The sequence below is a fragment of the Nocardia puris genome (assembly GCF_036051655.1).
Classification (GTDB): Bacteria; Actinomycetota; Actinomycetes; order Mycobacteriales; family Mycobacteriaceae; genus Nocardia; species Nocardia puris.
The window spans coordinates 746502-861844 of record NZ_CP107943.1 but is presented as its reverse complement, the minus strand read 5'-3'; the positions used below and the strand labels follow the sequence as shown (position 1 = coordinate 861844).

At 71.5% G+C, this 115343-nt stretch carries 64 protein-coding genes and 5 pseudogenes (2 of these 69 cut by a window edge); 53 read left to right on the top strand and 16 right to left on the bottom strand.

The features are described 5' to 3' along the window. Positions 1-9258, top strand: the 3' portion of a protein-coding gene (locus tag OHB21_RS03610; protein ID WP_195125361.1) for a non-ribosomal peptide synthetase. 7479 nt of this gene lie to the left of the window's left edge; 9258 of the gene's 16737 nt are visible here — the last part of the coding sequence; its start codon lies beyond the left edge, outside the window; its stop codon occupies positions 9256-9258. Positions 9259-9443: 185 nt separating this feature from the next. Next, complete coding sequence (locus OHB21_RS03605; RefSeq protein WP_067507659.1) at positions 9444-10469, top strand: alpha/beta hydrolase; 1026 nt, start codon at positions 9444-9446, stop codon at positions 10467-10469. Positions 10470-10718: 249 nt separating this feature from the next. Here the strand turns inward: OHB21_RS03605 and OHB21_RS03600 are convergent, their stop codons facing one another. Both OHB21_RS03600 and OHB21_RS03595 read right to left on the bottom strand, forming a co-directional pair. After that, a complete protein-coding gene (locus OHB21_RS03600) occupies positions 10719-11744 on the bottom strand; it encodes an SDR family oxidoreductase (protein ID WP_195125362.1) in 1026 nt (341 codons plus the stop codon). Between the two features lie 147 nt (positions 11745-11891). Then, the gene (locus tag OHB21_RS03595) at positions 11892-12704 is read right to left on the bottom strand and encodes an enoyl-CoA hydratase-related protein (RefSeq protein ID WP_113975224.1); all 813 of its coding nucleotides are present in this window, start codon (positions 12702-12704) and stop codon (positions 11892-11894) included. A 134-nt stretch (positions 12705-12838) separates the two neighbouring features. Between OHB21_RS03595 and OHB21_RS03590 the strand changes: the two genes are divergently transcribed. Further along, positions 12839-14047 (top strand): TetR/AcrR family transcriptional regulator, encoded by a 1209-nt coding sequence (locus OHB21_RS03590; RefSeq protein WP_067507645.1) that lies wholly within the window; start codon positions 12839-12841, stop codon positions 14045-14047. 19 nt (positions 14048-14066) lie between these two features. Here OHB21_RS03590 and OHB21_RS03585 read toward each other — a convergent pair whose 3' ends face one another. Continuing rightward, on the bottom strand, positions 14067-15593 hold the full coding sequence (locus OHB21_RS03585; protein WP_195125363.1) for an aldehyde dehydrogenase family protein: 1527 nt from the start codon (positions 15591-15593) through the stop codon (positions 14067-14069). Between the two features lie 398 nt (positions 15594-15991). Here OHB21_RS03585 and OHB21_RS03580 point away from each other — a divergent pair, with 398 nt between their 5' ends. From OHB21_RS03580 to OHB21_RS03570, 3 genes are read left to right on the top strand one after another with little or no spacing between them, the layout of a single operon-like run. Then, positions 15992-16975, top strand: coding sequence for a daunorubicin/doxorubicin resistance ABC transporter ATP-binding protein DrrA (locus OHB21_RS03580; RefSeq protein WP_067507642.1), 984 nt, complete (start codon positions 15992-15994; stop codon positions 16973-16975). After that, a complete protein-coding gene (locus tag OHB21_RS03575) occupies positions 16972-17787 on the top strand; it encodes an ABC transporter permease (protein WP_067507640.1) in 816 nt (271 codons plus the stop codon). Before OHB21_RS03580 ends, OHB21_RS03575 begins: the two co-directional genes overlap by 4 nt. Next, the gene (locus tag OHB21_RS03570; RefSeq protein WP_113975223.1) at positions 17784-18638 is read left to right on the top strand and encodes an ABC transporter permease; all 855 of its coding nucleotides are present in this window, start codon (positions 17784-17786) and stop codon (positions 18636-18638) included. Before OHB21_RS03575 ends, OHB21_RS03570 begins: the two co-directional genes overlap by 4 nt. Before the next feature lies 1 nt (position 18639). On the opposite strand, the gene OHB21_RS03565 is transcribed toward OHB21_RS03570, so the two are convergent. Together OHB21_RS03565 and OHB21_RS03560 are read right to left on the bottom strand one after the other, a co-directional pair. Then, a complete protein-coding gene (locus OHB21_RS03565; RefSeq protein WP_067507637.1) occupies positions 18640-19842 on the bottom strand; it encodes a lycopene cyclase family protein in 1203 nt (400 codons plus the stop codon). Between the two features lie 43 nt (positions 19843-19885). Further along, a complete protein-coding gene (locus tag OHB21_RS03560; protein ID WP_067507633.1) occupies positions 19886-20362 on the bottom strand; it encodes a hotdog fold domain-containing protein in 477 nt (158 codons plus the stop codon). A gap of 580 nt (positions 20363-20942) precedes the next feature. Here OHB21_RS03560 and rpsJ point away from each other — a divergent pair. From rpsJ to OHB21_RS03495, 13 genes are all read left to right on the top strand, one after another. After that, the gene (gene rpsJ / locus OHB21_RS03555) at positions 20943-21248 is read left to right on the top strand and encodes a 30S ribosomal protein S10 (RefSeq protein WP_003938093.1); all 306 of its coding nucleotides are present in this window, start codon (positions 20943-20945) and stop codon (positions 21246-21248) included. A gap of 14 nt (positions 21249-21262) precedes the next feature. Next, the gene (gene rplC, locus OHB21_RS03550) at positions 21263-21928 is read left to right on the top strand and encodes a 50S ribosomal protein L3 (RefSeq protein WP_067507630.1); all 666 of its coding nucleotides are present in this window, start codon (positions 21263-21265) and stop codon (positions 21926-21928) included. Further along, positions 21925-22605 carry a 50S ribosomal protein L4 gene (gene rplD, locus OHB21_RS03545; RefSeq protein WP_067507627.1) on the top strand — a complete coding sequence of 227 codons (681 nt, stop codon included), beginning with the start codon at positions 21925-21927 and terminating at the stop codon, positions 22603-22605. Before rplC ends, rplD begins: the two co-directional genes overlap by 4 nt. Continuing rightward, a complete protein-coding gene (gene rplW / locus OHB21_RS03540) occupies positions 22602-22907 on the top strand; it encodes a 50S ribosomal protein L23 (RefSeq protein ID WP_029923608.1) in 306 nt (101 codons plus the stop codon). Before rplD ends, rplW begins: the two co-directional genes overlap by 4 nt. A 33-nt stretch (positions 22908-22940) precedes the next feature. Beyond that, on the top strand, positions 22941-23777 hold the full coding sequence (gene rplB / locus OHB21_RS03535; RefSeq protein ID WP_067507624.1) for a 50S ribosomal protein L2: 837 nt from the start codon (positions 22941-22943) through the stop codon (positions 23775-23777). A gap of 15 nt (positions 23778-23792) precedes the next feature. Continuing rightward, entirely contained in the window at positions 23793-24074 is a 282-nt protein-coding gene (gene rpsS / locus OHB21_RS03530) for a 30S ribosomal protein S19 (RefSeq protein ID WP_067507622.1), read from the top strand. After that, complete coding sequence (gene rplV / locus OHB21_RS03525; RefSeq protein WP_067507619.1) at positions 24071-24472, top strand: 50S ribosomal protein L22; 402 nt, start codon at positions 24071-24073, stop codon at positions 24470-24472. The genes rpsS and rplV overlap by 4 nt, the downstream gene beginning before the upstream one ends. Then, on the top strand, positions 24473-25258 hold the full coding sequence (gene rpsC, locus OHB21_RS03520) for a 30S ribosomal protein S3 (RefSeq protein WP_067507615.1): 786 nt from the start codon (positions 24473-24475) through the stop codon (positions 25256-25258). It abuts the gene before it with no gap. A 3-nt stretch (positions 25259-25261) separates the two neighbouring features. Further along, the gene (gene rplP, locus OHB21_RS03515; RefSeq protein WP_067507612.1) at positions 25262-25678 is read left to right on the top strand and encodes a 50S ribosomal protein L16; all 417 of its coding nucleotides are present in this window, start codon (positions 25262-25264) and stop codon (positions 25676-25678) included. Then, complete coding sequence (gene rpmC, locus OHB21_RS03510) at positions 25678-25917, top strand: 50S ribosomal protein L29 (RefSeq protein WP_040794488.1); 240 nt, start codon at positions 25678-25680, stop codon at positions 25915-25917. Before rplP ends, rpmC begins: the two co-directional genes overlap by 1 nt. Next, positions 25914-26183 carry a 30S ribosomal protein S17 gene (gene rpsQ, locus OHB21_RS03505; protein ID WP_067507609.1) on the top strand — a complete coding sequence of 90 codons (270 nt, stop codon included), beginning with the start codon at positions 25914-25916 and terminating at the stop codon, positions 26181-26183. Before rpmC ends, rpsQ begins: the two co-directional genes overlap by 4 nt. A 1056-nt stretch (positions 26184-27239) precedes the next feature. After that, on the top strand, positions 27240-27464 hold the full coding sequence (locus OHB21_RS03500) for a hypothetical protein (protein WP_147265867.1): 225 nt from the start codon (positions 27240-27242) through the stop codon (positions 27462-27464). Next, positions 27461-27898, top strand: coding sequence for a PIN domain-containing protein (locus OHB21_RS03495; protein ID WP_067507603.1), 438 nt, complete (start codon positions 27461-27463; stop codon positions 27896-27898). Before OHB21_RS03500 ends, OHB21_RS03495 begins: the two co-directional genes overlap by 4 nt. A 63-nt stretch (positions 27899-27961) precedes the next feature. On the opposite strand, the gene OHB21_RS03490 is transcribed toward OHB21_RS03495, so the two are convergent. Continuing rightward, positions 27962-30400 (bottom strand): hypothetical protein, encoded by a 2439-nt coding sequence (locus OHB21_RS03490; RefSeq protein WP_195125364.1) that lies wholly within the window; start codon positions 30398-30400, stop codon positions 27962-27964. A 275-nt stretch (positions 30401-30675) separates the two neighbouring features. Here OHB21_RS03490 and OHB21_RS03485 point away from each other — a divergent pair. From OHB21_RS03485 to OHB21_RS03470, 4 pseudogenes are all read left to right on the top strand, one after another. Beyond that, positions 30676-31466: pseudogene (locus tag OHB21_RS03485) on the top strand (hypothetical protein). Further along, positions 31463-31570, top strand: a pseudogene (locus OHB21_RS03480) (ABC transporter ATP-binding protein); the annotation flags it as partial. The pseudogenes OHB21_RS03485 and OHB21_RS03480, both read left to right, overlap by 4 nt. A 23-nt stretch (positions 31571-31593) precedes the next feature. Continuing rightward, positions 31594-32505 (top strand): annotated as a pseudogene (locus tag OHB21_RS03475) (NtaA/DmoA family FMN-dependent monooxygenase); the annotation flags it as partial. Positions 32506-32781: 276 nt separating this feature from the next. Beyond that, a pseudogene (locus tag OHB21_RS03470) lies at positions 32782-33187 on the top strand (MFS transporter); the annotation flags it as partial. Between the two features lie 350 nt (positions 33188-33537). On the opposite strand, the gene OHB21_RS03465 reads toward OHB21_RS03470, so the two are convergent. Beyond that, on the bottom strand, positions 33538-34281 hold the full coding sequence (locus tag OHB21_RS03465; RefSeq protein WP_084537491.1) for a CPBP family intramembrane glutamic endopeptidase: 744 nt from the start codon (positions 34279-34281) through the stop codon (positions 33538-33540). Between the two features lie 194 nt (positions 34282-34475). On the opposite strand from OHB21_RS03465, the gene OHB21_RS03460 reads away from it, so the two are divergent. Further along, the gene (locus OHB21_RS03460) at positions 34476-34877 is read left to right on the top strand and encodes a hypothetical protein (protein WP_195125366.1); all 402 of its coding nucleotides are present in this window, start codon (positions 34476-34478) and stop codon (positions 34875-34877) included. Here OHB21_RS03460 and OHB21_RS03455 read toward each other — a convergent pair. Together OHB21_RS03455 and OHB21_RS03450 are read right to left on the bottom strand one after the other, a co-directional pair. Further along, entirely contained in the window at positions 34874-35806 is a 933-nt protein-coding gene (locus tag OHB21_RS03455) for an RluA family pseudouridine synthase (protein ID WP_067507579.1), read from the bottom strand. The genes OHB21_RS03460 and OHB21_RS03455 overlap by 4 nt on opposite strands. A 108-nt stretch (positions 35807-35914) precedes the next feature. Next, entirely contained in the window at positions 35915-37936 is a 2022-nt protein-coding gene (locus OHB21_RS03450; protein ID WP_228801570.1) for a TIGR03667 family PPOX class F420-dependent oxidoreductase, read from the bottom strand. A 503-nt stretch (positions 37937-38439) separates the two neighbouring features. Here OHB21_RS03450 and OHB21_RS03445 point away from each other — a divergent pair. The 4 genes and pseudogenes from OHB21_RS03445 (at position 38440) to OHB21_RS03430 (ending at position 42516) form a co-directional block, all read left to right on the top strand. After that, complete coding sequence (locus OHB21_RS03445) at positions 38440-39732, top strand: SidA/IucD/PvdA family monooxygenase (RefSeq protein WP_157115818.1); 1293 nt, start codon at positions 38440-38442, stop codon at positions 39730-39732. Positions 39733-39787: 55 nt separating this feature from the next. Further along, positions 39788-40732: a methionyl-tRNA formyltransferase gene (locus OHB21_RS03440; RefSeq protein ID WP_067507571.1), complete on the top strand. Its 945-nt coding sequence runs from the start codon at positions 39788-39790 to the stop codon at positions 40730-40732. Between the two features lie 77 nt (positions 40733-40809). Continuing rightward, positions 40810-41204: pseudogene (locus tag OHB21_RS03435) on the top strand (lysine 6-monooxygenase); the annotation flags it as partial. A gap of 220 nt (positions 41205-41424) precedes the next feature. Then, a complete protein-coding gene (locus OHB21_RS03430) occupies positions 41425-42516 on the top strand; it encodes a DUF6545 domain-containing protein (RefSeq protein WP_067507559.1) in 1092 nt (363 codons plus the stop codon). Here the strand turns inward: OHB21_RS03430 and OHB21_RS03425 are convergent. From OHB21_RS03425 to OHB21_RS03415, 3 genes are all read right to left on the bottom strand, one after another. Then, on the bottom strand, positions 42488-43753 hold the full coding sequence (locus OHB21_RS03425) for a nitroreductase family protein (protein WP_195125374.1): 1266 nt from the start codon (positions 43751-43753) through the stop codon (positions 42488-42490). The genes OHB21_RS03430 and OHB21_RS03425 overlap by 29 nt on opposite strands. A 25-nt stretch (positions 43754-43778) precedes the next feature. After that, positions 43779-44759: an ABC transporter substrate-binding protein gene (locus tag OHB21_RS03420; RefSeq protein WP_195125375.1), complete on the bottom strand. Its 981-nt coding sequence runs from the start codon at positions 44757-44759 to the stop codon at positions 43779-43781. A 166-nt stretch (positions 44760-44925) separates the two neighbouring features. Continuing rightward, complete coding sequence (locus OHB21_RS03415; RefSeq protein ID WP_228790265.1) at positions 44926-46974, bottom strand: M13 family metallopeptidase; 2049 nt, start codon at positions 46972-46974, stop codon at positions 44926-44928. Positions 46975-47334: 360 nt separating this feature from the next. On the opposite strand from OHB21_RS03415, the gene rplN reads away from it, so the two are divergent. The 5 genes from rplN (at position 47335) to OHB21_RS03390 (ending at position 50205) form a co-directional block, all read left to right on the top strand. Next, the gene (gene rplN / locus OHB21_RS03410) at positions 47335-47703 is read left to right on the top strand and encodes a 50S ribosomal protein L14 (protein ID WP_067507551.1); all 369 of its coding nucleotides are present in this window, start codon (positions 47335-47337) and stop codon (positions 47701-47703) included. A gap of 1 nt (position 47704) precedes the next feature. After that, complete coding sequence (rplX, locus tag OHB21_RS03405; RefSeq protein ID WP_067507548.1) at positions 47705-48019, top strand: 50S ribosomal protein L24; 315 nt, start codon at positions 47705-47707, stop codon at positions 48017-48019. A gap of 1 nt (position 48020) precedes the next feature. Continuing rightward, a complete protein-coding gene (gene rplE, locus OHB21_RS03400) occupies positions 48021-48584 on the top strand; it encodes a 50S ribosomal protein L5 (protein ID WP_067507545.1) in 564 nt (187 codons plus the stop codon). A gap of 3 nt (positions 48585-48587) precedes the next feature. Further along, entirely contained in the window at positions 48588-48773 is a 186-nt protein-coding gene (locus OHB21_RS03395) for a type Z 30S ribosomal protein S14 (protein ID WP_014349101.1), read from the top strand. Between the two features lie 157 nt (positions 48774-48930). Beyond that, positions 48931-50205: a Fic family protein gene (locus OHB21_RS03390; protein WP_195125376.1), complete on the top strand. Its 1275-nt coding sequence runs from the start codon at positions 48931-48933 to the stop codon at positions 50203-50205. A 22-nt stretch (positions 50206-50227) separates the two neighbouring features. Here the strand turns inward: OHB21_RS03390 and OHB21_RS03385 are convergent, their stop codons facing one another. The 3 genes from OHB21_RS03385 to OHB21_RS03375 form a co-directional block, all read right to left on the bottom strand. Further along, positions 50228-51007: a DUF6159 family protein gene (locus OHB21_RS03385; RefSeq protein WP_195125377.1), complete on the bottom strand. Its 780-nt coding sequence runs from the start codon at positions 51005-51007 to the stop codon at positions 50228-50230. A 164-nt stretch (positions 51008-51171) separates the two neighbouring features. Continuing rightward, positions 51172-51435: a hypothetical protein gene (locus OHB21_RS03380; RefSeq protein ID WP_067507537.1), complete on the bottom strand. Its 264-nt coding sequence runs from the start codon at positions 51433-51435 to the stop codon at positions 51172-51174. Positions 51436-51622: 187 nt separating this feature from the next. Next, positions 51623-52276 (bottom strand): Uma2 family endonuclease, encoded by a 654-nt coding sequence (locus tag OHB21_RS03375; RefSeq protein WP_067507534.1) that lies wholly within the window; start codon positions 52274-52276, stop codon positions 51623-51625. 277 nt (positions 52277-52553) lie between these two features. Here OHB21_RS03375 and rpsH point away from each other — a divergent pair, with 277 nt between their 5' ends. From rpsH to map, 9 genes are all read left to right on the top strand, one after another. After that, positions 52554-52952 carry a 30S ribosomal protein S8 gene (rpsH, locus tag OHB21_RS03370; RefSeq protein WP_067507531.1) on the top strand — a complete coding sequence of 133 codons (399 nt, stop codon included), beginning with the start codon at positions 52554-52556 and terminating at the stop codon, positions 52950-52952. A 16-nt stretch (positions 52953-52968) separates the two neighbouring features. Continuing rightward, the gene (rplF, locus tag OHB21_RS03365; protein WP_067507529.1) at positions 52969-53508 is read left to right on the top strand and encodes a 50S ribosomal protein L6; all 540 of its coding nucleotides are present in this window, start codon (positions 52969-52971) and stop codon (positions 53506-53508) included. Between the two features lie 2 nt (positions 53509-53510). Beyond that, complete coding sequence (gene rplR, locus OHB21_RS03360) at positions 53511-53918, top strand: 50S ribosomal protein L18 (RefSeq protein WP_067507562.1); 408 nt, start codon at positions 53511-53513, stop codon at positions 53916-53918. Positions 53919-53949: 31 nt separating this feature from the next. Continuing rightward, positions 53950-54594 (top strand): 30S ribosomal protein S5, encoded by a 645-nt coding sequence (gene rpsE / locus OHB21_RS03355; RefSeq protein WP_067507525.1) that lies wholly within the window; start codon positions 53950-53952, stop codon positions 54592-54594. Between the two features lie 2 nt (positions 54595-54596). Further along, positions 54597-54776 (top strand): 50S ribosomal protein L30, encoded by a 180-nt coding sequence (rpmD, locus tag OHB21_RS03350; protein WP_067507522.1) that lies wholly within the window; start codon positions 54597-54599, stop codon positions 54774-54776. A gap of 1 nt (position 54777) precedes the next feature. Beyond that, positions 54778-55221 (top strand): 50S ribosomal protein L15, encoded by a 444-nt coding sequence (rplO, locus tag OHB21_RS03345; protein WP_067507519.1) that lies wholly within the window; start codon positions 54778-54780, stop codon positions 55219-55221. Positions 55222-55399: 178 nt separating this feature from the next. Next, a complete protein-coding gene (gene secY / locus OHB21_RS03340; protein WP_067507517.1) occupies positions 55400-56722 on the top strand; it encodes a preprotein translocase subunit SecY in 1323 nt (440 codons plus the stop codon). Next, positions 56719-57264 (top strand): adenylate kinase, encoded by a 546-nt coding sequence (locus OHB21_RS03335; protein ID WP_067507514.1) that lies wholly within the window; start codon positions 56719-56721, stop codon positions 57262-57264. The genes secY and OHB21_RS03335 overlap by 4 nt, the downstream gene beginning before the upstream one ends. Positions 57265-57293: 29 nt before the next feature. After that, positions 57294-58094, top strand: coding sequence for a type I methionyl aminopeptidase (map, locus tag OHB21_RS03330; protein ID WP_067507511.1), 801 nt, complete (start codon positions 57294-57296; stop codon positions 58092-58094). 98 nt (positions 58095-58192) lie between these two features. On the opposite strand, the gene dtd is transcribed toward map, so the two are convergent. Next, a complete protein-coding gene (gene dtd / locus OHB21_RS03325) occupies positions 58193-58636 on the bottom strand; it encodes a D-aminoacyl-tRNA deacylase (RefSeq protein ID WP_195125378.1) in 444 nt (147 codons plus the stop codon). A gap of 196 nt (positions 58637-58832) precedes the next feature. Here dtd and OHB21_RS03320 point away from each other — a divergent pair, with 196 nt between their 5' ends. From OHB21_RS03320 to OHB21_RS03270, 11 genes are all read left to right on the top strand, one after another. After that, the gene (locus OHB21_RS03320; RefSeq protein ID WP_195125379.1) at positions 58833-59147 is read left to right on the top strand and encodes a hypothetical protein; all 315 of its coding nucleotides are present in this window, start codon (positions 58833-58835) and stop codon (positions 59145-59147) included. Then, positions 59144-59692 carry a YbaB/EbfC family nucleoid-associated protein gene (locus OHB21_RS03315; protein WP_228790268.1) on the top strand — a complete coding sequence of 183 codons (549 nt, stop codon included), beginning with the start codon at positions 59144-59146 and terminating at the stop codon, positions 59690-59692. The genes OHB21_RS03320 and OHB21_RS03315 overlap by 4 nt, the downstream gene beginning before the upstream one ends. 16 nt (positions 59693-59708) lie before the next feature. Next, entirely contained in the window at positions 59709-80762 is a 21054-nt protein-coding gene (locus OHB21_RS03310) for a WXG100-like domain-containing protein (RefSeq protein WP_195125380.1), read from the top strand. A 191-nt stretch (positions 80763-80953) separates the two neighbouring features. Next, positions 80954-81280: a WXG100 family type VII secretion target gene (locus OHB21_RS03305; RefSeq protein WP_195125381.1), complete on the top strand. Its 327-nt coding sequence runs from the start codon at positions 80954-80956 to the stop codon at positions 81278-81280. Positions 81281-81305: 25 nt separating this feature from the next. Next, positions 81306-81821, top strand: a complete 516-nt coding sequence (locus OHB21_RS03300) for a YbaB/EbfC family nucleoid-associated protein (RefSeq protein WP_195142124.1) — start codon at positions 81306-81308, stop codon at positions 81819-81821. Between the two features lie 39 nt (positions 81822-81860). Further along, positions 81861-93365: a sigma factor-like helix-turn-helix DNA-binding protein gene (locus OHB21_RS03295; protein ID WP_195126435.1), complete on the top strand. Its 11505-nt coding sequence runs from the start codon at positions 81861-81863 to the stop codon at positions 93363-93365. A 78-nt stretch (positions 93366-93443) separates the two neighbouring features. Beyond that, positions 93444-93728, top strand: a complete 285-nt coding sequence (locus OHB21_RS03290) for a hypothetical protein (protein WP_195125531.1) — start codon at positions 93444-93446, stop codon at positions 93726-93728. Positions 93729-93860: 132 nt separating this feature from the next. Next, complete coding sequence (locus OHB21_RS03285; RefSeq protein WP_324192016.1) at positions 93861-95444, top strand: hypothetical protein; 1584 nt, start codon at positions 93861-93863, stop codon at positions 95442-95444. Between the two features lie 113 nt (positions 95445-95557). Next, positions 95558-95875 (top strand): hypothetical protein, encoded by a 318-nt coding sequence (locus OHB21_RS03280; protein ID WP_195125530.1) that lies wholly within the window; start codon positions 95558-95560, stop codon positions 95873-95875. A gap of 96 nt (positions 95876-95971) precedes the next feature. Then, complete coding sequence (locus OHB21_RS03275; protein ID WP_195125529.1) at positions 95972-96460, top strand: YbaB/EbfC family nucleoid-associated protein; 489 nt, start codon at positions 95972-95974, stop codon at positions 96458-96460. A gap of 18 nt (positions 96461-96478) precedes the next feature. Continuing rightward, positions 96479-115343, top strand: partial view of an alpha/beta hydrolase gene (locus OHB21_RS03270; RefSeq protein ID WP_195125528.1) — the 5' portion only. It continues 2804 nt past the right edge of the window; 18865 of the gene's 21669 nt are visible here — the first part of the coding sequence; it begins with the start codon at positions 96479-96481; its stop codon lies off the right edge, out of view.

Here is a 115343-nt window from a genome sequence, read left to right as displayed (position 1 = left end):
CTGCGCCCGGTGCCGACCGGCGTGGTCGGCGAACTCTACATTTCCGGCGCGCAGCTGGCACGCGGCTACGGCGGGCGCTTCGGCCTGACCGCGAGCCGCTTCGTCGCCGACCCCATCGCCGGCGGGGGCGCGCGGATGTACCGCACCGGCGACCTGGTGCGCTGGACCCGCGACGGCGATCTGGAATACGTGGGCCGCAACGACTTCCAGGTGAAGGTGCGTGGCTTCCGCATCGAACTCGGCGAGATCGACGCCGTGCTCACCGATTTCGAGGGGCTGGACTTCGCCGCCACCGTTGGGCACGAACTCGATGGCGGCGCCACCATTCTGGCGTCCTACGTGCACGCCGCGCCCGGTGCGACCGTGGATGTGGCCGCGGTGCAGCGGTTCGCCGAGGAGCGGTTGCCGCGTCACATGGTGCCGACCTCGATCACCGTGCTGGACGAGATCCCGCTCACCCCGTCGGGCAAGCTCGACCGGCGCGCGCTGCCCGAACCGGCCTTGCAGGCCACCGAGTTCCGCGCGCCCAGCGGACCTGCGGAAGAACTCGTCGCGCGGTTGTTCGGCGAGGCGCTGGGCACCGAGGAGCCGGTCGGCGCCGACGACGACTTCTTCGCCCTCGGCGGCAACTCGCTGATCGCCACCCAGGTGATGGCCCGGTTGGGCGCCGAACTCGGCGGCCGGTTCGAGGTGCGCGAGCTGTTCAACGCGCCCACGGTGGCCGGGCTGGCCGAGCGCATTCAGGGCGCTGTCGCCGCCCCCGCGCGACCCGCGCTGGTGGCAGGCCCGCGCCCGGAACGGATTCCGCTCTCCCCGGCACAGCGGCGCTACTGGTTCCTCAACCAGTTCGACACCGCCGCCTCGGCCGTCGACAACATCCCGCTCGCCGTGCGGCTGTCGGGCGCGCTCGACGTGGACGCGCTCGGCCACGCCGTGGCCGACGTGGTGGCCCGGCACGAGGTGCTGCGCACCACCTACCCCGGCGGCGACGACGCGCCGTACCAGGTGATCCACCCCGTTCCCGCCGTGGCGCCGTCGCTGACGCCGGTGGACGTGACCGAGGACGAACTCGCCGGCGCGGTGGTCGAATTCGCGCTCACCACCTTCGACGTCACCACCGAGGTGCCGTTCGCGGTGCGACTGCTGCGCCTCACGCCCACCGAGCACGTGCTGGCGATGGTGGTGCACCACGTCGCGGCCGACGGTTCCTCGATGAACCCCCTCGCGCGCGACGTGATGGTGGCCTACGCCGCCCGGATGCGGGGCGCCGCACCGGAATTCACGCCGCTGCCGCTGCAGTACGCGGATTACGCGCTGTGGCACGACGCCGTGCTGGGCGCCGAGGACGATCCGGAATCCCTTGCCGCCCAGCAGATCGCGTACTGGCGCGAGACCCTGGCCGGTTTGCCCGACCAACTGGAACTCCCGGCCGACCGCCCGCGCCCGCCGGTGCAGTCCTTCCGCGGCGCCACCCTGCGCACGGTCGTGTCGCCGCGACAGCACGCCGCGCTGCACGAGCTGGCGCGGGCGCATCAGTCCTCGCTGTTCATGGTCGTGCACGCCGCGCTGGCGGTGTTGCTGGCGCGGTTGTCCGGCACCGACGACATCGCCGTCGGCACCCCGCTGGCCGGGCGCGGTGAGCGCGAACTCGACGACCTCGTGGGCATGTTCGTCAACACCGTGGTGTTCCGCACCCGGATCAGGCCGGGGGAGCGGTTCACCGAGCTGCTGGCCGATGTGCGCGAACGCGATCTGGAGGCGTTCGCCCACGCCGACGTGCCGTTCGAGCGACTGGTGGAGGTGCTCAATCCGCAGCGCTCCACGGCGCGCAATCCGCTGTTCCAGATCGGTCTTTCGTTCCAGAACCTGGGCGAGACGACTTTCGAACTGCCCGGGCTCACCGTCGGCGCGGTCGATTTCGACGCCAACCTGGCCAAGACCGACCTGCAACTCACCGTCACCGACCGCTACGCCGAGGACGGTACGCCCGCCGAGTTGGTGACCGAATTCGGTTATGCCACCGACCTGTTCGACGAATCCACGGTCCAGGGCTTCGCCGACCGGTTCGCCCGCGTGGTGGACGCGATCATCGCCGACGCCACGGCGCCCGTCGGCGCGATCGACCTGCTGTCGGACGAGGAGAGCGAACGCATCCTGCGGGCCTGGAACGACACGGCACACGCGGTGGACACCGAGGCCACGCTGGTCTCACTGCTGGACGCCTCGGCCGCCCGCACGCCGCAGGCGACGGCCCTGGTCGCCGACCGGCCGGACCGCCCGCCGCTCACGCTGACCTACGCGGAGCTGGACTTCCGCGTGAACAAGCTGGCGCGGTATCTGATCGGGCGTGGTGTGCGTCCGGAGGATCGGGTGGCGTTGGCGATTCGGCGTTCGGCGGATCTGGTGATCGCGATGTACGCGGTGGCGAAGTCCGGTGCGGCGTATGTGCCGATCGATCCGGATCAGCCCGCCGACCGTGTGGATTACATCCTCGGCACCGCGGCGCCGCGCTGCGTGCTGACCACCGTGGCGGACGCGTTCACCACCACCGTCGCGGAAACGCTGGCGGTGGACGCCCTCGACCTGAGCTCGCGGTCCGGTGCGCCGATCGCCCCCGAGGAGCGCAATGGTGTTCTGTCGGCGGGGAATACGGCGTATGTGATCTTTACGTCGGGTTCGACGGGTCAGCCCAAGGGTGTGGCGGTGTCGCACGGGGCGGTCGTGAATCAGTTGCTGTGGAAGAGTGCCGAGTTCGGTTTGGATGCCGAGAATGTGGTGCTGTTGAAGACGGCGGCGACGTTCGATTTGTCGGTGTGGGAGTTCTGGTCTGCTGCGGTGAGTGGTGGTCGTCTGGTGGTGGCTACCGCCGACGGGCATCGTGATCCGGCCTACCTGAACGCGTTGATGCGGTCGACGGGTGTGTCGACGTTGCATGTGGTGCCGTCGATGTTGGATGCGTTGCTGACCGAATCTGATGGGCGTCTGCCGGATTCGTTGCGGCGGGTGCTGGCGATCGGCGAAGCCCTCCCGGCCGCGCTGGCCCAGCGCGTGCGCGCGAGCGGCACCGCGCTGTTCAACCTGTACGGCCCGACCGAGGCGGCCGTCTCCATCACCAACCACGCCGTCACCGAGGCCGACAGCGGGTCGGTGTCGATCGGCAGGCCCGAGTGGAACAGCCGCGTCTACGTGCTCGACGCTGCGCTGCGCCCGGTGCCCGCCGGTGTGCCCGGTGAGTTGTACCTGGCCGGAAACCAGTTGGCGCGCGGCTATTTCGCGCGCCCCGCGCTCACCGCCGAGCGGTTCGTGGCCAACCCCTTCGAAGCGGATGGCGCGCGGATGTACCGCACCGGTGACCTGGTGGCGTGGAGTGCCGACGGCGAGTTGGAGTATCGGGGTCGTACCGACTTCCAGGTGAAGATCCGCGGTTTCCGCATCGAACTGGGCGAGATCGACGCCGCCCTCACCGACCAGCCTGGTGTGGACTTCGCGCTCACCGTCGGACGCGAGATCGGCGGGCGCGCCACCACTCTCGTCGGCTACGTGGTGCCCGCGCGCGGCGCGACGCTCGACACCGGTGCGCTGACCGCCGCCCTGCGCGCGCGGCTGCCCGAATACATGGTGCCCGGCGCGCTGGTCGTGCTCGATGAACTGCCGCTCACCTCGGTCGGCAAGGTCGACCGGTCGGCGCTGCCGGAACCCGAACTGCCCGAACGCGAATACCGCGCGCCCGCCACCCCGGAGGAACGCATCGTCGCCGAGGTCATCGGCGAGGTGCTGGGCCTGGAGCGGGTCGGCGTGGACGACGACTTCTTCGTGCTCGGCGGCGACAGCATCACCTCCATCCAGGTGGTGGCCAGGGCGCGGGCGCGCGGCGTGCGGTTCACCCCGCGCCACGTGTTCGAATCGCGCACCGTCGCCGCGCTCGCGGCCGTCGCCACCCCGCCGGAGGCCCCCGCCGCGCGCACCGGCGTGCTGCCGCTCACCCCCACCGGCGCGCGCGTGCTGGCGACCAGGCCGGACGGCATCGAGGTGCGCGCCATCGTGCTCGACCTGCCCGCCGACCGCGAACCCGCCGCCGTGCGGGCCGCGATCGACGCGGTGCTGGAACAGAATCCGATGCTGTGGGTGCGCCTGCGCCCCGCCGCGGCGGACGCGCCCGCCGCGTTCGACCTGCCCGCCGCGCCGACGCCGGACGACCAGCCCTACTACCAGCTCACCGACGAGGACGCGGGCGTCCCGCTGGACGACGTGGTGCTGGCGGCCGCCGACGCGCTGGACCCGGTGCAGGGCCGCAATATCCGGTTCGTGCGCCTGGGCCCCGACACCGCCGCCAAGCTGGTGGTGGTGGCCAACGGCCTGGTGCTGGACGACGCGTCCTGGCGCCTGGTGATCGACCAGCTGACCGCGGCCTGGTCGCGGCACCGCCACGCCGCGCCCGAGCACGCCGACGGCGGACCCGCGGTGCTGCTGCGCGCGCTCGCGGCCAAGGCATCGGATCCCGCCACCACCGCCGAACTGGTGTGGTGGCGCCACGCGCTGGAGGGCGCCGCGGCACCCGCGCCGCTGCCCGCCGGGGTGGATCTGGCCGTGCGGTCGCGGGTTTCGCTCACGCTGACCGCCGAAGGAGCGGCCGCCGTGAGCACCATGGCCCGCGCCTACCACGCGACCGTGGACGAGGTGCTGCTCACCGCGCTCGCGCTAGCCGTGCGCACCGCCGAACGCGAAACCGTCGCGCGCACCGTGGGTTCGGTGGTCAGCCTGCCCGCCGACGCGCGCGGGCAGGCGCATTCGGATCTGGTGGGCGGCTTCGTCACCGATTACCCGCTGCCGCTGCGCCTCTCGGGCGTCGACATCGCCGACGCGCTGGTCGGCGGACCGGCCGCGGGCATCGCGCTGCGCCAGGTCAAGGAGCTGCGCCGCTCGGTGCCGTCGGCCGGTGTGGGCTACGGCGTGCTGCGCTACCTCGCGGGCGCGACCGACCTGCCCGAACCGGGGCTGATCCGGTTGCGCTACCGCGACGTGCGCCCGGCGCGGGTGCACACCGACGCGACGGTGGACGACCTGCTGCTCGACATCGCCGTCGAATCCACCGGCGAGGGGCTGCGCACCCGCTTCGACTTCGCGGCGGGCGTCTTCACCGCCGACGACGTGAAAACCTTTGCCGAACACTGGGTCCGGGCGCTGGGCGGTCTCGCCGAACACGCGCTGCGCCCCGGCGCGGGCGGGCACACGCCGTCGGACTTCCCGCTGGTGCGGCTCACCCAGGGCGATCTGGACCGCTTCGTCGGCGAATACCCGTCTCTCGGCGACATCTGGCCGCTGACGCCCTTGCAGTCGGGCATGCTGTTCCACGCCCGCCTGGCCGACGCGTCCATCGACGCCTACATGATCCAGTTCGTGCTGGATCTCGACGGCGCGGTGAACCCCGCCCGCCTGCAAGGGGCCGCCCAAACGCTGCTGGACCGGCACGCGAATCTGCGCGTCGCCTTCGCCGACACCGCCGACGGCGGCGCCGTGCAGGTGGTGCCCGAGGCGGTCGAGGTGCCGTGGCGCCAGATCGCGCTGGACCACCTCGCGCCCGGCGCCATCGCCGCCGAGGCCGAGCGGATCAAGTCCGCGGACCTGGCGCAGCACTTCGACATGCGCACCCCGCCGCTGATCCGCTTCACCCTGCTGCGCACCGCCGCCGACCGCTTCCATCTGGTGGTGACCAGTCACCACATCCTGCTCGACGGCTGGTCGGTGCCGCTGCTGCTGCAAGAACTGCTCACCGTGTACGCGCTGGGCCGTCGCTCCCGGCACCTGCCGAAGGTGCACCCGTACCGCGACTACCTGGCGTGGCTGGCCGCGCAGGACCGCGCCGTCGCCGAGAAGGCCTGGCGCGACGCGCTCGCCGGCATCACCGAGCCCACCCCGCTGGCGGGCGAGGCGGGCCGGGAGATCGCCGAGGGCATCGGCGAGGTCGAATTCCTGCTCTCCCCGGAGCGCACGGCCGCGCTGACCCGCGCCGCCGCGAGCGCGGGCGTCACCGTCAACACGGTCGTGCAGGCGGCGTGGGGCCTGCTCATCGGGCGGCTCACCGACCGCGACGACGTGGTGTTCGGCGCCACCGTCTCCGGGCGGCCCGCCGAACTGCCCGGCGTGGAGACCATGGTCGGCCTGTTCCTCAACGCCGTGCCCGTGCGGGTCCGGCTGGACGCCGAGCAGACCCTCGCCGAACTGCTGCGCACCCTCCAGGACCGGCAGGCGGCGCTGCTGGACCACCACCACCTCGGCCTCAGCGACATCCAGGCCGCGGTGGGCGTGGACGGGCTGTTCGACTCGCTGGTGGTGTACGAGTCCTACCCGGTCGACCGCGACGGACTGCGGCGCGCCAGCGCGGTGGACGGGATGAGCGTCGGCGGCGTGCACGTCACCGACGGCACCCACTACCCGGTGACCGTGATCGTGGCGCTCGGCGAGCAGTTGCACGTCGAGATCAAGTACCTGCGTGACGTTTTCGGCGAGGCCCAGGCGCGCGCCTTCGCCGACCGGCTCGCCCTGCTGATCGGCACGTTCGTAGACGGGCCGGGCCGCCGGGTCGCCGAGGTGGACGCGGTGCTGGACGGCGAACGCCGCGCCCTGGCCGCGCACAACGCCACCGAAACGCCGGAGTTCCTGGACGATTCGACGCTGCTCTCGCTGTTCGACGCGCAGGTGGCCCGCACGCCCGACGCGCCCGCCGTGCGGTTCGGCCACGTGAGCGTCAGCTACGCCCAGCTCGACGCGCGGTCGCGGGACCTCGCGCGCGAACTCGTCGCGCGCGGGGTGGGCCCGGAAGCGCTTGTGGCCGTGGCCATGCGGCGGTCGGTGGAGCTGGTGGTCGCGATCTACGCGGTGCTGCGCGCCGGCGGCGGGTACGTGCCCGTGGACCCCGACCACCCGACCGAGCGCTGCGAGTCGGTACTCGCGGGCGCGCGCCCGGTGTGCGTACTGACCACGGCCCGCACGGGATTCGGCACCGCGACCGGTGTGCCCGTGGTGGCCGTGGATGCGCTGGAAGCCCTCGGCGCGGGCGTGGCCGTGGACCCCGTGGTGCGTTCGGAGAACGTGGCGTATGTGATCTATACATCGGGTTCGACGGGTCGTCCGAAGGGTGTGGCGATCACGCATCGGCAGATGGTGAATCAGTTCCGGTGGGCGCAGAGTGCGTATCCGCACGACGGTTCGGATGTGGTGTTGCACAAGACGCCGATCACGTTCGATATCTCGACGTGGGAGCTGTTCTGGCCCTTGCAAGTCGGCGCCACCGTGGTGATCGCCGAACCCGACGGTCACCGCGACCCGGTGTACCTGGCGAACACCATCGACGAATTCGGCGTCACGACGGTGCATTTCGTGCCGTCGATGCTGGACGCGTTCCTCGACGGCTCCGGTGCGGCGCAGCGGCACCCCTCGCTGCGCCGGGTGTTCGCGGCCGGTGAGGCGCTGTCCACCGAGACCGCCGAATCCTTCGCCGCCGCGCTGCCGAGCACCGAACTGGTGAACTGGTACGGCCCGGCCGAGGCGGCCGTGGTCACCGCGCATCCGGGTGTGGCGGGCGCGGGCGCGTCGGTGCCGATCGGCGTGCCGGTCGCGAATACCCGTGTGTACGTGCTGGATCGGCAGCTGCGCGAAGTGCCGCCCGGCGCCCCCGGCGAGTTGTACATCGCGGGCGCCCAGTTGGCGCGCGGCTACTACCGCGCGGCGGGGCTGACGGCCGAGCGGTTCGTCGCGCATCGCGACGGGCAGCGGCTGTACCGCACGGGCGATGTGGTGCGCTGGCGCACCGAGGGCGTGCCCACGCTGGAGTACTTGGGCCGCAGCGATTTCCAGGTGAAGCTGCGCGGCCAGCGCATCGAACTCGGCGAGATCGAAGCGGTGCTGGCCGACCACGAGAACGTGCGCCACGCCGTCGTGTCGCTGGTGCGCGCGGCGACCGGTGACCGGCTCGTCGGCTACGTGGTGCCCGTCGCGGGCACGTCCGTCGACACCGCCGACCTGCTGGCGCACGCGCGTAGTTCGCTGCCGCAGTACATGGTGCCCTCGGCGATCGTGGTGCTCGACCGGTTGCCGCTCAACGCCAGCGGCAAACTCGACCGCAACGCGCTGCCCGTCCCCGCTCTGGCCGCCCGTGCGTTCCGCGCGCCGGCCTCGCCCGTGGAACAGGCCGTCGCCGCCGCGTTCGGCGAAGTCCTCGGCCTGGCCTCGGTCGGCGCCGACGACGACTTCTTCGACCTCGGCGGCAACTCGCTGGTCGCGACCCGCGCCGCCACCCGGCTGCGCGAACGCACCGGGGCCGAGGTGCGCGTGCAGTGGTTCTTCACCGACCCCACGGTGAGCGCGCTGGCCGCCCGGATCAGCCGGGCCGCCGAACACGGCGTCGACTTCGAGGCCGACTCCGCCGCCGCGCTCGGCCCGCTGCTGCCCATCCGGGGCACCGGCACCGCCGAACCGCTGTTCTGCTTCTACCCGATGGCGGGCCTGTCCTGGAGCTACGCGGGCCTGGTGCCGCACGTGGACCGGTCGCGCCCCATCATCGGCCTGCAATCGCCCGCCCTCTCCGAGGACGACTACTTCCCCGAATCGCTCGACGCCATGGCGGCCCGCTGCCTGGCCGAGATCCGGTCGGTGCAGCCGCAGGGCCCGTACCACCTGCTCGGCTGGTCGCTCGGCGGCCTGCTCGCGCACGCGGTCGCGGTCCGGCTGCAAGCCGCAGGGGAGCGGGTCGCGCTGCTGGCCATGCTCGACAGCCACCACGACATCGCCGTCACCGACTTCCGCACCGCCCTGCGCGGCGCGCTGGCCGAGATCGGCATCGGCGAGGGCGGCCTGCTCGGCGATGGCGACCCGCACGACCTCAGCGACGAATCGCTGGCCGCGCTACACGCCACCATCCCCAGGGAACTCGCGGTGCTCACCCCGGACCGGCTGCGCAAGATCTACCGCAGCGCCGTGCGGTCGGCCGAACTCATCGCCGACCACCGGCCCGGCGTGTTCCGCGGCAGGCTGGAGTACTTCAGCGCCCGCGTCCTCGGCGAGAACATCGTGCGCGGCATCGAGCCCGAGCACTCGGCGGGCAAATGGGCGCCGTACGTGGACGGCACCGTCGCCGACCACCCCGTCGCGGTGTCGCACGACCAGATGACCTCCCCCGAAGCGCTGGCCGAGATCGGACCGCGACTGTCGGCGCTACTCGCCGGGGGCGCAACCGGCGACAGCGGAATCCATCGGGCATGATGGGACGGCGTTCAGGAAACAGTGCCCTCTTTTGTGACGACTAGATAGGCCGTATGGTCTGGCGTGGCGCCCATCGCGTGCACGTCCGGGCGGCCAGGGGAAGCCCATCCGTGATCCCGATACGAAGTGAAGGTGCGAAATTGATACGTCGACAGAACCGGCGGCGCGGCGCACGTGCCGCGGCGATGATCGCGACCGGGGCGTTGCTCGCGGGTCTCATCTCCGGGATCGGCGCATCTCCCGCGGCGGCCTCCGACCCGATCATCGAGGGCAAGGCTCTGCTGGCGAACCCCACCTCGCCCAACGGCTCCAAGATCGTCAAGGCCGAGATCAAGGACGCCCGCAATATCCGCCTGTACGTCCACTCGGCCGCCATGGACAAGAACGTCATCATCGACGTGCAGCGCCCGGCCGACGCGTCGGTGCCCCGGCCCACCCTCTACCTGCTCAACGGGGCGGGCGGCGGTGAGGACGACGCCTCCTGGGTGGCGCGCTCGGACGCGCTGAAGTTCCTGGAGGACAAGAACGTCAACGTCATCCAGCCGATCGGCGGCAAGTGGAGCTACTACACCGACTGGATCGAGGACGACCCGAACCTGGGCCGCAACAAGTGGACCACGTTCTTCACCGAGGAACTGCCCCCGCTGGTCGACGGCGCGCTGGGCACCAACGGCCGCAACGCCATCGCGGGCATCTCCACCTCCGCCACCACCGTCCTCGCGCTGCCCATCGCCAAGCAGGGCCTGTACCAGGCCGCGGCCGCCTACAGCGGCTGCGCCCAGACCAGTGACCCGGTCGGCTCGGAGTTCGTGCGCCTGACCGTCGAGACCTGGGGCGGCGGCGACACCGAGAACATGTGGGGCCCGCAGGGTTCGGAGGAATGGGTCAGGAACGACCCGTACGTCAACGCCGAAGGGCTGCGCGGCCTGGAGCTCTACATCTCCAGCGGTACCGGCCTGCCCGGCCAGTACGACACCCTGAACAACCCCTACGCCCTGCCCGGCGTCTACGGCCTGGCCAACCAGATCCTGGTCGGCGGCGTCATCGAAGCGGGCACCAACTACTGCACGCGCAACCTCGAACGCCGCCTCAACGAACTGGGCATCCCCGCGACCTTCAACTTCCGCCCCGACGGGTCGCACTCGTGGGGGTACTGGAACGACGAGTTCCCGCGGTCTTGGCCGGTGCTGGCCAAGGGGTTGGGGATCTAGGGTTCGAGCTAGGGATCGCCCCGGTTGCGTTGTGCGGCCGGGGCGGTTTGTGTTTGTGTGCCGTGGGGTGGTTGAGGTGAGGGTTGGGGCGAGCCCGGTTGGTGGCGTTGTTTGATGGGGGAGGCGAGGCCGGGGGCGGGTGTGCCCGGTGTTTTTGGCGCGCGAGACGGCCGCGAACGGTCGGTCGTCGGGCTCCCTCCCCGGGGTGGTTGGGAGGGTGCGGATGGGGCGTTTGGATGAGGGGTGGGGCTAGACCCAGTTCTCTATCCAGTACTTCCAGATCAAAGGGGCGTAGGCAGCTAATGGAGGCACCCGGATGTCGGTGTCGGCGAGGTCCTTCGTGGCCTCCGTGGCGTCGAACCAGCAGGTGAATTCGCTGTGTTCGAGGACGTCGAGGGGGACGCCGACGCGGGAGAGGGTCCAGTTGGCGCCGGGGACGCGCAGCATCATGGTCATGGTGCGTTTGGGCATGACCTCCACCAGGTGCGGGGCGCCCGCCTCGTCGGCGAACAGGTTGAGCGCGTCGACGGCGCTCATGCGGCGCGGGTCCACCAGGTGGTAGGTGCGCGACGCGCGGTCCGGCAGGTGCGCCAGGTGGTCCAGGGCGCGCACCACGAAATCGACCGGCACCATATTGGTCTCGCCGAGTGTGGGCACCAGCACCGGCAGCAGCCGAGGCAGCTGGGCCGCCATCCGCAACAGGCGGAAGAAGTAGTACGGACCGTCGACGCGGTCGATCTCGCCGGTGCGGGAGTGCCCGATCACGATCGAGGGCCGGTAGATCCGCCACGGCAGCGACGACGCGCGCACGATCCGTTCGGCTTCGAATCTGGCCTGCTGCAACGGGGTGGTCAGGGTCTGGCCCTGGTCGAACATCGACTCGGTGAAGTAGCCCTCGTGCGCGCCCGCCACCTCGACCGTCGAGACGTGGTGCAGCGCACCGGCGGCCAGATCCTCGGCCAGATCCACCACGTGCCGGGTGCCGCCGCCGCATTCGGTCAGGTCGTAGCTCGCGGCCAGGTGGAAGACGTGGTCGATGGTTCCGCGATGCCGCGCCACCCAGGACGGGTCGATCGCGAGGCCGGGCACGCCCAGGTCGCCGCGCACCGGGCGCACCCGGTCGCCGGCGTCCCACTCCCGCGCGCACCATGCGTACCGGTCGGCCGAGGCCTGCCCCGGCCGTACCAGCACGTGCACGTCCGCGTCGCGCCGCAGCAGTTGGGGGATCAGGAATCGACCGATGAACCCGGTCGCGCCGGTAACCAGGTATGCCATAGCCGATGAACATAGTCCTGCGCTCGGCGCGGGTTGTGCCCGGGATCACATTGGCGCGGCGGGGGTGTTCGCGAGCCGGGGAGCTACCCGGGGCCGGCCCGCGAATACCCGACTCCCCGCACGAAACGTGCCCGATGGCCGGGGGATTCAGTCGGCGAAGACCGGCTTGCGCTTGGTGAGCATCGCCGTCGCGCCCTCGACGAAATCGGGGGAGCCCAGCAGTTCGGACTGCCCGGTCTTCTCGGCGGCCAAGGTCGCGTCGAGCGCGCCGAGCGTGGCCTGGTTCAGCGCCCGCTTGGTGAGTTCCAGCGCGCGGCGCGGTCCGTGCGCGAGCTTGGTGACCGCGGCTTGCACCCGCGCGTCCAGCTCGTCGGCGGGCACGGCGGTGAGCAGGCCGGCGCGCGCGGCGGCCGGTGCGGGCAGCCGCTCGCCGAGCAGCGCCATCTCCGCCGCCAACGGACGTCCGGCCGCCGCGGCCACCAGCGCGGCCGCGCCGCCGTCGGGCATCAGGCCGATATTGATGAACGCCAGCAGCAGATAGGAATCCTCACTCGCATACACGAGATCGGCGGCCAGCGCGATCCCCACGCCGACCCCGGCCGTCGCGCCGCGCAGTCGCGCCACCACCGGGACGGGCGCGTCCACGATCGCCCGCACCAGCCGGTTGGCCGCGTCCATCACCATCTCGGAGGTGATCCCGCGCTGGGCCTCGCCCGCCGACGCCGAGAGATCCGCGCCGGTGCAGAAGTCGCCGCCCGCGCCCGTCAGCACGATGACCCGCACCGCGCTGTCGGTCGCCGCGGCCAGGATGGTGTCGCCGAGGGCGACCATGGTGTCGTAGTCGATCGCGTTCTTGCGGCCCGGGTTGTCGAGGGTCACGCGCAGGATGCGCCCGTCGCGTTCGGTGGTGAACCGGACCGTGGCGGAGCCGTTCGCCGAAGAGGAATCGTTATCTCTCATGTGTCGCTCCCGATCTGCGATTCACCGGCGCACGCGGCCGTGAATAGTGGTTAACTTCGCGAATTGTGGTTAACTTATGTGGACTTGTCCGGCGCTGTCAACACCGGGGCGCCGCCACCAGAACGGAGAGGTAGATGGTCGCCGAACACGGCGAAGTGGACCTCGCCCCCGCGCGGGCCGAGCCCGCCGTGCGCCGCCGCCCGAAGGACCGCAAGGCCCAGATCATCCGGGCGGCCGCGCGGGCGTTCAGCGAACGCGGGTACTACCCGGTGGGCGTCGACGAGATCGCCGCCGAGGTCGGCATCTCCGGGCCCGCGCTGTACCGGCACTTCGCCAACAAGTACGCGCTGCTGGTGGCCGCCGCCGAGGAGGGCACCCGCCAGCTGCTCGCCGTCGCGGTCGCCGCCGACGACCCGGAACGCGCGCCGCGCGAGCGGATGGACGCGCTGATCCGCGCGCTCAGCGAGCACACCGTCGACATCCGCCGCGAGGCCGGTCTCTACCGCTGGGAGCGGCGCTACCTCGAGCGCGCCGATCGCCTCCGCATCCGCGCGATCTACGACGACATCAACACCACCCTCGCCGCGCCCATCGCGCGCCTGCGCCCGGAGGCGAGCGCCGAGGACCTCGATCTGCTGGCCGTCTCGGTGCTCAGCGTGGTCGCCAGCATCTCCGCGCATCGCACCGCGCTGTCGGCCGCGCGGCTGCTGCCGCTGCTGCGCGAGATGTGCTGGGCGGTGCTGAACGCCGAGCTGCCGCCCGCCCCGCAGCAGCCCGACCCCGGGCCCGTGACGCGCGGCCTGCCCGTCACCTCCAAACGCGAACAGCTGCTCACCGAGGCCATCCGCATCTTCGGCCGCCAGGGGTATCACGAGGCCAGCATCGAGGAGATCGGCGCGGCCGTCGGCATCAACGCCTCCAGCGTGTACCGGTACTTCACCAGTAAGGCCGATCTGCTCGGCGCCGCGTTCCACCGCACCGGCGACCGGGTCTCGGTCGCCATCACCGAGGCGCTCGCCGAGGCCGACTCCCGGCCCGACGCCGCGCGCCGCATCGCCGAGCGCTACGCCAAACTCAGCTTCGCCACGCCGGAGATCATGCCGGTGTACTTCGCCGAGTTCAGCAACCTGCCGCCCGCCGAACAGCACCGCCTGCGCGCCATCCAGCGTCAGAACATCCTGGAGTGGGCGAACCTGCTCGACGGCGACCCGGTGGAGGCGCGGTTCCGCGTGCACGCCGCCCTCAACCAGGTCGTCGATGTCGGCCGCCTGCTGCGCTTCGACGCCCGACCCGCCCAGATCGCGCGGGTCACGGCGCTGATGAACGCGGTCCTACTCGGCTGACGGGTTGCTTGCTGCTCCCTCAGATCGCGCGGCCGTGCCGCAGCCGGAACATCGTCTTGGCCAGCCGCAATTGCCGGGGATGGCGTTCGAAGGTGGCCAGGTTCGTCGCCGCGCGATACCGCTTGCGCGCCACCGCCAGCGTCCGGCTGAACTCGCGCAGCCCCTGGTCGCCGTGGCTGTGCCCGTGCCCGTATTCGCCGACGCCGCCGATCGGCAGAGCCGGGATGGCCAGGTGCGCGGTGGAGGAGTTGATGGTCACCACGCCGACCCGCAGCTGCTCGGCGAACAGCTCGACACCGTGCACGTCGCGGGTGAACACCGACACCGCGACGCCGTTGCCCGCGGTGTTGATGCGCTTGGCGGCGTCGTCCATATCGGCCACCCGGTTCACCACCAGCACCGGGCCGAACGCCTCGCCGGTGACCGCGAGGCTCTCCTCCGGTACGTCGGCCAGTACGATCGGTTCGATGTAGGGGTCGCGGATCGACTCCAGCCCGCCCACCACGGCGCGCCCGCCGCGCCCGAGCGCGTCGCGCACCTGTTTGCGCACCACCTCGATCTGCGATTCCAGCACCATCGGCCCGTAGGAGGCGCGCTTGTCGGCGCCGGGGCGCAGCCGCCGCGCCTGATCGGCCACCAGGTCGAGGAACGCGTCGTACACCGAGTCCGCCACGTACGCGCGCTGCACGCCGTGCGCGTTCTGCCCCGCGTTGGCCATCGCGCCGAAGACGGCCGCCTCGGCGGCCTCGTCCAGCTTCGCGTCCACGTGCACCACCATGGCGCCCTTGCCGCCGCGTTCCACCACCACCGGGGTCATGGCCGGCGCGCACAGCGAGATCACCTCGCGCGCACCGGTTTCCGACCCGGCGTAGGCGATCTTGTCCAGCTTGGCCCGGCACAGCGCCGCGACGGTGCCGGAGTCGCCCGTCACCACCTGCAGCACGGGCTGGTTGGGGGCGAGCGCGCTCCAGGTCTCGGCCAGCCACACGCCGACGCCGGTGGTGAGCTCGTGCGGTTTGAACACCACGGCGTTGCCCGCCGCCATCGCGTAGGCGATCGAGGCCATCGGTGTGAAGACGGGGTTGTTCCACGGGCCGATCACGCCCACCGTGCCCAGCGGCAACTGGCCCACCGCCGCGTGCTGGTTGCGCGCCAGCCACGTCGAGCCCAGTTTGCGCCTGCGCAGCGCGCGTGCGGCGTTGCGCGCCGCCCAGTCCAGATTCTCCACCGCGAGGGCGACCTCGATCGCCGCGTCCGCCTCCGGTTTTCCGGTCTCGGCGCACAGCAGCTCGACCAATTCGTCGGCACGCCTTGCGATATCGCGCTTCCAGTCCAGCAGCCAGCGCTTACGCCCGCCGAATCCCAGTTCGGCCCACCATTTTTCGGCCGCGCGGGCGGCGCGCGCGGTGCGATGCAGTTCGCTCGCGCCCAGCACGGGGTACGTGCCGACGGCCTCCCCGGTGCGGGGATCGTAGGACGTCAGCACGGTCGATCGGCTCGATCCTCCCGGATGCGCCGCCAGTCGCGGCTGCGCGGATTCGGCCATGGTCACCTCTTCACGTCTCGACCCGCCAATGCCCCCACCCGAATCGAGCCGACCCCTGACGGACCGTCTCCCAGCGCGGTCCCGCCACAGACGAGTGAGTGCGTTCTCCAGCCCCCATCAAGCAGACTATGGTGACCACCCGATGCCGACAAGGTCGCCTCGGCGCGCCGTGTCGGCTCGCCGCCCGGCGGACCAGCGTTGATTGCGGACGGCTCTGGCCCGGCGGAACAAATGTGACCAATGGCACATTTGAACGCGCGGCGAGTGGGTACCGATCGGACGCCCGACCGAAATCCCGGCGACCGGTAACATCACGCCCGGCGGTGCGGATCACCACCCCGACGCACCCGCGCGTCCCGGCGACCCCGTCGCCGGCCCCGGCCGATAGTGGAGAGTTGATGCCGAGCGAGAACACAGCAGAGTCGCCGGAGCGCGAACCCGCGGTCCGCGTCGAGGACGTGCGCAAATCCTTCGGCGATGTGCACGCGCTGCAAGGCATCAGTTTCACCGCCGCCACGGCGAGCGTGCTCGGCATCCTCGGCCCCAACGGCGCGGGCAAGACCACCACCGTCAAGATCCTCTCCACGCTGCTGCGCCCCGACTCCGGCACCGCGGTCGTCGCGGGCCACGACGTGCGCGCCGACCCGGCGGGTGTGCGCCGGTCGATCATGATGACCGGCCAGTACGCCGCGCTCGACGAGAACCTCTCCGGCCGCGAGAACCTGGAGCTGTTCGGCCGCCTCATGGGCCTCAACCGCGCCACCGCCCGCCGGCGCGCCGACACCTTGCTCGAGGAATTCGACCTGGTGAGCGCGGGTAAGCGCGCGGTGCGCCACTACTCCGGCGGTATGCGCCGCCGCGTCGACATCGCCTGCGGCCTGGTGGTGCGCCCCGAGGTGGTCTTCCTCGACGAGCCCACCACCGGACTCGACCCGCGCAGCCGCCAGGGCGTGTGGGACCTGGTGAACATCCTCAAGGGCCAGGGCATCACGGTGCTGCTCACCACGCAGTACCTCGAAGAGGCCGACGTGCTCAGCGACAACATCATCGTCATCGACCGGGGCACCGTCATCGCCGAGGGCACCGCCGAGGAACTCAAGGAGAAGACCGGCGGCAGCTACTGCGAGGTGGTGCCGCTGGATCCGAAACAACTGCGGACCGCCGCCGACGCGCTCGGCGACCTGGTGCCCGCGGCCGTCGCCGCCGAACTCGACGGGCAGGACCGCCTGTCCATCCCGGCGCCCGACGGCGCCGCCACCCTCGCCGAGGCGCTGCGCAGGCTCGACAGCGCCGGCGTGGTGCTGGCCGACATCGCGTTGCGCAGGCCCTCGCTCGACGACGTATTCCTCTCGCTCACCGGTCATTCGGGCGGGCATTCGTGACCGTCACCGAACCCGCGCCCCCCGCGCCGGGGCTCTTCGCCGCGCTACCGGTGGCCGAACCGTCGTCCTTCGCGCAGTGGCGCGCCCTCACCGGCCGCGTGGTGCGGACCATGGCGACCAAGGGCGAACTGATCGTCGCCTTCGTGACGCCACTGGTGTTCACGCTCGGCTTCTACCTGCCGCTGCGGTTCGTGATGAACCTCCAGGGCATCGACTACGCGCAGTTCGTCATGCCGATCATCGTGTTGCAGACCATGGCCTTCACCATGCTCTCCAACTCCCAGCTCGCCGCCTTCGAGGCGCTGACGGGGTTGAGCAGCAGGTTGCAGACCATGCCGATCGGGATCCTGGTGCCGTTCACCTCGCGCATCTGCGCGGGCATGGTGCGCTCCTGCGTCTCGCTCACCGGCGCGGTGCTGTTCGGGCACATGATCGGCTTCCGGTTCGAGGCGGGCTGGGGCCAAGCCGTGCTGTTCTGCGCGTTCTCCCTGGCCGTCGGCACCGTGCTCGCGATCGGCGCCGACGGACTGGGCAGCCTGACCAAGAGCCCCGAACAGCTCAGCCAGGCGCTCACCCTGCCCACGCTGATCTTCGGCATGCTCTCCTGCGGCTTCGTGCCCGAGACCGCGTTCCCGGAGTGGATCCAGCCGTTCGTGCGCAACCAGCCCATCTCGCAGCTGTCCTTCGCGCTGCGCGATATGGCCGGTGACGGCGTGACGTGGGAGGTGTTCTGGGTGCCGCTGGTGTGGGTGGTCGGCGCGGCGGTGGTGTTCACCCCGTTCGCGATCTGGGCGAGTGTGAGGCGAGCATGACGGTGACGAACACGACCGAGCGAGCCGCCGACACGGTGGACTTCCAGCCGCTGCCCGAGGTCACCGCGAAGTCCGAATACGCCGTGAGCACCTGGGCGCGCCAGAGTGTCTTGCAGTGCAAGCGGCTGCTGATCGGCTGGGTGCGCGACCCCTCGACCACCATCCAGACGCTGATCTATCCGGCGCTGACCCTGCTGATGTTCGACATCGTGCTGGGCGGGACCATCACCAATAACACCGGCATCGAGGCGATCTACGGCCAGGTCTCGATGATCACCCTGATCGCGGCCATGGCCGGCGCCGTGGTGAGCGCGCTGGGCTTCAAGGTGGAGAAGGCCAGCGGACTGCTGAGCCGCTTCTACACCATGCCGGTCAACCGCGCGGCCGGGCTCACCGGCCGGTTGCTGGCCGAGGCGGTGCGCGTGCTGGTCACCACGCTGTTCGTGCTGGCCGTGGGCCTGGCGCTGGGCTTCCGGTTCACCCAGGGGCCGCTCGCGGCGCTGGCGCTGATCGGCATCCCGGTGCTGTTCGGCATCAGTTTCGCGGTGCTGGTGACGGCGCTGGCCACCTTCACCGAGGGCATCATGCTGGTGAGCGTCATCTCGATCTTCAACAGCCTGCTGATGTTCTTCAACACCGGCTTCGTGCCCGTCTTCGCCTATCCCACCTGGTTGCAGGATGTGGTCGGCAACCAGCCGATGAGCACCGCCATCGAAGCTATGCGCGGGCTCTCGGCGGGCGGGCCCGTGGCCGAGCCGATGCTCAAGACGCTGGCTTGGACCATCGGCATGATCGCCGTGTTCGCCTGGCCCGCCATTCGCGGCTACCGCCGCGCGGCCGAGACCGCCTAGTTCAGCCGGTCGCCTGGTCGACGTCCGACGGCGTGCGCGCCGGGGCGAACTCGTGGTCGAGCCAGCGGTCGCGGTTGGTCCAGCCCACCAGGTCGTAGCGCCAGCGGAACGGCCAGGTGTGGGCGACGGTGTTGAACAGCACCGCGCCCAGGGCGGCGTAGTCGTCGTGCCGGGAGAGCAGGGCCCGCTGTCCGCGCTCGGATTCGGTGAAGAACGCCTCGAACATGGCGATCGACTGGTCGGTGGTGAGCCGGCCGAGGCCGAACAGCCCGCGCATCCGCATCCAGTAGACCAACCGCGCCCGCCACGGCCACAGCGCCGCCACCGGGTCGCGGCCGGTGCGCAGCGCGTCCACGGCCGTGTCCACCAGCGCGAGCGAGTCGGCCACGCTGTAGCCGGTGCAGGGGTGCATCATGCCGCCGCGCGAACCGAACGGAATCGCCCGCGCCGTGCCCTTTTTCGGCGGCGGCTGGTCGAGCGGGTAGTGCGCGGCCTCGCTCGGTTCGTCGCCGGTGAGGCGGATGCCGTGCGCGGCGAGCCGGTTCAGCGTGCGCCTGCGCAGCTCGTGCTGCGGCATTCCGCCGCGCAGCCCGAGGCTGGTCTCTTCGAAGATCACCGTGCCGTCGCCGAGCGGCACGGCGTAGAGGAACGACGGCGGCTCGTCGGGGCCCGCGCCGTTCTCCGGACGCCAATCCAGCAGCAGCCCTTCGCCGTCGGCCACCATGGGCGCGGCCGTCTCGGCGTCGACGAAGATGCCGTGCGCGCTGGCCGCGCGCCGCTTGCCCAGCGTGGGCAGGCCGCGGGTGTCGAACACGGCGGCCGCCGTCAGCACCGTGCCGTCGGCGAGCTCGACCTCGTGCGCGTCCACCCGGGTGGCCCGGCCCGCGACCACCGTGGCGTCGTCGAGCGAGAGTGCTTCGTGCAGGCCGGCTTTCGACAGCACGCAGTACGGCCGTTCGATGCGGTGCTCGACCTTCGTCCACACCGTGGGGGCCTCGATGCGCTGGGCGATGGCGCTCGCGGGCAGCCAGTCCGGCAATTCGTCCACCCAGCAGGAGAACGTCGGCGGCCACAGCCGGTCGGGGCGGGGGTCGACTGCGGTGACCCGCAACCCGGCGCGCATCGCGCGATGCGCCAGCGCCCGTCCCGCGGGGCCGAGCCCCACCACGCAGAGATCGACTTCCCGGACCGCGCCGTCACCCATACCGGCATTCAATCCGCTCGCGTCGCCGCCGCGCAAGCACGCCCTACTTGGGGGTGACCCAGGTGGTGATGTCGGCGTGCACGACCTCGAGGCCGTCCTTGTCGTAGATGGAGACCGGGACCACCAGGTCCTGCCCCTCGGTGATCGCGTCGAAGTCGGGGATCTGCGGCAGCTTCGCCACCGCGCGCAGCCCCGACTCGGCCTTGGCCAGGTACTGCACGTTCATCGCCTTGGGGATCCACCGGTGCGTGGTGGGCACGGTGGCCTCGCTGAGCATGCCCATCGCCACCTCGGCCAGGTTGCACGCCGCGATCGCGTGGAAGGTGCCCAGGTGGTTGTGGATGCCGAACCACTTGGGCGAGGTCACCTCGCACAGTCCGGGCTCGAGCCGCACCACGTTCGGCAGCACCGTCCCGAAGTACGGCACCCGCGCCACCATCCCCAGCGAGAACAGCGTGTGCCCGAGCCGGTTGTCCGGCAGCTTCTTCCACCCGCGGTAAGTCGCGGTCTCTTTACCCATGGGCCCTATCTTACTCAACGGTAAGATAAAGGGAACCACTGTCCCATACGGGCCGTTCTCGCAGGTGGGGTAGGGTTTCCTTCGCTCGGGTGGTGCGTGTCCCACTCAACACCACCCCCGATTTGAAGTCGCTCCCCGGCGTCGGGCATACTGTTCGGGTTGCCTTGCACGGGGTCGTGCCCGTTTCCTGTGGGAGCGGTCGCGTTCGGCGAGGCGTGCAGTACCAAACTCGTGTACCTCGCCGGAGTATCGGTGTGGGTACGTCCGGGACATCGTTCCGCGGCCCGAGATGAAGTTGCGATCCGGGAACGCAGAATGAGCGAAAGGGCGACACGCCCGACCGCGTGGACCGGAGAACCATGACAGATGAACAGCGGCGAAGACTGGGCGCGTCCCGGTCGTGGTCTCCACTGTGTGGGATCGAGCTCGATCGGGGCCCTGCGTGGTTACGCGGGCTGCCTCCTCCGGGCCAGTCCTCTCGAGCTGAGACGTCTTCGTGTGTTCGGGCTGTGCAAATTGAGGGTGGTGCGGAAGCCAGCTTCTGCGACCACGAAGGAAAGCGGAGAAAAGGACACTTAGCGTGGCGGGACAAAAGATCCGCATCAGGCTCAAGGCCTATGACCACGAGGCGATCGACGCGTCTGCGCGCAAGATCGTGGAGACGGTGACCCGTACCGGGGCCCGCGTCGTCGGCCCGGTGCCGTTGCCGACCGAGAAGAACGTGTACTGCGTCATCCGTTCGCCGCACAAGTACAAGGACTCGCGCGAACACTTCGAGATGCGTACGCACAAGCGGCTGATCGACATCCTCGACCCGACGCCGAAGACGGTCGACGCGCTCATGCGCATCGACCTGCCGGCCAGCGTCGACGTCAACATTCAGTGACGGGGACTCGAGACATGACTGACAACAAGAACCGGCCTGCCGCCGGAATCCTGGGCACCAAGCTCGGCATGACCCAGGTGTTCGACGACAAGAACCGCGTGGTTCCGGTCACCGTCATCAAGGCGGGCCCGAACGTCGTCACCCTGATCCGCACCGAGGAGCGCGACGGCTACAGCGCCGTCCAGGTCGCCTTCGGCGCCATCGACCCGCGCAAGGTGAACAAGCCGGACGCCGGCCAGTTCGCCAAGGCCGGTGTCACCCCGCGTCGCCACGTCGCGGAGATCCGGGTCGCCGACACCTCCACCTTCGAGGTCGGCCAGGAGATCAACGCCGACGTGTTCGAAGAGGGCACGTTCGTCGACGTCACCGGCACCAGCAAGGGCAAGGGCTTCGCGGGCACCATGAAGCGCCACGGCTTCCGTGGCCAGGGTGCCTCGCACGGTGCGCAGGCCGTGCACCGCCGCCCCGGCTCCATCGGTGGTTGCGCCACCCCCGGCCGCGTGTTCAAGGGCATGCGCATGTCGGGCCGGATGGGCAACGACCGCGTCACCACCCAGAACCTGTCGGTTCACAAGGTGGACGCCGAGAACGGCCTGCTCCTGATCAAGGGTGCGATCCCGGGTCGCAAGGGCGGCGTCGTGATCGTCAAGAGCGCCGTGAAGGGTGGTGCGCACGCATGACCGTGAACACTGAGAAGAAGGCCGCGAACCTCACCGTCGCGGTGAAGGCTCCCGGCGGCAAGACCGAGGGCACCGTCGATCTCCCCGCCGAGATCTTCGACGTGACCGCGAACATCGCGCTGATGCACCAGGTCGTCGTGGCCCAGCAGGCCGCGGCCCGCCAGGGCACGCACGCCACCAAGACCCGCGGCGAGGTCCGCGGCGGTGGCAAGAAGCCGTACCGCCAGAAGGGCACCGGCCGCGCCCGCCAGGGCTCGACCCGCGCGCCGCAGTTCGCCGGCGGTGGCACCGTCCACGGCCCGCAGCCGCGCGACTACAGCCAGCGCACCCCGAAGAAGATGAAGGTCGCCGCCCTGCGTGGCGCCCTGTCCGACCGGGCTCGCAACGAGCGCATCCACGTGGTCACCGAGCTGGTGGCGGGTCAGACCCCGTCCACCAAGTCGGCCAAGAGCTTCCTGGCCGAGCTGACCGACCGCAAGAAGCTGCTCGTCGTGGTCGGCCGCGAGGACATCGCCGCGTGGAAGAGCGTGGCGAACCTGCAGAACGTGCAGCCGATCGCCCCGGATCAGCTCAACACCTACGACGTGCTCAACAGCGACGACGTGGTGTTCAGCGTCGAGGCCCTGAACGCGTTCGTTCACGGTCCGGCCGAGGCGGCACAGGAGGAGAGCAAGTGACCACCATCGCCGACCCCCGCGACATCCTGCTGGCGCCGGTCATCTCGGAGAAGTCCTACGGACTGATCGAGGAAGGCACCTACACCTTCCTGGTGCACCCGGACTCCAACAAGACGCAGATCAAGATCGCCGTCGAGAAGGTCTTCGGTGTGAAGGTCACCAGCGTCAACACCGCCAACCGTCAGGGCAAGCGCAAGCGGACCCGCTTCGGTTACGGCAAGCGCAAGAGCACCAAGCGCGCGCTCGTGACCATCTCGGCCGACAGCAAGCCCATCGAGATCTTCGGAGGCCCGGTCGCGTAAGCGGACGGGAATCCAGAAAGCAGAGAAGAACTCATGGCAATTCGCAAGTACAAGCCGACTACGCCGGGCCGTCGTGGCTCGAGCGTCTCGGACTTCGCCGAGATCACCCGGTCCACCCCGGAGAAGTCGCTGCTGCGCCCGCTGTCCAAGACCGGTGGCCGCAACGCGCACGGTCGCATCACCACGCGGCACCGCGGTGGCGGCCACAAGCGGGCCTACCGTCTGATCGACTTCCGTCGCCTGGACAAGGACGGCATCCCGGCCAAGGTCGCGCACATCGAGTACGACCCCAACCGGACCGCCAATATCGCGCTGCTGCACTTCGCCGACGGCGAGAAGCGCTACATCATCGCCCCCAAGGGCGTGGTGCAGGGCACCCGCATCGAGTCGGGTCCCGGCGCGGACATCAAGCCGGGCAACAACCTGCCGCTGCGCAGCATCCCGACCGGTACCACCATCCACGCCGTGGAGCTGCGTCCCGGCGGCGGCGCCAAGCTGGCGCGCGCCGCGGGCATGAGCATCCAGCTGCTCGGTAAGGAAGGCCAGTACGCGGTGCTGCGTATGCCTTCCGGCGAGATCCGCCGCGTCGACGTGCGCTGCCGCGCCACCGTCGGCGAGGTCGGCAACGCCGAGCAGTCGAACATCAACTGGGGCAAGGCCGGCCGTATGCGCTGGAAGGGCCGTCGTCCCACGGTGCGTGGTGTCGTCATGAACCCGGTCGACCACCCGCACGGTGGTGGTGAGGGCAAGACCTCCGGTGGCCGCCACCCGGTCTCGCCGTGGGGTAAGCCGGAAGGCCGCACCCGCAAGCCCAACCGTCCGAGCGACAAGCTCATCGTCCGCCGTCGCAAGACCGGCAAGAAGCGCTGAAGGAGGAGGTAAGAAATGCCACGCAGCCTCAAGAAGGGCCCGTTCGTCGACGATCACCTCCTCGCGAAGGTGGACGTCCAGAACGAGAAGGGCACCAAGCAGGTCATCAAGACCTGGTCGCGTCGTTCGACCATCATCCCCGATTTCATCGGCCACACGTTCGCGGTGCACGACGGCCGCAAGCACGTGCCGGTGTTCGTGTCGGAGAACATGGTCGGGCACAAGCTCGGTGAGTTCGCGCCGACCAGGACCTTCAAGAGCCACGTCAAGGAAGATCGGAAGAGCAAGCGGCGATGAGCACCGAAACTCAGAACCCGACCGCGCGCGCGACCGCGAAGTTCGTCCGCGTGACGCCCATGAAGGCGCGTCGCGTCGTGGACCTGGTCCGCGGTCAGCGGGTCGAGGACGCGCTGAACATCCTGAAGTTCGCGCCCCAGGCCGCGAGCGAGCCGGTCGCCAAGGTCGTTGCCTCGGCCGCGGCCAACGCCGAGAACAACCTCGGCCTGAACCCGGCCACCCTGGTCGTGTCGACCGCCTACGTCGACGAGGGTCCCACCCTGAAGCGTTTCCAGCCGCGTGCCCAGGGCCGCGCGTTCCGGATCCGCAAGCGCACCAGCCACATCACCATCGAGGTCGAGAGCGTGCCCACCGCCGGCGGCGCCACTCGCAACCGCCGGAAGGGAGGGGCTGAGTAAATGGGACAGAAGATCAATCCCCATGGCTTCCGCCTCGGTATCACCACCGACTGGAAGTCGCGTTGGTACGCGGACAAGCAGTACGCGGACTACGTGAAGGAAGACGTCGCGATCCGCAAGCTCCTCGCCACGGGCATGGAGCGGGCCGGCATCTCGAAGGTCGAGATCGAGCGCACCCGGGACCGCGTGCGGGTGGACATCCACACCGCGCGTCCGGGCATCGTGATCGGCCGTCGCGGCGCCGAGGCCGACCGCATCCGCGCCGAACTCGAGAAGCTCACCGGCAAGCAGGTGCAGCTGAACATCCTCGAGGTCAAGAACCCCGAGTCGGATGCGCAGCTGGTGGCCCAGGGCGTGGCCGAGCAGCTGTCCAACCGTGTGGCGTTCCGTCGCGCGATGCGCAAGGCCATCCAGTCGGCCATGCGTTCGCCGAACGTCAAGGGCATCCGCGTGCAGTGCTCGGGCCGTCTGGGCGGCGCCGAAATGTCGCGCTCGGAGTTCTACCGCGAGGGTCGGGTGCCGCTGCACACGCTGCGCGCCGACATCGACTACGGCCTCTACGAGGCCAAGACCACCTTCGGTCGCATCGGCGTGAAGGTCTGGATCTACAAGGGCGACATCGTCGGCGGCAAGCGTGAGCTGACCGCCGCGGCGGCCGCCCCCGAGCGTCCGCGCCGGGAGCGTCCGAGCCGTCCGCGTCGTTCCGGCTCCGCCGGCGCCGCCGCTGACGCCGGTCGCACGGCCACCGCGGTGGCCGAGGCGCCGGCAGAGAATCAGGAGGGCTGACGCATGCTGATGCCTCGTAAGGTCAAGCACCGCAAGCAGCATCACCCCGGCCGCTCGGGCATCGCCAAGGGCGGCACCTCGGTCGCGTTCGGTGAGTACGGCATCCAGGCTCTCGAGCCCGCCTACGTCACCAACCGGCAGATCGAGTCGGCGCGTATCGCGATGACTCGCCACATCCGCCGTGGTGGCAAGATCTGGATCAACATCTACCCGGATCGCCCGCTCACCAAGAAGCCCGCCGAGACCCGCATGGGTTCCGGTAAGGGTTCGCCGGAGTGGTGGGTCGCGAATGTCAAGCCCGGTCGCGTGATGTTCGAGATGAGCTATCCGAATGAGGAGACCGCTCGCGAGGCCCTGCGCCGCGCGATGCACAAGCTCCCGATGAAGTGCAGGATCGTGACCAGGGAGGAGCAGTTCTGATGGCTACCGGTACACCGGCCGCAGAGCTCCGCGAGCTCACCGAAGACGAACTCGTCTCCCGCCTGCGCGAGTCGAAGGAGGAGCTGTTCAACCTGCGCTTCCAGATGGCGACGGGTCAGCTGGACAATAACCGTCGCTTGCGCGTCGTCCGTCACGAGATCGCGCGCATCTACACGGTCATGCGTGAGCGCGAGCTCGGTCTGGCCACCGGACCCGCCGACAAGGGAGACGCCGCATGAGTGAACAGGCACAGGAGCGTGGCCGCCGCAAGGTGCGGGTCGGCTACGTCGTCTCGGACAAGATGAACAAGACGATCGTCGTCGAGCTGGAGGACCGTGCGCGGCACCCGCTCTACGGCAAGATCATCCGCACCACCTCCAAGGTGAAGGCGCACGACGAGAACGAGATCGCCGGCATCGGCGACCGCGTTCAGCTGATGGAGACCCGCCCGCTGTCGGCCACCAAGCGCTGGCGCCTGGTGGAGGTCCTGGAGAAGGCCAAGTAAGCCCTCTCCTCGGCTGACGTCGAAAACCCAAGGCCCGCTTCCCCGTTCGGGGAGGCGGGCCTTCGGCGTTCCGGAGTGTCTCCCTCCGGACCCACAGACGACGTGCACCCGACCGCGCGCGGGGAGTCGGTCCGTGCGAGGACGCTTCTGGGGAGGCGAGAACGTCGGATCGGTTGTTCGTAGTGGGCGGGACGCCGTACGTCACAGTGGCTGTGAGATTATCGCGGGTTCGGCCGAACGCACCCTTCAGCCAACCGAGGAGTCGTGGATGGCGCGTATGCACGTACGACCAGGCCCCGCCACGGTAGGAGTCGTCGAATGGAACGACGTTCCGATATCGACATCGAGTTACGCATGGATCTTACGAATGCCAGGCTACGGCGCACCTCTGTTGATCATCTATCACGTCGCCCGAGAATGCCGAACCCTGCACCGCGATCGTGCGATGGCCGAACAGTGCGGTGGGACCCGTGAGATAACTCGCCGCGGGAGGCGCGAGCTTGCGCATCTCCCCGCGTGCCCGCTGTGATTGCCGGGCATCACGCCTTTTTCCAATTGGAAACCCTGCACGGTCCTGGAGCAGGGCAAACGGCCTTATCCGGCAACACTTCTGCGATGGGGGCGCGCGCAGGACGGTACGTGGCTCGGACTTGTGACGCACCGACACTCCGACGAACGGCTCGTCGCCGACGTACGAAAGGAGCACGAGTTACAGCCGGACCATGACTGAGGCTGCCGGGGCGGATCACGGCGAACGAGCGAGGTCGACCGTAGAGCGTGACCGCAGGTTGGGTAATCGTCGTTGGGACGAGCCGCTGTCAGTGTCGCTCGACCGCGCTGCGGACGATCGATTGGACGATTCCGATGCTCGACCGGCGTGACGTTAGAGCGAGCCGCCCGTGCCGGTACACCACATTCAGGACCCTCTCGGACCATTCGCGCCGGTGACGAGAGGGAGCGACACGACGATGCTTCCGGGGAGGCGGCTTCGCGTTGCCGGGCTTCGACCCGATCGGCTTGTCGGCCGATTGGTATCAGCACTGATACCATGGGTCCATGGCATGGACAATGCGGCTGTCAGAGGCGGAAGAGGCGGCGCTCACCGCGCAAGCCGATTCCGAAGGGCGTTCGAAACAGGAGATCACCCGTGACGCCGTGCGTGACTACTTGATGCGGCATCGTCAGTGGGACTCGCCGCTGGTCGGTGATGAAGAGACGTTCGACCTCGGTGGCGCGATTGGTAAGGACGATATTCGCGACGCGATGAATCGATCCGCATGATCGTCATCGCGGACACCTCGGGAACACTCGCGCTCTTCAATCGCTCCGATCCCGAGCACTTCGCAGTGCGACGCGCCGCCGACCAAGCCGGTGCGTTGGTGATCAGTCCGCTCGCGCTGACCGAGATTCACCATGTGGCGAGCGTCCGCGCCGGTCGCGCGGCCGCCGACGCGATACTGGCTGTGCTGGCTGACCGGATCGCCTCGACTCGTATCGTCGTCGGGAACACGTCGGCGGCCCAGATTCGTACCGCGCTCGACGTGCGAGCGAAGTACGACGGGCTCAACTTGGATATCGTCGACGCCATCTGCGTCACGCTGGCAGACGAGTTCGACACCGATGCGATTCTGACGCTCGACCGGCGTGACTTCCGCGCGATCCGCCCGCTGAACCGGTACCCCGCCTTCCGGATTCTCCCGGACGATTCGCAGTGACAACGACCTCGGCGACGCGATGGTGCTGCCGACGAGGTGAGGAGGTCGGTGGCGGGGGATTGCTCAGGGGAGGTCGGCGTAGGGGCGGCCTATTTTGTGGGCGGCCTCGATGACGCGGGTGACGGCGGAGGTGGAGACGCCGACTTCCTTCGCGATGCCGGGGGTGGGCCAGGATTGGTCGGCGAGGGTGAGGATTTCGGCGATCTGGTCCAACGGGAGGGTGGAGCGGCGCTGGTCGGCGATGGCGCGGGCGACCAAGCGGACCTCGTCCTCGGCGGTGTCGGGTTCGAGGTCGGGGGCGTCGTTCTCGTCGGTGAGGGCGCGTTCGGTGGCGAGGATGATCTCGGTGCTGCGGGGGAGTTCGGGTTCCGGTTCGAGGGTGAGTTGTTCGGGTTGCGCCGGGCGGTCTGTGGTCGTCGGGTGACGCACGTTGTCGTCGGTGGGGGCGTGGTCCGGGGTGCGCGGGCGGGCGGCGGGCGTGTGCTCGGTGGGCTGCGCCGGGAGGTCGGAGAAAGTCGGTTGGCGTGTGGCGTCGGACTGGTCGTCGGTGGGCGCGTGGCCTGAGTTGCGCGGGCGTGTGGTGTCGGTGCGGTCGTCGGCGGGCGCGTGCTCGGACCCGCTGGGTGGGCGGGAGGCCGTATCGCGGGTGGGAGCGGTGGGCGCGTGTCCGGTCTCCGGCCGGAGGTTGCGGACTTCCGCCCAGGACGCGGTGGCGAGTTCGGAGTGCGGATTGTCTTCGGCGGGCGAATAGGCGTGGGCGACAGCGCCGTTCGGGGTGCGTGGTCCTCGGGCGCCGGGGCGGGGATTCGGGCGTCCTTCGGTGGTGGCCGCGGTCAGGCCGCCGGTGACGAGGGAGAGCGGAACGGCGTGCACGAGAGGGCGATTCGCGGTCTCGGCGTGGTCGCCGCCGGCGGTGTCGCGGGAGTTCATGCTCGGCAACGCGTGCCCGTTGCGCTTCGGCGGCTCACCGCCGTTGACATGACCGTTGTGCGGCCGCGCCGGTGTGCGCTCGATGCGGAACTCTCGGGTGGTGGGGGCGGGCACGAAATCCGTGACGCGGAAGGGGGAGTCGGGAGCGCCGCCACTCGGTGTGTCGGTCGCAAGCTCACCGCCGTCGCACGGAGGGATCTCGGCGTCGTCAGTCTCGGACGCGGCGGCCCGGGTGGGTGTCGCATCGGAAGCCGTTGAGGTCTCGGGTGATTCGGGTGCTGCTTCGGGCGTCGGCTCGGACGCGGCGGCCCGCTGATCGGCTCGTAGGACCTCGTCGCTGATGCGCCGGGCGTCGTCTTCGGCGAACACAGCTGCGCCGTTGTGCGGCAGCGCATTCCGGCGACCGGAATCTGACCCCTTCGCGCCGGACGCGTGCCCTCGCCGGACCTCCTCGGCATCGTGCCGCGAAACCGGGTCGGGCCCAGCGACGGTATCGGTCGTCGGGCGCGGGGGGACCGCCTGTGCAGAGACGGATTTCGGTGCGGCGGCGTCTGCGAACGCCGCGGGATGGAGCACGGCCGGTCCGACCGCATCGCGGGACAGCCCATCGGCATCGTGGCTCGGCGCGCCCTCGCGGGCATAGCTGTCGCTACGCGATTCGGACCGACCGGTCCCGCGGTGGACAGCGGCGCCCGGCTCCCCGGTCGGGCCGTACCCCAACGGCACCGCCCCCGTCTCCCCGCTCTGGTCGTACCCCAACGGCTCCGCCTCCCACTCCCGCACACTGCCCCGCAGGCGCGGCACGGCCGTGTCGTCGACGATGGGGATGCTGTCGATGAGGTGGGCGTAGCGGGCGGCGACCCAGGCGTGCAGCCAGATGACGACGCCGACCATGGCGGGGGCGATGGCGTATTCGGCGGCGCGGCCGAGGTTTCCGGCGGCCAGATGCGGGCCGCAGTTGAGGGCGATGGTGGTGCCGAGCAGGGCGACCTCGAAGAAGATCACCTTGCCGCGCGGCAATTCGCGACCCCAGCGGGCCGCGGTGGTGGCGGTGACCATGATGACGATGATCGGGATGGAGATCATCGCCTCGATGCCGTAACTGAGCCAGTACAGCGGATTGGTCATATCGCCGTCGGGCACCAAGTTGCGCTGCACGTTCACCCCGGCCCACACCATGCCGAGCACCACCACGCCGATCAGCGCGCGCGAGGACCATTCGGCGCGCCGGTACAGCTGGGCCAGGCGCGCGTCCTGATTCGCCACCCGCCGCCGCGCCGCCAGCGCCTTGCGATGCCAGCGCGCGTCGGCCGCCTCGGCGCGGCGCAGCCGGGCGGCGGCGCGCCGGTCGCGGCGCTCGGCGGACAGTTCGGCCCGCACAGCGCGCTTGCGCTGACCGCGCCGCTGCGCCCTGATCCATTCGGCGAGTTCGCGTTCCGCGGCGATCTCGCTGTCGGAGAGCACCTCCACCAGCGCCGTGTCGTGTTGCAGCGGCAGCTTCCCGCGGGCCGTCGCTACCCGCTGCGCCAATGCGGCGATCTCGGAATGGCCGGTCGACTGTTCGTCGGGCATCGCGAGCCTTCCCTGGAGCAGATATCGTGCCGATCAGTCGGTGGCGACACAGCATGCTCGAACATATGTGCGGACGCGATGAGAGTAATCCGGAGGCCCGCGCAGGTCAACGCGAACGCCGTCCCGAATCGCGAAAACGCACGTCGGAAAGGGTGTTCCGGCCGTGTCGCGCGCCCGTGCCCCGGGTTCGATTCTCGCGGATGCAAACGGTTCCCCGCGCTGTCGCGTGACGGCACCATGGTCGGACTTGTGTTGTTCCTACCAGGGGAATCTCGATGGCTTTCAAGAAGAAGACACTGGCCGTGGCGGCCATGGCATTGGCGTTGGCGTTCGGGGTGAGCGCCTGCGGCAGCTCTTCGGACGAGGCCAGAACCGACGGCGACCGGACGGTCCTGCGCTATCAGGGCTGGACGGGCCAGGTCGGTTTCCACGAATTGGCCGAGGACCTCGGCTACTTCGCGAAGGTGAAACTGGAATGGGTCGGCGACACCACCAGCGGCCCCCAGGACATCCAGTCGGTCGCCACCGGCGATATCGACTTCGGGTCGGCGTTCAACGGCGCGGTAGTGAAGCTCAACGCCGCGGGCGCGCCCATCACCTCGGTGCTCAGCTCCTACGGCGCCGACGAGGGTGAGTTCACCGGGTACTAGGATCTGTTCGGCGCGTTCAGCTACGGCACGTACGTGCTGCGCGGTCGCTACATCGCCGAAAATCCCGACGCGGTCAAGGATTTCGTGCAGGGCACCGCCAACGCCATCCGCTGGACCCAGGTCACCCCGCGCGAGCAGGTGATCGAGCGGGCCGCCAGATCATCGGCAAGCGCAACCGCAACGAGGACACCACCCGCATCGAATTCTGGCGCAGCCCCGGCATTCCCGTCCCCGGCGGCGTGGTGGCCGAGCGCGAACTGTCCACGTGGATCGACTGGCTGGTCCGCAACGGCGAACTCGAACAGGGCAAGCTGAACGCGAGCGACCTCTACACCAACGAATACAACCCGTACGCGAACGGCACCTACGCTCAGGATGCCGGTCCCGACGGCCAGGCTTTGGCGGGTGCGAAATGACGGGTACTCCGAAACTGCGCTTGGACAACGTCACCAAGCGTTTCCCGATCCGCGGCTCCAAAGAGGAGTTCACGGCGGTCGAGGACATCAGCCTGGATCTGTCTTCAACAATCTCAACGCCTTCCTGATGGGCGTGGGCCACCACGAGGCCGCGTGGCGGCATCCGCGCACCGACGCGGCGAAAGCCTTGGACGTCAAGCATTTCCAGGATTTGGCGCGCATCGCCGAACGGGGCACGCTGGATTCGGTGTTCTTCGCCGACATCCTCGCGGTCGGCCCGCGTATCGAGCACAACACCCAGGCGGTGTTCGAGCCGATCACCCTGCTGACGGCGATGGCGACGGTCACCGAACACGTCGGCCTGATCGCCACGGCCTCCACCGGCTACCACGAACCCTATGCGCTGGCACGGGCTTTCGCGTCGCTGGACCGGATCAGCGGTGGCCGCGCCGGCGGGAATCTCGTGACCTCGGGCGGTGCCGAGGAGGCCCAGAACTTCGGCTACGACACGGTTCCCGATCACGCGGGCCGCTACGAGCGGGCCGCCGAATTCGTCGACGTGGCGACCGCGCTGTGGGACAGCTGGGAGGACGACGCGCTCGTCCTGGACGCCGCGTCGGGCACCTTCGCCGACCCGTCCAAGGTGCACACCATCGACCACGCGGGCCCGCGCTTCCGGGTGCGCGGCCCGCTCAACGTGCCGCGTTCGGAGCAGGGCAGGCCGCTGCTGGTGCAGGCCGGATCCTCCGAGAACGGAAAGGATTTCGCCGCGAAGTACGCCGAGGCGGTGTTCACCGCGCAGCGCACCCTGGCCCAGGGGCAGCAGTTCTACCGGGACCTGAAGGCGCGCGCTGCCGCCGGAATACTCACTGCGGCAACTGTCCTGGATGCTCGGCGTCGATTTCACCGCGCACGCGCTGGACGCGCCGCTGCCACCGCTGCCGCCGATCGAGCAGATCCAGGGCAACAAGAGCCGCTACCAGCTGGTCAAGGACCTCGCGGCCGAGGAGTCGCTGACCGTGCGCCAGCTCATCGCCAAGCTGGGCGGCGGGCGCGGGCACCGCACCCTGGCCGGCACGCCCGAGCAGGTCGCCGACGACTTGCAGGCGTGGTTCACCGGCGGCGCGGCCGACGGGTTCAACATCATGCCGCCCTACCTGCCCGGCGGGCTCGACGACTTCGTCGACCAGGTGGTGCCGATCCTGCGCGAGCGCGGCCTGTTCCGCACCGAATACACCGCGACGACGCTGCGCGGCCACTACGGACTGCCGCACCCGGGCAACCGTTTCGCCGAGGCGGCGGATCGCTCCACCGCATGACGACCGGGGCGGCGCTGCGGCCTTTCGTCGCCTCGGTCTTCGTCCCCTCGGCGATCTTCGGGATCGGGCAGGGCCGCGGGCATGCCCGTGTTCGCGCTGCTGGCCCGCGATCTGGGCGCGTCGGCGGGCGCGGCCGGCGTGATCGTCGCGCTGGTCGGACTGGGCGCGGTGATCGGGGATCTGCCCGCCGGCCGGGTGGTGGCCCGGTTCGGGGAGCGGCGGTCGATCATCGGGGGCAGTGCGCTCGGCGCCGTCGGTGCGCTCTGCGCGCTGTTCGCGCCGAACCCGTCTGTGCTCGCGATGGGCGCCGCGCTCACCTGCGTGTCGAACGCGGTGTGGGGTTTGGCGCGGCAGAGCTATCTCGCCGCCGCGGCTCCGCTCGCCGCCGCCGTCGCGGCCCTGGGGGTGGTGTCGAGCACGGGGGCGGCGCTGATGTTCCGGTACATCCCGAGGTTCGTTCCGTGGCCGTTGCCCACCGGTGAACTGGTGCGCGGATAGGACACCGCGCACGATAGCCGCGAGATGGACTCCGCAGTCCGGGATCGGCGTAGGCCTCGAGATCGCCATGGCCTGCGGCCTGCGCTACGCCGCCGACGCCGGGCACATCCGGCTCAGCCTCGGCGGGCGCGGCCGAGATGGGGCCATCGGGTGGAGCGGGTGCAGCGCGATGTGGCGAGCAGGCTGCACCTGCCTTGGCGCAGCCAGGTGAGGACCGCGCCGTGGAGGCGCAGGTGTGTTCGCGCCGAGCGCGGTCAGGCCAAGGTCGTCTGCCACACGACGGCGGCCGCCAGCGCTCCCAATCCGTTCACCGACCAATGCAATGCGATGGGGGCGAGCAGGCTGCCGCTGCGGTGGCGTAACCAGGTGAAGACCACGCCCGCCGCGGCGGTAGCCGCGACCGCCAGCGCGATGCCCGCGATCTGGCCGACGGCCCCGCCGGGCAGGAAGCCGGTGAGCCCGCGGTTGCCGGTGGTGAGGCCGAACGAGGAAGCGATGTGCCAGAGGCCGAACAGCAGCGAGCCCGCCGCGAACACCCCGCGCGCGCTGTAGACGCGGTCCAGGGTGCCGTGCAGGACGCCGCGGAAGGCGAGTTCTTCCGGGATGACGGTCTGCAACGGGATGACGATCATCGACGCGATGAGCGCGCCGGAGATGGTGGCGTAGCGGTCGGCCAGGAAGAACGGCCGGGTGACGGGCAGCAGCGCCCCTATCGCGACAGCCGCGAGCACCACGCCGACGGCGGCCAGGGCGTAGCGCGACCCGCGCCGCCAGTGCCGGGGCGAGAGCCCGAGTTCGGCCCAGCCCAGCCCGCGGCGGCGCACCAGGATCAGCAACACGACGGCCGCGACCGGCACGGTGACGATGCTGGCCCACGCCGTGGTGAAGTGGGCGATGAGGTTGGTGCCCGCCAGGACCACGATCACGACGGCTACATCGATATAGGCATGTAGTTTGCGGCGCGCGGGCGCCGTTTCCTCGGGAACCGTGAGAAGCACCCGGCCCAGTGTACGGACGGCTCATGCGCGGACGCTCGCGCCTGCGACACCCCTCACAGCGGTGCCGTGCGACACGGTCTCGGACCAATTTGAATGAAACGTGTTTCAGTTTTTTCGCGAAACCGGCCCGTAGTGAACTGGACGCTCGATACAGTCCGCTCGTTCGCACCCCGAGTCCCCCAGAGGAGTCCCGAATGAGCACCACCCGGACCCGCCGCCGCCTCGCCGCAGGCCTCACCACGCTGGCCGCCGCCGGCTGCGCGGCCGTGCTGACCGCGCCCTACGCGTCGGCGACCGTCGACAGCCTGACCGTCTCCTCGCGCGACCTCCAGGCGGGCTGCACGTACCAGCTCACCGCGAAGGTCAACCACTGGTTCGAGGTGTGGTTCTACGACAACGCCCTGGTGATCTCGGGCAGCCCGGTCAAACCCGTGAACGGCACGGCGACGATCCAGTGGAAGCCCGGTAAGTCGGGTACCCACACGCTGGCCGCGCTCCAGGGTCTGGCCTACGAGATCAAGGTCAACGTCGCCGAGCCGACGCTCACCGGCAGCGCCACCTGCGGCGCGGGACCGCTCGGCTGGATGGGGTCCTAGCCGCCCGCCCACCCGGCGTAGTCGTGCCAGGCAGACAGCGTGCGGGTGGTGTCGAAGCGGCGGGGTTCGCCGGAGATAGGGTCGGTGAATTCCAGTGTGGCGGCCAGCAATTGGAGCGGGCGCGTGAAATCGTCCACCGGCTTGTCGGTGAGCGTGGGATAGAAGTCGTCGCCGAGGATGGGGATGCCCAGGCCGTTCATGTGCAGGCGCAGCTGGTGGGTGCGCCCGGTGTGCGGGCGCAGCCGGTAGCGGCCCAGGCCGTCGCGGTGCTCGAGCAGGTCCACCTCGGTCTCGGCGTTCGGCTCGCCGTCGACCTCCATGGCGGCGAGCACGTGTTTCTCCTTGACGATCCGGCTGCGCACGGTGCGCGGCAGCGTGAGCGCCGGATCGTAGGGCGCGATCGCCTCGTACTCCTTGCGCACCGTGCGGCGGTGGAACATCGTCTGGTAGGCGCCGCGCCGGGCCGGGTTCACGATGAACAGCACCAGGCCGGCAGTCACCCGATCCAGCCGGTGCGCGGGCACCAGATCGGGGAGGCCGAGTTCCTCGCGCAACCGCACCAACGCCGTCTGCCGGATGTGCTGACCGCGCGGGATGGTGGCCAGGAAGTGGGGTTTGTCCACGACGAGCAGGTCGTCGTCGCGGTGCACGACAGTGATCTCGAACGGGACCGGTGTCTCGTCGGGCAGATCGCGGTGGAACCACACCGCGCCGCCCGGCACATAGGCGGCGTCCGGGGCGACGGGACCGTCCATGTCGACGATCGCGCCCTCGCGCAGCAATTGGTCGATGCGGGCCGGATCCACGCGGGGAAGGCGCTCCACCAGGTGATCACGCAGGGTCGCCCATTCACCGGTCTCCGGCAGTCGCAGCCGGGCCGGGTCCAGTCCGAACCGCTTGGGCAGCGGCGGCTGCTGCCTCCTTCTCATCGCCGACGACTCTAATCGGGGGGAGTGGGGGTGCGGTCGGCCGGCCTGCTGCCCGGAGCCCGGCGATGCGAGTGCCCACCGGCAGGTCCGGGCGCGGGCCGGGAAATGTCAGAAGCCGCGCAGGCGGTCGGGCACGATGCGGACGGGGACGGAGTAGTCGGCGAAGAATTCCTCGGCCGTCATCTTGATGCTCTTCAGGCCCTCGGTGTACTTGGTGACGTACGCGGTGGTGATCTCCGGGGTGATCGGCTCCTCCACCACGGTGGCGGTGCCGCTCAGGACGATGACGTTCTCGCCGTGTTCGGTGCTGTTGAGGTTGAGCGAGACGCGCGGGTTGCGCGCGATATTGCGCAGTTTGGGGGTCTCGGGCTGGCTGAACAGCAGAACGGACTCGTCGTGCCAGAGGAACCACACCGGATTCGGTTGCGGCGTCCCGGACTTGCCGACGGTGGTGAACCACACGATGGGCTCGCGGGCCAGGCGTTCGGCGGCTTTCGCGCCGAACTCGGTGGAGGTGTCCACGGTGGGGGCGGTGCGATCGGATGCCGTAGCAGTCATATTCGTCACCAACGCGGTGTCGTTCCGGCCGATTCCGATCGCCGCCCGATCCGTCCGATTCCCGCTGTCTTTCGCGTGTCGCCGCGTGTCGCCCCGGCGGGTCGTGTCCGGCGGGTCGCGGCAAGCCGGTGAGCTGAGCCGATCCACCGCACCGATCGGCTCGGGACAGTGGGGTTCCGGTCCGTCCGGCTCGGCGGACCCTCTGCCTACCCCACCGGCCCGCCCCGGACTCCCGGATGCGAGCCCGCCGCCGCGGTGGGGTCGCCCCTCACGCCGCCGAGAGGTTCGCTCAGGAATGCCGCGAGGATGTCGACGGTGGCGCGCTGCGTCGGTTCCGGCCCGCGCGAGCCGCCGATCACCTGGGCCAGCGCGAATCGTCCGGGGGCGGTGAGGAACAAGGGGGTGTCGGTGAAGCTGTAGTGGTTGGCCTCGGTGATCTCGTAGCGGTAGCCCTCGGCCGCGCGGGTCAGCAGCGCTTCGTTGCGGTCGAGGTATGCGCGGGAGTGGCCCGTCTCGGCGCGATCGCTCTCCACCAGCAGGAATGGTTGGCGCAGTGCCTGTTCCGGCAGCGAGCCGTAGGGCGTGCCGTCGATGTTCGCGGCGGCGCGCACCCCGGGGGTCGGCCGCGGCGGTGGCGGCCGCGGCGGCGCCGCCGAACGAGTGGCCGATCACCGCGACGTGCTCGGTGTCGACCCGGCCGGTGAGCCGCGGGCCCAGCGCGTCGAGCCGGTCGAGGACGAACCGCAGGTCGGACGCGCGCACGTCCTGCTGCGCGGCCATGTACCGCTCGCCCTCGTCCGGGTCGGCCGGGACGGCGACGGGTGTGGCGAGATCACCGCCGGGCAGTTCGGTGACGGCCGATTCGTACGGGTGATCCACGGCGAGCACCACGAATCCGCGGCTCGCCAGCTCGGCGACCAACCCGGTGTAGAAGCCGCGCGGCGCACCGTAGCCGGGGGAGAACAGCACGACCGGCCAGCGCTCCCGATCGGGGTGCGGGGTTGCGAGGAGTTCGCCGAGGGTGTCGACATCGGCGTAGGCGCCGAACACGAATCCGGGGATGCCCGACACGCTCGCGGGCAGGTCGCCGAGTCCGTCCAGGTAGGGCGCGCGGCGGCCGGTCGGCTCGGCGGCCGGGTACCAGGCCTGCGCGATCACCGCGCGCCGGTCATCGGGGTCCGGAGTCGCGGGCTCGTCCCGGGCGGGATCGACCCAGCGGAACGTCTCGGTGCCGACCAGGTACGGCCCGCTCGGCGCGGGCAATTCCGGCACCGGCGTCACCGCCCAGGCGCCCGCCGCCGGAACGATCAGCAGGGCGATCGCGACCCGCGACACCACCGACCACGCGCGACGCCCGGGCGGGAAGAACGCGAACAGCGCTGTGACACACAGCAATACGTACGTCGGCAGGAACTGCCAATAGAACCCTTCGGTGATCAGCTGGATCACCGCGAGCCCCGCGATCACTCCGAGCGCCACCGCTACCCACACACGCCGGACGCGCACCCCGCCGACCACCACCAGTGCGCACACCACGACGGCCGCCGGGATCACGCCATCGATGATCGACATCTGAGCCCTCTCGTCCACGGAACGGGCTCCAGCTTGCCGCGCGCGGGCTCCGGTGCGCGTCGCCGCCAGGTCGCGAGTCGAATCCGACCCGCGGATGAGTCGGTCTCGTCCTTTCGGCGGCGGTGACCCCGAGCGGCGCCCGGCGTCCGGAAAGGTTTCCCGGAGTTCGCCCGCTACCGGGAGCCGAGCCCAGGTCGCCGCGCCACCGTCGGACGACGGACCTCGACGGCGTCGCGAGCGAGCCCGAGCGCGGGTCCTCGCCAACCCGCGCGAGCGCGAATCATGTTCTCGCTCAATCGAAATCCGCGCTTTCCTGGACTTTCGCCGTTTCATCCCGGCGACCCCGTGGTCGCGAGCATCACGGTACGGTTAAGGTAAGCCTATGCAAACCGGGTTGTGGTACGCCCGGTTTCCCGGCGCCGTCACGGCGTCGATGGCCATCGCTGCGGCAGGTACCCGTGCCGATTGCTGTGCGATGGCTGGTTGTCCAGATAGGAGTACCAGTGGAGAGACTTCTCGTGGTCGGCGGTGGCCCGAAGGCCATGGCCGTGGCGGCGAAGGCGCGGGTGCTGCGCGACCTGGGTCTGCCCGCGCCGCAGGTCGTCGTCGTGGAGTCGCACGCGGTGGGCGGCAACTGGCTGCCGGGCGGTGGGTGGACCGACGGCAGGCACCGCCTCGGCACCAGCCCCGAGAAGGACGTCGGCTTCCCCTACCGCACCATCTGGGCCGGTGCGCACAACCGCGCGATCGACGAGCGGATGACCGAGTACAGCTGGGCGTCGTTCCTGGTCGACCGCGGCACCTACGCCGAATGGATCGACCGCGGCCGCCCCAGCCCGCACCACCACGTCTGGGCCGAATACCTGCGGTGGGTCGCGGCGAAATCCGAGGTGGAGATCGTGTTCGCCACCGTGCGCCGGATCGCGCCGGCCGCCGACGGCTGGCTGGTGTCGGTCGCGGGCGCCGACGGCGTGGAGACCCAGATCGACGCCGACCGGCTGATGATCACCGGCCCCGGCGACAGCCGCCGGGCGCTCTCGGAGCATCCGAAGGTGCTCAGCATCGCCGACTTCTGGGAGCTGGCGGGCAAGCGCAAACTGCCCGCCTCCTCGCGCGCCGCCGTCATCGGCGGCGGTGAGACCGCGGGCTCGGCGCTGGACGAACTGATCCGCCACGACGTGCTCAGCATCGCGGTGGTCTCGCCCGCCCCGACCATCTACACCCGCGGCGAGAGCTACTTCGAGAACGCCCTCTACAGCGATCCGGCCCGGTGGCGCGCGCTCAGCACGGCCGAGCGCCGCGAGGTGGTGCGCCGCACCGATCGCGGGGTCATCTCGGTGCGTGTGCAGGAGCGTCTGCTCGGCGACGATCGCGTGCACCACCTGCGCGGCCGGGTGGTGCGCGCCGCCGCGCAGGGCGACGCCGTCGCGCTCACCCTGCGCACCGAGACGCACGGCGACCGCGCGCACGCCTTCGACCTCGTCGTCGACGCGACCGGCGGGCAGCCGCTGTGGTTCACCGACCTGTTCGACTCCGACGCCGCCGACTTGCTGGAGCTCGCCGTCGGCGGGCAGGTCACCACCGAACGGGTGGAGCTCGCGATCGGGCACGATCTGGCCGTCGAGGGCTTGGGGGCCAAGCTGTACCTGCCGAATCTGGCCGGGCTCGCGCAGGGGCCGGGATTCCCGAATCTCAGTTGCCTGGGCGAACTCTCGGATCGCGTGCTCGGCGCGCCGGTGGCCGCCGAGCCCGTCGCCCGGTCGGCATCGCTGGCGTTCGCTCCCGAGGTAGGTTAGCCTAACTCGGCTTTTAGCCAGCTAGTTGCTGATTTTCGAAGATGAGGTTTGCTCCATGCGTATCGTGTCGTTCGGTTTCCAGACCTGGGGCCGTAGAACACTGCAGGCCCTGATCGACTCGGACCACGAGGTCGTCCTGGCCGTCACCCACCCGTCCAGCGATGACTCCTACAAGGGGATCTGGTCGGATTCGGTCGAGGAGCTGGCCGTCGAGCACGGCATCCCGGTGCACCTCACCGAGCGCGCCGATCAGGAGACCATCGACCTGGTCAAGCGGGCCGAGCCCGACGTCATCGTGGTGAACAGCTGGTACACCTGGATGCCGCCGGAGCTGTACCTGATGCCTCCGCACGGCACACTGAACCTGCACGATTCGCTGCTGCCCAAGTTCACCGGCTTCTCGCCGGTGCTGTGGGCGCTGATCAGCGGGGAGTCGGAGTTCGGCCTCACCGTGCACCGCATGGACGAACAGCTCGACACCGGCGACATCCTGGTGCAGCGCTCGCTGCCCATCGGGCCGAAGGCCACCGGTACCGAACTGGTGCTGGCCGGTATGGACCTGATCCCCGCCGCGGTGCACGAGGCGCTGCACGCGCTGGAGACCGGCACCGCCCAGTGGCGACCGCAGAACAAGGCCGAGCGCACCTACTTCCACAAGCGGTCCGAGCGCGACAGTCTGATCAACTGGCACACCCCCGCCGAGGATCTGGAGCGCCTGGTGCGCGCGCTCTCCGCGCCGTACCCGCCCGCGTTCAGCCACTACCGCGGCGAGCGCGTCGAGGTGCTCGCGGCCGAGGTGTCCTCGGCCCGCTACGGCGGCACGCCCGGTCGCGTCATCGTCCAGGAGGACGGTGGCGTGGTGGTCTGCGGCCCCGACGCGTTCCGCGGCCACAACCACGGACTGCTCATCACCAAGGTGCGCACCGCCGACGGCGCCGAGCACTCGGGCGCGGAGTTCTTCCGGCGCGGCGGCTACCTCACCGACACCCCGGCGGCGTAGCGCGCCCCCGGGTTGCCCGGGGTCCCGTAGGTGAGCGCGGAACACGAGATGCGAGTGGTTCGAGATGTGGAGCGCAGGTGGAAACACTCGTCGTGATCGGCGCCGGTCCGAAATCGCTGGCCGTGGCGGCCAAAAGCCCACGTCCTGCGCGAGTTGGGCCTGCCCACGCCCCGCGTGGTGGTGGTCGAGGCGCAGACCGTCGGCGCCAACTGGCTGCCCGGCAGCTGGACCGACGGTCAGCACCGGGCTCGGCACCAGCCCCGAGAAGGACGTCGGATTCCCCTACCGCACCATCTGGGCGGGCGAGTACAACCGCCGCATCGATGAGGCGATGACCGCCTACAGCTGGACCTCCTTCCCGGTCGACCAGGGCACCTACGCCGAATGGATCGACCGCGGCCGCCCCAGCCCGCGCCACCACGTGTGGGCCGCGTACCTGCGCTGGGTGGCGGCCGCGATCGACCTCGACCTGGCCGTGCGCAACCTCGACGCCAAGCTGTACCTGCCGAATCTCGCCGCGCTGGCCCAGGGGCCGGGCTTCCCGAACCTGAGCTGCCTGGGCGAGCTGTCCGATCGTGTCCTGCGCATCGAGCTCGCGCGGGCCGAGCCGGCCGCCGCGCCGGCCCGCGACCGGGCGGTGCGCTGATTGCGCGCCGCGCGGCCCGCCGCGACTCGCGCTACCGTCATCGCCGATGAACGCTATACCCGCGGCGGTCGCCGTGCCCGCCCTCGTCCTCACCACCACGGTGGTGGCGGCGCGGTGGACGCTGCTGCGCCGTACGACGGTCGACCGGCTGATCAACGCCGCGCTCTCCTGGAGTGTGGCCGGGGCGGTCGGGTACTGGTCGGCGGACAGTCTGGGCGCGACCGGCGTGGGGCCGCAGATATTGCTGGTCACCGGATTCATGGCGACGGCGAGCATCTACGGTGTCGCGGCGAACTTCGCCGGTTTGGAGAGCGGTGCCACCGGGGAGCGCCGCCGGCGCCGCCGCGATGTCGCGGCGGCCGCCCTCGGTGCGGCGTTGCTGATCGTCTTGTCGGGAGCGGGGCGCGCGCTGTCGCTGGACCGGGTGGCGGACTGGTATCGGATCACCTGGCTGGCCTCGTCCGGGATCATCGTGGTGGCCACGGTGTTGATCGCGTGGTCGGCGCTGCGTGAGTTGCGCCGCGGTGGCGCCTTCTCCGAACAGCTGGCCTTCGTCGGCTTGTTCGCCGTGACCACGCTGGCGGGCACGCTCTCGGCGGTCTCGATGGTGCGGGTCGTGGTCACCGGCACCTCGCTGCCCATCGACGGCGGCCGCTTCGGCAACGCGAGCCCGTTTCTGGTGCAGGCCGGATTCGCCCTGCTCGCGGCGGTGCCGCTGGGCCACCGGGCGCTGGAACGGTTCGGCCTGGACCGGGCGGGGCGCGACCGCCGCCTGCTGCGCCCGATGTGGCGCGATGTCACCGCCGCGGTGCCGGAGGTGGTGCTGCACCGGCCGGACGACACGGGGCGGGATTCGGCCGCGCGGCGCTACCGGATGCAGGTGGAGATCCTCGACGCGCTGGTGCGGTTGCGGCGATACGCGCCGGGCGCGCCCCCCGACGCGGCCGACGCCGCCGGGTACGCGCGCTGGATCGCGAGTGCGGTCGTCGCGAAAAGCGGTGGCGCCGAACCGGATGCCACGACAGGGCACATCACCGACATCGCGCCCACACCGGTCGCCCTGATGGACATCGCCCGGCGCTGGGAAGCGGCTACGGCGCGGGAAGCGATCAGCGCCGCGCCGGCGTCCCCACGATGACGGTGCCCACCGGGCATTGCGCGAGTTCGTCCACACCGGACGCGGCGGCGAACGCGGCGGCGTCGGTCACGTCGTGCGTGTCCGCGCCGAGGCCCATGGCCCTGGACACCAGGTGGATCGTCCGGGTGAGCGCGCCCGCTTCCCGGAGGATGCGCGCGTAGGCGGCCCGCTCACCGGCGAACCGGCTCGCGCGGGCGGCGATGACCAGCACCAGCTGCGGTTGGGCGCTGTCGGTTTCCTCGGAGGTGGCGCGCAGCAGTCGCCGCACCTCGGGGGAATCCGCGCCCGCGACGGGGCGAAGCGCGTGCTCCGCCGAATCGTAGTGGTACATACCGGCTTTCAGGCCGGCCACGTTGCGGGCGATCGGGTACAGCACCAGCTCGCCCGGTGCGGCACCCTTGGGGGCGCGCGCCGCGCGGTACAGCAGTTCGCCCAGTCCGTCGACGGTGATCGGCGCGTCGTCGTCGAACTCGCCGCAGGCGACGTGGTTCCCGATCACGTCGGTCAGGTCGGCGCCGGGCAGCGACTCCAGATCCGGCCGCGCCAGCGGGACCGGGGCGCCCGCATGATCCGGCTCGCGCGCGGGCTCGGCGGGGGCGGCGTGGTTTCCGGGCGGACCGCCCCGGGTGCTGCGGCGGTGGAACCACAGGTCGGACGCGCTCCAGCCGCGCGTGGCGGCGTCGCTCTCCTCGGCGTACGCGTCCACCAGGAACCCGCACCAGTGCAGATCGTCGGCCAGCTGCGCCTTGATCGCGATCGGCACCTCGGAATCGGCGGCGCCGGGACCGTCCAGCAGCGCGAGCAGACGCGGATCGTGCACCCGCAGATCGCACCAGGACAGCGGATTCTCCAGCACGAACCCGGCCGAATCCCGGTGCAGCACCGCGAACTTCGACAGCGTCGCCGACCACGACAGCGCCGTGCGCGGCCGGGCGGGCGGCCGCGCGAGCGGCTGGATGGTGTAGAGGTCACGGCCGCCGTCGCGCACCGTCACCGCCAGCCAGCCGTCCGCGACCAGGTCGTCCACCAGCGCGTCCACCCCGTCACCGGCCATCGCGGTGAGCGTGGCGGGCCCCTGCGCCATGGTCTCGAGCGCGCGCACCTGCGCCTCGCCGAGGCCCGTCAGTTTCCGGTCGCGCGCGGGGCCGGCCAGCACCGCGCCGCACGGATCGGTGACGCAGGTGACGCCTTCGCGCAGGGCGAAGCGCGTCTGGTCGGGGTACAGGACGGCGGACAAACCGTGGAACTCCTTGTCGAACGGATTACTTCGCGGCGTTGGCCAGGGCGGGTGAGATCTTGTCCAGAACGAACGGGATCGACAGCACGGTCGGCTGGTTGACGCCGGTGATCTCCTGCGTGGTCATGAACACGACCGCGTCCTTGCGCACCGCGAGCAGCTCGCCGAAGCCGGGCAGCTGGCGGAACTTCTCGTCCATACCGGGCGTGTAGCCGGCGAGCAGCAGGTCGGCGGTCAGCTCACCGACGCGCTCCGGAGACAGCGCGAGGCGGCCACCGGCGGCGGGCTGGTCCCGCAGGTTCTGCGGGATGGTCAGGCCCAGCTGCTCCATCAGCTTGGCGGAACCATCCTTGGGATCGGTGAGCACCATGAGCTGCGACGCGCTGTAGAGGAACGTGCTGGCGAAGGTCTTGCCCTGCAGGCCCGGGTTGGCCGCGGTGAGGCCGGCGATCTTGTCGTTCACACCCTGGATCAGCGCGGCGGCCTCGTCGTCCTTGTTCAGGATGTCACCGAGCGTGGTGACCAGGTCCTGCCAAGGCGTGATGATCTCCTCGGACAGCCCCGACACCGTCGGCGCGATCTTGGACAGCTCGTCGTAATTGTTGGCCTGGTTGGCGATGAACGAATCGGTCAGGATCAGGTCCGGCTCCAGCGCGGCGACCTGCTCGGGCACGTTGCCGGTGGCGTTGAGCTGCTGGCCCGTGGGCTTCGTGGTCTGCCACGCGGGCGCGGCGTTGGCCTGCACGGCGGCCGGGTCGAGGTAGGCGGCGGGCTGCAGGCCGAGCGCCAGCGCGGTGTCGAGCCACTGGCTGCCCAGCACGACGACCTTCTGCGGCTCGGTGGGAACGGCGGTCTCCCCCTTGGCGTGCTTGACGGTGATCGTCTCGCCGCCGGAGCCCGAATCCTCGTCCGAGGACCCGCATCCGGCGATGCCGAAGGCGAGCGCTCCGGCCAGCACGGCCGCGGCCGCGCGCGTCCAGCCGCGCGACTCCCGAAGAGACCCCATCGTGTGCACCCTCCATTCATCGAGGCGGACCTCGACCCGGCTCCCTCGAGCCATACCGGTTAAGTCAGCCAAGCCTAACCTAGGCCGATACGGCAGCGGTCGGCGATCTTCGCGCGGCCGGATGCGGAACGCCCTCCGGGTCGGTGTGACCTGGAGGGCGCCGCCGTCAGAGGGTGATGCGCTGGTCCGGCGGGAGGAACAGCTTGTCGTTCTCCTTGACGTCGAACGTCGTATAGAACTCGGCGATGTGGCGGACCACCTGGTTGCACCGGAACTCGTTGGGGGAGTGGTTGCCCTGCAACCGCGAGATGGTGGCCTCGGTGGTCTGCTTCTCCCGCCAGGTGCGGGCGTGTGAGAGGAACATCTCGCGCAGATCCGGTTCGATCCCGTCACGCTGCGCGGCCTTGCGGTACGCGGCGATCGCGATCTGCAATCCGCGCAGGTCGGCCAGGTTCTCACCGACCGTCCGCGCGCCGTTCACCGTGTACTCGGGGCCCACGCCCTCGGGCACCAGCCCGTCGTACTGCGCGATGAGGCGGTCGGTCTTCTCCTGGAACGCCGCCAGATCCGCCTCGGCCCACCAGTCGCGGCGGTTGCCGTCACCGTCGTACTTGGAGCCCTGGTCATCGAAGCCGTGCCCGATCTCGTGGCCGATGGTCGCGCCGACCGCGCCGTAGTTCACCGCGGTCGTGGCGTCCTTGTCGAAGAACGGGGACTGGAGGTAGCCCGCGGGGAAGGCGATCTCGTTGAGGGTGGGGGAGTAGTAGGCGTTCACCGTCTGCGGCGACATCGCCCACTCGGTCTTGTCCACCGGCGTGCCGAGCCGCGCGAAGGCCCGCTTCACCTCGAAATCGTTGACGGCGAGCAGGGATTCGATCAGCTTGCCCTTGGTGATGGTGAGCTTCGAGTAGTCCACCCACTCGTCGGGGTAGCCGACCTTGACGGTGATCTTGTCCAGCTTCGCCAGCGCCGCCTGCCGGGTGGGCTCGGTCATCCACGTCGAGTTGGTGAAGTTGTCCTTGTACGCGGCGAACAGGTCGTCGATCATCTCGAGCACCCGTTCCTTGGCCTCCGGCGGGAAGTGCTCGGCCACATACAGTTTGCCCAGCTGGTCGCCCAGGTTGTCGTCCACGACGCCGACCGCGGACTTCCACATCTCCGGCTTCTCCTCGAGCCCGCCGAGCACCCTGCCGACGAAATCGAAGCGCGCGTCGGCGATGGCCGCGGGCAGGAACCGCGCGTAGGCGTTGGTGGTGTGCACCCGCAGGTACTCCCGCCACTGCGCGAGGTCCACCTCCTCCCACAGCTTGCCCGCGGCGGTGATGTAGTCGGGCTGGCCCACCACGATCTCGGCGAACAGCTCGCGCGGCCGGTCGGTCATGCCGGTCAGCCAGCGTTCCCAGTCGAATTGCGGTGCCAGGGCGGTCATCTCGTCCCAGCTCATCCGGTTGTAGGTGGCGTCGGTGTCGCGCAGGCGCACGCTGTCCCAGTGCGAGGCGGCGATGCGGGTCTCCAGATCGACCACCCGTCGCGCCAGGCCCTCGGGATCCTCGAATCCCGCGCCCTCGGCGAGTTTGCCCACGTAGGTGCGGTACCCGTCGAGCTGGGTGGCGAACTCGGGCTTGCGGTAGTACTGCTCGCCCAGCGTGAGGCCGGACTGCCCGACGCTCGGGACGTACGCCGAGGAATTCTTGCGGTCCACGCCGATGCCGAGGCCGATCAGGCCGCCGATCGGCAACCAGGCCATCACCTCGGCCAGCTCCGACTTGTCGCGCACCGCGTCGATCCGCGCGAACAGGGGCTCGAGCGGGCTCATCCCCAGCCGCTCGATCTCCTCGAGGTCCAGCCGGGCGTCGTAGAGATCGCGGATCTGCTGCTCCGGCGAACCCGGCTCCGGATCGCTGATGCCCTCGATGATGGCGCGCAGCTGCTCCAGCGTGCGGTCGTAGGCGTCGCTCACCGCGCCCACCTCCGCCTTGTCCGGCGGTAGTTGGAAATCGCGCAGCCAGGCGCCGTTGACGTGGCGGTACAGATCGTCCTGCGGGCGGATCGCCGAGTCGGCGCCGCTCAGGTCGACCCCGGTGAGTTGCACGTCGCTCGCGTCACCGTCGTCGGAACAGGAGGCGAGGAAGGCCGCGGTGGGCGCGGCGACGCCGAGGGCGATCAAGAAGGCGCGGCGGTCCAACCGGACCGGTCGGCGACCGGGTGATGTCAACGTGATTCCTCTCCCCGCTGCGGTTTCGCGTTCCGCACGTGTCTGTGAAGGCGGCGTATGCTCGCCGAGGCTACCGGCGCCGGTCCGGGCGGGCACGGATTCACGCCGCCGCGCCGAGGCGCCCGCCGCCCGCCGGTGGACCCCGATTTGGGCCGACCAGGGCGTTCCCATACACTAGACCGGTTGCCTGCGGGAGCTCTGCCCGCAGCTCGGCCGCGAACCCCCGATGGTTGGTCCGGTACACGTCTGTGCGCCGGCCGTTCGATACCGCCGGCAGGCGCGCGTTTCGAGTGGCGACACGACCATGTCCGTCGGGTCGGCAATCCGGCGGACTGACACGTCCAGGTCAAGGAGGCTGAAGTGATTCAGCAGGAGTCGCGACTGCGCGTCGCCGACAACACGGGTGCGAAGGAAATCCTCTGCATCCGCGTTCTCGGTGGTTCGTCGCGTCGCTATGCCGGTATCGGCGACATCATCGTCGCCACCGTCAAGGACGCCATCCCCGGCGGCAACGTCAAGCGGGGTGACGTGGTGAAGGCCGTCGTCGTGCGCACCACCAAGGAGCGCCGCCGTCCGGACGGTTCGTACATCAAGTTCGATGAGAACGCCGCCGTGCTCATCAAGCCCGACAACGACCCGCGCGGCACCCGCATCTTCGGCCCGGTCGGCCGCGAGCTGCGCGACAAGAAGTTCATGAAGATCGTTTCGCTGGCCCCGGAGGTGCTCTGACATGAAGGTGCACAAGGGCGACACCGTGCTCGTCATCTCGGGCAAGGACAAGGGCGCGAAGGGAAAGGTCATCCAGGCCTACCCGGCGCAGAACCGGGTCCTCGTCGAGGGCGTGAACCGCATCAAGAAGCACGTCGCGAACTCGGCCAACCAGCGCGGCGCCTCCTCCGGCGGCATCGTGACCCAGGAAGCCCCCATCCACGTGTCCAACGTGATGGTCGTCGACTCCGACGGCAAGCCGACCCGCATCGGCTACCGGACCGACGAGAACGGCAAGCGGGTCCGCATCTCCCGTCGCAACGGGAAGGACATCTGACATGACCACCACCGAGAAGATCCAGCCGCGCCTCAAGCTTCGCTACCGCGAGGAGATCAAGGACGCGCTGCAGCAGGAATTCGACTACGCCAACGTGATGCAGATCCCGGGCGTGGTGAAGGTCGTCGTGAACATGGGTGTCGGTGACGCCGCCCGCGACGCCAAACTGATCAACGGCGCCGTCGAGGATCTGGCCCTGATCACCGGTCAGAAGCCGCAGATCCGCAAGGCCACCAAGTCGATCGCGCAGTTCAAGCTGCGCGAGGGCATGCCGATCGGCGCGAAGGTCACCCTGCGCGGCGACCGAATGTGGGAGTTCCTGGATCGCCTGGTCTCCATCGCGCTGCCCCGTATCCGCGACTTCCGCGGCCTGTCGCCGAAGCAGTTCGACGGCAACGGCAACTACACCTTCGGTCTGAGCGAGCAGTCGATGTTCCACGAGATCGACGTGGACAAGATCGACCGTCCGCGCGGTATGGACATCACCGTGGTGACCACCGCGACCAATAACGAAGAAGGCCGTGCCCTGCTCAAGCACCTCGGCTTCCCGTTCAAGGAGAACTGAGCCATGGCGAAGAAAGCTCTGGTCAACAAGGCCAACCGGAAGCCGAAGTTCGCGGTCCGCGCCTACACCCGCTGCCAGCGGTGCGGCCGCCCGCACGCCGTCTACCGCAAGTTCGGCCTGTGCCGAGTCTGCCTGCGCGAGATGGCCCACCGCGGCGAACTCCCGGGCGTGCACAAGAGCTCCTGGTGAGCTCGCGCTCCTAGCGAGCGCCCAACCGAACACCTGACGAAGGCACGGACTCCGGCGAGTCCGTGCCTTCGCCTGTTCCGCGAGCTCCGCGCCGAACCTTGATTGCCGCTGCCTTTATTAAGGGTTCAGCCGTTAACCTTTAATAAGGAGGATCCTGATGGCCGAACTTCTGCGTGAGCATTGGGTGGGCAGTGTGGACGGCGGCGAACTGTCGAGGCGCGATCGCAGCTCGGGCTCATACTTGGCCTATCTGCCGGACTCGCTGGCCGATCGGCGATTCACGCTGACGGGCGCCACCGCGGCCGACGTCGCCGATGCCGAGGTGGCCATCGCCCGGCTCGACGCCGAGGCGAACGCGCTGGTCGAGACCGAGGCGCTGGCGTGGTTGCTGCTGCGCGCCGAGGCCATCGCCTCCTCGCGGATCGAGGGGCTCGAGATCGGCGCGCGGCGGTTGTTGCGCGCCGAGGTGGCGCGGCATCTGGAGGGGGAGACCTCGGATGTGACCGCCACCGAGGTCCTGGGCAATATCGACGCGATGGCAGTGGCGACCGGTGCGGTACGACCCGGCGAGCCGATCACCGAGCAGGCGCTGCTGGACGTGCACGGCAGGTTGCTCGCCGGCACCCGGCTCGCGCGGCACGGCGGACGCTACCGAGAGGAGCAGAACTGGATCGGCGGAAGCTCGTTCAATCCCTTCGCGGCCGCGTTCGTGCCGCCGCCGGCGTCCCACGTCCCCGCGTTGATGAACGACCTGGTCGAGTTCTGTGACCGTGACGACCTGCCCGCCGTGGCGCAGGCGGCGATAGCGCACGCCCAGTTCGAAACCATTCACCCGTTCGTGGACGGCAATGGGCGGACGGGGCGAGCGTTGATACACATGGTTCTTCGTCGTCGAGGCACCGTGGCACGGGTGGTCGCCCCGGTCTCGCTGATCCTCGCGACCTGGAGCGACAGTTATATCGACGGACTGACCCGATACCGGCACCTCGGTCCGCCCGACTCGCCACTGGCCGCCGAGGGCGTGGACGTCTGGGTGGCGCGCTTCGCCGCGGCCTGCGCTCGCGCGGCCGAGGACGCGATCACGTTCGAGCGCAGATCCGCCGAACTCCAGCAGTCCTGGCGCGCCAGGCTCGCGCCGGTCCGGGCGAGCTCGGCGGTCGACCTGCTGCTCGGCAAACTCGTCGGCGCCCCGATTCTGACCGTGGCCACCGCCGCGACGCTGATCGGACGCAGTTTTCCCACCACCAACGCCGCGATCGAGCGTTTGGCCGGGGCGGGGGTTCTGCGGCAGTTGACGGTTGGGCGGCGCAACAGGGCGTTCGAGGTGCCCGAGGTGATCGAGGCGTTCACCGCGTTGGAGCGGCGGCTCGCCAGTCCGGACGGGGATACGAGAACGTCGGAGCTGAGTCGTCCGGTGCCTCGGCGGCGGTAGTCGGGCGCAGAGTAGCTCCCGCTCAGCGTGCGGTGAAGGCGGCGGGGAGGTTGGCGGCGGCGAAGGGGGCGGGGACCTGGCCGTCGCGGGTGAAGTGGTAGAGCGCGGTTTGGTAGATGCCGGTGAGGGCGGTGGTGAGGACCGCGGCGGTGAGCAGCCACAGGACGGCGAGGGCGAGCAGGAGGAGCAGGCCCGCCCCGGAGAGCTGGAACGCCAGCCAGATCAGGCCGATGCCGGGCAGGGCCAGCAGCACACCGAGCAGCCCGAGTCCGGCGTTGCCGACGACGTTCTCGCCCCAGGTGGTGCGCATGGCGGCGGCGGAATCCTTGACCGCGTCGACCACGCCGCGATCCTCGAGCACGATCTTCGGCAGCACCAGGAAGGTCACCACCTGCCAGGCGACGCCCGCGGATCCCAGCACCAGCTGCATCACGAAGCCCGCGCGCTCCTTCAGCGCCTTCAGCACCCACGACACGGTGGCCGACAGCAGCGCCCACGGCAGGATCCGCAACCACCGCGATCCCGCGGCCCGCAACCCGCCGGCCACGCTGGGATCACCACCCCGCAGCGCGACATCGGCCTGCGAGATCAGCGCCGCGTTGCAGAACACCGTGACATACGCCATCACGGCGTACATGGCGAGCAGCAGCACGTAGGTCGCGGCCGTCGGGCTCTCGGTCCCGATCAGCGCGATGGGCACGAAGAACGACACCGCCACGACCACACTCGCGGCCCCCGACAGCACGGGAAACAGCGCGAGCTCGCCACGGCTGCGCAGCACACCGGCCGACGCCTTCATCATTGCCCAGGAATTGGCGAACGCCGTGATTACCCTCCCCTGTGAATCATTGTCCCGGCCACCCTACTAGCGACAATCGGTCGGAGCAGCACGAGGCGCGATGGGAAAGCGCAGGGACGGACCGCTCGCGGGGCGCGGTCATGGAACCGCGCCCCGCCGACGCTCGTCTAGAACGGCAGGCAGCCCGCGGCCCGCAGCCGGGTCGCCAGCCCCGCCCCGACGGCGGTGGTGGACCCGGTGCCCGCGGTCAGCGCGGCCAGCACCTCGCCGCCGAGCCCGGCCCCGATGGAGCAGCCGAGCAGGTTGATGTCGATGGTGATGGTCTCCTCGGGGGTGCCGGGAATGCCTTCGTCGGCGACGGCCGGGCCGACTCCGGTTACGGCCATGGCCGCCAGCGCTACCGCAACGACGCCCGCTTTGACGATTCGCACCTGTACTCCTCCCGCGCCCGACGGCGCGATCCGGTCCGGGGCGGACCTGCCACCGCGACCGCCCGTCGCCCCGGTGCGAACGGCCGCAGCCACAGAGGTTGACCGGCCACGGCTCCCCGAAACCGGAACCTTCGCCCGTCGCGCGATGCCGAGTGGGCCGGCTGCCGTTGCGTGGCCGTGCGATCGCTCAGAATTCGAGCTCGGACCAGGGGACGTGGATGGAGAAGGGGTACGGGTAGTCGATGGCGTCGGAGTCCTTGGGGGACCACTTTCCCGCCAGCAGATAGTTCGCCGGGTACAGCGGTCGGACACCGTCCGGAAGCCTGCCGTGGGTGGTCTCCAGCACGAAGGCGTGGACCGTCGCGATGGCGCTCCTCCTGCGTTCCAGGGTGACTTCCCAGTACCAAGGAATGCCCGCTCGGGCGTAGCGGGCCTTCTTGGCCTCCATGTCCGTCGGTGTGTTCGAGGGGGACAAGACCTCGCCGACCAGCAAGACATCGTCGGCCCGGACATCCTGATAAGGCTCCGGCAGGCAACGGTGAACCAGGAAGTCCGGGGTGACGAAGTCGGATTTGCCGGTCTGGCCCAGGAATACGTTCGTCTCCGTGTGCACACGCCAGCAGCGGTCACCTTCGCCGGCCATGTCCTCGCGTGCGCACCGGCGCAGCCCGCTCCACATCAGGTTCGTGAACTCCTGGTGCTCGGCCGGACCACGGCGTAGCCATACCACTTTCCCCTCCCATAGCTCGATCTGCCCGGCGATCTCGTCGGGCAGTTGTTCGAGTTGCTCCCAGGTCATGTACTCCGGGAGATCGGGACGTTCGATCGGCGGATGCGCCATGGCTCGATCGTAGTCGCGCACCGGCTCCGCGGGACCGAGATCACGGCGGCCGGCCCACCCCCGATTTGGTCCTGATCAGGGCGTTGCCTACACTAGAGCGGTTGCCGGGGCACATCTGTGCCCGCATTCTGTGCGGGACGCCCGGGTGACGCGAACTCATCCGGTCGGCAAGTGCCTGCCGGACCAGCCGAATTGCTGTAGGCCCACCATGCGGGGCGCTCCCGGGCGCGCCGGTGCTGTATGGGAACCGCGGCGAGAAAGGTGTCGAGGTCGAACCATGACCATGACCGATCCGATCGCAGACTTCCTGACCCGTCTGCGCAACGCCAACTCGGCGTACCACGATCAGGTGAAGGCTCCGCATTCGAAGCTCAAGGCGAACATCGCCGAGATCCTCAAGCGCGAGGGCTACATCGCCGACTACCGGACCGAGGATGCCCAGGTGGGCAAGACCCTCGTCGTCGACCTGAAGTACGGCCCCAGCCGCGAGCGCAGCCTCGCCGGTGTGCGGCGCGTCTCCAAGCCCGGTCTGCGTGTGTACGCGAAATCCACCAACCTGCCCAAGGTCCTGGGCGGCCTCGGCGTGGCGATCATCTCCACGTCGCAGGGACTGCTGACCGACAGGCAGGCGGCACAGAACGGCGTGGGCGGCGAAGTCCTCGCTTACGTCTGGTAAGGGAGGTCAGGAAACAATGTCGCGCATTGGAAAGAAGCCCATCGCGGTGCCGTCCGGCGTCGAGGTGACGATCGACGGCCAGCACGTGTCGGTGAAGGGTCCCAAGGGCACCCTGTCCCACACCGTGGCCGAGCCGATCACCGTCACCCGTGGCGAGGACGGCCAGCTCGAGGTCGCCCGTCCCAACGACGAGCGGCGCAACCGGTCGCTGCACGGCCTGACCCGCACCCTCGTGTCGAACATGATCGAGGGCGTCACCAAGGGCTACGAGAAGAAGATGGAGATCTTCGGCGTCGGCTACCGCGTGCAGGCCAAGGGCTCGAACCTCGAGTTCGCCCTCGGCTACAGCCACCCGGTGCCGGTCGAGGCGCCCGAGGGCATCACCTTCGCGGTGGAATCGCCCACCAAGTTCTCCGTGTCCGGTATCGACAAGCAGAAGGTCGGCCAGATTTCGGCGGTCATCCACGGCCTGCGCAAGCCCGACCCGTACAAGGGCAAGGGCATCCGCTACGCAGGCGAGGTCGTTCGCCGCAAGGTCGGAAAGACGGGTAAGTGATCATGGCGCAAACCGAAAACCAGAAGGCCAAGCGCATCCCGCAGGGCAAGGACTCCTCGACCCAGCGTCGTCTGTCGAAGGCGCGTCGTCACTTCCGCCTGCGCAAGAAGGTCGAAGGCACCACCGAGCGTCCCCGCCTGGTGGTCAACCGCTCCTCGCGCCACCTGCACGCGCAGCTGGTCGACGACTCGGCGGGCCGCACCCTGGCCGCCGCGTCCTCGATCGAGGCCGATGTGCGTGCCGTCGAGGGCGACAAGACCGCCAAGGGCAAGAAGGTCGGCGAGCTGCTCGCCGCCCGTGCCAAGGCGGCGGGCATCGAGGCCGCCGTGTTCGACCGTGGTGGCCACAGCTACCACGGCCGCATCGCGGCGCTGGCCGATGCCGCTCGTGAAGGCGGGTTGAAGTTCTGATGACCAAGATTTCGAACGGAAGGAACGTCTGATGCCGGGACGTCAGCGGCGTGACGGCGGAAGCGGACCCGCCGGACAGAATGGCAGCGCCCCCGAGGGTCGCGAGAACCGCAGGGGCGGCGGCGACCGTCGCGGCGGCGACCGCCGGGACAACGCGGCCGAGAAGAACCAGCTCGAGCGCGTGGTCGCGATCAACCGCGTCTCCAAGGTCGTGAAGGGTGGTCGTCGCTTCAGCTTCACCGCCCTCGTGATCGTCGGTGACGGCAACGGTCTGGTCGGCGTCGGCTACGGCAAGGCCAAGGAAGTTCCCGCGGCCATCCAGAAGGGTGTCGAGGAGGCGCGCAAGGGCTTCTTCCGCGTCCCGATGATCGGCTCGACCATCACCCACCCGGTGCAGGGCGAGGCGGCGGCCGGTGTGGTCATGCTGCGCCCGGCGTCCCCGGGTACCGGTGTGATCGCCGGCGGCGCGGCCCGTGCCGTGCTCGAATGCGCCGGTATCCACGACATTCTGGCCAAGTCGCTCGGTAGCGACAACGCGATCAACGTCGTCCACGCGACGGTGGCCGCGCTCAAGCAGCTGCAGCGTCCCGAAGAGGTCGCGGCCCGCCGTGGCCTGCCCCTCGAGGACGTCGCTCCGGCGGGCATGCTGCGCGCGCGTGCGGGACAGGGAGCCTGACCATGGCAGATCTCAAGGTGACCCAGATCAAGAGTTCGATCGGCGCCAAGCAGAATCAGCGCGACAGCCTGCGGACCCTCGGTCTGCGCGGCATTCGCAAGTCCGTCATTCGTGAGGACAACGCCCAGAATCGCGGGCTGATCAACGTCGTGCGCCACCTCGTGACAGTTGAGGAGGTCTGACATGACCATCAAGTTGCATCACCTGCGCCCCGCACCCGGCGCGAAGCGGGACAAGATCCGCGTCGGCCGCGGTGAGGGTTCCAAGGGCAAGACCGCGGGCCGCGGTACCAAGGGCACCAAGGCTCGCAAGAACGTCCCCGCCGCCTTCGAGGGTGGGCAGATGCCGATTCACATGCGGCTGCCCAAGCTCAAGGGCTTCACCAACAAGTTCCGCACCGAGTACCAGGTGGTGAACGTCGGCCGCATCGCCGAGCTGTTCCCGCAGGGTGGCGAGATCGGCAAGGCCGAGCTCGTCGCGGCCGGTGCCGTGCGCAAGAACCAGCTGGTGAAGGTGCTGGGCGACGGTGAGATCGGCGTCGCGGTCCAGGTGACCGCCGACAAGGTGACCGGCTCCGCCAAGGAGAAGATCACCGCCGCCGGTGGCACCGTCACCGAGCTGGGCTGACGGTAGTCTCGACGACAGTGGCACCGGACGAGTGAAGAGCTCGTCCGGTGCCACTGTTAGAGTTCAGTTGTTGTCTGCCAAGCCACGTCGTGGTTTTCGGCGTCCCGGTCCGACGAGGGTCCGGGCACACCGCTGAAACAGCCATGGCATGACCATGTCGTTCGCGCCAGGAGGATCTGTGCTTTCCGCCTTCGTATCGGCCTTCCGGACTCCGGACTTACGGCGGAAGATTCTCTTCACGCTGGGGTTGGTCGCGCTGTACCGCGTCGGTGCCGCGCTGCCCTCACCGGGCGTGGACTACCAGGCGGTGCAGGAGTGCGTCGAGCTGGTCTCCGATGGCGACAACGCCGGCATCTACCAGCTGATCAACCTCTTCTCCGGCGGCGCGCTGCTGCAATTGTCGGTCTTCGCGATCGGCATCATGCCCTACATCACCGCGAGCATCATCGTCCAGCTGCTCACCGTGGTCATTCCGCGGTTCGAGCAGTTGCGCAAGGAAGGCCAGTCCGGCCAGACCAAGATGACGCAGTACACGCGGTACCTGTCCATCGCGCTGGCCGTGTTGCAGGCGACGGGTCTGGTCGCGCTGGCCGCGCGCGGTCAGCTGCTGCAGGGCTGCCCGCAGGACATCCTGGCCGACACCAGCATCTTCGGCATGGTCATCATCGTCCTGGTGATGACCGCGGGCGCCGCCCTGGTCATGTGGTTCGGTGAGCAGATCACGGAGAAGGGCGTCGGCAACGGCATGTCGCTGCTGATCTTCGCCGGTATCGCCGCCGCCATCATCGGTGAGGGCGGGGCCATCCTGGAGAGCCGCGGCGGCCTGGTCTTCAGCCTGGTCCTGGTGGCGGCCTTCCTGATCATCGTCGCGGTGACCTTCGTCGAACAGGGTCAGCGCCGCATCCCGGTGCAGTACGCCAAGCGCGTGGTCGGCCGCAAGATGTACGGCGGCTCCTCGACCTACCTGCCGCTGAAGGTCAACCAGGCGGGCGTCATCCCGGTGATCTTCGCGTCCTCGCTGCTCTACCTGCCCAACCTCATCGCCCAGCTGACCGGGTCGCAGAACAACACCGATCCGAGCTGGTGGCAGGAGATCATCCAGAAATACCTGGTCAACCCGACCAACCCGGTGTACATCGCGATCTACTTCGGTCTGATCGTGTTCTTCACCTACTTCTACGTCGCGATCACCTTCAACCCGGAGGAGCGCGCCGACGAGATGAAGAAGTTCGGTGGCTTCATTCCGGGCTACCGTCCCGGTCAGCCGACGGCCGACTATCTGAGCTTCGTCTTGAGCCGCATCACCCTGCCCGGCTCCATCTACCTCGGTGTGGTGGCGGTCCTGCCCAACGTGTTCCTGGACATCGGCAATACCAGCGGTATCCAGAACATCCCGTTCGGCGGCACCGCGGTGCTGATCATGGTGAGTGTCGGCCTCGACACCGTGAAGCAGATCGAAAGCCAGCTGATGAATCGAAATTACGAAGGGTTCCTCAAGTGAGAGTTGTACTGCTCGGTCCGCCGGGTGCCGGCAAGGGCACCCAGGCCGTCCTGCTGTCGGAGAAGCTGGGCGTCCCGCACATCTCCACCGGGGATCTCTTCCGCGCGAACATCAGCCAGCAGACCCCGCTGGGTCGCGAGGCGCAGAAGTACATGGACGCCGGCGACCTGGTGCCCAGCGACGTCACCAACCGCATGGTGGAGGCGCGCGTCAACGAGCCCGACGCCGCGAACGGTTTCGTGCTCGACGGCTACCCGCGCACCGTCGACCAGGCCGAGGCACTGGAGAAGATCCTCGGCGATCTCGACCAGAAGCTCGACGCCGTGCTGTGCTTCGTCGTGCCGGAGGACACCGTGGTCGAGCGCATGCTCGCGCGCGGTCGCGCCGACGACAACGAGGACGTGATCCGCAACCGTCTCCGGGTGTACCGCGAGGAGACCGAGCCGCTGCTCGACCACTACGACGGCCTGGTCGTCACCGTGGACGGCGTCGGCGAGGTCGACGAGGTCAACGCCCGCGCGCTGAGCGCTCTGGGACACTGATGCCGCCGTCGGCGCGGGGCTGAGCCGCCATGGTCTTCGGTCGCAAGAACAAGAAGGTGGTGCCGTTCCGCACCGCCGGTGAACTCGACGCCATGGCGGCGGCGGGCGCCGTGGTCGGCCGCGCATTGGTCGCGGTCCGGGCGGCGGCCAAGCCCGGCGTCTCCACGCTGGAGCTGGACGAGGTCGCCGAGCAGACCATCCGCGACGCGGGCGCCGTCCCGTCCTTCAAGGGCTACCACGGCTTCCCCGGATCCATCTGCTCGTCGGTGAACGACCGTGTGGTGCACGGGATCCCGACCGCCGAGGAGATCCTGTCGGCCGGTGATCTGGTGTCCATCGACTGCGGCGCGATCCTGGACGGCTGGCACGGCGACTCCGCGTGGACCTTCGGCGTCGGCGACCTCATCGAGGCCGACCGCCTGCTCAGCGAGGCCACCAAACTGTCGATGGAGGCGGGCATCGAGGCCATGCTGCCCGGCAACCGGCTCACCGACGTGTCGCACGCCATCGAACTGGGCACCCGCGCCGCCGAGAAACTGCACGACCGCGCTTACGGCATCGTCGACGGCTACGGCGGCCACGCTATCGGCCGCGAAATGCACATGGACCCCTTCCTGGCCAACGAGGGCGCCCCCGGCAAGGGCCCGCGCCTGGTGGTCGGATCGGTGCTGGCCATCGAGCCGATGCTCACCCTCGGCACCACCCAGACGAAGGTCCTCGAAGACGACTGGACCGTGGTGACGTTGGACGGCAGCCGCGCCGCGCACTGGGAGCACACGGTCGCGGTGACCGAAGACGGTCCGCGCATTCTGACGTTGCGGCCGGAGTAGCGCGAGCTCTCCGGAGCCCCGAATCCACTCGGCCCGGCCACCATTCACGGTGGCCGGGCCGGATTCTTTTGTGCCGCGGTGGATTCGACCGGTGCGCGTCACGATTCCAGCAGCACGGTCACGGGGCCGTCGTTGATCAGTTCGACTTTCATGTGCGCGCCGAACCGTCCGGTGGCGACGGTCGCGCCGAGTCCGCGCAGCGCGTCGGCGAACGCGTCCACCAGCGGTTCGGCGACCGGCCCCGGTGCGGCCATCGACCAGGACGGCCGCCGTCCCTTCCGTGTATCGGCGTAGAGGGTGAACTGGCTGATGACGAGGACCGGTGCGTCCAGGTCGGCGGCGGAGCGTTCACCGTCGAGAATGCGCAGCCGCCACAGCTTTTCGGCCAGCGCCGCGGCGGTCGCGTCGGTGTCGGTGTGGGTGACGCCGACCAGCGCGACCAGCCCGTGCGGCGCGCCGTGCGCTGCGGGATCGATGCGGCCGACCACCTCGTGATCGACCGTGACCGCCGCTGTTGTCGCGCGCTGCACCAGGATTCGCATGCCGCCCATCATCGCAGGTACGGGGCCGGGCCGAGGTCGGTGGCGGCGGCCGCCGCCGCAGCGCCCGGCGCACGCCGAGTTATCGATCGGCTGCCGTTCGTTCACGTTCGGGCCACCGGCGGTTCGCCGATGACTGGCACGGTCGAGGGTGACGTATCGCGGTGTGCCCGCGTCCACAGCCGGAGGAGTGAACGCCATGTCGGGGAGTGTCGAGGTCGATCCGGTCCTGCTGCGCCGAGCCGGGGGACTCACTGGCGATATCCGGGATCGGATCGGTGGGGTGCTCACGACACTGCGCACCACCACCGCCGGGCTCGGCGAGCCGTGGGGTGACGACAAGATCGGCACCACCTTCGCCGAAGGGCCGAAAGGATACGTGGCCTCGCGGAAGTCCGCGCTCGAGTCGCTCGACGCGCTGAAAGCCACGTTCGCCGGGGTGTCCGAGGGCCAGAACGACTCCGCCGATCTCCTGGAGGCCCAGGAGCGTGCGAGCGAAGACATGTTCCGATGAGCGGCGCACGCTCCCGGCTGGTCAACGAACGCACCCGCGCCGATATGACCGAGGTGCTCGACGAGGTCCAGCAGCAGCTGCGCATGATCGCGCGCGTGCAGCAGGAGCGCGCCCGGCTCACCGCGACCGCCGAGACCAGGAACAGGCGGGTCGCTGTCACCGTGAACGCCGACGGCCTGGTGATCGAGACGAAATTCGGCGCGGAGATCGGCGATCTGAGCTACCCGGAGATCGCGCGGGCGGTGACCGAGGCCGCCCAGCAGGCGGCCGCGGAGGTGGCCCGGCTGGGCGGTGAGCTGATGGCGCCGTTGCAGGACCGGCGCGCCCGCTTGCCGAAACTGTCCGACCTGATCGAGGGCATGCCGGACCTGAGCGCCGAAATGCCCACGCCGCCATCGGTTCCGACCACGCCGCCGGAGGGTGCCCAGCGCCCCACCGCGGCGGCCCGGGACGAGGACGAGCCGGTGGAGATGCGGTTCACCGATGTCGAAGAGGTCGACCACGGTCGCGGCAAGGCGCACGGGGTCACCGACAGCAGTTGGTGACCCGGGATAGCAGCGCATGAGTGGTATCCCCGGCTATCTCGCATGGCTGGAGTGGGTCGCCGGTTCGGAGTGGCCGCACGGCGACGAGGACGGCATGTGGGCGCTGGCCGACGCCTGGAAGGCCGCCGCCGAGGAACTGCGCGAGATCGCCGACGATCTGGACGCCGCGAAGAGCGCGTCGCTGGACGCCTACCCGAACGGCGACGGCGGCGAGGAGATGCGCAAGCTGTTCGACTCGCTGCGCAGCGGTCCGCAGTCGCTCGAGGTGCTGGCGGCCAACCTCGAGCGGATCGCCGGTTCGGCCGACAGCGTCGGCACCGAGATCGACTACGCCAAGCTGCTGATGATCACCTCGCTGGCATTGCTGGCGCTCGAGATCGCACTGGCCTGGATCTTTCCGCCCACGGCGCCGGCGGTGCAGGCGGCCGCGATCACCGTGACCCGCATGGGGATTCGGGCCATCGCGACCCGTTTGATGACCGCTGTCGCCCGGTGGGCGGCCGACCTGCCCGGACTGTTCCGCTTCGTGGCCAGGCACGTCGCCCTCGATGCCACGATCGGCCTGGGGCAGGAAGTGGGCATCCAAGCCTGGCAGATGGCCAACGACAACCGCGAGGATTTCAAGGTCGACCAGATCGTCGGCGCGCTGGTGAGTTCCGCGGCGAGCGGCGCGGCGGCGGGGCCGTTCGGCGACTGGTTCGGCCGCAAGCTGGGCGACAAGTTCGGTGACAGCATGGCGCCGTGGATGCACGGCGGGATCACCGGCGGCACGGCGGGTCTGCTCGGCGGCGGGGCGGGTTATGTGGCGGGGCTGGGCACCCAGTTCGCGTTCGATGTGGCGCGGGACGGGTGGGACCAAGCCGTCCAGAATCTGGGCACGTCGCTGAACGAGTTCGATCTGCGCTCGGTGGCGGGCGGCGGCATCGCGAGTGCGGGCATGATCAACGGCGCGCTCTCGGGCGCCAGCCGCGCGCAGGCGAATCATTACTGGCACAACAGGTTTCCCGATATCTACGCGCCTACGGCCGATGTGTCGGGACTGACCAGGGTCGGGGGGCTGCCGCCCGGAGCGCCGGACGGTACCGGAAGTGGCGCCGGTACCGGTACTCCGGGCGCTGCGCGGTCCGGCGGTGACGGGGTGCGGGGGGACGGCGGTCCGGAGAGCCCGGGCGCCGACCCCGCCCGGACGGGCGACAGCACCGAAGCCCCGCGCGGTGCGGGTGCCGCACCGGGACAAGGGATTCCGGGGTCCGGTGCGACCGAACCGGCGGGTGGCGACGCCGCGCGCTCCGGAGCCGCACCCCAAGCACCGGACGCCGGGGCGGGTTCGGGTGAGTCCGGGCGGCAATCCGGCGCGGAAGGGGGAGTGCAGGCCGGTGTCACCGACGCCGAGCCCGCGGCGCGCGACACCGCGGGGGAGTCCACCACGGGCGAACGTGCTCCGGCACCGGGGGAGCCGGGTGCCGATCCGGCAGCTGCGCGAGATTCGGACAGTGTGGCAGCGGATGATTCGGCTGCCGCGCGCGAGCCGAGTGGTGCGGGGGATGATTCGGCCGCTGCCCGGGATCGGAGTGATGCGGCGGCGGAGGGTCCCGCCGACCAGGCCGTCTCGAAATCGGATGATCCCACCGCCCTCGCGCCGTCGAGCGACCGGTCCGAGGGGGAGGTGCCTACCGGAGACGTCGGTGATGCGGAAGGTTCCGAGGGAAGGGACACTGCCGCAAGCGTTTCCACGCAAGGCGAGGCCGCTGCGGCGAATGGTGCAGTGGGTGAGGGTGATACCGGCATCGCACAGGGGGACGGTGCCGCTCATGACACGCAGGCGCAACCGTCAGGGTCCCCACCACCACAGGTCGCGAGTGACGCACGAGGACCGCAGTCGGGGGCGTCGGTGGCCGAACCCGGTGCGGGCCGAGTCCGGAACGGCGACGTGCGCGTGGAGCCCGGCGCCTCGCAGGCCCGGCCCGGCGATGACGCGGCCGCGCGGGGCGACGGCCCTGCGACTCGGCCGGACAAGACCTACGACAGCGCGGCGGTGCGGGACGACGGTGTGGTGCCGCCACCCGCCGTTCGCGGGCCCGTGCCCCAACCCGACGGTTCGGCACCGCGCCCCGGCACCGCCGAAGCGAGACCCACGGGGCCGGACGCGCGCGCCGACAACCCGGCGCCGCGGGCGGGTGGCGCGGACCTGCGTCCGGGCACTTCCTCGGCGCGTCCAACCACTGGCGACGCGACCACCGGAGCGGCCGAATACCGCACCGGTGGTGCCGGAGCATCGAAACCCACCGCGGGATCGGCACGCCCGGCCCCGCCCGGCTCCCTCACCGGCGCGGTACAGGCGGGTACGGCCGCTTCGGCCGCACCACGGGCCGATATCGCGGAGTCCGCCGACCCCGCCCAGCGAAGCCAGGGCGTGCCGGATCGCGGGGTGCCCGAGGCTCCCGACCCCCGCACCCGGGACGGCGAGTCCGGGGAAACAGCAGCCACCGGTGACCGGGCGGCGGGCGCGGGTGGCGAGGTGCGCGGGAATTCCGATGGCGCGGAGGAGAACTCGCGCACCGATCATCGGTCGGAGGGGGACGGACCTGAGGGCGGTGCGACACGCTCCACGGCGGATGATCGCGGCAATCCCGCTCGGCTCTGCCTGGCGTACCTGAAGGACGTCACCGGCAGTGAGGTGATCAGGGTGCCGGACGTGCGCCCCGGTCTCGACGGGATGCACGGGGCCGAGGTGGTCGCGGCGGCGGGTGGTGAGTTGCGGCCGTTCACCGATCACGAGGCGATGGCGCGGCGCCTGCGCGACGAAGCCGCCCACCGCGCGAAGAACGACCTGGACGACCGCGTATACGCGCTGGTCATCGACGACTACGGTGCGGTGGGACAGTTCGCCTATGTGATGTCGTTCGAGGACGGTGACATCATCGTGCGCGAGGCGGGCGAGGAAACCGGGCGGCCGTTCCCGCCGCGCATCGCGGGCCCGATCGAGGGCACCTACGCCGTGCTGTTCGACAGCGCGGGCACACCCCTCCACCCGTTGTCCGCGGAGGCCAGGGCCGCCTACGAAGCGATGCTGCGCGACGACGAGGAACCCGGAACACCCGCACCCACCGACCCGCGCGCCGACACGGATCGCGACGAGAACGAACCCGAGCCCGAGGCCGGAGGCGAGCGGCACCCACCGCAGGACCCGGCTACCGCCGCGGATGTCCCCGATGCCCGCGCCTCGCGTGACGCGGACGATCGCGGTGCCGAGAGTGAGCGTGCTCCGGCCGACGCCGGTGCGGGCGTTCCGCGCGATCCGGACGATCCCGGAACCGGAGGTCCGCCCGATCCGGGTGATCCCGGCGACGGCTCGCGACCCGATCGCGAACCGTCGGGCGATCGGGATCCGATGGACGATATCCGACGGTATCTCGCGCAGCCGGAGATTCGGGCGGGGGGTGATGATCCGGTCCGGCTGACCGATGCGGAGCGGGCTTATGCCGACCGGCTCGCCGAGGCGCTCGGGATCGCCGAGGCGATGGCGGGGAACCGGGATCCGCTCGGCACGTGGCGGGAGCTGGCCGATCTGGCCAGGGCGCGGGGTTTCCTGGACGACGGCGCCGCGCCGATGCGTCATCCGGAGGACTTCGCGCGGATGGCCGTCGAGGAGCAGTACGGCGGCGAGGAGTTCTGGCGGGAGGCCGACCCGGAGGTCCGGCGGCGGATGGCGGATGAGCTGCGCGCGCTCGGCCTCGAGCACCTGGCGGTGCCCGAGCTGGAGCCGGGCACCCCGGACCGCCGATCGCGCGACGATTCGGACCCGCCTGCGCCACGCGAACCGGAGCGCGACGCGCCGCGGGCGCCGGTGGCGCGCACGGAAACCGAACTGCGCGCGGATCTGGCCCGGCGGCACGCGGCCGTCGACGCGGACGCCGACCCGGGCGCCCTCGCCCGTGCCGCCGCCGAACTCCGGTACTGGAACCTGCTGCTGGCGGGCACCGTCGAGTCCCTCGCCGACAACGCGGCCCGGCACGCCGCGGCCACCGACCCGGTGCTCCGAGCCCAGATCGAGGGTGAGCGCGCGGAGCTGGCTCGCCACCTCGGCCTCGATCCGGCGTCGCTGCGCCCGGACGACATCGATCGCACGATCGCGGACCTGCGCGACGAAACCCTGCGCCGGGCAAGGGATATCAACCTGCTCGCCGATCTGGCGACGACACCGCCGCACGCGAATCCCGCGGGCGCGCCACGGTTGCTGCTCGACATCGACGGTGAGGTGGTCCCGGTGGCCCTGCGCGCCGACGGTGACGGCGCATGGCGAGTGGCGTCACCGGAACCGGAACCGCAGGCGGGCACCGATCCCGCGGCGCCTCGCGGGGACGAGATCGTCGTCCGCCCGGAAAGCGCACCGCCGCACCGACGGTCGAGCCTGCGCCAGTGGTGGGAGCGGGTGCGGGAACAGCTGCGCCAGATCGGTGAACGCGGCCGCGACCAGCTGACCCCTTCGCGCGCCGGGTACGACGGCCACAACCCCAAGTACCCGTCGGGATCCGGCGAGGACGGCCGCGGCCAGACCGCGATCTCGGATCTGGCCGGTATCACCGATCCGGCGGCCTCGGGCGCGTTCAATCCGGCCCGCATCTGGAAGGAAGGCGCCACGATGTGGAAGCGGCGGGAGCTGGTCCCGTTCTTCCGGCATCTGTCCGGGCGGGTCCGGGACGCGGTGGGCGAGCATATCCCGATCCTGGACGCCGACGGGAGCGAGTACGCGTTCTGGATTCACGACGCCGATCCGGAGCTGCTGCGCGATATGGAGCGCGAGCTCAAGGAGATCGGCTTCCTGGACCCGGACGCCACACTGGTGCCGCCCGAGGTCCAGGACGTGCCCGAATCGTCTTCCAGCCCAACGGATCCCGATCCTTCGCGCACCGTGGACGACGAACTGAGCGACGCTGCCGACCGGGTGGGCAGCCCCTTGCCCGACGTCGATCCGGCGAGTGTGCAACGGGCGCTGGACGAGGCCGAGTACCGCCATGCCCGCCGCGCGGCCGCGATCGATGCGCTGGCCGCGGCCGCCCGGCGCTACATCGCCGAGGACGCGAGCATCCCCTACAGCCGCGAGATCAACATGTTCGACAGCGATCCGCTGAACCGCTACCTGCGGGAGGTGGCGCGCGCCGACAATCGCGATCCGGCGCTGCTGGCCTGGGAGGGGGTCAATAACGGCGGCGAGCCCGGCCGCGACTGGGGCGATCTCTACTACAGCGATCAGCCCGGCCGCGACGACGGCTTGCGCGAGCACTTCGAGAACGCGCTGCGCCGCGACCAGGTCAAGGACGAGCGGTCGGTCTGGGCGCAGGTGCTGGGCGTCGACCTGGCCGCGTTGGACGCCGAGCGGCCCGCGGACGTGCTCGCGCATCTGAGCGCGGACGAGAAGCTGCGCCTGTTCGCCGAGCTGAAACCGAACCAGCTGACCGACCTGACCGCGGGGCTGGATCGCGACGCGCTGGCACCGATCCCGGCGAGCCGCGTCGATCCGGCCGATCCGACCGTGACGGGACCGGGCTGGGTGCTCGCCGCGATGCTTGCCGATCTGCCACCCGCGCGGCTGAGCGAGTTACTGGCGCAGCGCGATCCGGGTGAACTCGCCCGCGTCCTGGCCCGCGCGGATTTCGACGAGGTGGCTCGGGTGCGCGCCGAACTGGCCGAACAGCGCCTGTCGGAGACGATTCGGCAACTGCGCGGCGAAATGGCCACGCGTGCGGCGGAACTGGCGCGGTTCTCGGAGCTGGCGCAACCCCGGCTGCGGGCCACCGACTCGCAGGCGCGCCGGGGCCCGCTGCTCGCCGAGTGGTTCGCCGACCGGGACGCGACCGAGGTGGGTGACGGCGTGGCGCTGGTGCCCGACCCGGAGGGCGGGCCGCTTCGGCTGATCGTCCCGGACCGGCCCGGCGAGCCCGCCGCCCGGCTGGCCGGTGTGCTGGCGGCCGATACCGTGCTGGCCGATGCGGTGAACCGCGGCGAGGTGCGCGTCGAGTACCGAGACGTCTGGGTCGATGGGGCGGGCCGCCTGCACGTGGATCCGGTCGCCGCTCCGGAGGTGCGGCACTTCCACGGGATCGTGGACGGGCGGACAGCCGATGTGACAGTGATCCGTTCGGCGGACGGCACCTGGCATCCGGTGCTGGACGGGCCCGGCGCGCCGCCGGCCACCGACCGGAACACCGCGACGCTGTCCGACGATCGAGTGCGCGCCGAAATAGACCGGTTGGCAGGCGAACTCGGCATCGATCCGGCCGACCCCGCCACGCTGGACCGGACGGTCGCCGGGGAGCGGCTGCGCAACGCGTTGCGCGCGACGCGCATCGAGGCCATCGCCGACTTCACCCGGACGGCCTGGGAGATCGAGTCCTTCTACGACACCACCGCGGCGCGCGACCGGCTGGCGAACCGGCTCGGTGTGTCGGCCTCGAATCTCACCCCGCACCGGATCGCGGAGATTCTGACCGCGGACAACCAGCGCACCGCGCTGTTGCGCCAGCGCGTGCGCGATCTGGTCGACTACGCGAAGCGGTTGCGCGACACCGATTCCGCGGCCGTGCTCGCCGCCCGCGACCAACTGGCCCGCAGGCTCGGGCTCGAGCCGGAGCGGCTGTTCCCGCCCAAGTACCTGAAGGGCGATGATCCCTACTTCCGCGACCGCGGCGAACAGCGCCACCCGAACGAACTGCGCTACGTGCGCCACGGTGACCGCAAGGGCATCGACGCGAGGGTCCTGGTGGACCAGATCCGCCAGGCGGTCCGGACCGGTCGCCCGGATCAGATGCGGGCCGCGCTGGCGGAGTTCACGCGGGCGCTGCTGGCCGTCGACCCGCATTCCGGTGTGCCGCAGCGTGATCGGCCCACGCCCGACCCGCGGGCGGGGTCGGGTGAGATCCGCTCGCACGACGCAGGCGTGGCCGACCACTTGCGCGCGGTCGCGGGTGATCTCGCGGCGTTCGCGGACGCGGCCTCGGCGGACCGGTCCGAGGCAGGCGCGCCGGACGAGGGGGCCGTGCCGCGGGCCGATCGGGATTGGGCGCGCATCCTCGGTGTCGAGGTCGACGACACCGACATCGCGCGGATGATCGAGGTGTACGAGGACTACCGCGACGGCAAGATCGAAAAGCACGAGGGCCTGACCGCCGCCGAACTCACCGCGTTGCACGCTCGACTGCGCGCGGAGGTCAGGGACCGCGCCGATCGGCTCGCCGAACTCGCCGACCTGGTGGCCGAGTTCGGGCGCCGCGCCGCCGAGCCACCCGCGCCCCTGCCCGCCGGCGATCCCCGGTCGCGCATCGACGACGCCCTGCACCGGGAGTCCGATGCGGCAGCCGACGCGGCGCGCCACCGTGCCGCCGTCATGGACCGGCTGGCGGGCGAGAGCGCCGCCGCGGTGCGAGAACTCGACGCCGCCCGGGCCGCTCGTGACCGGGCGATGGCGGGTCTGCCGGTGGACGAGTCCGATGTGGCCGACCGCGAGTCGGCGCGCCGCGCCGCCGACGAGCTGCGGGGCAGGACCATGCGGGTCGACGAGATGGCGCGGCGCGTGGCCGCCATCGATGCTTTCGAGGACGCGGCCGTGCGCCACCTCGACGCCGCGGAGCGCGTCGACATCCTCGACCGCGCGATGGCGACGGCGATGGAACGCGACGCGGTGCTGAACGAAGGCGCTCGGCTGGTGACCGATCGCATCGGCGTGGTGGACGATCCGCCGCGCGTCGTGGTGGTGGCGTGGACCGACTCCGACGCCGCCGGTGTGCTGGACCGGGCCCGCCGCGACCATCCCGAGCTGGCCGAAGTCCTCGACCGCGGCGTTCCGGTCCGGCAACTGCGCATCGACTTCGACGACGCGGGCCACCTCACCCGCACCCGCACCGACCTCGCGCCGCCGGCCGCGCCGGAGGCGGACACGGCCGATCCGCTCACCCGGATCGATGACGCGGTACGGGAATTCGGCGAACGCGCCGACGAGATCATGCGCGAGGCGAACGCGCGCCTGGACGAGATCCAGCGCCGCGCCCACGCCCGCCTGGACGAGATGCTGCGCGAGTTCGGGGACGGCCCGGACGACGACGGGCCCGCACCCGCGGGCCCGCGTCCCGGCCCGCCGCATCGGCCGCCGGACAGCAACCCGGAATCGGGTGCCCGACGCGTCCCCGACGCCGACGACGCCGAGGCCGCCGCCACCGGACAGGCGACGCCCGGACTCCGGCGCCCGTCCGGTCCCGGTGACGACCTCGACGTGCCCGCCTGGGGTGACTCCGCCAGGCCCGCCGGGCCGGGCATCGCCGACACCGGGCTGCCCGAGGGGATGCGGGCGCTGGGCGACCCGGCCGATCACGTGCGCGCCTTGCTGGCACAGACCGAGGTGGGCGCGCGCATCCTGGCCGCCTTGGATGCGGGCCCGATCAGGGAGCGATTCGCCACCGCGCACTCCGACGGACGCGTGGGTGAATTGCGCAGGCACGAACTGGCGGTCGTGACCTACACCAGCGGTGTCGATCACGTGCGGCAGGCGTTGGCCTTGGCCCACGAATCCGTGCACGCCGAATACCTGGCCGAGGGGCGCAGCGCCCGCGAACGGATACGGACCATGGCGCGTGAGGAGTTCGTGCGCGCCATGGTCGACGAAGAGGTCGAGGCGAACGTTCGCCGCATCGAGGTGGTGCGGGAACTGCGCGACCTCGGCTACGAGATCGACGCGAGCCCCGCGGCACTCGCCATCGAACGGACCTACGTCGAAACCTATGAGCGCGCGCTCGACAAGTTCTCGATGGACCCGTTCGCGAGCCGTGGCGCGATCCCGCCGCTCGATCCGGCGTCGCTGCACCGGGCTGCCCACGAGTTCGCGGCCGCGGCGATCCGCGCCGACATCGCCGCGCTCGGTCCGTCCGAGGGCGGGGGCTACGCCGACTTCTACGGTGACGCCTGGGATCGGGTGCACGCGACGGGCATCGTCGAGCCGGTCGGCACCCACCCGATCTCGACCCCCGAACTCGCCGAGCGGATCCGGCTCGGTGCGCTGGAACGGCAGGCGGCACGGTTGCGCGCCGAGGAGCTCGACGCCGGAGTGGCCGACGCCGCCGCGGCGATCGGTCTACCGCGTGACGTCGAGCGAACAGCGTTGCGGGAGCGGGTGTCTCATCTGCTCTCCCGGGCCGAGGGCGAGCTCGCCGACGTGGCTACGCCCCCCGAGCGTGCGGCGGAGCTGCGACGCCGGGCGCACGATCTGCGGGTACTCGCCGACCTCGCCGATCGCCGTGAGCAGGCCCGGTGGGAGCATCAGCGCAGCGCCGACACGGTGGCGGCGATCGCCGCGCGCGATGTGCTCGCGGCCTCGGCACCCGGCGGTGCGCTGACGATGCTCGGCGACCACGTCGCGATCCGGCCCGGCGCGCCCGACCAGTTGCTCGTCGCCGCGCCCGGCGGGGAGCATGCGCGGGTGCTCGCCGAAGCCGCCGCGGACCCGTCGGCGGCGGAGCGCATCTCGCGAATCACGGTGCGGGAACTGTCGACCGTGGCCGTCGACGACAACGGCCGCGTCCGGGTGGTGGACGGCGCGCTCGCCGAGCCCGCCCCCGCGCCGCGGGTCTCGGAGATCGAGCCGGACGACTCGGCCGCCGCGGCGACGCGGGCCCGCCTGGCCGGGCTGCGGGCGGCGCTGGCCGAGTTGCCGTCGGGCCGGTGGGCCGAGGAAACCCTGCGCCGTCACGGCGTGCGCGTCGAACACGACACCGGCAGGCCGCCGCGGTACTCGCCCGAACGGAACATCCTCGTCCTCGATCCCGGCGCGAGCGACGCCGAACATCTGCTCGCGCTCGCCCGCGCGGCGATTCACGCCGAGACCGCCCGCGCCGACCCCGCCGCGCACGCCACGGATCGGCAGCGCTCGTCGCGCGCGGACTACATCGAACGGATGGTCGCGGTCGAAGCGCGCGCGACGGCGCTGGAGATCGTGATCGCGCGGCAGTTGCGCGAGGCCGGTCACGAGCTGCCGGTGAGCACCGCGGAGCGCGTCTACACCGAGGCGTTCGCGCGGGAGCGCGCGGTGGCCGCCACGGCGTTGCCCCGCGCGGGGGAAGCCGAGCTGGACCGGATCGGGAACGAGGCGGGCCTGATCGAGTTGCGGGCACTGCTCCCGGGTTATAGAGAGTCCCCCGGCGCCCTGTCCGTCGGTGAAAGTTACGGCCGGGCATGGGATCTCGCGCACGGCGTGCGGCCGTTCCACGATCGGGTGGTCGCCGCCGTCGACTCGGGTGTCGCCTCGATCGAGCCGGTCGCCGCGGGGCGGGCCATGCACGAACCGCGCCGGGTCGACCGGGTGAGGTTCGCCAACGGCGAAGTGCTCCTCCGTACCACGCTGCGCAACGCGCGCCACGCCGACGCCCACCAGCTCGTCGCGCTTCTCGGTGCCGCGGTGGGCGCGAATGTCGCACCGGTGCACCGTGTCTCGGCCACGGTATTGTTCTCCGATCCGGAGCCCGGGCGCTCACCCGCGGCCGCGCTGCACGGCGCCGCCGACATCTACGGGGACGCGCCGGGCGCGGCCGGGCTCGGTCTGCTCGACACGTTGACGGCCCGCTCGGGACGTGACAACGCCGACTGGACGATTCGTCCCGGCGACACCGTCGCCGCGATCAACAACCACCTGGCGTTCGGCAACGATCCGCTCGGATCGTCACCACCTCTCGCCTTCGCGTCGCGATACACGACCAGAACGTCCGGCGGGGACATCGAGTACGTGCCGCACGACCTCACGCTCGCGCAGATCCGATCGATCCGCGCTCGCGTCGAGGGATTGCGCGACGCCTTCGCCGAGCTCGGCCGGGAGAACTGGTTCGGCGACGTGCTCACCCGGCTGGACGCGCTGCGGGGATTCGCGCGCCCGGACGACACGGCCCACCTGTCCTCCTTCGGTCACCTGTCCCCGGACGGGACGGTGTACGTGAACCGGTACGGCGGCAGCGACCGTTACGGGGTGCGGGCCGAACTCCACCCGGGCGGCATTCTCACCCTGGAACTGCGGGCCGGGCCGGGCACACCGTCGGGATCGCAGATCTTCGCCGACGTCATGCGGGTCATGGGGCATCGGGTGCGGACCATCCGCGGCGAGTGGCTCGACAAGGACGGCCTGTCGGACAACTTCGCCACCTTCATGACGGCTCGCACGTACGGGTTCGACGAGGAATCGGCGGCCCGCAGCACCCATACCGGCAGGCTCGCCGCGCAATTCGGGTTCACCGAGGTCGAGATCCGCGACGGCGACCTGACCGAGGACACCTCCGGCTCCGGTCGGCTCGAGTCGGCTGGAGCCCACTTCTCCAGGCCGGGACAAGGCCGGGCCGACACGGCGGCCGAGGAACCGACAGCGCCCGAGGGCGGGTCCGACGCCGGCTCGCCGGGCGCCGGTGGGCCTCCGCCCGAGCGCGGACCCGGTGCCGGGCCGCGGCCGTTGACCCTGGACGCGGCGGACGGCGGACCCGCGCGCGGCTTGGGCGAACGCGCCGTGGACTCGCTGCGCGGGCTGTGGCTCTCGCTCACCGGCGACGAGTGGCGGTCGCTGTCGCCCGACCAGGTGGCCGACCGGCTCGCGGATCGGCACGCGGTGGTGCTCACCGGTCACACGGACGCCGGGGTGCACCCGGACGTCGTGCGGGAGGCCGCTCGCACCGTCGATGACCTGCTCACCCGTCATCCGTCCATCGACCTGCGCGCCTTGCGCATCGGCGACCCACCGGACCGGGCCTGGATATCGTGGGCGACCGCCGAGGTGGACGGCGACGGCCACTGGTACACCGCGTCGGTGTCGTTGAGCCGCGACGTCGCGGGCGATCCCGGCGCGCTGCGCCAGATCCGGTACGCCCTGACCCACGAGCTCGGGCACGCGCTCGAGTACGCCGCCTACAACGCGCCGGGATTCCGCCGCGCCGACGTCACGCACCGGCTCTTCACCTACTTCAGCGGCGCCCATCCGCGCGCGGACGGTGCGCGATTCGGCGAATGGCTGTCGCAGCTCAGCGAATACAGCTTCGGTGGCGACGCGGCTCGCGGCCTCGGTTCGCTCGACCCCACCGAGATCTACGCGGAGGCGTTCGCCGAGGTGGTCACCCGCGGGCACCGCGCGTCCGAGCCCGCGCGGGTCCTCTACGCGATCCTGGAGGAGGCCGCGCGCCAAGGCACGCGGGCGAGCCGGGGCCCGGAGGAGATCGCCGCGCGGCCGGATCCGGGCGTCCGGCCGGACGGTGGCGAACCGGCGAGGCGCGCGCCGGACGGCCCGGTCGGATCGGGTGATCGAGAGGGTGCCGGTGTGCCGGCCGCGGATCGCGGTCGTTCCGATGTGGGGGAACGGCCGGACGTCGCGGGCGACCGATCGGAGCCCGCGCGTGCGGACCCCGGCGCGGACGATCGGCCGGACCGCGATGGGATGCGCCGTGCCGGCGCCGAGCCGGTTGCGGCGGCCGTGCGTGCCGAATACGACGCGCTCGTCCAGGAGCGCAGGGATCTGGCCAGGGAGCGGGAGTTCGTCCGGGCGAAGGTCGACGACCGCGCCGCGAATCTGGGTCTGGACCGGCCGACCGGGTGGGTCATCCGCGATCCGGACGAGCGGCAGCGCACCATCCTCGAGCTGGACGACCGCAGCCGGGTCGACGTCCACGACGTCGCGGGCGGGATCGACGAGAACTCCCGGCTCGTCCGCGAGCCGGTCGACGCGGCGGAGCGGCGGCGGCGCGCGCAGGTCATCGCGAAACTGGTCGCCGACGCCGAACGGTTCGACCTGCTCGACGCGCGGATCGGGGAACTGGATCGGCGGATCGGCCTGCTCGAAGCCGACGGCGCGGTGCCGGACCGTCCCGGTGCGCGTGAGCTGGCCGCCGAACTGGATCGCGCGGCGCGCGAGCGGGCCAGGGCGTTGCGCGAGATCAAGCCGAGGCGGGTCATGCGCGACGACCTGGCGCTGCGACTCGGACTCGCCGACGGTTCCGGCCGCCCCGACGAAGGCGCCCTGACCCCGGACCGGCTCGAAGGGACCGTGCGGCGGTTGCGCGAATGGGTCGCGGACGCGACGGCGCGCGGTGTGCTGGACCCGGCCGAGGCGGGCGCCCGCGGCCGGGAGATCGACGCGCTCGCCGACGCCGCCGCGGATGTGAACCGCGCGCACAATCTGGCGGGCCGTCGCCAAGACGAGATGGCGCGCATCGCGGGCGCCTGGGATCGGCTGATCGAGGCCGAGGGCGGCCGGATGGTGGCGCCCGGCGTCGGGCTGATCGACGGCGACCGCCCGCGCCTGGTGGTGTTCGGCGGCCGGGACGAGCTGGGCGCCCCACCGCGCGCCGGGCTGGATCGCGCGCTGGCGGCGGCCCTGCGGGACAGCCCGATCGTCGCGCGGGCGCTGGTCACCGGGGAAGCGTCCGTCGAACTCCGCCAGGTGCTGGCCGACCGCGACGGCGCCGTCCGATGGGACGCGCTCGGTCAGGTCGCGGTGCGCAGGATGCGGACCCCGTGGCACGAGGCCTCCCGATTCGACCTCACCCTCTGGCGGGACGGCGCGGGCACCTGGCACGCCGTCGACGAGAGCCGTCCCAGCTGGGAGCTGAATCGTGACTCGGGCACGGTGCCCCGGAAGTTCACCCCCAAGGACCCACCGGACGGCGTGAGCGGCTGGGCGATGGAGGACGTCGTCAACGACATCACGCTGCCCACCGACGATGTGCCCGACGGCAAGATCCCGGAGAGCACCCTGCCGGTGAACGCGCCGATGGCGCCGACGCAGTACAACACCTCGGGGGTCGCGCCCGACGAGCTGTACTCACAGCACTGGGGCGCCGACGCCTACAACGTGGTCCGGTTGATCCTGATGCTCGCCCAGGCGCCGTCGCATCCGGCGGTCCAGCGCTGGGTGCAGTCGCATCCGGCGATCGGCGAGTGGGTGCGGTCCAAGCCGTGGCTGCGCAAGATCCCGCCGTTCGGGACATTCCTGCGCAGCTTCCCGTGGACGGCGCCGCCGCGCGCCGATATCCAGCCGATGCACCGGCCGTGGCACGCGGCCGATCACGCGCCGCCCTCGCGTCGGCCGCACATCCCCGACTCGCTGCGGCGGAGCTGGGACGCCGACGTCGCGAACTGGCAACGCGTACAGCGTTGGGCCGACGCCGAATACGACCGGTTCCTCGCCGACGACTCCGACCTCGATCGCATCCTGGAGGGGTTGGCGCGGCATCGCGCCGCGGCGCGTATCGAGGCCGCGCACGAGGTGGTGGAGCAGGTGCGGCGTCAGCTGGTCGACGCGCACCGCGGGATCGATCCGCTCGGGAACGTGGACGCACAGCTCGCGGCGGTGGGCGCGGACATCGATCGGGTCGCCGCGGAACTGTCGGGACGGTTCGTCGGCGACGACGCCGAGGCGGTGCGGGACACCGTCGCCGATATGCGCGCGTTGCTGTTGGAGGACGTGACACCCGACGCGATCGCCGCCGTGGTGGCCGAGCGGATGCGCCACGACGTGACGGAATTCGATCGCGAGCAGTTGGCGCGCATCAAGGACCACCTGATGCGCGCCGAACACCTCGTGCGCGACCCCACCGACCCGGCCGGCTCCTACGTGCGCAAGCCGATGGATCGCCTGGCCGATATCGCGGAGGCGTGGCGGCGATTGATGGACGGCGAGCCGCTGCGCCAAGACCTGGTACTGCTGCGCGACGCGCTGGCCGAAGCCGAGTACCTGGCCGAACGTCCGACCGCGACCTGGCAGGACGCCAACGCCCACGCGGTCGCGCTCGGGCACCACTGGGACGCCGACCGGCCCCCGCTCACCGAATGGCGTGCGGGCATTCCGTACGCGCCGGCCCCGGTCCCCGTCGATCCCGGCTACTGGCGACCGGCGCGAACCGAGCGCTCCACACCCCCGGAACTGCCGAGCGGCGAAGCGCGGACCGGCAGTGACTCGCCCGGCGCCGAGACGCCGCGGCCCGGCGATCCCGTCGCCCGGATCGACGCGGCGGCGCGCCGGGAACTCGCGGCCTTCGACGAGACGCTGAGCGCCCGGGAGGTCTCCGCGCGCCGCGCGTTCGAAGCGATGCTCGAGCGCATGCCGGACCCGGTGGCTCCCACGCCGGAGGGTGCTGGGGAGCGTGTGCCGGAAGGCGCTGGGGAGCGTGCGCCGGGAGGTGGCGGGGATCGTGCCGCTGACGGTGGTGGGAACCGTGTGCCCGCACAGCTTTCCGCGGCGCCCGATCCGATCCCCGATGGTGAACCCGGTGTGGTGGCGCGGTTCGATGCGGCGTTGCGGGAGACCGGTGCGGCGTTCGACCGACTTCGGTCGCAGACCGATGCGCGGTTCGAGGCGGTGGCGGGTGAGGTGGCGGCGCGGTTCGACGCGGCCGCCGAACGCCTCGGCCTGCGACCGGAATCCGCCGAACGGGTCGATGCGCGAACCGAAACCGCCGAACGGCTCGAGGGACAACCCGACGCCGCCGAACCGGTGACCGGCGATGAATCCGGTGTGGTGGCGCGGTTCGATGCGGCGTTGCGGGAGACCGGTGCGGCGTTCGACCGGCTTCGGTCGCAGACCGATGCGCGGTTCGAGGCGGTGGCGGGTGAGGTGGCGGCGCGGTTCGACGCGGCCGCCGAACGCCTCGGCCTGCGACCGGAATCCGAGCGGACGCCGCCCACCGGCGACAACGACGATCCCGATGCGGACGGACCCGCGCCCGCCGCCCCACCCTCCGGTCCACCCTCCGGCCCGCCCCGCACCCCGCCCGCCGCCGAACCTCCGGACGACGACGGTTCGGGCACCCCGACCGGCTCCGACACGCGCGAAGCCCCGGTGCGGGGTCGACCCGCCGTCGGTCGGCCGCCGGGGTCGGACGCACGGCTGGATTCCGGCTCGGATGCGCCGGTGGATCCCACGGACAGCAGGCCGCTCGATGCGGACGGGCAGACCGATGCCCGCCCGGACGCGGCGGATCGGCTCCCGGACACGCGGCCGCTGGACGCGAGTGCGGAGAGTCGGCTCGCTGATACGCGGCCTCTGGCGGCGGGCGCGCAGGCCCGGCTCGCCGACACCCGGCTTCTTCCCGCGGACTGGCGAGCGGGTGCGGTGGTTCGCGGTGCGGACACTGGGCCGGTGGGCGGTGGCGCGCAGGCCGAGGCCCGGCCGGACGCGGCGGAGCGGTCGCGCCGCCGTCCGGTGGCGGAATGGTTCGCGCGGGAGCGCGAGAAGCGGCGCTCGCTGCGGGAATGGCTGATCGATGCGCGGCGGCAGTGGCCGGTGGAGCGGGAGTGGATCCGGTCCGCGCTGAGTGACGGCGGACCCGCTCACCCGAAGCACCCCTCGGGGTCCAATCTCGACAAGTACGGGCAGACCGTGCTGGGTGACGGCATCGACCAGGTGGTGGGCGCGACGCCCGCCCAGGACGAGGGACCCAACGTCGCCAGAATCCTGTCGGAGGTGATCAAGCTCTGGGGGGACCGCGCCCGGCTGGCGGAGTTCCTGCGCGCTGCGGTGGGCCTGTATCCGAACCACGACGACCGCTTCCGCCCACCGCGCGACGCCGACGCGGCGCTGGACGACTACTGGAACACCGCCGTCGCGCCGGACACGGTCCGGTGGGTCTGGGACGCCGACCCAGATCCGCGCCACCGGATCGACCTGCCGCCCGCCCTGGCCGACCGGATGGCCGAGCGCAACGGCGTTCGCGACCGGGTGGTCACCGACGCGGTCGAGCGGGTGGTGGAGCGTCTGCGGGCGCTCGCGGCCCGCCATCCCGACCCCGGGACCGCGCTGGACTCCGCTCGCCGTGCCGACGACACCGACCTCGCGGAGATCGAACCCGAGTTGTCGCGCCTCGTGCTCGCCGAACTCGACCGCGGACTGCGCGCCGAGGCGGCGATCCTCGCCCGCCCCGGCGAGGGGGAGGTCCGGTACGAGCCGACCGGGGAGGTCCGTGCCCGGCTGGCCGATCTCGCGGCTCGGCTGAGCGCGGCGGGTGCGGAGGTCGCGGCCCGCCGCACCGACCTGACGGGCGCCGCCGGTGCCCTGGGTGTCGGCGAGGTCCACGCGCCGCCCGACCGGGTGCGGGCCGAGGCCGGCCACCGAATCCTGCTGCGCGCCGGGGCGATCGAGGCCCTCGCCGACGCGATGGCGCGCTACCGGGCGGCGGATGTGCGCCTACCGTTCGCCGAGGAGACGAACATTCTCGACCGGGACGCGGGCCGCCGGTTGCCTGCCGGACTGATCGGCACACCGATGCAGGACTGGGCGGGTGTGAACAACGGCGCCGAGCCGGGGTGGGCGCGCGGCGCGGCGGAACCGGTGTGGCAGGCGGCGGCGCTGGCACGTGCCCGGCTCGCCGCCGAGGTCGCGCAATGGGCCGACGTCCTGGACGTCGCGGTCGGCGAGCTGTCCGCGGAGAAACTGCCGGGCACCCTGGCCCGGCTGCGGGAAGGCCTCGACTGGCGCATCCGGGTCGGCGAACAGCTGCCGGAGTTGGCGACCCGGCTCGACCAGGCCGTCGAACGCGTCGACGAGCTGGCCCGCACCGTGCTCTGGGAGGCGGTCGGGGAGTTCGTCCGCGCGGGTCGCGGCTTCTGGCTCACGCCCGCCGTCGCGGTGTTCCACGGCGACGGGCCGCGCCGGATGATGCTGTTCGAGCGGCACGGCGCCCACGATCGGCTGCTCGCCGATCTGCTCCGGGACTGGCCCGATCTCGGGCCCGCGGTGGTTCGCGGCGAGGTGACGGTCGAATACCGGACGGTCCGCGTCGACGACGACGGCGCGTTCTTCGTCGGCGCGCTCGCGCCGCCGCGGGTGCGCCCCCAGCCGGACGGCGGCTGGCGGATCGAGGGCTACGCACCGGCCGACGGCCGCGACGGGCGGGCGCCGGATCGGGCGGCTGGACCGCCGCCCGGCCCCGGCACGGCGGCGGATATCGCCCGCCGCCTAGGGATTTCGCCGGAGCTGCTGAGCGCCGACCGGGCGGCGGAGGTGATCGCCGCCCTGCGCTACGACAACGCGCTACGGGCGGCCCAAGCCGAGGGCGCCGCCGACTACGCGCGGATGCTGGCCCGCGACGCCGTGCTCGCCTGGGCGAACGAGAACGCCGCCATGCCCCCGGCCGCCGTGGCGCCCGCCGACACCGTGCCGCTGGCCGACCCCGACGCGATACCCGCCTTGCGCGCGGTGACGGCCAGTGCCGATCTGATCGGCGGACACGCCCGCCACACGCTGCCCGCCGAGCTGGCGGGCCCGCGCCGGGAACTCCGTGCCCGCGACCTGGAACGGCTGCTCGGTACTCCCGCCCCCGGTCTCGGCGCGGCCGAGCGGGCCGCCGTGCGCGACGAACTGCGGGCGATGATCGACCACCGTCGGCGGGAGTTGCGCGCGCACGCGATACCGGGGCCCGGCGGCTCCCCGGCGATCGCGGGTCAGGGGGACACCGCGCGCGCCGACGCCTTCCTGCGGCGGTTGGAGATCGAACTCGCCCGCGCCACCCGCGACCCGGATGCCGACCTCGATCTGAAGCGGCGCAGGCAGCGAGAATCGTTGTCGCCCGGCGAGATCGACTCGATCAGAGGGTGGCTCGCCGCCGAGATCGCCCGGCGCGACGCTACGGTCGCCACGGTGGACGCGCTGGCCGCGAGCGGCCCGGTGCGCACCGGCGGGCCGACCGGACAGCGCCTGCGCGCCGACGTGGACCGCTTGCGCACGCTGGACGCCGCACTGGCCACCGGTGACCTCGAGCGGATACGGGGCGCGTTGCGCGACGAGATCGACTACCGCGCCGGGGAATTGGAGACGTTCGGCGAGTTCACCGGCGAATGGCTCGGCGAACTCGGCGAGCGGCGCACCCCCGCGGCGGTACGCGACGAGATCGCGGGGCTGCGCCGGTTGCTCGCCGGGGTGGACATCCCGGTGTTCCCGGCGCTCGACCCCGGTGGGGCGCGCGCCGCGGCCGAGGCGGAACTGGCGGCGCTGCGCGCGGGCCCGGGCGCCGAAACCGAGCGCGTGCGCGACGAGATCGACCGCGTCCGTCGGCGACTGGCCGTCTTCGCGGGCAGCGATCGGCGTCCGGTGCCGGAGTCGGTGCTCGCCCTGTTGCGCGCGGACCTCGCCGCGCGCGAGACCTCGAACCCGGACGATCCCGGGACGGTGAGCAGGCGCGAATGGCTCGCGCTGCTCGAGCGAGACGAGGGCGCACCGCCCACGCCCGCGATCACCGCCGCGCTCGACACCGTTCGCGCCGGGATCGCCCGTGGCGAGGCCGACGTGGCCGCGCTGCCGGTGGCATGGGGCGCGGAGCACGGGTCGCGGCGCGGCGCACTCGCCGCCGAGGTCGAGGGTCTGCGGCAGTGGCTCGCCGCGCTGGAGAGCCAGGCGGCCCGGCCGGGCGACGCGCGGCTCACCGACGGTGAACGCCGCGCCGCCCGCGCGGAGATCGTCGCCGCGATGACCGACCGCGCACAGGCGCCCGTCGCCGCCGCGCTGGCCGAGATCCGCGCCGAGGTGGCCGGATTCGCCACGGATCTGGACGCGCTCGCCGACCTGCTCGTGGACCGGTCGCCCGCGCCGGACGACCTGGCCGACACCCGGACCGAACGGATCGCGCCCGCCCCGCCGGACGCCGCCCCGCCCGACCCGGGCCCGGAGCGCCGTGACGCCGCCCGGGCCGGGCCGGGCCGCGCGGGGGCCGAGCTGGTGTACGAGCCGGTGTCCTGGGTGCGCGACGCGCTGCGCTCGTCGATGGTGCGCCTGCGAGCGGCCGAGGCCGCCGTCGCCGCCGAATTCACCGAGGCCGCCGCGGCATTGCGCGGGCTCGGCATCGATCCCGGCGCGCTGCGCCCGGAGACGCTGGCGGCCACCGTCGCCGACCTGTCCCACCGCACCCTGCTGCGCGCGGGCGCGGTCGAGGCGCTCGCCGAGGTGGTCGCGCGCCCGCACGCCGCGGCCGAGCGCGCGCTGTGGGCCGATGTTCTCGGGGTCGGCGAGGCGGAACTGCATCCGTCGCGCGTGCCCGCCACGCTGGAGCGGCTGCGCTCCGAGATTCGCGCTGTCACAGCGAGATCCGTCCGTCTCGGCGAGGCTGCCGGGCGGGTGGGGCGGGCGCTGGAGCGGGCCGCCGGGCTCGCCGACGCGATGGTGGCCGAGGCGGCGGGCGAGGTGGTACTCGCCGCACACGGGCGCTGGCTCGAACCGGCGGTCGGGGTGTTCGGCGTGGATCCGCCCACCCGGATGGTGGTGTTCACCCGCGATGAGAACGGGGCGAACGCCGCGCAGGCCCTCCTCGACCGCAGGCCCGGACTGGCCGACGACATCGCGGCGGGCGCGATCGTGCTCGAGACCGTCCACCTCCGTCTCGACGCCGACGGGGGCGTCGTCCTCGGCGCGGCCGAGGCCACGCGCCTGCACCGGACACCCGACGGGCGCCCGCAGATCCTGGGCGCCGAGCCCGCCCCGCCCGCCGTGTCACCGCCACCGCGAGAATCCCTCGGCCTGCCGCAGGATCGTCGTGCCGCGGTCGAGGAACTCGCCCGGCGCCTCGGCGTGGCGCCGGAATGGGCCGGGCGCGCCACATCGGACGAGACAGCCACCGTCGCCGACGCATTGCGGCAGCGCAACGTTCTGCGTGCCGCCCAGGTCACGACGCTGGCCGCTTACGCCCACCTGGCGGTGGACGACGCCCGCGGTGGTGGTCCCGTCCGTGATCGGCTGTCGCCGGACCGCCCCCTGATCGGCGGTGGGCCGATCCCGCTGCGGGACAACGAGATAGACCTACCGTTCGCCGAGATGATCGGCGCGGGTGTCGATCCGGGCGCGACACCCGCGGGACCGCCGCCGCGGACCGGCGACTGGGACCGTATCGTCGCCGCGCTCGACCGCGTGGACCCGCACCGGCACGGCACCGGAGAACGCCTGCCCAGCGCCGCGGTGGACCCCGCGACCGCCGCCGACCGGGCGCACCGCGCCATCGACGCCGCGCGCGACGAGATCCGTGCCGAGATCGCCAGGCGTGCGGCGGAGATCGACGCGTTCGCCGAGCCGGGGCCGTAGCGGGCGGCTCGATTCTCGCGCGCGTCGGAGGAACCCGGGTCCGGTGAGCGCCGTGACGGTGCGCCCGTCGGCCGAATTCCGCTGGGGGTCAGCGGCGGTCGCCTTCGTTAACGCGCGGAGCCGCCAACGTTCGCTCGTTGTCATCCCGGGTTAACACGCCGGACCGACACTGTTGGCACCACGGTCGAACGTTGGCAACCCGGGAGGTCGGCATGGCGGAGGAAGTGCGACTGGAAACCGAGCTGCGCGGTGTCGCAGGGGATCTCGACGAGATGGCGGGGCGTTTCCGGTCGATCCTGGCCGGTTTGCGCGGTGCCACCAACCCCCACGAGGGCAAATGGGGTTCGGACGAATACGGCCGGAACTTCGCCGGTGACAAGGGATACATCGCCTCGGCCGCGAACCTGGAGGGCGTCATCGAATCCAAACCCGCGCTGCTGACATCGTATTCGACCGCGCTGCGCGATGCCGCGGACCTGTTGCAGAACACGGACCGGGGCAGCGGGGAGAACTTCTGACAACGGGGCCGGGAGGGTCGCAACAGTGGTCGACGACATGGCCAGGGCACAGCTGGCGGATCTGATGGACTCGGTGCAGTCGGGGCTGGCCTCGATCGTGCGCGCCCAGCGCGAACAGGCGCGGCTCACCGCGACGGCCCACGCGGGCGGGCGCCGGGTGCGCGTGACAGTCAACGCCAACGGCGTGGTGATCGAAACCCGTTTCGGCGCCGGGATCGACGAGCTGAGCTACGACGAGATCGCCGCGGCCGTCACGGCCGCCGCTCAGGACGCCGCCGCTCAGGTACAGCGGCGGACCCGCGAGCTGATGGACGGTCTGCGCCCGCAGCACGCCCGGATGCCGAAACTGTCGGAGTTCATTCCCGGCATGCCGGACGTCCAGGACATGGTGCCGGTCGCGCCCGAGGTCTCGACCGCGCCGCCCGGCGCGCGGGAGCGGGACGAGCCCGCCGACCCGTCGCCCGAGTTCCACGACGTCGAGCAGTGGGAACACGGCCGGGAGCGCCGCGCAGGCGCGGACGTCCACGATTCGAGCTGGTGAGCCCGGAGCTGGGCGGGTGGGTGCGGCGGTGAGGTCCTGATGTCGGGCGTCACCGCCATGTGGGAGTGGATACCCCCGTGGATCCTCAGCGCGCTCAACTTCGGGCAGGCCTATCCCGAGGGCGACGAGACCGCGCTGTTCGAACTCGGTGACGCGTGGCTGGCCGCCGCCGAGGAACTGAAGGACCTGATCCCGGATCTGAAGGACGTCACCGACGCCACCCAGAAGTTCTACAGCGGCGAGGGTGCCGAGGCGGTGGCGGCGGAGTTCGCGACGCTGTTCGCCGGAGAGTACTCGATCGAGGAACTCGCCGAGGCCGTGGCGGAATTGGGCCGCTACAGCCGCAACGGCGGCACCGATCTCGAGTACACGAAGATCCTGATGGCGATCTTCGCGGGCATCACCGTCTACGCCGTCTACCAGCTGCTGGCCGCCTGGCCGTGGGGGTCGGCGCTGGTGCCGCTCGCGCTCGCGGCGGGGCGGCAGGCACTGGCCATCGCGGCGCGGCAAGGCGCGGCGCGGCTGGCGATCGAGGGTGCGAAGGTCGGCCTGCGAAACCTGGTGCAGCAGTACTGGAAGCAGGTCGCGATCGGCGCGCTGAAACTGGGCGCGGCGGGTGGCGGCCTCGATCTCGGTATCCAGAGCTATCAGGTCGCGGTCGGGAACCGCGACGGCGGCATCGATCTGGCCCAGACCGCGCGGATGGCCGTCGAGTGGAGCGCGGGCGCGCTGGTCGGCGTTCCGGTGGGCATCGCCGCGAGCAGGAGTCTCGCGCGGACGGCGCTGTCCCCGGCGTCGCGCGGCTTGGCGGAGGGCGTGGCGGGTGGCGCGGCGGGGGCGCTCGGCATCTACGGCGCCGGAATCGGGTGGCAGATCGGCGCGCAACTGGCGAGCGGGTCGTTCGACTGGAACAAGGTCGACACCACCTTCCACATGCAGTTGCTCGCGGGCGGTGTCGGTTTGGGTGCGGTGCAGGGCCTGCGCAGCGGATTGCGATCGGGCCCCACCACAACCCATCTCGGCGCGGACAGCATGTCCGCGCCGCGCGCCTCCGCCGCGGCGCCCGCACCGGAGGTGGTGACTCCGCAGTCGCGTGCCGAAGGACGTGACCTCTACCGGGACCTCAGCAGGCAGGCCCACCCGGATCGGTTTCCGCCGGGCCAGGATCGGGCGCAGGCGAACGAGTTCATGCAGCGCGTCAACGAGGTCAACGGGGAGGCGAACGGTCCGGGACGCAGCAACGAATTCAGCGAACGACACGTCGCCGCGCTCAAGGAACTGCGAGAGGAGTGGGCCAACCGGTCCACCCCCGCCGACGGCACCGCGGCGCGACCGGAGACCACCGCGCGACCGGGCGCGGCGGACGTCCCCGCGCGGCCCACCGGTGCGGACGGCACCGCGCGCCCGGCTCCGGCCGAGGGCGGCGTTCGACAGGCGGGCGAAGCGGGCGCCCGCCCCGCGGGCGAGCGCCCCGGTTCCACTCCGGCCGAACGCGGTGCGGGAGCCGCGGGTGAGCGCGGTCCCCGGACCGGCGCCGACAGCAGGCCCGGCGCCGAGGGCGCCAAACCCGCCCCGGCGGATCGCTCGGCCGGACCTCGCGCGCCCGCGGGCGACGGCGGCAGGCCGGGCGGCGGCCGGGACGGCGCGCCGAACGTGGTCGCCGAACAGTCTCAGCGACCCGCCCCCGACCGGGCTGCGGGAATTCCCGAGCACGGCCGCCCCGGGGCCGATCCGGTCCGCGCCGAACCTCCCGGGAATCGCGGCGGCGCGGCGGAAGTCCCGGCACGGCAACCCGAGACGGACGCGCCGGGTGGTGCCCGCGGGCGTGACCTCGAATCGCGCGGCCCCATGGCCGACGAATTCGCCAGGGCGCCGGTCGAACACCGCGGCCCGGAACCCGGCGCGGCGGTGACCCGGCCGGCCGAGGGCGGTCCGAAGAACTGCGCCGTCTACGGATTGTGGTTCGGCCGAGAGGTTCTCGGCCTCGAGGGTGTGCTGCCCCTGCGCGGCGACGGCGAGGCGATCAAGGCCGTCGGCTTCGCGCCGGAGGACCTGGCGCGGGCGGCGGGCGGCGACTGGCATCGCGGTGGATTCGCCTCCCTCGACGCGGCCGCCGCGACGGTCCGGGACAACGGCGGCGTCGTGCTGGCGCTGGTCGAGTACCAGGGCTTCCAGCACCGGAAGGTCGGCGCGCACCAGCTCACCTTCTTCCGCAAGCCCGACCGGCCCGACGTGGTGATGGTGCGCGAGTGGAACGGTACGCACGCGCTCGAGTACCGGCACGTGTGGGGGCGTTCGCACGCCGATGTCGCGGGCGTGTACGGCATCGTGTTCGGCGAGAACGGGCGGCCCGTCGATCCGCTGGCGCCGGGAGAGGCGCCCACGGGGCGCGCCGGTGTCGAGCACTCGTTCACCCGGGTGGGGCAGCGCCCGTTCGAGCCCGTCCACCGCACCGAACTGACGGTCGGCGCCGCGGGCAGACCGGGAGAGGTCCCGGTCGAGGGCGAGCGTGTCCGGGAGGCGAGCACCGCGCGCGACTGGGTGGTCGAGCAGCTCCGCGCCCACGGATGGCGCGACGAAGGCACGCTGGCGGACGCCCGCGTGGCCGTGTCGGAGCTGGTGGCCAACTCGCTGCGGCACAGCTCGGGCGCGGTCCGGGTGGTGGTCACCCTCGGCGAGCGGGACGGGTCCGGGGTCGCCCGCGTGGAGGTGATCGACAACAGCCCGGTCGCGGTGGCGCCCGTCGGATTCGACGAGCTGCCCGACGACCTCGTGGACGCGCTCGACCCGGATGAACTGGAGGCGCTGATCCAGGGCCTCGGCGAGCGCGGCCGCGGCATGGGCATGGTCGCCGACCTGACCGACGACGCGGGCGTGACCGAACTTCCCGAGGGCAAGTCCACCTGGTTCGAACTCACCGGCCCGGTCCCAGCCCCGCCCGCCGAGGTGAGCGGTTCGCTGCGACCGCGCGGGATCGCGGGCCTGCCCGGCGCGATTCGCGGTTCGGTGACCGGATTGGTGATCGGGGCGCACACCGGCGCCGGACCGGGCGGCGACCGGCTGTCGCTGGTGCTGGACTCCGTGGAAACCAGGGGGCCGGACCACAATTCGCTGCGCGAGGCGGTGCGCGGTCCCGAACTGATCGACATCACCGTGGGTGGCCACACCGTGCGGACCCGTATCCAGTACCGAATCTTCGACAGTGGAAATATCCAGGCCACCTTGATTTTCGACGCACCGCGCGTGGATCACCCCGGGTTCGGCACCGTCCGCCGGATGATCGACGCGGCGCTGCTCGACCGCTTCCCCGGGCGGGCCATCGAAGTCGGCGAGATGCACGACTTCGGCGACCGCACCGATTTCCTCGACCGGACACTGGGACCGACCGGGCGGCACGATGATTCGCCTGCCGGTGCTGTCCGGCCCGGCGCGGAGCCGGCGCGCGCGGCGGAGTCCGCCGTTCCCGCACCGGGTCCGATCGACGCGGGCGCGCGATCGACGGGCGGACCCGCGCCGGCGCCGCATGTGCTCGAGGCGGGCAGTCCGGCCCAGGTGGCGCAGTGGCTGCGCGCCGAGCACGGACTGGAGGTCGAGGGCTTCGACGCCCCCGGCGTACATCCGGTGGTAGCCAGGGAGTTCGGTGCGGCCGTCCACGACATGCTCACCCGATTCGGCCAGATCTCGTTGCCGCGCATCCGGATAGCGGATCTGGACAACCGCTCCACCATCGCCGAACTGCGTGCGGACCCCACCGGGCGGGTGCTGTGGCTCGGACTCAACACGCCGTACGCGGCCGACCCCGCGGTGCTCGCCGACCTGCTCGCGGGCGCGGTGGCCTCGGGCCGGATGGCGCCCGGCCACGCCGACCGGCCCGTCTACGGCCGGATCGTGCACGAACTCGGACACGCGCTGGACTACGCGGGCGGCGGCCTGGCGAGAGAACGCGCGATGGCGGTGCTGACCGAGCACTACCGCGCCACGCACCCGGGCGAGCGCGCGGGATTCGACGCCTGGTTGCGCGGACTCGCCGGATACAGCTTCAAGGGCGGGGGCGGCGCGTTCGTCGCGCACGAGGCGGTCGCCGAGGCGTTCGCCGATGTCGAGGTGCTCGGGGCGCGGGCGAGCGAGCCCGCGCGGGTCCTGCACCGGTTGCTCGTCGTGCACGCCGAGGCGGCGGCCGAGCGGGCCCTGCGCGCGGCGCGCGGCGACGGCACCGCGCCGTACCGCTATCCGGCCCAAGGCGCGACATCGCATCTGGAGGGCGGGGTTCCGAAGATCTGCGCGCCCGAGGCACTGCGTTTCGCGCGCACCGAACTCGGCATCGAGGCGATCGCGCCGCGGGTCGAGGGCGCGCGGGACATCGGGCTGCACGGCGTGAGCGCGGACGAACTGGCCGCGGCGGCGGGCGGCGGCTGGCGCCCCGGTGGATTCCGGTCGCTGGACGAGATGGCGAACACGGTGCGCGACTCCGGCGGTGTGGTGATCGGTGTCGTGGAATTTCTCGGTGTGAACCGGCCCGACGTGGTCGGCGCGCACGCGTTCGTCATGTTCCGGGCCGCGAGCGGCGCGGTGATCGTCCACGAGGAACTGAACGGGGTACGGGAATTCGTCTACGTCTGGGGTGAGATGCCGCCGCGCGTCGCGGGCGTGTACGGCATCGTCTACGGCGCCGACGGCGTGCCGGAACACCCCGCGGAAACGGACCGCGCGCCCGAGGGCGACCGTCCGGTGGCGCGGATCGGTGCGGCCGCGCCGGGTGCGGGCGAACCGGCCGACGCGGACTTGGTGCGGGCCGCGCGGCGTGGCGATGCCGAAGCCTTCGATCGTCTGCGCGCCCGCCACGAGCCCCCGCTGCTGGCCGCGGTGCGCGCGCAGATCACCGATCCGGCGGCGGCGCGGAGCGTGGTGGACGACGTCTTCGCCCGTGTCCGCAGGGATATCGGTGCGCTGGCCGGCGGCGACCGTCCGGTGGCCGACCGGTTGGCGGCCATCGCCGGTCAAGTGGCGACCCAGCACGCGCGGTTCGAGCGACTGCGCCGGGGACTGCTGGACGCGTTGGTCGCGGTCGAGCGCGTGTCTCCCACCGGCCCCGAGGGGCGGGCGCTGACGAACGCCACGCGGGCCGAGCTCCGGGAGGCGCTGTCGTCGCTGTCGGCGGACCAGCGTCGCGCGCTGGTGCTGCGGTTCTGGGAGGGCCGCGCGCCCGAGCAGGTGGCCACCGAGCTGCGCCGGTCGGCCACCTTGGCGCAGGCGTTGCAGCGCGGCGCCGTCCGGGAGGTGTCGCGATTCCTCGTCGCCCGCCACGGGACGGATCTGACGCCGAACGAAGCGGCGGTCGCCGAAGCGCTGCGCGCCGATCCGGACCGCGTCCGCCGGGCGATCGGGCAATTGCCCAGGGCGGCACGGGAGTACGCGGAGCTGCGGCTGATCCGGAACATGCCGCACGCCGAGATCCCGGCGGCGATGAACCGCAGCGCCGCGCAGGTGAACACCGTGAAATCGCGCGCGTTCCGCACGCTGGCGCAGGCGCTGTCGGGCGCGGCGGAACCGTCGGGCGCCTCCGGGATCGGCGGCGCGGCGCTGGACGTCGAGAACGTCGCGCGCACCGACCCCGGCCGGATCAGGGCTCTGCTGGATCAGCTCAGCCCGAGTGAACGCGCGTTCGTCGACCTGATCTACCTGCGCGGCCTGGCGCCTGCGGCGGTGGCCGAACAGCTCGGCAGCAGCCCGGCCGCGTTCAAGGCCCTCAAATCCCGTGCCACGCGCAAGCTCTCCGCGCTGCTCTCCGCCGGTCGGACCATGACCGCGCGCGAGGCATGGGAGGTGGTGACGGCGGCGCGGGAGTCGGATCCGGACGGCCTGCGGTCCGCGATGGACCGGCTCACCGACGCCCAGCGCGCCGCGCTGCGGGCGCGCTTGGACGATCTGGACCTCGAGGCCGCGGCCGCCGAGCTGGGTCGCACCGTCGCCGCGATCAAGGGGCTCCAGCGCTCGGCCGCGCTGCGGGTGGCCGACCTGCTGACCGGAGACCCGGAGCAGGCACCCGCGCCGGGGCAGGCGCCGAGGCGTCCGTTGGAGGAGCTCGGCGCGGCCTGGCGTGAGCGACCCGGCGAAGTGCGGCGAACGCTGGCGCTGCTCCGGGAGGATCAGCGTCGCGTTCTGGAACTGTCGGTGCTGCAAGAACTCCCGCTCGATCGGGTGGCTACCGAACTCGGCCGCACCGAAGGCGCCACCGGCGCGCTACAACGCCGGTCGGCGCGCAAACTGCTGGAACTGCTCGATTCCGATGCGGCGCCGAGCGCACCGGGAGACACCGAATCGGTGCGTACGCCGGGCGCGGAACCCGCCCCCGCGACGCCGGGCGAGAGCGCGTCCGAGGTGGTGCGCCGCGCGCGGCGCGAGGAGCCCGACGCCCTGCGCGCCGCGATCGCGCGGCTGCCGCGCGCGCAACGCGAGGTCGCCGAGCACCGGTTCCTGTCCGAGTGGACGGCCGCGCGCACGGCGGAAGCGCTGGACCGCACCGAATACTCGGTGCGCAAACTCCAGGACCGCGCCGCCCGCGCCCTGGTCGCGCTGCTCGCGGGTGGTGAAACGCCGGGCGGGCAGGGCGGTGACGCACTGAACCTGGTGCGCCGCACCCAGCGCGACGATCCCGCCGCGTTCCGCGCCGCCCTGCGTGAGCTGCCTGCCGAACAGGCCAGGGTGATCCGGTCCCGGGTGGTGCGGGAACAGACGATCGCGCAGGCCGCGGCGGCGTTGAAGCGGAGTGAGGATTCCGTCAACGCCTTGTTCCGCACGGCCGTACGCCGCCTGGCGGACGTCCTGGCGGGTACCGAGCGGCCGAGTCCGGCGGCCGTGACCGCATTCCTCCGCACCGCGCGCCGCGACCATCCGGCCGCGTTGCGGGCGGCGATCGCGCGCCTGCCCGAACCGGAACGGACCTTCGCCGATCTGCGGTTCGCGCAGGGCAAGAAGATGATCGCGGTCGCCTCCGCCATGGGACGGACCCAGGGCGGACTCAAACAGCTGCGGGATCGCACCGCCGACCGGCTCGTCGAATTGCTCACCCCCGAACTGGGACCGCCACGGGTCCCGGACGACGCGCCCGGGCCGCCGCGCGGTGAACTGTCCGCCCTGCTGCGCGAGGCGCTGGCCGACCGGCCCGCGGCCGCCCGGCGGGCGATCGACCGGCTGCCCGATATCGACGGCCGAGTGCTGGATCTTCGTTTCGCGCAACGCAAGACGCTCGCGGAGGTGGCCGCCGAACTCGGCCGCAGCCTCGACGCGGTGAGCGCCGTGCAGCGCCGCGCGCTGCGACGGCTGCCGGATCTGCTCGCCGAGGAACTGGCCAGGCCCGATCCGGAGCTCGCGCCCGCCGACTTCGGCAAGGAGGGCCGACACCGGATCGAGTGGATCGAGTCGATGCGGCGGACGAACCCCGCCGCGTTGTCGCGCGCCATCGATCTGCTGACCCCGGAACAACGCGGGTTCGCCCGGCTGCGCTTCCTGCAGGGCGCCACGACCGACGGTATCGCGCGAGACTCCGGCCGGACGCGGGCCGAAGTCCAGAGCTTGCAAGGACATACGGTGCGCACGCTGCGCGAGCTGCTGGCCGACGAGCTTCCGGTCGAACCGGTGCCCGAGGCCGACGGCACCGTGGTGTACGAGGGGAACCTGCCCGAAGGCGGTGAGCCGCTGTACCGGGGTGTCCCGCGCCTGCTGTCCGACGGTTCGCCCAACCCCGCCTACGCGGCGGCGCGGGAAGGCCGGGCGATACCGCGTGGCACCACACCGGTGTCTGCGGAGGAACACGTGCTCGGCGCGCACGACGTCAGCGACCTGACCTCGTGGTCGCGGGTGCGCGGCATGGCGGAGGGATTCGCCAGGGGCGACGGAATCGTGCTGGAGTGGCGAACGGGCGCGCCACCGGAAGGCGCGTCGTGGGCGTTCAAACCGTTCCTCGACTACGACCTGATGATGCAGTACCAGCAGGTGCTGATCCAGGGCACGCTCACCGGCGCGCGCGCCGTCCGATACCTCGAGCCGCCCGAGGAACCGGGACGCGACGCGTCGCGCGCGGGCGGGCCGCCGTCGACGGGCCCCGCCGCATGGGACCTCTCCGGGTATCGGACCGCGGCCGAAGTGGGCGCCGCGCTGGCAGCCGAACACGAACTCACCGTGACGGGTTTCGACACCCCCGGTGTCGATGTCGAGACGGCCCGCGAATTCGCTCGCGCGGTGCACGACGGGCTCAGCGCGTATCGCTGGATCGACCTGCGCGAGGTGCGCATCGGTGCGATCGAACAGGACCCGCCGCCCACCACCGAGCTGGAGATTCAGCCCGCCCGTGCCTACCGCAGCACCGAGGACGGCCGGTGGCACACCGAGGCGATCGTCCTCAACGTCCACTACGCGACGCGGCCGCGACTGTTCGCCTCGATGTGGGCGGACGCGATCGCGGCCGGGCACATGGCGGGTCCGGCGGACCGGCCGGTGTACGGGGTGATCACCCACGAGCTCGGGCACGCCTTGGATTCCGCCGGGCAGTACGGCGCGCGCGACGAGTACTTCTACGAGCTGTTCCACCGCTTCCGGGTGAGCCACCGCAGCGACGACCTCGCGGAATTCCTGGCGTGGGCGGCCCGCCAGCTCACCGCCTACAGCTTCTACGACGACGGCACCCTCGACCCGGTCGAAGCTCTCGCGGAGGCGTTCGCCGCGGTGCGCCACTCCGGCGCGCGGGCCACCGAGGCGCAGTGGGCGTTACACGATCTGCTGGTGGCGCAGGCCGAGGCGGCCGAGAACGCGTCGCCCGCCGGGCGTGCCGGTGTCGCCGAGCCCGCGCCGCCGGGGCCGGTGTCCACTTGGGATCCGGCCGACCACCCGACGTCCGCGCACGTGGGTGCCGCGTTGGCGCGCCGGTACGAGGGGCGCGGCCTGGCCGTGCTCGGCTTCGACGCACCCGGCGTCACCACCGAGACGGCGCTCGAGTACGCGCGCGCGATCGACGAGTTGCTCAGCGCCTTTCCGCAGGTGCCGCTGCGGGAGATCCGCATCGTGGATCTCGACGAGAGCCTGTACGCGGAAGCGGATTACGAGGTGCGCGACGGCGTGTTCGGCAACATCGGCATCACCGTGAACGAGCGGTACGCCGCCGAGCCGGACCGCTTTCGCGCGCTGTGGTCGCGCGAGGTGGCGTCGGGCAGCCGGGTCGGTCCGGCCGAACGGCCGGTGTACGCCAACGCCGTGCACGAGTTCGGCCACGCGCTCGACTACCTGACCGCCAACCGGGTCCGGCGCCGCGCGGAGGCGGAACTGCTCCGGCACTACGCGTCGACGCGGGACCTGGTCGACGCCGACGCGTTCTCCGCCTGGTTGCGAACCCAATTCGGGGACTACAACTTTCACGCCGACGGTCGATTCGCGGCGGGCGAGGCGGTGGCCGAGGCGTTCGCCGCGGTCCGCCACCTCGGGCGGCGCGCGACCGAGGGGCAGCGGGTGCTCAACCGCCTGCTGCTCGGCGAGGTGGACGCCGTCGCGCGCGAGGCCGAGGCGGGGGAGCGGCCGCGGCGCGGGTCCGACGAGTCCCGCGCGCACTCCGGCGACCGGTCGCCCGGCGTCGAACCCCGAGATCCGTTCGCGGGCAGCGACTCCGACATCGGGAACTGGGCGCGGTTCCGGACGGCCGCCGAGGTGGGCGAGGCCCTCGCGATCCGGCACGGGCTCGTGGTGCGGGGTTTCGATCATCCCGGTGTGGACGCGCTCACCGCGCGGGAGTACGCGCGCGCGATCGATGCCGTCCTGCGGGACCATCCCGCCTTGCGCCCCGGTGAAATCCACATCGCCCCGCTGCGGGAAGGCGACTTCGCCGAGACCCGTTTCGTGCCGGCCGAGGGCGGGCTGCGCACCGAGCGGATCACGCTCAACCGTGAATTCGCCACCGACCCCGCGCTGTTCGCCCGGCGCTGGGCCGGGGAACTCGATTCCGGCCGCCGGATCGGTCCGCGCGATCGGCCGGTGTACGCGAACATCGTGCACGAGCTGGGGCACGCGCTGGATCACCTGGGCGGCAACCGGACTCGCGCGCAAGCCGGGGCCGCCCTGCTGCGCCGGTACCTGGCCGGGACCGGTCGCGGCGACCTGGCCGGCTATGAGCGATGGCTGCGCACGCAGTTCGGCGACTACGCCTTCACCGCGCGCGGTGATCTGCTGCCGGGCGAAGCGGTGGCGGAGGCGTTCGCGGCGGTCCGGCACCGCGGCGCGGCCGCCGGCGCCGGTGCCGCAGAGTTGTACCGCCTACTGCTCGAACACGCCGCGAACGCCACGCCGGACCGGTCCGCGGACAATCACCCGGCGCGAGCGGGCGCGCCGAGTGGCGATCGGGCCTCGATCGATCCGGAAAGACCCCAGGCCCAAGGCATCCCATCGGAACCTGCCGCCACCGCCAGGGAGGGCGGGAGTCCGCCGGGGCCGATCCGCCATCCCGCGCCCCGTCCGATGATCGCCGACTGGGAAGACCTCGCGCTGCACGAATTCCGGCCGGTGCTGACCGCCCGCGCGAACGCCCTCATCACCGAGGCAGGCGGGCGAGTGCTCGCGCCGGGAGTGGGGATCGTCGAGGGGCCGTCGCCGCGGGTGATCGTCACGGAATGGCTCGGGCCCGATATCGACGACGCGTTCACCGCGGCGCTCGACAGCCACCCGGAACTCGCGGCGGCCCTGTCGGATCCGGACGTCGCCATCGGCATCCTCGGCGGCACCCTGACTTCGTCGGAGGAGGTCGTCGTCCGGGAGATCGAACCTCCCGACCTCTGGCACGGCACCGTCGAATCGGGTCCGTGGGCGGGCACGCCGATCACTTACTGGCAGGATCACTCCGGCTTCTGGCGGCCCGTGCCCCGCGACGTGCCGCTCGACCGGATTCCGGCGGCGCGGACGGACCCCGGGCCGCCCGCGGACACGGAGCTGGGCGAGACCTACCGGGGCGAGGACGCCGCGGACCGGCCCCTGTACCTGCGCGTGCACTACCTGACGCCCGAGGAGCGCGAGGCCGCGCGCGTCTTCCTGGGCCCGGACGGCAGGTTGTACCGCGCCGTCGACGGCACGCCGTTCTCCTCACCCAGACCGGACGCGGGCAACCGCACCGAGTTCGTGATGGACGGCTACGGCAACCTCTACGCCGACCGCAGCGCCGTGCACCGGCGCATGGCGCACTCGTCGTTCCTCGGCGGCGCGAATGTGGCGGCGGCCGGGATGATCCACGTGCACGCGGGACGAGTCCTGTTCCTGGACAACCGCAGCGGGCACTACCGGCCGGAGATGGCGGACAACGTGGCGGCCCTGCGGTGGCTGCTCGAGCAAGGTCTCGTTCTCGCGCACGGTTTCGAGATGCACGACCATACCGGCACGCCGTGGCCGGTTCCGCTCCCCGCGGGCGAGGGCGGAGCGGATCTCGCGCGCGTCGCGCCGCGCGGTGAACCGGAGCACGCCGCCGCGTCCCCGGATTTCCTTCGCCTGTTCGACGAGCCCGCGCACGGCCGGTGACATCGGCGCGGCGGCGATACCCTGGCGTCGGAGTGAACCGGGCGACGCGGACGAGATGGACGAACGACGGGAGGACCGATGGTGCGCAACCGATACCCCACCGAGGACGAACTGCGTAGCAACTTCGAGGCCGAGCTGGCTTCGGTGACCACCGGCGGCGGCCTGCGTTCGGAGACGGGCCTGGACGTGGAGACCGACGCCGCCCTGATCGAGATCGCGCGGGCCTACCCCGCGGTGCCGGAAGAGCTGGTGCGCGCGGCGCGGGCCGCGTTCGCCGGACAGCTCGACGGCTCCAACGCCGCCGCCCGCCGGGCCGAGCTGGAGCGCATGATCGAGGAACACAACCGGCGCGCGGAGGGCTAGGCTCACCTCGCCGCCCGTCATCCCCGGCCGCGCGCCGCGTCGCTGTGTCAGGATGGTGAACACCATCAGGCCAGGCATCGTGCCGCGCCGCCGGGATGCGGCACGGTGCGCAGATGAGGAGATTGCGGCGACGTGACCAACCCAGACGACCAGGCCCGCGTGCCCGACGGTGATCCCGCACCGGGCGAGGTGGACGAGCAGCTGCCGGAGGCGGCGGCCGACGAGCAGTTCATGCGGGAGTTCCTGCGCGGCTTCGCCGACGAGAACGACGACCCCGACGTCGAATTCACGCTGGTGGAACCGGGTGAGGGCGAGGACGATCCGGCCGAGCAGGCCAAACAGATCAACCATCGCATCGCCAGGGAGCTGGCCGCGCTCGGTCCGGCGGGCTGGCATCGTGTCCAGGCCGTGTTCGTGTGCACCGCGCCCGCGCAGGTCGCCGAGGTGATCTTCTTCGACGAGCAGGATCGTTCCGTGCGCGCGCAGCCGGGCGACCAGGTACTCGCGCTGGTCCGGGAACAGCGGGACCTGTCGGCGCGGCTCAGCGACGGCCCGTGGTGGCGACTGCTGATCACCCTCACGAAAGAGGGGTCGCTCGAGGTCGACTACGACTACGGTGACGAGCCCTTCCCGGACGACCAGCTCTTCCCGCCGGAGGTCTATCGCGCGGATCTCGAGGTGTACCCGCGGGATTCGCTGCCGGTGTGGCTGGCCGCCTACATCGGCAACGACGGCAGGCAGTCGCGCACGGCGCAGCAGGCGGCGGCGCAGGCGCGCGCGGACCGCGCCGAGGGCGTCAAGGCGGAGCCGTCCTGGGACGACTTCCCCGCGATGCCGGTCATGTGGGCGCGCTGGGCGGTGCTGGCGGCGGCCTTCGTCGCGGCCGGATCACAGTGGGGCCCAAGGGTGCTGCCGTCGCTCGGCTGGTTCGAGGGCGCCAAGCGCGGCGGCTCCACGCTGTACGTGCTGCCGGGCGGGCGGGCCGTCCTGTCGGGCGGCGTCTGGAACGCCCCGGAACTGGACGCCGTGTACAACGGCGGCGAGCCGATGCCTGGCATCTACGCGGGCGCGCCGGAATGGGTCGCCAACCCGGTGCTGAATCCCCGCGCCGCCAACGGGTTGCTGTCGTTCTGCTACTGGTGGGAGGGCGGCAAATGGTATCGGGGCGAGTCGCCGACCGCCGACCAGCTCAGCGACGCGGTGCCCGGGGTGTGGACCGAGGAGACCGTGATCGATGTGGTCTGCGGCCTGCTCGTGGATCAGGTGCGCGCGCAGCGGCGGGGCGCGGTGGCCGATCTGGTCACCGCCGCCGAGGTCGGCCTGGCGACCAGGGCGACGCTGGCCGATGTGTTCGGCGACGACGGCACCTACGACATCGACAGTGCCTTCTACCAGCTCACCATGGCGGGTGTCACGATGACGCTGCCCGAGCCGATGCCGGAGGACGACGCGATCGAGTACGTGCGGCGCTTCGCCGCCGACGCGGAGCTGGACACCAGCGGCTACCCGCTGGAACAGCTACGCGCGGAACGGATCAGCGTGGGCTGGATGGTGTACGTGCCGACCGAACCCGGCGAGATCGCGATCGGTCGCGCCATCTTCTACGTCGCCGACGACGGCGTGCTCGAACAGTCCTCGTCCTCGGTCGCCCCCTCGCGCTACATCGCCGAATTCGAGGAGCGCTTCCGGCGCAGGCACGGCTCGGTGAACGCCTGATCCGGGCATACCGGCCTTTCTCATCATTCTTTTCACGACGGTTCACCTGCCGGTAATGCCCCCGTTATGCGATCATCGTTTCGAGTTCTGCTGGAAGGACACGAGGTTCGCGCATGGCTGAGAGATTCGAGAGCTACGAGGAGAAGTTGCGCACCGCGGGGCTGGACACCGGCAAGGTCGACGAGACGATGCGCGGGCTCGTCAACGCGGCCAACACGGCGGTGTCGGTCGGGCCCGCGGCCTGGGGGCCGGACAAGTTCGGCAGCAAGTTCGCCGACGGTCCCGACGGATTCCTCTCCTCGATGGAGAAGGTCGTCACCGGCACCACGAAGATGGCAGGCTCCTTCAAATCGATGTCGGACGGTCAGTACCGTGCCGCCGACGCGGTCCAGAACTACGAGCGGGCCTCGAGCGAGAACTTCCGCATCTGAGGGGCGCGCGGATGAGCCACCGCGGGCGGCCCGGGTCGCGTGCGGTGGCGGAGTCGTGGAAAGGGCTGCATGGCTAGCGAGTACGACGAGCGTGACATGGCATCGGTCATCGATGCCTTCCAGCACCAGATGCGCGCGATCGCCCAGGCGCAGCGGCAGCGGGTGAAGCTCACCGCCAGCGCCACCTCGCGCGACAAGCGGGTCACCGTCACCGTCAACGCCAACGGCGTGGTCATCGAGACCAAATTCTCCGCCGGCATCAGCGAACTCAGCTACGGCGAGATCGCCGCGACCGTCACCAGGACCGCGCAGGAAGCCGCCGAGGAGGTGGCCAGACTGAGCCGCGAGCTGGCCGCGCCGCTCGCCGAGCGCCGCGCCCGCCTGCCCAAACTGTCCGAGGTCATCGAGGGCATGCCCGACTTCGAGAGCGAGATCCCCACGGAGCCACCGGTTTCCACCGCGCCGCCCGGCGCGCCGGAACGCACCGAGGCGGACGAGCCCGAGATGACGTTCAGCGATGTGGAGGAGATCGACCACGACCGCCCCGCGAAACCCGGCCCCGGGGTCGTCGACTCCAGCTGGTAGAGCGCGGTCGGGGCGGCAATGGCGATCATGATCCCCGGCTGGCTGCAATGGCTGGACTGGGTGGCGGGCAGCGAGTGGCCCGAAGGCAACGAGGATCTGCAGAAGGAACTCGGCGAAGCGCTCGCCGAGATCAGCGGCGACCTGCGGGACAAGGCCGTACCCGAGGCCGAGACCGCGATCCGCTCACTGCTCGTCGCCTACCCGGAGGGCGACGGTAAGGAGAAGATCCGCCAGGAGCTGGACAAACTCATCTCCGGCGACGGGTCGCTGGAGACGATCGCCAAGGTCTTCGAGCAGATGGGCGACTCGGCGATCGAGTACGCGGGACAGATCCGCTCGGGGAAGCTCAATGTGATCTTCTCGCTGGCCTGGCTCGCGGCGGAGCTCGCCTATGCCGCGTTCCTCGGTCCCGGCGCGCCTTTCGCGCAGGCGGGCCTCACGGCCGCGACGCAGACGGCGATCCGGTGGCTCGGCAGCGCGCTGCTGAACCGGATCGCTTCCGTCGTGGGCCGGATGGCGATTTCGCGTGCGGCGCAGGACATCGTGATCAAGGTCGTCTACGAGATCGTCCAAGAGGCGATCGTGGAGGTGCTCCAGGGCACCATCCAAGAGGTCGCGATCCAGGGCCTCAATGTCTCCCAGGGCTTCCAGAAGGAGATGAACTGGGGGCAGGTCGGCCAGAACGCGCTCATCTCCGGGATCGCGGGCGGAGCCGGTGGCGCCACGGGGTTCGGGGCACGTGCGGCGATGAACCGGACCGGTCTGGGAGACGCCCGATTCCAGGGCCTGTTCAAGGGAATCGTCGTCGGCGGCACCGCGGGCCTCGGCGGCGCGGTGGCCGCCTATGTGTCCACCGGCGCCATCACCGGGCAGTGGGATCTCGACCCGCGGATGTTCGTGGGCGGCGCCTTGTCGGGTATGGGACCGAGTGCGATCTACGGCTGGCGCGGCCTGACCGATTTCGGCGGCGGCCCGATGCCGAACATGCCGAATCCCACGGTGAACATCGGCGGCATGCCCGGTTCCCCGGATGGGCCCACGCCGGGTCCGTCCGGGCCTTCCCCGGACGGACCCGGCAGTCCCCCGGACGGGTCGGCGAGCAACCCCGGCAGCACACAGTCCAACGGCGCCCAGCCCACCTCCCCGAACGGCGCGGGCGCCGCGCAGAACACCAACGGCGGCGCTGCGCAGAACACCGGCGAAGGCGCGGGCCAGCGCAACGGCGCGGGACACGCGGGCACACAACCGTCCTCGACCGGTGGCGGCGAGCAGTCCGGCCAGGGTGGTGGCGACCGGGGCACCGCGCCCGCCGGTGATCAGAGCGCATCGGGCGACCGCGCCACTTCGGAGTCGGGGGAGCGGTCGTCGTCCGAAGACGGCGGGCAGAACGGCCGGTCGGAGCACGGCCGTTCGACGGACACGGACGCGGCGGGCAAGCCCGAGGGCGCTTCCGGTGACACGCGGGCGGATTCCGGTGGCGACAAGCCGTCCGGTTCCACGCCCACCGACGGTGCGCGCCCGGCCGGTGTGTCTCCCGCGCTGGACGGCGCGCAGACCCAGGGGGTGGGTGGCACCGCCGAGAGTGGCGGCACCTCCGCGAATACCGGTGCCGCACAAGGTGATATCGGTTCGCCACCGGCCGGGACGCCCCTGGCCGGTGCCACGGCAACTCCGTCCGGGGTCGCTCCCGCGGCGTCCGGTCCGGTGGCCGGGCAACCCGCCCAAGCGGCCCAGTCCGGCGCGCCCGCGCCGGGCACTTCGTCGGCGAGCCCGGTGCGCCGGAATCCGGCTATGGACGGCGACGACGTGCCGCCGCGCGGAACCTCGGTGTTCGACGGGACTTCGCCGCGTCCGGGGGAGAGTTCGGCGCGCACTCCGGGCGCCGATACAGACACCGCCGCGTCGCGGCCACGGGCCGGTGCGGCGAGCGTGTCCACCAACTCGGGCGTAGCCGATCCCGGTGTACTGCAAGCGAATACGGCTGATGCGGAAGCGCGGTCGGCGGTGGACCCGACGCCGGTGCAATCCGATCCGGACGCCGACACCGGGGCGGACCAGGTCGCGCCGGTCGTGATCCCCGCGGCACCGCCCGTCGCGCCGCCCGAGACGGGGACGCGAGCGGGGGAAGGGTCGCGGTCCGCCACCCGGGAGGCGCCGGCCGACGCGGAGGCGGGCGCCGGTTCCCGCCCGGACGCGGACACCGACCCGGACGCGAACGCCGACCCGGACACCGCCGCGATCCCACCCGACGCCGACGATCCCGGCGACGGCGCCCGCCCACGCCGCAGTGTGCTTCCCGAAGACATATCTCCGCCAACCGATTCCGAGGCTCGGGCGGCCGAGTCGGCCGTGCGTAAGCTCGCCGAGCAGCGCGATGGGGCCGAACTCCGGGATCTGCTGCACAACGAGGGGACCACCTCGCGGGCTCGCGCCCGGGAGCTGGCTCGCGCCAACGCGCGGTGGTGGGATTCGCTGTCACCCGACGAGCGCGCCGCGATGGTCCGGACGCATCCGCGCACCATCGGCCGCGCGCCCGGTATCGACATGGACTCGGCGGACGCCGCCAACCGCTTGCGCATCGCCAGGGAGATCGACGATCTCCTCTCCCGCGACACGCTGTCCGACGCCGAGCGCACCCAGTTGTCCAACCTGCGGTCGACGGTGCGCGCGCTGGCCGCCGCGCAGGCGCAGGCCGACGCGAAAGCGCCGGGCCTGCCGGTCCGGGTACTGGCCTTCGACTCGACGGCGTTCGGTGGAAAGGGCAGTGCCGCTGTCGCATTCGGTGACGTCGACGCCGCCGATCGGGTGGCGTGGCACGTCGGCGGCCGTGGGCAATCCGTCGGCAGCCTCGGTGCGAGCCTCGGCACCGCGCTGAACATGCACCTGAGCGCGGCCGACAGCGTGCGAGGCGGGGGATCACTGGCCTCGATCGCCTGGGTCGGCTACGACGCGCCGCCCGGAAAGGGCAACGGCCCGCGGGCCGCGCTGCAATCGGTCACGCTGACCCGGGCGCGCGAGGGAGCCCGGCTGCTGCTGCGCGATGTCGCCGCCGCCGACGCGGCCCGCTCGGCGCGCGCGGACGGCGGCGCGCCTGCGCGCAACAAGATCATCGCCCACGGCTACGGCGTCGACGTGGCCGAGGCCGCGGGCCGCGGTGGGCGCCTGGCCGGACTGGCGAGCGATGTCGTGCTCGGCGGCCTGCCCGGCGACGGGCGCATCCGTCCGGGGCGTTTCGGCGACGACGTGCGCGTCCACGTCACCGACGAGAACGGGCGGCTGTACCGCACGCTCGGCACGGCCCAGCGCGCCACGCTGCCGGGCGGCGTACCGGCCGTGGCGATGTACCGCATCGACGCGGTGGTCGCCGATCTCGTCGGCACCGCCGAACATCGGGCGCCCGACGCCGTCCCGGCGGACGGCGACCGGCCCGCCGTCCCCGATCGGCCCGAGACGAGCGAGAACAACTGCTTCGAATCGGCGCTGTGGCGGGCGTCGGTCCAGACCGGCAACCCCTCGATCGCGTTGTTCGAGCCGGGGACGGTGGGGCCCGAGGGCGTGAGCTGGCAGCGGGCTCAGGACGCCGCGGGTGGCGAACTGACCCCGATCACCGGGCACCGCGATCGCTCGCCGCACCAGGTGATCGCGGACGGATTGGCGGAACTGGGCGGGCGGGCGACGGCCGTGGTGGTCGACCAGGGCGGTCCGGTGGACGAGCACGGTGTCGGCGCGCACTCCTACACCATGTACTACGACGCCGATACCGATCGGGTCATGGTCGACGATCCGCGACGTGCTGACGAGCCGTTCGTCTTCGACCCCGACGACACGCCCGATGCGGATTCCACCTGGGGCATCTTCTACGGACCGGACGGCGAGCTGATGCGCCCGGTCACAGCGGCGCAGACCACCGAGACCGCGAGCGCGACCCGTCCCGGAACAACGATCGGGGACACGGATTCGCGCGCCGACGACGATCCGCCCCACCGGACCGTGGACGAGCCGATCACCGACGCCGAGATCAACCTCGCCGCGTCGGCGGTGCGCGACCTCGACGGCGGCGATCCGACCCGGCTGCGGCACGGCGACGACGACCTCGGCCCCGCGACCGACGCCGCGACCCGTGACCGGGCGCGCGCCAACTCGGACTGGTGGCACCGCCTCGACGACGACCAGCAGGCCGCGATGGTCCGCGTGCACCCGGAACTGGTCGGCAATGCCGACGGCATCCCCGCCAAGGTGCGTGATCGCGCGAATCGCCTTGCCCTGGAACGTGATCTGGGATCGTTCCGCGCCCGCACACCGGAGCGGCTCGGCGTCGGTCAGGTGGTCAACCCCGAGTTCAACCGTGCCGAGCCCGACCAGTTGCGCAACATGATCCGCACCAGGGAGGCGCTCGCGCGAGCGGAGCGTCTGGCGGACGCGTTGGACCCCGGCGTGCCGAGGCCGCCGGTGCGGTTGCTCTCCTACGACGCCGCGAGCTTCGGCGGCCACGGCCGCGCGCTGGTGGCCTTCGGTGATCTCGACCGGGCGGTGTCGGTCGCTTGGCACGTGCCCGACAGCGGTACGTCGCTACGCCGCATCGACGACCATGTGACGGCGGCCGCGGCGCACTACGAGTCCACCGCGCGCGCCGCCGCCGACCGGCCGGTGGCGAGCGTGGCCTGGGTCGGCGCGCGCACACCCGCGAACCGGCTGGTGCCCGGCGCCGACCGTCTCGCCCGCCGGGGTGGCGATCTGCTGGTGCGCGACCTGATCGGATTCGACGCCACCAGGGCCGCGGCCGCCGCGCGCGGCGAGGGGCCCGCCCACTCGAACCACTTGTTCGGGCATCGGCACGGCGCGACCACCGTCGGCCACGCGGGCCGCGGCCGACGCCTCGCCGCGCTGGTCGACACCGTCACCCTGGTCGGTGCGCACGAGGTGGGCCCGATCCGATCCGCCGCCGAGTTCGGCATCGGCCGCGATGTCTTCGTCGCCACCTCCGAGCGGGACCGCGGCGCGTCGTTCACCGCCGTGCCCGCGCGACTGGCGGGCGCGATCACCGCGACGGGACCGGTCGACCCGACCGCGGAGTCGTTCGGGGCGCGGCGGGTTCCGGTGGATACGCCGCACAATCGCCGAGCGCCGTTGTCCGAGTTGTACTTCCACGCCGACCCGGAGGGCAGGCTGCCGTCGGAAGCCCTGCGTCACTTCGGGCGGATCGCGGCGGGCGAGGACCTCGGCCCGGCCGCCCACACCCACCCCGGCGATCCCGCACCGCTGGTCGTGCGGGACGGCACGGCCCCGGTGCCGCCCGCCGACGGCGCGCCGCGGGCCGAGGCCGGACTGCCGATCGACCGCGAGCCCACCGCCGAGGAGCGGAAGCTGGCCGAGGACGCCGTGCGGCACCTGCGGACGCTGCTGCCGCCCGAGGTGGGAGCCGGTGCGCCCGCCCGTCCCGAAGCGCAGTTGCTCACCATGCTGTCGCATCCGGTCCCACCCGGCGATGTGGTCGACGCGTCCGCGCGTCGCGCCGAGGCCAACGCGACCTGGTGGCACGCGCTCACCCACGTACAGCGCTCCGCGCTCGCGGTGACCTACCCCCGGGTGATCGGCAACGCCGACGGTATCCCGGCCGCCGACCGCAGCGCTGCCAACGAACTGGCCATGGCGCGGGATCTGCGCCGACTGGTCGAACTCGGCGACACCGGCGGGCGGCGGCCGAACCTGACCCCGGACCAGTGGCGCGAGCTGCGCAATATCGTCACCGCCCGCGACGAACTGGCCGCGATGCGCCGCCGAGCCGATCGGGCCCTCGGTTCTCCGCCGGTACAGCTGATCTCCTACGATCCGGGAGCTTTCCAGGGCAAGGGCAAAATCGTTGTCGCGCTGGGTGATCTGGACCGGGCGTCCTCGGTGTCGTGGCACGTGAGCGGGCGCGGCACCACCCTGACCGACGTCGGAACGCGGATGTCGTTCGCCCGCGCGCAGTTCGAGGTGACGTCGAAGCTCACGGCCGACGCCGACGCCGATGTCGCCTCGGTCGTCTGGATCGGTTACGACCACCCGGACACCAGACCGGAAGCGGGCAACCCGCGCCGGGCGGCGGTCGGTGGGTATCTGCTCGCGCGCGATATCGCGGCGTGGCACGTCAGCAGAGCGCACACGGCGCCGGACGGCCCGGGCGCCGCCCACCTGATCGCGCACGGATTCGGCGCCGTCACCGCCGGTTTCGCGGGGGCGGAGGGCAGGCTGGCCGGACGGATCGCCACGGTCACCCTGCTCGGTCCGGCCGGTTCCGGTCCGATCCGTACCGCCGACGACTTCGGTATCGGCCGCGACAACGTGTTCGTGGCGGCCGCACCGGGCGACCCGGTCGCGAACCGGGGCCGGTCCGACCGGGTCCTGCGCCGCGGACTCGGCGCCGATCCGGTGTCGGACGCCTTCGGCGCCAGGCGGATCCCGGCGCGCTACCCCGACACCCGGGAGTTCGCGGGGCGTCGCGGCGCGCACCGAGGCTACCTGGCGCACACGGACTTCCACACCCGCACGCCGACCGCGTCGCTGGCCAACGTCGGGTTGATCGCCGCGGGACGCGGCGACGAGATCGCCACCCCGGACCAGGCGCCCGCGCGGGCGAAACCGAGCTCCCGGGTCGTGACGGCCGCCGACGTGAGCCGCGCGTTCGCCGAAGCGCGCGGCGAGCGACCCGCGCACGCGATCCCGGTGGACGCCGGGCCCGACCGCGACGCGCCGCGGTGGAGCCCCGACCGGGTGCTCCCGCCGGACACGGCCGTCACCGAGGCCGATCGCGTCGCGGCACAGGAGCTCCTGGACCGGCTGGCCCCCGGGGCGCGCCCGGCGCGGTTGCTGCACGCCGTCGACCCGGCCGACATCATGGGCTCGGCGCGGGAGCGGACCACCGAGAACGCCCGGTGGTGGCACTCGCTCACCACGGAGGAACGGGCCCTGCTGGTACGGACCCATCCGCGCCAGGTGGGCAACGCCGACGGCATCCCGGCGCACGTGCGCGACTACGCGAACCGCCTGGCGCTGGCCCGCGATCTGGCGGCCTTCGCCGGCCAGGTGCCCGAGGGCACCGATCCGGAGCAGTGGATGCGCTCTCAGCTGGACGGCACCACCCGGCTCGAGGTGGAGAATCTGGTCTACACATGGCGTGCGCTGGCGGTCGCCGAGGAGCGGGTGGGTCGCCTGCACCCGAATGTGGCCAGGCCGCCGGTGCACCTGATCGGCTTCAGCGCCACCGAGTTCCGTCACGCGGGCCGCGCGGTGCTCTCCTTCGGCAATATCGACACCGCCGACTCGGTGGCCTGGCAGATTCCGGGCATCACCACCACCGCACAGCACATGCGCGCGCGGATGGGCAACTCGCTCAACCTGTACGAAGTCGCTTCCCGGATGGCTCCGGAACGGGAGATCGCCTCGGTGGCCTGGATCGGCTACGACGCACCGAGCGGCAAGACCATGGCGACCGAGACGGTGTCGCAGCTTCCGGCCGAGGAGGGCGGCAAGCTGCTGGCCCGCGATATGGCCGGATTCAACGCGGCGCGCGACTTCTACGCGGACAAGGGCGGACCGGGACGCACCGAGAACCACATCCTCGCCCACAGTTACGGGTCCACGACCACCGGGCACGCCGGCGCGAACGGCCGTCTGGCGGGGGAGGTCACCACCATCACCCTGCTCGGCTCACCGGGTGCCGGGCCGCTGCGGCACGCGAGCGATTTCGGCATCGGCGCCGAGAACGTCTACGTGGCAATCGGATCGCGCGACCCGGTCACGTTCGTCGGCGCGAACATCCCGGGCCTGCCGGGCCGCTTCGCCGGCCGCGGACAGGGCACCGATCCCGCCATCGCCGCGTTCGGCGCGCAGCGCGTGCGCGCGGAATTCCCCCGGGTGCCGCGCTTCTCGGACGGTCTGCGCACGCACCGTCAGTACTGGCAGTACACCGAGTGGGCGCACCGCACGCCGACCGAGGCGCTGGAGAACTTCGGCTTGATCGTCTCGGGCCGCGCGGACGAGGTCAGCCGCGCCGAGCACCGGCCCGGTGTGGAGGAGCCGACCTGGTTGCAGCGCCGTGTCGGCTCCCTGCCGCGCGACCCGGAAGCGGCGCGTGTCGCGACCATCGAGCACGGCTCGCCGAAGTACCGCAGGCCCGACGATCCGGGGCCGGTGGCGCCGGGCCGGGACCCGTCCGATGGTCCCGGCGACGGGACCTCGCCCCACCCGAAGGCATCGCGTCCCGATGCGGCCGCGCTGGCGTCCGGGCGCGCCGAGCCCACCTCTGATCCGGCGGAATCCGAAGCAGCCGAATCGGATTCGGAGACCACGCCGCCCGCGCCGGAATCGCCGCGGACCGACGGGGACGACGAGGTACCACCTGCCCCCGGCGACGCCGACGACGGGAGCCGCGGCCCGGGTGATCCCGGGGAGCGCGGCGCCATGCCGGACCCCGCCGACGACGGTGACCGGCAATTCGCGCTGTCGGACCTGCTGCCCGTGGATCGGCGGCCGACCGGGGAACAACTGCGTCTGGCGCAGGAGCTGCTGGATCGCCGCGCGCCCGGAGGCGGTCCGGACCGGTTGGCGCACGGCGACTACGCCGACGCCGAGGCGGTCGCGTCGGCTCGGGACCTGGCGTCGGCGAACTCGCAGTGGTGGCGCGGGCTGAGTGCCGCCGAGCGGATGGCGGTGGTCTCGGCGCACCCGCGGGACGTGGGCAACGCGGACGGGATTCCCGCTGTCGCCAGGGATTACGCGAACCGCCTTGCGATCGTCCGGGAGATGGCGGACCTGCGCGCCGTGCACTCGAGCGATCGCACGAAGGAGCAGCACACTCGACTCGCCAATCTGCACACGACAGTCGCGGCGCTCGCCGAGGCGGACCGTATGGCCCGCGAGACCGGCGGCGATACCCCGCCGGTGCACTTGCTGTCGTTCGACGCGGGAGCGTTCGAGGGTAAGGGTCGCGCGGTGCTGGCGATCGGTGACGTGGACACGGCCGATTCGGTGTCGTGGCATGTGCCGGGGATCAAGACCGATCTCGGGAAGCTCGCCTGGAACGCGGATTTCGCGCGCAACCACTACGAAGTCACGACGCGGCGCGCGCCGGGCCGCTCCGTGGCGTCGATCGCCTGGTTGGGTTACGGCGCGCCGACCGGATACACCGGGGCGTTCCGGCTCGGCCCGGCGCGGGCGGGTGGGGCGCTGCTGGCGCGGGATATCGCCGCGTTCAACGCTTCTCGCGAGTCGAGTGCCGCGCGCGGCGGACCGGCGCGTCCGGACAATCATGTGTTCGGGCACAGCTACGGGTCGACCACGACGAGCTTCGCGGGCGGAGCGGGCAGGCTCGCTCGCGAGGTCTCGACGATCACGTTGGCGGCGTCGCCGGGTGCGGGTCCGGTGGGTCATGCGCGCGAGTTCGGTGTGGGGGACAACGTTTTCGTGGCGACGCAGTCCACGGACAAGGTCACCTGGGTGGGTGGCAACCGGGCCGGGTGGATGTCGCGGTTCCTCGGCGTCGGGATCGATCCGTCCGTGGCGGCGTTCGGTGCGCGTCGGGTCACCGCCGAGTATCCGGATACCGCCGCGTTCGCCGAACCACGCAAGCATCACACGCAGTACTACGACTACGTCGATGCGTCGCGGACGCGCCCGACCGAGGCGCTGGAGAACTTCGCCCGGATCGCGGCGGGGCTGGGCGATACGGTCACGCCCGAACCGCACCGGCCGGGCATGGGGGACGCGAATGTCTTCCGTCGCGTGCTCGGCAAGGTGCCGAAGGTCGATTTCGCCGCGAAAGGCGGAATCGATGACGGCACACACGGCTATCGTCCGGTGGATGGACCGGTCACCCGTCCGGTCGGTCCGGAGGTGCAGGGGCATCGTGGTGGTCGTGGCTTGTGGGCGGAGAACACGCTGCCCGGATTCCGCGCCGCCATGCGGATGGGCGTGGACGGCATCGAACTCGATATCGGGCTGACCTCCGACGGTGTGCCGGTGGTGCATCACGAGCAGCACGTCGACAAGCGCACGATCCGGGACACCGATCCGGACAACACGTATGTCGGTCAGAAGATCCGCGATCTGACTCTCGATCAGATCCGGACCCTCGACGCGGCGGTCGTGAATCCCGCCTTCGCCGACACCCAACGGGCCGAACCCGGCGCGGGGATACCGACGTTCGACGAAGTGATCGCCCTCGCGCGTGAAACCGGCTGGCGCGGCACGCTCGCCGTCGAGATCAAGACCGATCCGAGCTGGCCGGACGCCGACGTGCGGGCCGTCGTGTCGGCGGTCACCGGCGCGTTGCGGGGGCAGGGGGTCGATTTCCGGATTCTGGGATTCGATTGGCGGGTGCTGACGCATGCGGCGGAGTTGGCGCCGGATGCGGAGCGGGTGGCGTTGGTGAGCGCCCGCACGGCGACCGAGACCTGGCTCGGGCGGGATCCGGGTATCTCCCGGCGCGAGCGCGCCCGGATGCTGTGGGCGCAGGTCACCCGTAAGCCGCGGGACGCCGGCGGGGACCTGGCGGCTGCCGCGCGGGACGCGGGGGCGACGATTCTGTCGCCGGAGCGGTCGATGGTCACCGAAAAGCTTGTGCGCCAGGCCGAATCGGCGGACATCGGGGTGTCGGTGTGGACGGTGAACGATCCCGCCGATATGCACCGGTTGATCGAACTCGGTGTGGACACGATCGTGACCGACTTCCCGGACCGGTTGCGCGACGTCATGGCACACCGCGGCCGCGCCCTTCCCGAGCCGCCGCCGACCCCACCCGACACCGGTGGTCCGCGTCGCGCGTTGCCCGGCCACGTCACCGACCTCCTGGCTCACCTGCGCTCGCTGGGCGCCGACCCCGCGGCTCTCGGCGGTGTCGCGGCCAATGTGTATCGGGCCGACCCGCGCCCGACCGAGGACGTCGACCTGTTGATCCGCGAAGCGGGCGATCTGCCCCGGCGATTGCGCGAGGCAGGCTACGAGGTCACCACCACCGAGAACGCCGACGACGAGATCTACTTGATCCGGGCTCGGCGCGACGGCCGCGCGGTCGACCTGATCGTCGCCGAGGAACCGGTCCAGATCGCCGCGCTCGACCGCGCGTTCGACGGGGTGATCTCGATCGAGGACATCCTGGTGCTGAAGCTGATCGGCGGACGGCCCAAGGACCGTGCGGACATCGACGCGATCCTGTCCGCGGGGCATCGGCTCGACCTCGGCTACATCGAGCGGCAGGCCGGCGAATGGGAGGTGACGCGCGAGTGGCAGGATGCGCGCGACCGCCTCGGAACTCCCCTGGAGGACTCCGGCCCCGGCGCGATCGACCCCACACGCACGCCGCCCGGCATCGATCCGCCGTCCACGGAGCCGGACGAGGACGGTGACGACGGTCCCGGTGCCGCCGCCGGTGGTCACGATGGGGGCGGTCGGGGCCCCGGTACACCGCCGGTGCCCGCCGTGCCGTCCGAGCCCGGCGGCGACGGGGACGGACAGTTCGCGCTCACCGACGTACTCCCGACGGACCGCAGGCCGACGGAGGACGAATCGCGCCTGGCCCGGGAGCTGTTGGATCGGCGATCGCCGGGCGCGGGACCGGATCGGTTGCTGCACGGGGATTACGCCGATACCGAGACGGTCACCTCCGCCAGGGACCGGGCGGCCGCGAACGCGCGCTGGTGGGACGGGCTGAATGCCGCCGAGCGGCGGACGGTGGTGCTCGCGCATCCGCGGGAGCTGGGTAACGCGGACGGGATTCCCGCGGTGGCGCGTGATTACGCGAACCGGCTGGCGATCGTGCGTGATCTGGTGGACCTGCGCGCTGTGCATTCGAGCGCGCGGACGGATGCCCAGCGCACCGCCCTGGCCAACTTGGAGACCACCGTCGCCGCTCTGGTCGACGCCGATCGAATGGCGCGCGAGACCGGGCTGGCGGAGGATCTGGCGACACCGCCGGTGCACCTGTTGTCGTTCGATGCGGGGGCGTTCGGTGGTAAGGGTCGTGCGGTGCTGGCGATCGGTGATGTGGATTCGGCCGATTCGGTGTCGTGGCATGTGCCGGGTATCAAGACCGATCTCGGAAAGCTGGCGTGGAATACGGATTTCGCGCGCAACCACTTTGAGGTGACGTCTCGTCGTGCTCCGGGGCGTGCGGTGGCGTCGATCGCTTGGTTGGGTTACGGCGCGCCGTCGGGGTATTCGGGTGCGTTCCGTCTGGGGCCGGCGCGGGAGGGGGGCGCATCGCTGGCGCGGGATATCGCCGCGTTCAACGCTTCTCGGGAAGTCCGAACGGGTCGTCCGGACAACCATGTGTTCGGGCACAGCTACGGGTCGACCACGACCAGTTACGCGGGGGGCGGCGGCCGGTTGTCGCACGAGGTCTCCTCGATCACGTTGGCGGCGTCGCCGGGTGCGGGTCCGGTGGGGCATGCGCGTGAGTTCGGGGTGGGGGACAACGTTTTCGTGGCGACCCTGTCCACGGACAAGGTCACGTGGGTGGGCGGCAACAGAGCCGGGCGGGCGTCGCGATTCCTCGGCGTCGGCGTGGACCCGTCGATCGAGGCGTTCGGCGCGCGCCGCGTGACGGCGCAGTACCCGGACACCGCCGAGTTCGCCGATTCGCGCAGGCATCACACGCAGTACTACGACTATGTCGATGCGTCCCGGACGCGTCCGACGGAGGCGTTGGAGAACTTCGGCAGGATCGCGGCGGGGCTGGGCGATACGGTCACGCCCGAACCACACCGGCCGGGCGTGGGGGACGTGAATGTCTTCCGTCGGGTGATCGGGAAGGTGCCGAAGGTCGATCCGGCCACGACGGCCGGAATCGATGACGGCACACAGGGTTACCGTCCGGTCGATGGACCGGTCACCCGCCCGACCGGCCCGGAGGTGCAGGGGCACCGGGGTGGTCGTGGTCTGTGGTCGGAGAACACCCTGCCCGCGTTCGAATCCGCGATGCGGATGGGTGTGGACGGTATCGAGCTCGATGTCGGGTTGACCTCCGATGGCGTGCCGGTGGTGCATCATGAGCAACGCATCGACAAGCGCACGATTCGCGACACCGACCCGGACCACAGGTATGTCGGTCAGAGGATCCGGGACCTGACCCTCGACCAGGTGCGCACCCTCGACGCGGCCGTGGTGCACCCGGGCTTCGCCGACACCCAGCGGGCCGAGCCCGGGGCGCTGGTGCCGACCCTGGACGAGGTCGCGCGACTGGCTGCGGACACGGGCTGGGACGGCACGTTCTCGGTCGAGATCAAGACCGACCCGAGCTGGCCCGACGCCGAGGTGCGCGCCGTGGTGGACGCGGCCGTGCGGACCATGCGCGCGCACGGCGCGAACTTCCGCGTCCTGGGGTTCGACTGGCGGGTGCTGACCCACGCGGCGGAGTTGGCGCCGGATGCCGAGCGGGTGGCGTTGGTGAGCGCCCGGACCGCGAGCGAGACTTGGCTGGGGCGGGATCCGGGGGTTTCGCGGGGTGAGCGCGCGCGGATGTTGTGGGCGCAGCTCACCGGTAAGCCGCGTGATGCGGGTGGGGATCTGGCGGCGGCGGCCAGGGAGGCGGGGGCGACGATTCTGTCGCCGGAGCGGTCGATGGTCACCGAAAAGCTTGTGCGCCAAGCCGAATCGGCGGACGTGCGGCTGTCGGTGTGGACGGTGAACAAACCAGCCGACATGCATCGCGTGATCGGGCTGGGCGTCGACGCGATCGTGACGGACTTCCCGGACCGGTTGCGCGATGTCATGGAACACCGCGGCCGCGCACTCCCCGAACCCGCTGTCCCGCCCACCTTGCCCTCCGATCCCGGGCTCGACGCGCGCGACGTTGATGCCGCGGCCCGCGCGCTCGACCGGTTCCCGGTGCGCCCAGCGGTTCGGGCCGAGGACACCGACGCGACCGTCACCGCGGCGCATCGTGCGTGGGCGTTGGAGAACCGCCGGGTCTGGGACTCGCTCGACGGCGCGCACCGGAACGCGATGCTGCGCGCGCATCCCGAGACGGTCGGAGCCATGGACGGCCTGCCCACCGACCTCCGCGACCGCGCCAACCGGCTCGCGCACCGCAGGGCGTGGCGTGAACTCGGTGAGCGCATCGGCGCGAACCCGCGCGCATTCCGGCACTTCGGGACGAAGCCGCTGAACGAGCCGGAGTTCGCGATCGTGCGCCGGCTGCTGTTCACCGACGCGGCGGTGCCGTCCGACGCCGTGCCGGACCGGATGCCGGACTGGAGTGGCCGTGGCGCGCGCAGGTTGTTGCGCGCGATGGGTCCGGACGCCACCCTGCTCGCCGACCTCACCGCGATGTCGGAGCTGCTGGTCCGCGCCGATCGGGACGCGGCCGGGTCGCCGGGGTCGCCGCCGGTCCGCGTCCTCGTCTTCGACCCGACGGCCTACCAGGGCGACGGACGGGCCGTCATCGCGCTGGGTGACATCGACACGGCCGACCATGTCGCCTGGCACGTGCCGGGGGCGGCGGCCACGGTCCGCTCGATGAACCAGAGCATGCACGCCGTCCACAACCTGTACGACACCGCCGCGCGCACCGCACCCGAGTCGTCGCACGCGGCCGTGCTCTGGCTGGGCTACGACCCGCCGAGCGGTGGCGCCATGTGGGCGCAGTACGCGTCCACCGGTCCGGCCCGCGCGGGCGGGCGTTCGCTGCTCGGCGACCTCGCCGCGTTCAACGCGGTGCGCGACGCCGGAGAACGAGGACGCCCGGCCGTGCACCTGATCGGGCACGGATACGGTTCCACGGCAGTCGGTTACGCCGGAGCCGACGGTGGCCTCGCCCGCCAGGTTGCCGACGTGACGCTGGTCGGTTCGCCGGGAGTCGGTCCGGTCACCGACGCCGGACAATTCGGCCTCGGCGCCGACCGTGTCTTCGCGCTCACCGCCACCTCGGATCGCCTCACCTGGCGCGGCGCGCACACTCCCGCCGCCATCGCGGGACCCGATGCCCGCGTGCTCGGCGTCGATCCGGCGTCGGCGGGCTTCGGCGCCGTCCGCGTCGCCGCCGAATTCCCGGTCGCGCCCCGGTTCGCCAGCATCCTGGCCGAACGCAACCAGTACTTCTGGTACACCGACCCGAGCCGCACGGTGCCGACCGAGGCACTGGACAACCTCGGACGCATCACCGTGGGACAAGCCGACACCGTCACCACCGACGCGCACCGGCCCGGCACGCGCGAGACCGTACGGTTCCTCGGGCACGACGTGGACGTGCCGGTCGACCCGGCCGCCGAGCGCACCGGCGTCGTGGCGCCCACCGCGGAGCAGCGCGCGCTCGCCCGCGCCGCGCTCGACCTGCTGGAACCCGGTGCGGGGCCCGATGCGCTGAAGCACGGGGACTACGACGAGTCCACCATCGAAGCCCAGGCCGCCGCCCACACCGACCGCGTCGCGGGTTGGTGGCACGAGCAACTCGGCGCCGCCGAGCGCGCGGCGCTGGTGCGGGTGTACCCGTTCGAGATCGGCAACGCCGACGGTGTCCCGGCAGCCGTGCGCGACCAGGCGAACCGCTTGCAGATCACCCGGGATTTCGACGCCTTCCTCGCGCGGTACCCGCACGGTGGGCGTGCGACGCTCGACGCCGCCGAACGGCTGCAACTGCGCAACCTGGTGCGGACCGCCCAGGCGCTCAGCCAGATGGACGCGCGCGCCGCGGTACATCCCGACAGCCCGCCGGTACACGTGCTGTCCTACGACAGAAGCGAATTCGGCGGCACCGGCCGCGCTGTGCTGTCCGTCGGCGACATCGACACGGCGCAGTCGCTGTCCTGGATCGTGCCGGGGATCACCACCACGCTGGACAAGCTGCCCGGCAACTTGCGCGCCGCGATGAACGTGTACGAGATGACGGCCCGGATGAACCCGGACCTGGCGATCGCTTCGGTCATCTGGATCGGGTACGAGACCCCCAACGGCTCAACCGTCGTGCAGAGCACGGTGGGTGCCGAGGCGGCCAGGGAGGGCGGCCGCATCCTGCGCCGGGATCTGGCGAGTTTCCGTGCGAGCCGGGAATACGATGCGCGACAGGATATTTCGGCCGAGCGGCCGCGTGTCTATCTGCTGTCGCACAGTTACGGCTCGGTCGCCACCAGTTACGCGGGCGAGAACGCGCGCCTCGCGGGCATGGTCGACGCGATCATGCTGCTGGGGTCGCCCGGTGTCGGTCCGATCCGGCACGCATCCGAGTTCGGCGTCCCGGTGTATGTCGCGGCGTCCTCCGGCGATCCGGTGACCTGGGCCGGTGCGGACACCCCGGGGCGTGGCGGCAGGTTCGCCGGGCGCGGGCACGGACTCGACCCGACGACGCGGGCGTTCGGAGCCGTGCGACGCGTGACTGCGGAGTTCCCCGCGGGCATGGATCGGATCACCCAGCACCGTGGCTACTTCAAGTACCTCGACGATGCGCGGACCCTCGCCTCGGAGTCGCTGCGCAACGTGGCGCTGTTCGTCGCGGAACGCGCCGAGGACATGATCGCGGCGCGATCGCGACCGGGACTGGAGGACCCCGGCTGGCGGCAGCGTCAAGTCGCCACACCGAACGACCCCGAATCCCGGCGCACGGCTGTGGAATTCGACGTCGAGGACACCAGAGGCAGCGCCGACCAGCGTCCGGCCACCGGACCGGACGCCGACGGCACGACCGAGCATCACAAACCCAGGTCGCGCTGGCTCCCGGCCCGCCGGGAGGTCTCCGCACGGCCGCTCTGTGCGATCGACGCGCTGCGAGTGGCCGCCGACGCTCTGCCGAACGCCGGTGTGCGGGTGCCGGATTCGGTCGGTCCCGGCGGCTTGACGGCCGACGAGCTGGAGCAGGCCGCGGGCGGGCGGCTGCGGATGCACCCCTCGCCGGCGCAGATCGCGAGCATGTTGAAGCGGGAGGCCGCCCAGACCGGCCCGGCCCGGCCCGCGCCGATGATGCTCGTAGTGGACGAGTACCACGGTCCGGCCGGTCGCGACGGCATCGGCGCCCACGCCTACGTGTTGTCCGTCGAGAACGGTCGCGTCATGATCCACGACCGGACGCTGGGCACCTCGCCCCAGCCGTTCCGGCGCGGGCTGGTACCCACGGGTGTGCTGGCCACACACGGCATACTCCTCCGAGCCGACGGCGCGGACCGACCCGTCGACACCTACCCCCCGAGCGCGCACCGCCCCGACGTAGGGATCGGGGAGCGGCCGGACGGTTCGGGCGCCGCCCGCCGCGACGACAGCGATCTGGGCGGCACACCCGACGAGCGATCCCCTGGCGCCGCCTCCGGCGCGCGCACGCCGGCCCCCGGCCGCGCCGAGGCGGTCGTCCCCGTTACCGGTGGTCCGCGCCGCCCGCTGCCCGACCAGGCCGTGGATTTCCTGTCCTACCTGCGAGAGCTTGGTGCCGAGACGGCCGCGCTCGGTGCGACGGCCGCGAACGTCTATCGGGCCGCGCCGCGCGCCACCGACGACATCGATCTGATGATCCGCGACGTCGGCGATCTCCCGGCGCGGCTGCGTGAGGCCGGATACGAGGTGGCCACGTTCGACAACGAGGACGGCGACGTCTATCTCATCCGCTTGCACGGCAAGGGGATAGCGGCGGACCTGATGGTCGCCGAGACGCCGCTCCAGCACGACGCGCTCGATCGCGCGGCCGGCGGGGTGATCTCGGTCGAGGATGTGATCGTGCTCAAGCTGATCGCCAACCGGGCCAAGGATCGTGGTGACATCGACGCCATCCTGTCCGCCGGCCACCGGCTCGAACTCGACTACATTCAGCGCCAAGTCGTCGAATGGGAGGCCACGAAGGCTTGGCGGGACGCCCAGGCACGGCACGGGAGTCCGCTGGAACCCGCAGCCGGTGACGCGCGAGAGACCCCGCCCGCGCGGAGCGACGACAAGTCGTTCGCGACCCCGGAATCGCCGGAGCGGGAGGCGTCGCCGCCCACCCCGAGCGCCCGCGATGTGGTGACCGAACAACGCGACGCGAGCTCGATCTCGGGCCCGGATCGGTGCACCGACGGTGAGCCCGTCGACATGGCCACGGGCGCCGTACTTCTCGAAGCCGACGATGTACGCGCCGACGGTGCGCTGCCGCTGAGCCTGCGGCGCGTTCACCTGTCCTCGCTGCGGCTGGGGCGGCACTTCGGGCCCGGGTGGCTGTCGATGCTGGACGAGCGGCTCGAGATCGATGACCGCGGCCTCGTGCTGGTGTGCGCGGACGGCGCGCTGCTCGACTACCCGCATCCCGATGCCACGGGGGCGGAGGTCTTTCCGAGATCCGGACGGCGACTGCCGCTATCGCTGTCGGGTGAGGTGTACCGGGTACGGGACCTGGACGCGGGGACCGTCCGGGAGTTCGCGGTAGCGCCCACCGTGGCGCCGATCGCGTCGATCACCCATCGTGGCGGTCACCGCCTCGATTTCGAATACGGCGCAGGCGGTGTGGTGGCCGCCGTCCGGCATTCGGGCGGAACGGTCCTGCGCACCAGCACCGATCCGGTCACCGGATGGGTGACCGCGCTGTCGCTTGACTCGGGTGCGAACACCATTCCCGTTGCCGCCTATCGGTACTCGGACCGTGGTGATCTGCTCGGCGTCACGGACGCGTCCGGCGCGGAACTGCGCTACACCTACGACGAGGCCCACCGGCTCAGCTCGTGGACCGATCGCAACGGAGTCGCCTACCACCACCGCTACGACGCGCTGGGCCGTTGTGTCGCGCAGATCGGCACCGGCGGCGTCTACGCCAACGCGTTCGTGCACGGCGTCGACGACGCGCCCGACGCGCCACCCGGCGGCCGATGGACCGTCCTGGTGGAAACCGTTCGGCCGCTCGACCTCTCGGCGTCCGGCGCGCTCGACTTCGACGCGGCGATGGACGCGCTGTGCGCCATGC

Bases quoted from the DNA above. Each gene is read 5' to 3' on its own strand.
- OHB21_RS03605 (WP_067507659.1), top strand. From the start codon at position 9,444: ATGATCGCGACCGGGGCGTTGCTCGCGGGTCTCATCTCCGGGATCGGC.
- OHB21_RS03600 (WP_195125362.1), bottom strand. From the start codon at position 11,744: ATGGCATACCTGGTTACCGGCGCGACCGGGTTCATCGGTCGATTCCTG.
- OHB21_RS03595 (WP_113975224.1), bottom strand. From the start codon at position 12,704: ATGAGAGATAACGATTCCTCTTCGGCGAACGGCTCCGCCACGGTCCGG.
- OHB21_RS03590 (WP_067507645.1), top strand. From the start codon at position 12,839: ATGGTCGCCGAACACGGCGAAGTGGACCTCGCCCCCGCGCGGGCCGAG.
- OHB21_RS03585 (WP_195125363.1), bottom strand. From the start codon at position 15,593: ATGGCCGAATCCGCGCAGCCGCGACTGGCGGCGCATCCGGGAGGATCG.
- OHB21_RS03580 (WP_067507642.1), top strand. From the start codon at position 15,992: ATGCCGAGCGAGAACACAGCAGAGTCGCCGGAGCGCGAACCCGCGGTC.
- OHB21_RS03570 (WP_113975223.1), top strand. From the start codon at position 17,784: ATGACGGTGACGAACACGACCGAGCGAGCCGCCGACACGGTGGACTTC.
- OHB21_RS03565 (WP_067507637.1), bottom strand. From the start codon at position 19,842: ATGGGTGACGGCGCGGTCCGGGAAGTCGATCTCTGCGTGGTGGGGCTC.
- OHB21_RS03560 (WP_067507633.1), bottom strand. From the start codon at position 20,362: ATGGGTAAAGAGACCGCGACTTACCGCGGGTGGAAGAAGCTGCCGGAC.
- rplC (WP_067507630.1), top strand. From the start codon at position 21,263: ATGACTGACAACAAGAACCGGCCTGCCGCCGGAATCCTGGGCACCAAG.
- rplD (WP_067507627.1), top strand. From the start codon at position 21,925: ATGACCGTGAACACTGAGAAGAAGGCCGCGAACCTCACCGTCGCGGTG.
- rplB (WP_067507624.1), top strand. From the start codon at position 22,941: ATGGCAATTCGCAAGTACAAGCCGACTACGCCGGGCCGTCGTGGCTCG.
- rpsS (WP_067507622.1), top strand. From the start codon at position 23,793: ATGCCACGCAGCCTCAAGAAGGGCCCGTTCGTCGACGATCACCTCCTC.
- rplV (WP_067507619.1), top strand. From the start codon at position 24,071: ATGAGCACCGAAACTCAGAACCCGACCGCGCGCGCGACCGCGAAGTTC.
- rpsC (WP_067507615.1), top strand. From the start codon at position 24,473: ATGGGACAGAAGATCAATCCCCATGGCTTCCGCCTCGGTATCACCACC.
- rplP (WP_067507612.1), top strand. From the start codon at position 25,262: ATGCTGATGCCTCGTAAGGTCAAGCACCGCAAGCAGCATCACCCCGGC.
- rpmC (WP_040794488.1), top strand. From the start codon at position 25,678: ATGGCTACCGGTACACCGGCCGCAGAGCTCCGCGAGCTCACCGAAGAC.
- rpsQ (WP_067507609.1), top strand. From the start codon at position 25,914: ATGAGTGAACAGGCACAGGAGCGTGGCCGCCGCAAGGTGCGGGTCGGC.
- OHB21_RS03500 (WP_147265867.1), top strand. From the start codon at position 27,240: ATGGCATGGACAATGCGGCTGTCAGAGGCGGAAGAGGCGGCGCTCACC.
- OHB21_RS03495 (WP_067507603.1), top strand. From the start codon at position 27,461: ATGATCGTCATCGCGGACACCTCGGGAACACTCGCGCTCTTCAATCGC.
- OHB21_RS03490 (WP_195125364.1), bottom strand. From the start codon at position 30,400: ATGCCCGACGAACAGTCGACCGGCCATTCCGAGATCGCCGCATTGGCG.
- OHB21_RS03460 (WP_195125366.1), top strand. From the start codon at position 34,476: ATGAGCACCACCCGGACCCGCCGCCGCCTCGCCGCAGGCCTCACCACG.
- OHB21_RS03455 (WP_067507579.1), bottom strand. From the start codon at position 35,806: ATGAGAAGGAGGCAGCAGCCGCCGCTGCCCAAGCGGTTCGGACTGGAC.
- OHB21_RS03450 (WP_228801570.1), bottom strand. From the start codon at position 37,936: ATGTCGATCATCGATGGCGTGATCCCGGCGGCCGTCGTGGTGTGCGCA.
- OHB21_RS03440 (WP_067507571.1), top strand. From the start codon at position 39,788: ATGCGTATCGTGTCGTTCGGTTTCCAGACCTGGGGCCGTAGAACACTG.
- OHB21_RS03430 (WP_067507559.1), top strand. From the start codon at position 41,425: ATGAACGCTATACCCGCGGCGGTCGCCGTGCCCGCCCTCGTCCTCACC.
- OHB21_RS03420 (WP_195125375.1), bottom strand. From the start codon at position 44,759: ATGGGGTCTCTTCGGGAGTCGCGCGGCTGGACGCGCGCGGCCGCGGCC.
- rplX (WP_067507548.1), top strand. From the start codon at position 47,705: ATGAAGGTGCACAAGGGCGACACCGTGCTCGTCATCTCGGGCAAGGAC.
- rplE (WP_067507545.1), top strand. From the start codon at position 48,021: ATGACCACCACCGAGAAGATCCAGCCGCGCCTCAAGCTTCGCTACCGC.
- OHB21_RS03395 (WP_014349101.1), top strand. From the start codon at position 48,588: ATGGCGAAGAAAGCTCTGGTCAACAAGGCCAACCGGAAGCCGAAGTTC.
- OHB21_RS03390 (WP_195125376.1), top strand. From the start codon at position 48,931: ATGGCCGAACTTCTGCGTGAGCATTGGGTGGGCAGTGTGGACGGCGGC.
- OHB21_RS03385 (WP_195125377.1), bottom strand. From the start codon at position 51,007: ATGATGAAGGCGTCGGCCGGTGTGCTGCGCAGCCGTGGCGAGCTCGCG.
- OHB21_RS03375 (WP_067507534.1), bottom strand. From the start codon at position 52,276: ATGGCGCATCCGCCGATCGAACGTCCCGATCTCCCGGAGTACATGACC.
- rpsH (WP_067507531.1), top strand. From the start codon at position 52,554: ATGACCATGACCGATCCGATCGCAGACTTCCTGACCCGTCTGCGCAAC.
- rplF (WP_067507529.1), top strand. From the start codon at position 52,969: ATGTCGCGCATTGGAAAGAAGCCCATCGCGGTGCCGTCCGGCGTCGAG.
- rplR (WP_067507562.1), top strand. From the start codon at position 53,511: ATGGCGCAAACCGAAAACCAGAAGGCCAAGCGCATCCCGCAGGGCAAG.
- rpsE (WP_067507525.1), top strand. From the start codon at position 53,950: ATGCCGGGACGTCAGCGGCGTGACGGCGGAAGCGGACCCGCCGGACAG.
- rpmD (WP_067507522.1), top strand. From the start codon at position 54,597: ATGGCAGATCTCAAGGTGACCCAGATCAAGAGTTCGATCGGCGCCAAG.
- rplO (WP_067507519.1), top strand. From the start codon at position 54,778: ATGACCATCAAGTTGCATCACCTGCGCCCCGCACCCGGCGCGAAGCGG.
- map (WP_067507511.1), top strand. From the start codon at position 57,294: ATGGTCTTCGGTCGCAAGAACAAGAAGGTGGTGCCGTTCCGCACCGCC.
- dtd (WP_195125378.1), bottom strand. From the start codon at position 58,636: ATGCGAATCCTGGTGCAGCGCGCGACAACAGCGGCGGTCACGGTCGAT.
- OHB21_RS03320 (WP_195125379.1), top strand. From the start codon at position 58,833: ATGTCGGGGAGTGTCGAGGTCGATCCGGTCCTGCTGCGCCGAGCCGGG.
- OHB21_RS03315 (WP_228790268.1), top strand. From the start codon at position 59,144: ATGAGCGGCGCACGCTCCCGGCTGGTCAACGAACGCACCCGCGCCGAT.
- OHB21_RS03310 (WP_195125380.1), top strand. From the start codon at position 59,709: ATGAGTGGTATCCCCGGCTATCTCGCATGGCTGGAGTGGGTCGCCGGT.
- OHB21_RS03295 (WP_195126435.1), top strand. From the start codon at position 81,861: ATGTCGGGCGTCACCGCCATGTGGGAGTGGATACCCCCGTGGATCCTC.
- OHB21_RS03290 (WP_195125531.1), top strand. From the start codon at position 93,444: ATGGTGCGCAACCGATACCCCACCGAGGACGAACTGCGTAGCAACTTC.
- OHB21_RS03280 (WP_195125530.1), top strand. From the start codon at position 95,558: ATGGCTGAGAGATTCGAGAGCTACGAGGAGAAGTTGCGCACCGCGGGG.
- OHB21_RS03275 (WP_195125529.1), top strand. From the start codon at position 95,972: ATGGCATCGGTCATCGATGCCTTCCAGCACCAGATGCGCGCGATCGCC.